This window comes from Rhizobium changzhiense (assembly GCF_013087625.1).
GTDB classification, from domain to species: domain Bacteria; phylum Pseudomonadota; class Alphaproteobacteria; order Rhizobiales; family Rhizobiaceae; genus Rhizobium; species Rhizobium sophorae.
Genome location: NZ_JABFCQ010000001.1, coordinates 837707 through 953049 on the forward strand (window position 1 = coordinate 837707; position 115343 = coordinate 953049).

The following is a 115343-nucleotide window of genomic DNA, read 5'->3' on the forward strand; positions in this document are numbered from 1 at the left end:
AGCAGGCACGGGGCCTGCCTTAGATTGCTGACAAAGCCGGCCAACTCCTCTTTCGTCATGCTCGGACTTGTCCCGGGCATCTGCGACCGGTTGATATGTAGCAGATCCTCGGCACAAGGCCGAGGATGACGCCGAGTAAAGACGAGATTTGCCAACAAAAAAGGCGGGCACGAGGCCCGCCTTTTGCTTGACTATGGTTCCGATCAACCAGCTACCGGTGCGCCCCAGCCGCCCCAGACGTAGATGCAGAAGAACAGGAACAGCCAAACGACGTCGACGAAATGCCAGTACCAGGCCGCTGCCTCGAAGCCGAAATGCTGTTTCGGGGTGAAGTCGCCGCGCAGCGCACGGATCAGGCAGACGCCCAAGAAGATCGTGCCGACGAGGACGTGGAAACCGTGGAAGCCGGTCGCCATGAAGAAGGTCGCGCCGTAGATCGAGCTCTTGAAGGCGAACGGGGCGTGAGCATATTCGTAGGCCTGAACGGCAGAAAAGAACATGCCAAGCAGCACCGTCAGCGTCAGGCCCTGAATCAGGCCCTTGCGGTCGTTGTGCAGCAGCGCATGGTGCGCCCAGGTGACCGTGGTGCCCGAGAGCAGCAGGATGACGGTGTTGTAGATCGGCAGGTGCCAAGGGTCGAGAACCTCGATACCCTTCGGCGGCCAGGTGCCGCCGGTATAGAGGAGGCGCGAGGCCTGGATCGCTTCGTTCGGATAGAGGCTGGCGTCGAAATAGGCCCAGAACCAGGCAACGAAGAACATCACTTCCGAAGCGATGAACATGATCATGCCGTAGCGCAGGTGCAGCGAGACGACGCGGGTGTGGGCGCCCTCATGGGCTTCCTTCACCGTATCGGCCCACCAGCCGTACATGACGTAGAGCACCAGCGCGAAGCCGATGTAGAAAACCCAGGGATTGGCAAGCTCGAAGCCGGCGAGCTTGAACGAACCGCCGTTCAGGTAGCGCATGTAGGAGACCCCGCCGAGCGCCATGATGAAGGCGCCGAGCGAGGCTAGAATCGGCCATGGGCTCGGATCGATGATGTGATAGTCGTGATTCTTCTGATGAGCATCGGCCATGTCGCTATCCCCGGATGTCTTCCTTCACTCCGCTCCCGGCATAGCCGGAAACGAGCCTTGATCAAAGTTTCTTTTCAATCTTCTCCGCTCCACCCTCATTCGAAGCCACCGGCTTCGGACCCTCTTTCGGGTAGAACGTATATGACAGCGTAACCGTATGGATGTTCTTCGATTCCACCGCCTTGACGATTTCAGGATCGATGTAGAACACCACCGGCATGTCGAGCTTCTCGCCCGGCTTCAGGTCCGTTTCCGTAAAGCAGAAACATTGCACCTTGTTGAAATAGACGCCGGCTTCGCCTGGCGTGACGTTGAAAACCGCCTGGCCGCGCTGGGTCTCGTTAGAACGATTCTCGGCGGTGAAATTGACCTGGATGGTCTCGCCGATCTTCGGATTGACCTCGCGCTCGACCGGCTTGAAGTCCCATTGCAGGCCGGGGGCGACATTGGCGTCGAAGGTGACGCGCATCGTGCGGTCGAGCACGACGCTCGACACCTGGTCGACGCGCTGCGTCGTGCCGTTATAGCCGGTCACCTGGCAGAAGATGCGGTAGAGCGGCACGGCGGCATAGCTCATCGCGCCCATGCCGAAGACGAAGCTCAGGCACATCATGACGACGGCGCCGTTGTTGCGGACCTGCTTCTTCGGTGCGGCGGGGTTATCGCTCATCCGGCCGTTCCCCCGCCGATCTTCACGATTGCCATCACGTAGAAGAGAACGACGAGGCCGGCAAGCACCAGCCCCAGCGCGATGTTGCGGTTGCGGCGCGACTTGAGCTGCTTTTCCGTGAGCTTTACCAATTCCATCAGAACCAACCTCCCGCATGCGAGACCAGCACCGACGCCAGCCGGTCGATCATCAAGGCGGAGAACACGGCGAAGAGATAAAAGATCGAGAAGCCGAAAAGCTTCTTCGCCGGGATCATCTTCAAATCGCCGTCGGGCATGCGCCAGACGGCGATGGAACAGTATAGGAATATCGCGCCGAGGGCGGCGGCGACAAAGCCATAACCGAGGCTTGCGAAACCGAGGAAGGACGGCAAGACCGCGCAGACGGCGGTCAGCACCGCATAGGCGACGATCTGATGCTTGGTCACCCGTTCGCCGGCAACGTTCGGCAGCATCGGCACGCCGACGGCCTCGTAGTCGCGCATCTTGAAGAGGGCAAGCGCCCAGAAATGCGCCGGCGTCCACAGGAAGATGATCATGAAGAGAACGGTGCTCTCGATCGTCACGCTGTTGGTCACGCAGGCCCAGCCGATCATCGGCGGAAAGGCGCCGGCAGCACCGCCGATGACGATATTCTGCGGCGTCGAGCGCTTCAGCCACATGGTGTAGACGACGGCGTAGAAGAAGATGGTGAAGGCGAGGATGCCGGCCGAGAGCCAGTTGACGGCGAGACCAAGAATCACGACCGAGAAGCCGGACAGCACCAGGCCGAAGGCGAGCGCCTCGGAGGGCGCGATGCGGCCGGCCGGGATCGGACGGTTGGCGGTGCGGCTCATGATGGCGTCGATATCGGCGTCATACCACATGTTCAGCGCGCCGGAGGCGCCGGCGCCCACGGCGATGCAGAGGATGGCGATCAGGCCGAGGACGGGATGGATGTGGCCCGGCGCCAGCACGAGACCGGCAAAGGCAGTGAAGACCACGAGCGACATGACCCGTGGCTTCAACAATTCGAAATAATCGCGCGCACTCGCTTCCGACAATTCGCCGTCCTTTGCAAGCGCCCCGTGATTGTCGATAACCGTCATCATTCCGTCCTGAATGTCTTACGATCAGGACGCCGTATCGAATGCGGCGTCCCGATGTCCGCGCAATTTACTTGATGCGCGGAAGCTGTTCCCACTGGTGATAGGGCGGCGGCGAAGGCAGCTGCCATTCGAGCGTCGTTGCGCCCTCACCCCACGGATTGTCGCCGGCGACACGCTTCCTGGCAAAGGCTTCGAAGACGCCGTAGAGGAAGATCAGCACACCGAAGGCCGAGATGTAAGAGCCGATCGAGGAAACATAGTTCCAGCCGGCAAAGGCATCCGGATAATCGATGTAGCGGCGCGGCATGCCGGCGAGACCGAGGAAGTGCTGCGGGAAGAACACCAGGTTGACGCCGATGAACATGATCCAGAAATGCAGCTTGCCGACCAGCTCATTGTACATGTAGCCGGTCATCTTCGGGAACCAGTAGTACCAGCCGGCGAAGATCGCGAATACGGCGCCGAGCGACAGAACGTAGTGGAAGTGAGCCACGACGTAATAGGTGTCATGCAACGAGCGGTCGAGACCGGCATTGGCGAGCTGGACGCCGGTGACGCCGCCGACCGTGAACAGGAAGATGAAGCCGATCGCCCAGAGCATCGGCGTGCGGAACGAGATCGAGCCGCCCCACATCGTCGCGATCCAGGAGAAGATCTTCACGCCCGTCGGAACGGCGATGACCATCGTCGCGAAGACGAAGTAGCGCTGCGCGTCGAGCGACAGGCCGACCGTGTACATGTGGTGGGCCCAGACGACGAAACCGACGGCGCCGATCGCAACCATGGCGTAAGCCATGCCGAGATAGCCGAAGATCGGCTTCTTCGAGAAGGTCGAGATGATGTGGCTGACCATGCCGAAGCCCGGCAGGATGAGGATGTAAACCTCGGGGTGACCGAAGAACCAGAACAGGTGCTGGTAGAGGATCGGGTCGCCGCCGCCTTCCGGAGAGAAGAAAGCAGTGCCGAAATTGCGGTCGGTGAGCAGCATGGTGATGCCGCCTGCCAGAACCGGCAGCGACAGCAGCAGCAGGAAGGCGGTGATCAGCACGGACCAGGCAAACAGCGGCATCTTGTGCAGCGTCATGCCGGGGGCGCGCATGTTGAGGATCGTGGTGATGAAGTTGATCGCACCGAGGATCGAAGAGGCGCCGGCAATGTGGAGCGCGAAGATCGCAAGATCCACCGCCGGTCCGGGCGTGCCGCTCGTCGCAAGCGGCGGATACATCGTCCAGCCGCCGCCGGTGCCGTAAGCGCCTGCCGGACCCTCGACGAACATCGACAACAGCAGGAGAATGAAGGCGGGAACGATCAGCCAGAAGGAAATGTTGTTCAGACGCGGGAAGGCCATATCAGGCGCGCCGATCATGATCGGCACCATCCAGTTGGCAAAACCGCCGATCATCGCCGGCATGACCATGAAGAAGATCATGATCAGCGCGTGCGCCGTCGTGAACATGTTGAACATCTGCTTGGCGCCGTCGATCGCGGCATCGCCCTCATAGCCGTAGACCATCGAGGCCAGGCCGTGGAAGATCTGGATGCCCGGATCCTGCAGTTCCATGCGCATGGCAACCGACAGCGCGCCGCCGATGATGCCGGCAATGATCGCGAAGATCAGGTAGAGCGTGCCGATGTCCTTGTGGTTGGTCGAGAACAGCCAACGATTGGCAAAGCTCGGCTTGTGCCCGTGATCGTGATCGTCATGCGCGTGGTCATGGTGGGCGGTGTGATCGCCATGCGTGCGATCGTGATCATGAGAATGATCGTCTTGAGCGGAAGGTCCAGCCATTGTCCCGATCCCCTTAATTACTGTGCTTCGGCGACGTCGACGGTCTTTGCGGGACCATCGGTTGCGGCCATGAGTGTCTTGTAGGCGCCGGGCAGGTCACTGGCGGCCGTGGTCAGCCACTGCTTGTACTTGTCCTCGGAGACGACGCGGATGGCGATCGGCATGAACGCATGGTCCTTGCCGCAGAGCTCGGAACACTGGCCGTAGAACAGGCCTTCGCGCTCGGCCTTGAACCAGGTCTCGTTCAGGCGGCCCGGCACGGCATCGATCTTGACGCCGAAGGACGGCATGGCGAAAGCGTGGATGACGTCGGTGGGCGCTGCAGTCACGAGAACGCGCACCGTCTTGTTGACCGGCAGGACCAGTTCGTTATCGACGGCGAGAAGCCGCGGATAGATCGACTTGTCTTCCTTGCCGGCGGCCGCGCGATCCTGATCCTTCAAGATAAAGGAATCGAAAGCCAGCGGGCTTTCGCCCGAACCTTCATATTCGTAGTTCCACTGCCACTGGGTGGCGGTCGCCTTGATCGTCACGTCGGGGTTTTCGGGCAGCGTCAGCTGCGCCGTCAGCAGGTTGAACGAGGGAATGGCAAGAAAAAGCAGCACCAGGACCGGCCCGAGGGTCCAGGCAATCTCGATCAGCGTATTGTGGCTCGTCTTCGAGGGAACTGGGTTCGCGCTGGCGCGGAACCTGAAACAGACGACGATCAGCAGGACCAGCACGAAGAGCGTGATCGGAACAATAAATATCAGCGTATATTGTTCGAACCAGTGGATTTCCCGCATGATCGGCGTTGCCGCCGGCTGCAGCGTCGCCTGCCACGGCGTCGGCTGGTCGGCATATGTGCCGGAAGCAAAAAGCAGACAGACCAGCGTGGTCAGGGCTGCATAAGCCTTCTTCATCACCTTATTATCTCCCTCGAGCGCTTGACCTGCAAAATAGAACGCAGAATCCTTGCCATCTTCAGCGCTTCAAACCACAGTTTGGCATTCGCCGCAACAGGTCAGAGCAATTGTCTATGCGGCATTTTTGCTCAAAGCATAGGCAGGCTGGAACGGCAAAACATCCCAAGTTTTTCATCAGCATATGAAAAATCGGCTTTGCGGCCAATCCGCGCGCGAAACATTATTTCGCAAAGGTCCAATTTCCGCCGCAGTCCCCCGGTTTTCACGGGGTGGGGCTTTTCATTTTTGGTGGGCAGCTTCAACAATAGCCGCAATGATTCGATATCCAGAGGTTTCCATGGGCTTCCGTTCCCTCGCGCAGTCGCTTCTCCTGACTGCCAGCATCGCGGCCGCAGTGACGACGCCCGTTTTCGCACAGCAGCAACCCGCCCCCTCGCAGGCCAAGCCTCCGGCTGCCGCACCGGCACCTGCTCCCGCCCCGGCGCCGCAACAGCCGAGTGCAGCCAAACCGAATGTCGAACCGGTGACACCTGGCCAGACGCAGCCGCCGGCACCGGGCACGGTGAAATCCAATCATGGCGCATGGTCCGTCGTCTGCGACAAGCCGGCCGGTGCTTCGACCGAACAATGCGCGCTGATGCAAAATGTCATCGCCGAGGATCGGCCGGAAGTCGGGCTTTCCGTCGTCGTGCTGAAGACGGCCGACCGCAAGTCGAAGATCCTGCGCGTGCTGGCACCACTCGGCGTGCTGCTGCCGAACGGCCTCGGGCTCAATGTCGACGGCAAGGATATCGGCCGCGCCTATTTCGTCCGCTGCTTTGCCGACGGCTGCTACGCCGAAGTCGTGCTCGAGGACGAACTGCTGAAGACCTTCCGCAGCGGCGCCCAGGCAACCTTCATCGTCTTCCAGACCCCGGAAGAAGGCATCGGCATCCCCGTCGATCTCAAGGGCTTCGCCGAAGGTTTCGACGCTCTGCCGTGAGGCGGGGGCTGCGACGTCTCGATTCCCTCTTCTCCCCAGCGGGGAGAAGGTGCCCGTAGGGCGGATGAGGGGGCCGGCGAAGCCGGTCTTTTCAACAACGCCCATACGGGCTTCGACAGCGCTGGCGTCATCTCGACCATGCTCAGGGTCTTGTGGGCGCGGTGTTATCGTTAGCGAACCGGGAATAGGGTTTACGTGAAGGATGTGCCGTGTGGCCCCCTCATCCGCCTGCCGGCACCTTCTCCCCGAGGGGAGAAGAGATTGCGCCGCGCCCTCTCCGTTCCCCGCCAACTCATCACATGGTACGTTCCATCTCGCCACATCATCCTTGCCCAACAAAGAATAATTCGACGGCGGGGCTTCACTCCTTATTATGTGGAGCCCTATCTAGGGTGTAAGCGCATTCCTGAACGCATGCCCATTGGAGCCATATCATGACCACCGATCTCCTGACGCTTTTCGATGCCGATGAAGCGACGATGCGCAAGCACGTGGCCGAGGCGCTGTCCGGGGCCGATGACGGCGAACTGTTCATCGAGCATGCGCAGGCAGAAGCGCTGACCTTCGACAATGGCCGGCTCAAAGGCGGCAGCTTCAACACTGAACAGGGTTTCGGCCTGCGCGCCGTTGCCGGCGAAGCGGTCGGTTATGCCCATGCCGGCGATCTCTCGGTGTCGGCGTTGAAGCGGGCGGCCGATGCCGTCGGCGCAGTGACACGCGGCTATTCCGGCTCCTATGCGGCAGCACCCCAGGGCACCAACAAGAAATTCTACAGCGACGAGAACCCGATCGGCCAGCCGAGCTTCGAGGAGAAGGTCAAGGTCCTGCAGGACATCGACGCCTATCTCAGGGGCAAGGATGACAAGGTTCGGCAGGTGACGGCCTCGGTCGCCGCAAGCTGGCAGGTCGTCGATATCCTGCGCGCCGACGGACATCGTGTGCGCGACATCAGGCCGATGACGCGCATCAACATTTCGGTGATGGTCGGCGAAGGCGAGCGGCAGGAGAGCGGCTCCTACGGCAGCGGCGGGCGCATCGGCTTCGGCGACTTCATCGCCGAGGGCAGCTGGCAATACGGCGCCGACGAGGCGCTGCGCCAGGCGCTCGTCAACCTCGAGGCAATCGATGCGCCGGCAGGCACGATGGATGTCGTGCTCGGCTCCGGCTGGCCGGGCGTGATGCTTCACGAGGCTGTCGGTCACGGGCTGGAAGGCGATTTCAACCGCAAGAAGACCTCGGCCTTTGCCGGCCTTCTCGGCCAGATGGTCGCCGCTCCCGGCGTCACCGTCGTCGATGACGGCACGATCGACAGTCGCCGCGGCTCGATCACCATCGACGACGAGGGCACGCCGTCCGCCTACAACGTGCTGATCGAGAACGGCAAGCTCGTCGGCTATATGCAGGATCGGCAGAATGCCCGGCTGATGGGCATGGCACCCACCGGCAACGGCCGCCGCCAGGGCTATTCCCATGTGCCGATGCCGCGCATGACCAACACCTATATGCTCGGCGGCGACAAGACGCCTGAGGAAATCATCGCCTCGGTGAAGAAGGGCATCTATGCCGTCTCCTTCGGCGGCGGCCAGGTGGACATCACCTCCGGCAAGTTCGTCTTCGGCTGCACCGAGGCCTATCTGATTGAGAACGGCAAGGTCGGCGCGCCGATCAAGGGCGCGATGCTGATCGGCAATGGCCCGGATGCGATGAAGCGGGTGTCGATGATCGGTAACGACATGAAGCTCGATACAGGCATCGGCAATTGCGGCAAGGCCGGCCAATGGGTTCCCGTCGGCGTCGGCCAACCGCATCTGCGCATGGATCAGGTGACGGTCGGCGGCACGCAGACCTGAGGCAGGAGGGATCGGCTGATGACGGACATCGAAATCAGAACCTTCACAGCCGATGACGCCGATGCCGTGCTTTCGGTGATCCTGCCGATCCAGCGCGAGGAATTCGGTATCGACATCACCGCCGATGAGCAGCCGGATCTCAGGGTCATCCCGGATTTCTATCAGTCCGGCAAGGGGCAGTTCTGGGTCGCCGTCAAAGACGGCGCCATCGTCGGCACGGTCGGGCTGAAGGATATCGGCAACAACCAGGCGGCGCTACGCAAGATGTTCGTCTCAGCCGCGGTTCGCGGCCGCGAACATGGTGTGGCGGCCCTGCTCCTCGATCGGCTGCTTGCCCATGCCAGGGATGCCGGCCTCACCGATATCTTCCTCGGCACGACGGACAAGTTCGTCGCCGCGCATCGCTTCTACGAGAAGAACGGCTTTAGCGAGATCGCCAAAAGCGCCCTGCCCCGCTCCTTCCCGCTGATGGCGGTGGACAGCAAATTCTACCGTTATAAGGTCGGCTGACTTCACTTCGGAAAGATCATGATGCGGCTGATTTCGCGATGGCAGAATTCGGCGGGGGAACGGGTGCGGATCGCCCTCAATCTCAAGGGCATTGCCTACCGCTATGTGCCTGTGAGCTCGCTGGAGCCCGGCGAGTATCGCCGGCTCAATCCGCAGGGGCTGCTGCCAGCGCTCGATATCGGCGGCGGCCATGTCGTGCCGCAGTCGTCAGCGATCCTCTCCTATATCGAGGAGACCTATCCCGATCCGAGCCTCCTGCCCGAGGATCCCGCACTGCGCGCCGAAGCGAGAGGTTTTGCCGCCCATATCGCTTCGGAAATGCACGCTCTGACAGTTCAGCGCGTCCGGCATTTCCAGCGCGATGACCTCGGCGCTGGTGAAGCGGAAGTGAAACGCTGGCTAGCGCACTGGCTGAGCCTTGGCTTTACCGCGCTCGAAGAGACGCTCGCGCGGCGTCAGAGCCCGTCACCCTTCTGTTTCGGCGATCGTCCGAGCTGGGCCGACCTGCACCTCATTCCGCAGATGAGCAGTGCCCGCCGTCTCGGCCACGATCTGACGCCCTACCCTCTGCTGCTTGCGGTCGAGCAGCGGTGTGTGACGCTCGAAGCCTTCCGGGCGGCAAGGCCGGAGGCGCAGCCGGATTTTCCGAAGACGGACGGCCAAGCCGAAACTGCGTCATATTGAATATGCCATTGCCGAAAACCGCCCGCACTTTCGCACGACATGCATCAGCTCTTCGGCACCTCCACCGGTCGAAACAGCCACTTCCGTTCGATCGCGGCGGCAAGATCGAGATCGTTGTGGCGGGCAAACAGCAGAAGATGGCCGAGAACGTCGGCTGTCTCGTCGGCGAGGTCGCGCTGCATGTCTTCAAGCGAGCGGCCCTTCGCACGGCCGCGGCCGGTCAGCCGGTTCCATGCCTGGGTCAGTTCACCCATTTCCTCCTGCAGCTTCAGCAGGAACCAGTCGGCATCACGCTCGATGTTGTTGGCAGCGACGTGAACAGAGGATGAGATTTCGAACTGGTCGGCAAGACGACGCAACATGGGCGTTCTCCTTTTGTTTATGGAGGAGACGCTGATTCCCGATGCTTGTCCAGAGTGAATTGCCGCAGTGCCGGGGCGGCGATCAGCTGTGGTCCGGCAGCAGCATGCAGTCATAGGAGCGCTGCTTCAGCGCATCGCAGGCCGAGACGGCGGCATCCTTGCTGGCGAAACCGATGAAGCGGGCGCGATAGATCTTGTTGGCCCCCTGCCCAACCGCTTCGGTATAGGGCGAAGCGGAGACGAGCGGCGCGCCGCCTTCAGACTGGGCCTGGGCAAGAAGCGCACGCGCCGCATCGGCGCTGGGAGCGGCCGAGATCTGGATCTGCCAGTCGCCATCGGCCTTTTTCGCCGCGGTTTTCGATGTCTTGCCGGCGTTGAGGATCTCGTCCATCGCGACGGGGCGCTCCAGCGGCACGACGGCGTCATCGGCATAGGCAAGGCTCTTTGCTGCGAGATCGTCGACTTGCCGCGGTGCGTTGAACGGCACCGGGACATCGGAAGCCTCGGCGGCGGACGCGACTTCGACGGGCTCCTTGGCGCCGACACTCGCCACCAGCTTTGCGCCGCCGGAAGACGAGGCGCGGCCGAGATAACGGTCGAGCAAACCAGCCATCTTGGCGTCGCGGCTGCGGGCGGTGCGGCCGCCGAGCACGACGCCGACCACGCGGCGGTTGCCGTCTCTGACGGCGCTGACGAGATTGAAGCCGGAAGCGTTGGTATAACCGGTCTTGATGCCGTCCATGCCCTGGTAGCGATACATGAGATTGTTGTGGCCGCGCACGGTGCGGCCGCGGAAATTGAAACTGGCCGCCGAAAACAGCCGGTATTCGTTCGGATAATTCTTCATCAGCGCAATGGCGAGCGTCGACATGTCACGCGCCGTCGTGACCTGACGGCCGTCCGGCAGGCCGGAGGCGTTGATGAAGACGGTACGGCTCATGCCGAGCTGGCGGGCTTTGGCGGTCATCACCCGGGCAAAGCCGCTTTCCGAGCCGGCGAGCTTCTCGCCCATGGCGGCAGCGGCATCATTGGCGGATTTGATGATCATGCCATAGACCGCCTCGCGCACGGTGATTGTGCCGCCCGCCTTGACGCCAAGCTTGGTCGGCGGGCGTGCAGCGGCGTATTTCGACATCTTGATCGGCGTATCCCAGGTGATCTTGCCGCGCTTCAGCGCCTCGAAGGTGAGATAGAGCGTCATCATCTTCGTCAGCGACGCCGGATGGTTCAGCGTATCGGCGTTTTCGGAGGCGAGAACCTTACCGGTCCGGGCATCGAGGATCAGCGAAGCGCTGCCGGCAAGGGCCGCAAGCGGCGCCGAAACGGCAAGCGTTACGGTCAAAACAGCCGCCAAAAGCTTTCTCATGCACTTTCCCCTCATACCCTGGCCCCTCATACGCTGGTCCCTGATGCGCAGCCCTTGATGCGGGCTCTCGGTCAGACCGGCATTTGTGCCGTAATGTGACAGAAGCCGCAAGTTTGGCGCGACTTTGAGGCAACGCCTATCATTTTTCTAGTCTTTTCATCGCCTTGGTAAACAGGAAATGAAAGACCCGTGCCGGATCGGGATTCAGCAACGCTTAAGTCGCACTTGCTAGTTTCCGGAAAAGGCAAGGGACGGGCGCCGCATGACGGGACAATTCAAGCGATTGGGCAAGCGATTGGCGATCGGCGCCGGGCTCGAGTTTTCCTGGCTGCTCGCGTCAGTCGGGCTGATGCGGCAAGCACGCGGGCGCGGCGTCGTCTTCACGCTGCATCATGTTCGCCCGCACCTGCCCCAGGCCTTCGAGCCGAATGCGCATCTCGAAATCACCCCACGCTTTCTCGACGCAGCGCTGCGGCGGCTGCGGCGAGAGGGCTACCGCTTCGTGTCGCTCGATCAGGTGCCGGCGCTGCTGGCCGATCCGCAAGGCGCAAAACCCTTCGCGGCCTTCACGCTCGACGACGGGTACAGCAACAATCTGGAACATGCGCTGCCGGTGTTCGAGCGGCATCAGGCGCCGTTCACGGTGTTCGTCGCCAAGGGTTTTGCCGAAGGCTCTCACAGCATCTGGTGGGAGACGCTCGCCGTCCTCCTGCGCCAGGTGGCCGAAATCCGCTTCGATTTCGGCCGCGGCAGAGAGCGCCTGGCGCTCGACAGCCCGCAGCAGCAATGGCAGGCCTTCGACCGCTTTGCCGCCTACATCCACGGCTCCGACGAGGCGCGCGCCGTTGCCGCCATCGATCTGCTGGCACGCGAAAACGGCATCGAGCCGACGAATATCGTCCGCGAACTGGTGATGGGGCCTGGCGAATTGCAGTGGCTGGCGGCACATCCGCTCGCAACGCTCGGCGCCCATACGATCAGCCATCGGGCGCTCGCCCGGCTGCCGGAAGCCGAAGCGCAAATCGAAATGCAGGTTTCGGCGGATTACGTCGAAGCAGTGACCGGTATCCGTCCCGAGACGATCGCCTATCCCTATGGCACGCCGCAGGCTGCGACCGCCCGCGAGGCGCGTATTGCGCGCAATCTCGGCTTTACCCTCGCGGTCACCACCCAGCCCGGGCAGCCGTCAGCGCAATTGACCGGCTATCTCCCACGCATTTCGCTCAACGGCTTCTATCAGAAGCGACGCTACGTCTCGGCGCTCGCCTCCGGCATACCGCTGAAGCTGATGGGCAGGTAAGCCCGTTACGGATACATCCGCACCTTGTCCCATACGCCTTCCGGTGACGGGCGGCGGAATTCGACCCGGTCATGCAGGCGGAATTTCTGGTCCTTCCAGAACTCGATCGAGGTCGGCCGGATACGGAAGCCCGACCAATGGGCCGGGCGCGGAATCTCGCCGAGGGCATAGCGCGCGGTATATTCGGCCACGGCCTTTTCCAGCGCGAAACGGCTTTCGAGCGGACGGGATTGCCTGGAGGCCCAGGCGCCGATGCGGCTGCCGCGCGCCCGCGTCTTGAAATAGGCGTCCGCTTCGGCATCGGTGACGATCTCGACGGGGCCGCGCAATCTCACCTGACGACGCAGGCTTTTCCAGTGAAAGCACATGGCCGCCTTTTTCTGGCCCAAAATTTCGCGGCCTTTCTGGCTCTCGAAATTGGTGTAAAAGACGAAACCGTCATCGTCGAATCCCTTCAGGAGAACCATGCGGACATTGGGAAGACCATCCTCATCGACCGTTGCCAGCGCCACTGCATTGGGGTCATTGGGTTCGGAAGCCTCGGCTTCTTTCAGCCATTCGGCAAAGAGCTTGAAGGGCTCGCCACTTTCGGTAAAGTCACCGCTTGTTAACTCGTTTGCCGACATATTGGTTCAAATGCCCCGGATTATTCAAAACTCGCCCAGCTTTTGATAACTGGACAGGATGCAGGGTGGAAGTCATAGCAAAGTCATCTCGCCATACAAAGGGCCTGCGGCGACGCAGCCGCGCGTTCTTCCTCATCGGCGTCGCGATGTTGTCGCTGTCCGGCTGCGTCGGCGGCGGCATGGATTTCCTCAGTGAAGCCAAGGTCGACCGTTCGGTGGCCACCGGCACAGTGCCGCAGACGCCGCCGAGCACCGACACGCTTTCCGACGAAATGACCGTGCGCAACGCCGTGACCTCGGCCGATGTGCAAAGGCTCGAGGGGCAGCCGCTTCCCTGGGCGAACGCATCGACCGGCAGTGCCGGCGTCATCGATACGATCGTCGAGAATAACGAGTCCGGCCAGGTCTGCCGCCAGTTCCGCACGACCCGGCATTCCTATGTCGGCATCGCCAAATTCTACGGCAAGACCTGCCTCGTCGGCGGCGGCAACTGGCAGCTCTTAAGCTTCCAGCCGGAAAGCTGATCCGGCGGGAAAGCTGATCCGGCTCCTGCACAACTCTTTAAAATGCTGCAGCGTCACCTTCGCGTCCGAAAAGACGCGCAGCGCTGTCGCCAACAGGTTAACGCGCGACCGCTTTCTGCCGAATGCTTAGCAAAGAGCTAACCATTTACCGCGAAACACGCCACATCTCTGCACAGAAATAACAGGTGATTAGCAACTCCGTCGCAGGATCGGCGTTGAGAGTGGCTTTTCCTGCCTTTGCGGCGGGTGACGCCACACAGGTTTTATTGGACGGGGATGCCGGGCAAGGACGAGGCTTGCCGCATCGCAACACCGGCGGTTTTGACATGCGCGATCCTTACAAAATTCTGGGCGTCAAGCGCGACGCGGCAGCAGACGAGATCAAGGCGGCTTGGCGCAACATGGCCAAGGCTGCCCATCCCGACCACAATCAGGACGACCCGACGGCGACGGCCCGGTTCGCCGAGATCGGCCGCGCCTATGAAACCCTGAAGGACCCGCGCAAACGCAGCCTGTTCGATAATGCCGTGCGGATGGCCGAAGCCAAGAAGCACGAACAGACGATCATGCAGCAGCGCCAGGCCGCCCGCGAGGCGGCCGTGCGCGCCAAGGCGGCGCAGGCCAATGCCGAGCGCGTGATGGAAGAGCTGGCGCGCGCCGCCCAGAAGGCTGCCGCCGACGGTTCCAGGCAACAAGCAGGCGCTACCGAGGGCGCCGACGAGATGGTGGATCGCATTTTCGGCGCCCAGGCGCGCGCGGCCGGCGGCGGGCAGGCGCAGGGTCGCGCCCAACAGGCGCAATATCAGCAGGCACAAAACGCCCAGGGCGATGCCGGCAGGCGCATGGATGGCGATGCCGCCGAGGCCGACAACAAGGGCGACGAGGAAACGAGCGAAGCTGGGGCAAATGCCGCCGCCAACCTGTCGCTGCCGCTCAGCATCCTGACAAACCTGGTGCGCCGTTTCACCGGCGCCAAGGATACCGGCCTCGAAAAAGCACCGGATGAGGTGACGACGGCGACGGTCACGATCGACGACGTGTTGAAGAGCGGCTGGATCACAGCGTCGCTGCCGGAGGGCCGCGAAATCGGCTTCGCCTTGCCGGCAGGCACGACCGATGGTCACGAGATCAGGCTCAAGGGACAGGGCTTCAAGCTGCCTGGCATGCAGCGCGGCGACGCCGTCATCAATATTCGCATCGCACCCGATCCGCGCTTTACGGTCGACGGTTTCGATCTGCACGCCGTGCTGCCGCTCAGCATCGAAAATGCCGTGCTCGGCACCGAGGCGCGTATCGAGGGACCGAGCGGGCCGCTGAACGTGACGATCCCCGCATGGTCCGGCTCGGACAAGACGATTAGAATTCCCGGCCAGGGATTGCCCCGCGAAGAGGGCGGCAGAGGCGATCTGGTCGTCGAATTGCGCATTATCCTGTGGGAAAAACCCGACGATAAAATCACCGATCTCATGCGGAGCATGCGCGAAGGCCTGTTCCTATGAAATTTTTATGACATTCGCACCCTTTATTACGATGCCTAACAGTTGATGATCCCGGCCAAGCTTGAACCGATTAACGGCCTATGCCATAGGCAGGATCGATCAGAATCCTAGGGAGCGAAATATGGCTCAAGCATCCGGCCTCATGGCAGGCAAACGCGGCGTCATCATGGGTGTCGCCAACAATCGTTCGATTGCGTGGGGTATTGCCAAGGCCATTCATGCGCAGGGTGGAGAAGTCGCGTTCACCTATCAGGGCGATGCGCTGAAGAAGCGGGTCGAGCCGCTCGCCGCCGAAATCGGCGCGACGCTCGTCGGCCACTGTGACGTCGCCGACGAAGCCACCATCGACGAGGTTTTCGAAAACGTCGAAAAGCTCTGGGGCAAGATCGATTTCCTCGTGCATGCGATCGGCTTTTCCGACAAGGACGAGCTGACCGGCCGCTACGTCGATACCTCGGCCGACAATTTCACCAAGACGATGCAGATCTCCGTCTATTCCTTCACCTCGGTCGCACGCCGCGCCGAGAAGCTGATGACGGATGGCGGCGCCATGCTGACGCTGACCTATTACGGCGCCGAAAAGGTGATGCCGAACTATAACGTCATGGGTGTCGCCAAGGCCGCGCTCGAAGCGAGCGTCAAGTACCTCGCCGTCGACCTTGGACCGCAGAACATCCGCGTCAACGCCATCTCGGCCGGACCGATCAAGACGCTTGCCGCCTCCGGCATCGGCGATTTCCGCTATATTCTGAAGTGGAACGAATATAACGCGCCACTGCGCCGCACCGTCACCATCGAGGAAGTCGGCGATGTCGGCCTCTACCTCCTGTCGGACCTGTCGCGCTCCGTCACCGGCGAAGTGCACCATGCCGACAGCGGTTATCATGTCATCGGCATGAAGGCGGTCGACGCGCCCGACATTTCGGTCGTCAAGGACTGATTTCTCCATAGGGATGCGAGACCGTGCTTATCTACGTGATCAGACACGGCCAGACCGACTGGAATGCGGAGCGCCGTCTGCAGGGTCAGAAGGATATTCCGATGAATGCCACGGGCCTGGAACAGGCCCGGCAGAACGGCATCGCGCTGGCGGAGATTCTCGGCGATAGAACCGACGAATTCGATTTCGTCGCAAGCCCGCTCGGGCGCACGCGCGCGACGATGGAAATCATGCGCGCTGCCATGGGCCTGCCGCCGCTTGCCTATCGCACCGATCCGAGATTGGTGGAAATTTCCTTCGGCGACTGGGAAGGCTCGACGATCAAGGAGCTGAAGGCGACGCAGCGCGAGCGGGTGGCGGAACGCAACGCCTCGAAATGGGATTTCATCCCGCCCGGCGATGACGCGGAAAGCTACGAAATCCTCTCCTGGCGCACCGGCTCATGGCTGAACTCTGTCGATCGTCCGACGGTCTGCGTGACCCATGGCGGCGTCATCCGCACGCTTTTCCAGACGATTGCCGACCTGCCGAAGAGCAGTGCCGCCGAAGGCGCGATCCCGCAGGACCGAATAGCCAGGATCGATACCGCAGAGCGGACGATTGCCTGGCTGTAGGCATTGCCAAGCCCGCCCCTTCTCCGCTGCCTATTTAACGATATCGAGATCGTTGATGACACGCTTGCCGTCGACCTCGGTATAGAAGACGATCACCTTCACGCCGGCTTCGAGGCCGTCGAAATTGAATTCCTCGGGCGCCTGATAGGTTTTGCCGTCATCGAGCGTCAGCACGAGATTGGCCGTGTCGACCTTCTTGATCGTCGCCTCGACATCGGCACTCTCGGCAAAACCGCTCATCGGGGACAGGAAGCTGGCTGTTGCCAAAAGCGTGGCGACGACGAAACGCATGGCGACAATCCTTCTAAGACGCTGCACGAGAACATGACTGGCCACAGATAAGCTCCTGAATATGGCGAAAATTGCCCGTAAGAATGGCTTTTCCCGCCCAATTGATGAATAGGATTTTAAATATAATCAAGATGGTGCGTTAGCCCGCGGTTTTTCCCTTCCCACAATCTTTCGGCATCGCCGGCGGGCAATCGTAAATTAACCCGCGCGCCCTACAGTTGCTCGTCAACATGGGGGTTCATTTTGTTATCCAGGCTCAGCGACAGCAAGCAGTTGCGGCGCGTGTTGAAGAATAGCCGCGTCTCGTTTCTGGTTTCGTCGCTTGTCGCCCTCGTCGTCATCATGGTCGGCTTCGGGCTCGACCAGGCCAATACTGCGTCTTATGTACGCGAACTTCATATCCGCACCGAAAACGAGACGAACCTGATCCGCGCCCGCGTCATGGCCGAGATCAATATGGACCTCAGCGTCGTGCGCGACCTCACGAACCTGATCTCCGTCAGCGCGGCAAATGAAGAGGAGATGGAGCGCCAGATCAACTGGCTGCTGATCCAGAACCCGTCTTTCATTCATATCGCCGTCGCGCCTGATTTCATCATCCGCGACATCCACCCACCGCAATCCGGCAATGAGCGGATCGGCCGCGACGTGCGCGAGGCTCTCTTCTTTCGCCAGGCGATAAACGGCGCGGCCGGCGTCCAGTCGGCTCGCTTCTACGGCCCGATCAGCATCGACGGCCGGGATGCCTTTGCCATCTTCTTCCCGGTTTACGTCAAGGAGAATGGCCAACGGCGGATCTGGGGGGCGGTCGAAGTCGCCATCGACCAGACGATGTTCTACCAGGCGACCGGGCTGATGCCGGCACGCGACCGCGAAAACCAGGAGCGCTATCCGCATCTCGGCCATCTTTCGATCGCCATCCGCGATATCGGCTCGCCGACCGTCGCCAAAGCTCCTCCCCCGGCGCCGTTCTTCGGGTCGTCGGATATCGACGGCAAGGATCCGATGCGCCAGAAGATCGGTTTTGCCGGCGGCAAGTGGGAGCTTGCCGCTGTCCCGAACAGCGGCTGGAACGCGATACCCGAAAACCGCACCGAGCTGCGCCTGATCATCGTTGCCGCCGGCTTCATCATCATCGTGCCGATCTTCTTCGCTACCCTTCTGCTCGGCGAGCGCAATCGCAACATCACCGCGCTGGAGACGCGCGAGGCGAAACTGCTGGAATTGTCGCAGCGGCTCAATCTGGCGCTGGAATCCTCGAATATCGGCATCTGGGAGCTGCAGGATGATTCGAGCAGCCTGCTCTGGGACGCACGCGCCGCGGCCCTGCACGGCAAGCCGGCGCAGGAAGGCAGCCGGGCGCTCGACGAATGGCTGGCGGCGGTCCTGCCTGAGGATCGTGAAACCGCCGAAGGGCATTTCTTCAGCTGCAGCATCGCCGGCGCCGCCTGCACGGCGCAGTACCGCATCCTGCTTGGCGACGGCGGCATCCGGCACCTGCGCTCGGTCGGCGCCTTCTATACGGATGCCGGCGGCGTCGGCAAGACGATCGGCATCGTCTGGGACGTGACCGCCGATGCGGTGACCACCGACACGCTACGCAAGGCCAAGGATATGAGCGAGGTCAAGAATGCCGAGCTGGAGCTGGCGCTTGAAGAGCTGTCGAGCCGCGAGGGGCAGCTCGCCGAGCTTTCCAGCCGGCTCGACCTGGCGCTCGATTCCTATCAGTGCGGGATATGGGAAGCGCGGCCCGGCCGAGGCGGCTCGATCTGGAACGAGCGGATGCACGAACTCTATGGCCTTGCGCCGCGCAACGGCTTCATGACCGAGGAGATCTGGCTTGGCTGCATCCACCCCGAGGATCGGGCCCTGGCACTCGAAAGCGCCCGCTACTTCAGGCGGAACGGCGATACGCACACCCTCGTCTGCCGGGTGATCGTCGACGACGGCTCGGTACGTTATGTCCGCTCGGTCGGAAAGGTCCACCAGACGGGGACCGGCGAGATGAAGATCATGGGCATCGCCTTCGATGCCACCGAAGACGTGCTGATGACGATCCGGCTGAAGGCGGCCAAGGACGAGGCGGTCGCCAAGAATATCGAGCTCGAACTTGCCAAGAACAGGATCGAGCACAATTCGCTGCACGACCCGCTGACCGCACTCGCCAACCGCCGCAAGCTCGATATCGCACTGGAAAGTCTGACCCATGACGGCCGTCAGCAACGGCAGAAATTCTCGATCCTGCACATCGATCTCGACCGCTTCAAGGACATCAACGACACGCTCGGCCATGCCGCTGGCGATGCGATGCTGGTGCATGCCTCGAAGGTGCTGGCCAAGAATGTCCGCGGCAGCGATATCGTCGCGCGCATTGGCGGCGACGAATTCGTCATCCTCGCTCTCGACGTCGGCGACAAGGAGATGGCGCAGCTTTCGACGCGGATCATCGAGGAGATGCGCCAGCCGATCGATTTCCAGGGCTTCTCCTGCCGCTGCGGCGTATCGATCGGTATCGCGCTCGCCAACGGCATCCATGTCGATGCGCGCAAGGTGCTGATCAATGCCGATATCGCGCTCTATCGCGCCAAAAGCATGGGCCGCAATCGCTTCGAATTCTTCAATCACAATTTCCAGGCCGATATCATCAACACCAAGCGCACCGCCGACGAGATCCTCGCCGGCATCGACAATGGCGAATTCACCGCCTGGTATCAGCCGCAATTCTGCGCCCGGACGATGGAGCTGACCGGTGTCGAGGCGCTGGTGCGCTGGAAACATCCGTCCAAGGGATTGCTCACCCCCGACAAGTTCCTGCGCATCGCCGACGAGATCAATGTCGTGCAGATGCTCGACCGGATCGTCCTGGAAACGGCGCTGCATGACAAGATGCGCTGGACGGCGCGCGGCATTGCCGTGCCCAAGGTCTCGGTCAATGTTTCGGCGCGGCGGCTGCATGACGGCAGCCTGCTGGAATCGCTCGCCGACCTGCATATCCGTCCCGGCGAGATCTCCTTCGAACTGGTGGAGTCGATCTTCCTCGACGAGAGCGAGGACGTCGTCTCGCAGAATCTCGAGCGCATCAAGGCGCTCGGCATCGATATCGAGATCGACGATTTCGGCACCGGCCATACCTCCATCGTCAGCCTGTTGAAGCTGAAGCCGAAGCGGCTGAAGATCGATCGCCAGCTGGTGCAGCCGATCGTCAACGCCTCGCAGGAGCGGGCGCTGGTCAGCTCGATCATCGAGATCGCCCGCTCGCTCGGCGTCGAGACGGTGGCCGAAGGGGTGGAGACGGCAGCGCATGCCGCACTGCTGCGCGATCTCGGCTGCGACATCCTGCAGGGTTATGCCTTCTCGCGGCCGCTTTCCTTCGACGATTTCACCGCGGAAGCGACCGGAACGGGGTGGCGGCTGGCGTCCTGATCGCTGCCTGCCGATTGCCCTCCCCTGAGCTGTGGCCTGTCCGTGCAGAGAGGATAGCGCCAAGATGCGCCGTCCATCCTCCGGGAAAGACAGAAACAGCATTTCCGCCGCTGCCGGTTTGACGCAAAGAAAGGCTTTTGCCTCGGCGGTTTTTTGGCCTATGAGTGTCGCGCCTTTTCAAGCAATGGCGCGGCCGGCGGCGACCGGCCCTGGCGCGCCGCCGTGGGAACATATGTCGCACAATACATTCGGTCACCTTTTCCGCGTAACCACCTGGGGCGAAAGCCATGGGCCGGCGCTCGGCTGCGTCGTCGACGGCTGCCCTCCGGGGCTCAGCTTCAAGCTCGAGGACCTGCAGGTCTGGCTCGACAAGCGCAAACCCGGGCAATCCCGCTTCGTGACGCAGCGGCGCGAGGACGATCTGGTGAAGGTACTGTCCGGCGTCATGCTCGACGCCGACGGCGAGACGATGACGACCACCGGCACGCCGATCTCCATGCTGATCGAAAACACCGACCAGCGCTCCAAGGATTACGGCGAGATCGCCAAGCAATACCGCCCCGGCCATGCCGATTACACCTATGACCTCAAATACGGCATTCGCGACTATCGCGGCGGCGGCCGCTCTTCGGCGCGCGAGACTGCCGCCCGCGTTGCCGCCGGCGGCATCGCCCGCCTTGTCGTGCCAGGCGTCACCGTCCGCGGCGCGCTGGTGCAGATCGGCAAGCACAAGATCGACCGCCGCAATTGGGACTGGGGCCAGGTCGGACAGAACCCGTTCTTCTCGCCCGATGCCGCGATCGTCCCGGTCTGGGAGGAATATCTCGACGGCATCCGCAAGAACGGCTCCTCGATCGGCGCGGTCATCGAAGTGATCGCCGAAGGTGTGCCGGCCGGCCTCGGTGCGCCGATCTATGCCAAGCTCGACCAGGAGATCGCCTCACTGCTGATGTCGATCAATGCGGTCAAGGGCGTCGAGATCGGCAATGGTTTTGCCGCCGCCGAAACCTCAGGCGAAGACAATGCCGACGAGATGCGCATGGGCAATGACGGCACGCCGATCTTCCTTTCCAACAATGCCGGCGGTATTCTCGGCGGCATCTCCACCGGGCAGCCGGTGGTGGCGCGTTTCGCCGTCAAGCCGACCTCGTCGATCCTGACCGAACGCCAGTCGATCGATGCGGAGGGCAAAAATGTCGATATCCGCACCAAGGGCCGGCACGACCCCTGCGTCGGCATCCGCGCCGTGCCGATCGGCGAGGCGATGGTCGCCTGCGCCATCGCCGACCATTATCTTCGCGACCGCGGCCAGACCGGCCGTCTGAAATAGGAGCGCTCGCCCATGTCTTATGACCAGAAGCGCGTCGTCGACGCCATCCGGGCCTTCGAGGCCGGCGAGATCGTCGTCGTCATGGACGACAATGACCGCGAGAACGAAGGCGACCTGATCGTCGCCGCCGTGCATTGCACGCCGGAGAAGATGGCCTTCATCGTGCGCCACACCTCCGGCATCGTTTGCGCGCCGATGCCGAAGGAAGAGGCCAAGCGCCTCAACCTCAACGCCATGGTGGCGGAAAACGATTCGGCCCATACGACGGCCTTCACCGTCTCGGTCGATTTCAAACACGGCACGACAACCGGCATCTCGGCCGACGACCGGACGCTGACGGTGCGCAACCTCGCCAATCCGAATGTCGGCGCTTCCGATTTCGTCCGTCCCGGCCACATCTTCCCGCTGGTATCCCGCGAAGGCGGGGTGCTGATGCGCTCCGGCCATACGGAAGCGGCCGTCGACCTCTGCAAGCTCGCCGGCCTGCCGCCGATCGGCGTCATCTCCGAGCTCGTCAACGACGACGGCACGGTGACGCGCGGGCCGCAGGTGGTCGACTTTGCCGGACAGCACGGGCTGAAGCTTGTCTCCGTCGCCGACCTCATCGCCTATCGCCAGCGCAAGGAGACGCTGATCGAACTCGGCACCAGCTTCGACATCGAGACACCGTTCGGCAAGGCCAAGGCCCATACCTATTCCCTGCCCTGGGACCCGATGCAGCATCTCGCCGTCGTCTTCGGCGACATCCGCGACGGCGTCGACATCCCGGTGCGCCTGCATCCGGAGAATGTCGCCGAGGATCTCTTCGGCAAGAACAGCCCGGTCGATTTCTACATGCAGAAGATTGCCGAGCAGGGCCGCGGCGTCATTGTCTATCTGCGCGAGGGCTCGGTCGGCGTTGGCCATACCGACAATGGCCGCAAGGCCCGCAACCAGGGCCGCGAGGCCCACGCCGAAGCTCAGACGCGCGACAGCGAATGGCTGGAAATCGGCCTCGGTGCGCAGATCCTCAAGGATCTCGGCGTCAGCTCCATCAAGCTGCTCACCAGCCGCGAGCGGCACTATGTCGGCCTGGAAGGTTTCGGCATCAAGATCAGCACGACGGAGATCTGCTAGCTCCCTCTTCTCCCCAGCGGGGAGAAGGTGGCCCGAAGGGTCGGATGAGGGGGCCGCACGGCACACCATTCATTGCCCTTCACTCGCGCTCAGCGCATTCGCGGCTGTGCCGCTCACCCCCTCATCTGCCTGCCGGCATCTTCTCCCCACTGGGGAGAAGCGGAGTCGTGGCAACTTCTCGGTCCCTTTCTTCTCGGTAGGAGAAAGACATATCGGCCGAAGTTCGGCTACCCTCTCCACCCCTCCAGAAACACGACGTTCTCCACACCCGCAAACCGCGCAACCCGCTCCAACTCCGCTTCCAACCTTTCCAGTCGCCCGACCGACGGCTTGACGCCCGGTTCCAGCCAGAGCCGTTTGACGTCGAGCGTCGACTTCTTCCGATCCGCCTTCATGTCGATGCGGCCGATCAGCCGGTCGCCTTCGAGGAGCGGGAAGACGTAATAGCCGTATTCGCGCTTCGGCTCGGGCACGAAGACTTCGATGCGGTAGAAGAAGCCGAACAAGCGTTCGGTGCGGTTGCGGTCGCGAATCATCGGGTCGAAAGGGCTGAGCACGCGGATGCGGGGCGGCGCGCCGGGGTAAGTGTCGAGGGTCGAGAGGAAATCGGCAAAAGCCCAGGATGGGCGCGCCTTGCCGCCGAGCGCCGGTTCGATCAGCACTTCGGTCAGCTCGTCGCGATGGGCAGCCACCCAGGCCTTGGCCTCATCGGGCGAGACCAGGTTCCAGAAGGCCGATATCTCACCATGGGTGGCGAAGCCGAGGCGGGCAAGCGCGCTGCGGCAGGCCCAGTCGACGAATTCCTCGCGGCTCACCTCCGGCTCGCGGAATTCGGCCGGGATGACCCGTTCCGCCAGATCATAGATCTTCTGGAAGTTCGAGCGGCCGGCGATGGCGAACTTGCCGGTGTGCCAGAAATATTCGAGCGCCGTCTTGTTCGGATGCCAGTTCCACCAACCGCCGGAAACGTGGCCGTCGGCCTTGATGTCGCGCGCCAGGATCGCGCCGTCGCGCTCAACGCGTTCATAGGTCTCTGCGAACGCCGCCTCGAAGCCCTCGCCGCGCCATTTGCGCCAGCGCTCGACGATCACCTTCTCCTGATGGCGGAACTTGTGCTTCCAATAGACGAAAAAGGCGCTCGGCAGGATCGAGGCGTCATGTGTCCAGTGCTCGAACAGGGCGCCATCCTTTTCGAGCAGCGCGGTCAGATGCTCGCGTCGATAGGTCTGGTTGCGGGAAAACAGGATCTGATGATGCGCCCGCTCCACCGTCTGGATGCTGTCCACCTGGACGAAACCCAGTTCATGGATGAGCTGCAGCAGGCCGGCCTTGGTCAAGGCGCGGTTCGGCGGAGCGCTGAGGCCCTGTTTGGCAAGAAAGACACGGCGGGCGTCGGAATTGGAAAGCAGATTCGTCATGGCCACATCATAATCCGGAAAATCTTCCTAGCCACCCGATATCGACAAGGAGATTTGCTCTTTCATCAGCCCGATGTCCCCGTATAGAAGCATTGCTATCCGGTTGGCGCCAATAGCTGCGGCTGCCCCTCACCCTAACCCTCTCCCCGCCTGCGGGGAGAGGGGACGTCGCAAACGCAGCGTCGAGGTTGAGAGAGACGGTGCGGCATATCCCTTCTCCCCGCGAGCGGGGAGAAGGTGCCGGCAGGCGGATGAGGGGCCGGCATCGGCAATCTCCTCCGATGAAAAATGCGAGGGATTGGTTTGGATATTCGTTTCGAAGGCGCCGGGGTCAGTTTCGGGGCACGGGTGGCGCTGCAGCCGCTGACGCTTGGCATCAGTGGAAAACGTATCGGCGTCATCGGGCTGAACGGCTCGGGCAAGACGACTTTCGCGCGGCTGATCAACGGGTTGACCAAACCGTCGGTCGGGCGCGTCACCGTCAACGGCCGCGACACGAGCTATGAGAAGACTGCGGTGGCCGATGTCGGCTTCATCTTCCAGTCGCCGCAGAACCAGATCATCCTGCCGATCGTCAAAGACGACATCGCCTTCGGGCTGAAGCGGCGCGGCTTCAGCAAGGCGGAGATCGAGGCGAAGGTCGAGGGCGTGCTGGCCCGCTTCGGCGCTGAGGCGCTGGCCGATCGGCGCGCGCACGAGCTTTCCGGCGGCGAGCTGCAGGTGGCCGCCCTCTGCTCGGTGCTGGCAACGGGGCCAGGTATTCTGATCCTCGACGAGCCGACCAATCAGCTCGACCTCAAGAACAGGGCGCTGGTCGAAGGGATTATCGCCGGGCTGCCGGAAAGCGCCATCATCATCACGCATGATCTGGAACTGATCGCCGATTTCGAGCGGGTACTGCTGTTTCATGAAGGGCGGCTTGCCGCCGACGCGCCGGCTGCCGAAGCGATCGCCCGTTACAAGGAGATCGCCGCCTGATGCAGTCGCTCTATGTCGAAGGCAACAGCGTGATGCACCGGCTCTCGCCGCGGCTAAAACTGTTGTCGCTGACGGCCTTCGGCATCCTCCTGTTCATCAGCGATAACCTGGTGCTGCTGTCGAGCGCCGTGCTGCTGACGGCGGTTCTCTATCGCCTGGTCGGCCTGCCGCTTGCCGATGCGCTCAGGCGGTTGCGGCCGATCTTCCTGACGATTGCGGTCGTCGCGCTCTTCAACCTGATCTTCAATCCCTGGCAGGAGGCGCTGGTACCGCTGCTGCGGCTGACGGCGCTGATGCTGCTCGCCGCCACCGTGACGGCGACGACCTCGATCACCGAGTTCATCGACGAGGTAACGTCGCTTGCCCGCCCGCTCGAACGCATAGGCTGGGTGCAGGCCGACGATATCGGCCTGGCGCTTGGGCTGGTGCTGCGTTTCGTACCTGAGATCGTCGGCCGTTATCAGGCGATTCGCGAGGCGCACAGGGCGCGCGGGCTGAAGGTCCGGCCGATAACGCTGCTTGCGCCGCTGATCATCCTGACCCTTAAGGATGCGGATAATATCGCCGCGGCGATTGACGCGCGCGGCATTCGGCGGCATGTGAGTTAACGTTCTATAAACACGGAATTCATGATGAGCACTCGCGACCTCGTTCTTACCGCCCTCTTTGCCGCGATCATCGTGGCGCTCGGCCTGCTGCCGCCGATCTCGCTCGGCTTCATCCCGGTGCCGATCACCGCCCAATCCCTCGGCGTCATGATGGCCGGCGTCGTGCTCGGCGCCCGGCGCGGCGCGATTGCCGTGCTGATCGTGCTGGTGCTGGTGGCGATCGGCCTGCCGGTGCTTTCCGGCGGCCGCGGTGGGCTTGCGATCTTCGCGTCGCCAACGGCCGGCTTCCTGATCGGCTGGATCTTTGCCGCCTTCGTCACCGGCTACCTCAGCGAACGCCTGGTCAACCATCAGCAATCCGCGCTGGTGCAGACGGTGAGCTTCTTCCTCGCCGCCATGGCCGGCGGCATCGTCGTGCTCTACGCCTTCGGCATCGCCTATCTCGCCACCGTCGCCGGCCTCGGCTTCACAAAAGCCTTTGTCGGCTCTATGGCCTTCATTCCCGGCGATGTGATCAAGGCTTTCGTCGCAGCCCTGCTCGGCCGCGCCGTCATGGTCGGCTATCCCCTGCTGCCGGCGCGCGCCTGACGCAGAGGTCGATCTTGTCCGGCGAATACCCCAACGGCCCCGTCGAGGGCCGTTGGGCTTAAAGACATAGAGTCCTTCACCAGGCGTCGCTTCCGGTCGACATGAATGCGGGAACTTCCAAAGCTTCTTTTCATTTGTCGCAACGAACATCCGTGAAGGAGAAACCATGCCAGGCGACCGGCAGGAGGAGATGGCCGCCTGGTTCCGGTCGCTGGAGCCCGTCCAGCCAAAGGACATGGTCGGCCTTTGGAGCGGCGTCGGCATTCCGTCGGGTCATCCACTGGACGGCGTGCTCGAGAATCTCAACTGGTTTGGCAAGCGCTTCCATTCCGACATGCGGGCGGACGCCCTGCTCTTCAACTGGAGACCGGGTCGGCTCGTGGCGCTCGAGCCAAGTTTCTTACCCATTGGGCTGGCGATCAAGATAGCGCCCTTTGGCCGGACGTTCGTCGCCCGCGGTTGGTTCTCATACCTGCAGAAGGTGCTTCGCGCGAGAGGCACGACAGCTTCGTTGCGGCTTCAGGCTCTCGACGGCGTCGAAACGGCGGCGATGGTTTACGACAAACAGCCGATTGTCGACTACTTCCGGAGGATTGACGATGACGGGATTGCCGGGATGATGTGCGTGCACGACGACCCCCGGCGATTCTTCTTCCAACTCCGGAAAGTGATGGATTGAGGCATGTCGCAATCGGCCGGGCGGCCGCCTTCTGGAATACCGTGTCACCCGACCATCAAACCCTTTGCCTCCCCGATCTTTCCTCAATCCAAGACAGGCGGAACATGCTATGAAAGCGGGGAAGAGGACGAGATGACCGTCATCGATCGAAATCATGTTCAAGTCCGGGGCGACGGCCAGCGTGCGATGATCTTTTCGCATGGATTCGGGTGCGACCAGAATATGTGGCGCTTCGTGGCGCCGGCTTTTGAAGACGACTTCAAAACGGTGCTGTTCGATCATGTCGGCGCCGGACGATCCGATCTCGCGGCTTATGATGCCCAGAAGTATTCGTCATTGGCAGGTTATGCCGATGACCTCGTGGAAATCTGCCGCGCGCTCGGCCTGACGCAAACGGTCTTCGTCGGGCACTCCGTCAGCGCAATGATCGGCGTTGTCGCATCGCTGAAGACGCCGGAGCTGTTTGAAAGCCTGATCCTTGTCGGGCCGTCGCCGCGCTATATCAACGACGGTGACTATGTCGGTGGGTTCAGCGGGGCTGACATAGACGAACTGCTGACGTCGTTGGACGACAACCATATGGGGTGGTCTGCCGCCATGGCGCCCGTCATCATGGGCAATCCCGATCGACCGGAACTCAGCGAAGAGCTGACAAATAGTTTCTGCCGCACCGATCCGGAGATCGCCAAGGCGTTCGCACGGGTGACATTCACGTCGGACAATCGCAGCGACCTTCCGCGCGTCACCGCCAGAACGCTGATCCTTCAATGCCGCGATGATATCATCGCCTCCGAAGAGGTCGGCGAGTTCGTCCATCAGCAGGTCCCAAACAGTCAATTGGTGGTGCTGAACGCGAGTGGCCACTGCCCTAACCTCAGCGCTCCCGACGAGGTCATATCTGCAATCCGGCGGTTCGTCCGATGACCGGTGCCGATACGCAAATCTCCACGCCGGCTGAGGACCTCGAGGACCTATACGAAAACGCGCCATGCGGCTATCTTTCGCTGCAGCCGGACGGGCGCATCGTCAAGGTCAACAGAACGCTGTCGACCTGGATCGGCATCCCTGCCGATCAGCTCCTCGGCAAACGCCTTCACGACCTGCTCAACACGTCGGGCCGTATATTCTACGAGACCCATTTTGCGCCTTTGCTGCGCATGCAAGGGTTTTTCAACGAGGTTGCCCTCGATCTTGTCGCAGTGGACGGCAGAAAGCTGCCTGTGCTCGCCAATGCCATGGAAAGACGGGCCGAAGACGGCGCCCTGCTTTTCACCCGCGTGACGATGTTCCAGGCTGCCGAGCGTCGCCGCTATGAACGGGAGCTGGTCGACGCGCGCGCCGCCGCCGATGCTGCCGGCGCCATCGTCAAATCCCAGCTCGAGCTCGAACAGGAAACCGCCGAGCTGCGGGAACAGTTCATTGCCGTCCTCGGCCACGACCTGCGCAACCCGCTTGCCTCGATTGCAGCCGCGGCGCGCATGCTGCGAAAAGAGAAGCAGACCGATCGCGCGATTAAAGTTCTCGACCTGATGCAGGGCAGCGTCGTTCGCATGTCCGCCCTGATTGACAACGTCCTCGACTTCGCGCGCGGACGATTGGGCGGCGGCATCACGCTCGAGAGGCGGGCGGAGCATCTCGAGCCGCTCTTGCGGCAGGTCATCGAAGAACTCCGCTTCAGTCATCTCGACCGCGCAATTGAGGTGACGATCGAATTCGACGGGCCGATAAACTGCGACAGCGGCCGGATCGGCCAACTGGTGTCCAATCTTCTGGGAAATGCCCTGACCCATGGGACGCCGGACGAACCGGTGCGGCTATCGGCGGCAACTGTCGACGGAAAACTGGAGCTTTGGATCGCCAACGGCGGCGCTCCGATTTCCAGCGACGCGATGACACGGCTTTTTCAGCCTTTCTTCAGAGGCGAAGCCGGCACAGGTCAAAGAGGATTGGGGCTGGGTCTGCACATTGCTTCGGAAATCGCCCGCGCCCATGGTGGGACGATCATGGCCAGTTCCGATGACAAGGAGACGCGCTTCACCTTTGTGATGCCTTTGGATTGAACCGGACCGCTCAGTTGCACCGGTATGGGCGACTATCGGGTGGATTGCCGTCACGGCACAGCCAGGAATCCGAGCAACAAAAAACCGCCTTGAGGCGGTCGGGCATTCTATCGATTTCAGTTTGATTTAGTCTCCTCCTCCACCATCTCCGCCACCGCCGTCACAGTCGCCTGAAGCGTCGAACCAGCCTCCACCTCCATCGCCGGAGCTTCCTGAACTGCCCGACCTGCGCTTGGTGTTTGCGGTGGTCCGGGCGGTCCCGGTGATCAGGGCAAACAGGCCAAAGCCTGCGATGAGCATGGTAGTCATAAGAAATATACTCAATCAGTCTCCTTCGTTTGTTTCAGGAAATCTTGTTTCCTGATTAAAATAGTAGATTATTTTCCCACTCCCGAAAATAGCCTGAATATGAAACTTTCATGACATTCTGAATCACGTCAAAACTCTGCGCTGCCTAGGTTGCAGCGCAGAGAATTTCGGGCTGCCTTCTTCAAGCCGCCGCTCGATGCGGAAAGAGGACGGCTTGCGGAGCGGCTTTGACTCCAGCCACGATCAAGGGGTCCCGATAGAGGCGAGGAGACGCTATTCCAAGCCTCGAATGCAGCTTTGCGGCCGCGCTCGGCAGGAACGGCAGGAGGCAGCGGGCAATGATCGCAAGGCCATAGGCCTGCTCGGCCAGGCAAGCGCCGAGACGCGCGGCGGTCGCCCTCCGATCTTCGGGCGTGAGATCGGCAAGCAGGGCTTTTGCATCCGCCCACGGCGCGCGTTGTGTAAACCGCCTGTTCGCCTCGCCGATAAACGCAAAAATATCAGCGAGGCCGACATGGAGCTCGTAGGCATCGAAGGCTTCAGCCACCTTCCCCGGAAGGCGGGCAGCCTCGTCTACGAACGCGCTGTCCGGCACGGGCGGGACGATGCCGTCGAATGACGTGGAGAGAAGCGCAAGCACCCGGTTGGCGAGATTTCCGAGCTGCCCCGCGAGCTCGCCCGACCACGCGGCGTCGAGACGTTCGGCGGAGAAGTCGCCATCATCTCCCGAGCGTATATGCCGGAGCAGGTAATATCGCAGCGCATCGGGCGTTTCATAGGATTGGATGATGCGTTCCGGATCGATGCCGTTGCCGGCCGACTTGCCGATCTTCCGGCCGTCCACCGTGACGTAGCCGTGCACCAGGATCGAGGATGGCGGCGGCGGGCCTGCGGATAACAGGATGGCCGGCCAGTAGACGGCGTGGAACTTGGAGATGCCCTTGCCGACGACGTGGATGCGTTGGCCGCCGTTCCAATAGCGCTGCAAGAGGGTTTCATCGGAGCCGTGGCCGAGACCTGTGAGATAGTTCGCCAAGGCATCGAACCAGACGTAGACGACCTCATCCCCATCGGGGACGGGAACACCCCAGCCTCGCGCCCGTTCCGAACTGCGCGACACGCTGATGTCGGTCAGGCCACGCCGCAGCAGGGCAAGGACCTCGTTGCGCCGATGAGCCGGGACGATCCGAAGCTCGCCCGTCTCGACGAGCTCGAGGAGCCGGTCGCCGTAACGGGAGAGTCGGAAGAACCAGTTCTCTTCACGGATGGTCTCAAGGGCAAGCCCATGTTCCGGGCAGCGCCCATCATCGAGTTCTGACGGCTCGTAGAATAGCTCGCAGCCGACGCAATAGAGACCCTCATATGCCTTACGATAGAGGTCGCCATTTTCAGCGCAGGCCCTCCACAAGGCGTGGACGCAGGCGATATGTCTTGGATCGCGGGACGTGCGGACGAATTCCTCGTTGGAGATATCGAGCAGCCCGCCAAGGCGCTCGAACCTGTCGGCGTTGGCATTGACGAAATCCTTGACCGGCACCCCCGCGGCTTCCGCCGAACGGACATTCTTCAGGCTGTTGTCGTCGGTTCCGCACTGGAACCTGACGTCGTGGCCGAGGAGCCGGAAATGGCGGGCATAAGCGTCGGCCTGGACGAGTTCGAGGGCGAAGCCCACATGCGGCGCGGCGTTCACATAGGGGATCGAGGTGGTGATGTAGATCTTGTTCATCGGTGTTTCCTTTCGAAGGCTGTTGTTGCCCGCGAGACGGATCGACCCATGAAAAGACCGCCTCGAGGGCGGTCTCTGGTGCATTATGGACGCACGAAACCCGCCACGCTATGAGCGCGGCATCATCATCACGACAGTGCTGATCACGGTGTTGTCCATGCAAGTTTCCTAGCATCAAGAGCCGTTTCGAACAAGCGCGCTCGTTGCCAGCCCGTCACACCAGCCCGGGCACGACGAACACCAACCAGGCGACGATCGGGCCAATGATCGCGATCAGGGCGCTGTAGATCAGCAACTGTCGCAGCACCTGCTCACGGCTGTCATCCGGTGCATTGGCGACGACGAGCGCGCCATTGGTGGAGAATGGGCTGGTATCGACGATCGTCGTCGAGATCGCGATCGCCGCGACCACACCGATGGCGCTGACGTGTCCCTGCAGGAGGAACGGAACGGCGAGCGGGATGATCGCGCCGAGCAGCGCGGTCGAGGAGGCAAAGGCCGAGACAATGGCGCCGGTAAAGCAAAGCAGGAGTGCTACCAACAGCGGCATGCCGAGACTGGATATGCCGTTCGCCACGTAGTCGACAGTCCCGGCCTTCTCCATGACGCCGACATAGGTGATGATGCCGGCAATCAGCAGCACGGTCGACCAGCTGACCTTGTCGATTGCCGCCTTCTGGGTCTTCGGTGACAGCAGCGCCAGCGCGACCGCCACGGTCATGGCGACGAGGCCGACATTGAACTTGAAAACCAGGGCGCCGATGCCGAGCGCCGTCAGGCCGATCAAGGTGGTAATTCTCTCATTGTTCAGGCGCAATGTCGTCGCGGTATCGGCCGCCGTGCCATAGGCATGCTCCCTGATCGGTTTTGCCGGCGTGCCGCCGTGACCTCTGATCGACTCCGATACGCCCTCGGGATGGATTTCGGGCAAGGGGCCAATCGATGCGGCGTCCTGCTTCATCACTTTTGCGCCGCCGAAAATGAAGAAGACCAGCACCGCAATCGCCAGGTTGAAAAAGAAACTGGAGAGAAACAGCGAGGTCGGAGCGAAAGGCAGGCCGGCCTTCTCAACGATCTGGTTGGTGATTCCGCCATAGATGCTGATCGGCGAAAATCCGCCCGCCTGCGCGCCGTGGATCACCATCAGACCCATCATCACCGGGTGAATGCGGTATTGCACGGCAAAGCTCAACGCCACGGGTGCGAGAATGGCGACCGCGGCAGGCCCAAGGGCACCGAAACCGGTAATGATGGCGGCGACCAGGAACATCACCCAGGGAATCAAGCCGATCCGACCGCGCACCAGGCGGACGGCACATTCAACGAGCCAGTCGATCGTGCCGTTGATCTGCGCTATGGCGAAGAGGTAGGTGACGGCGACGAGCGTCAGGAATAGATCACTCGGAAAGCCGGCGAAAATGTCGCTGGTTTTCATCCCGATGATCATCGAGCCGAGTACGAAGGCACCGGCAAACGCCAGCGCACCCATGTTGATTGGCTGGATCGTCGCAATGATGAACATGGCGACCAGCAGGCCTATGGCCAGTAATTCAATACCCATGATTCCCCTCCCTCCGACGCCTCCAGCGCCGTAGTTGTTGTGTTCAAGATCGATGCGGGATGTCGACGCACCCTCCTCCCAGAGGGCGCAGCCGCCTTACCTCCTGGTATAAAGATCGGCGTATTGCTGCCGCAGGATGTTTTTCTGAACCTTGCCCATCGTGTTGCGCGGCAGATCCTCGGCGAAGATGATGCGCTTGGGTTGTTTGTAGCGGGCGAGACGTTGCTGGAGGGCGCTGACGATGGTCTTTTCATCGAGGACGGCGCCGGGCTTGCACACGACGACGGCCGTTACGCCTTCTCCGAAATCGGGATGCGGCACGCCGATGACAGCGCTTTCGACCACACCCTCGATCTGGTCGATCTCGCCTTCGACCTCTTTCGGATAGATGTTGTATCCGCCCGAAATCACCAGGTCCTTGCCGCGGCCGACGATGTGGACATAGCCGTCCCGGTCGATCTTGCCGAGATCGCCGCTGATGAAGAATCCATCTGCCGTGAACTCCGCCGCCGTCTTTTCCGGCATGCGCCAATAGCCCTTGAAGACGTTCGGCCCTTTGATCTCGATCATGCCCGTTTCTTCAGGCGGCAGCTCGAGCCCGGTGGCGGGATCGGTGACGCGCACCGTGACACCCGGCAGCGGGAAGCCGACCGTTCCGGCAATCCGTTTGCCGTCATAGGGGTTGGACGTATTCATATTGGTTTCCGTCATGCCGTAGCGCTCAAGAATGGCGTGACCGGTACGAGCGTGGAACTCGGTATGGGTTTCGGCAAGCAGGGGAGCCGAACCGGAAATGAACAGGCGGATGTTGGCGACCGCTTGCTTGTCGAGGCGCGGGCTTTGCAGCAGGCGCACATAGAAGGTCGGCACGCCCATCAGCATCGTTGCCTCAGGCATCAGCGAAACGACCTCGTCAGCGTCGAATTTCGACAGCAGAAACATCGAGGCGCCGGCGAGCAGCGTGACATTCGTGGCGACGAACAGCCCATGGGTGTGGAAGATCGGCAGGGCGTGGATCAGCCGATCACCTGATGTGACGCGCCAATAATCCCGCAAGGTCAGGGCGTTCGAGAGCAGGTTCCCATGGGTGAGCATCGCCCCCTTGGAGCGTCCCGTCGTTCCCGAGGTGTAGAGGATCGCAGCCAGATCATCGGCGGAACGTGAGGCATCGACAAAGTCGGCCGGCTCATCGCGGGCGAGATCCAGCAACGAGCCGCTACCGTCGGCATCGAGCGTTTCGACGATCGCACCGTGGGGCTTGGCGATCGTCTCAACGCCTTCCCGGGCGGCCGGCGCAACAATCACCAAACGCGGCTCCGCATCGCCGATAAAGTAATCGAGCTCGGCCAGCGTATAGGCGGTGTTGAGCGGCAGGTAGACGGCGCCGGTTCGAAGGCAGGCGAGATAGAGGATCAATGCCTCGGCGCTTTTCTCGACTTGCACCGCCACCCGGTCGCCGGGGCGAATGCCGAGCGCGTCCATCGCGCTGGCAATGCGGCCGGAAAGAGCGAAAGCGTCGTCATAGGTCCATATGCGGGTGTCATCGATCCGGATGAACGGTGCGTCACCGGGCGCAGCCGCCCGCATGGCGTCGAAAAGATGGTTGCTCACTTTCGCCCTCCTCCAAGCGTTGAGTTCACTATTTGTTGGAATGGCCGGGAGCCTTGCTGGCCATTGCCGCCGCGGCGGCTTTCGTCGTTCTGGCCGAGCAGGTTTTTGACGGCAGGCGAGGCAATTACTTCGCCGCGCTGCGCTAAGGCCTCGTGGTTGGCCACGATATCGTCGAGCTTGTAGAGGTAGTTGACCATCAGGCCGTGGGCCTGCTGCATCGCCTTGGCCGAGCGGTCGCCGAGAAAATTCAGTCTTTCCAGTCGAGCGCCGTTGCCGAGATGGAAGCGGGCGACAGGATCGACCGGGCGGCCCTCCGGTGTCCGTTCGGTCAGGAAATAGCGCGCCGCAAGAGGCAGCAATACGCGCTCCACTTCCGTCGCCGTCTTCTCGTCGTCGGGCCAGTTCGGATCGTCCAGCGCCATCAGTGTTTCGCGGGCCGCTTCCGGCAGCAACCGATCGGCGGTCGAGGCACGCGCCTTGGCAAGCCAACGGGTAAAGCCCGGCACGGGCGACAGCGTGACGAAATTCCTCAGGCCAGGCAGGTCTCTGCGCAGGTCTTCCACGACCTGCTTGATCAGGAAGTTGCCGAACGAGATGCCGCGCAGGCCATCCTGACAGTTGGAGATCGAATAGAAGACGGCCGTCGTCGCCTCGTCGGCGTTGATCTGCTCCCTGCCCTCGACCAGCACATCGCCGATCGCGCTGGGCACGGATCGTGTCAGCGCCACCTCGACGAACACCAGCGGCTCGTCAACCAGCCGGGGGTGGAAGAAGGCAAAGCATCGGCGGTCGGCCGGCGCCAAACGACGGCGCAACTCCTCCCAGCCGGCGATCTCGTGCACGGCTTCGTATTTGATGATCTTTTCAAGGATGTAAGCCGGCGTCGTCCAGTCGATGGGGCGCAGCGTCAGAAAGCCGCGATTGAACCAGGAGCCGAACAGATGGGTGAAGTCGGCGTCGAGCGCGTGATAACCTTCGGATTGGTCTTTGGAAGCAAGCAGCTGCTCACGCATCCGGACAAGCTTGGCGGTGCCGTTCGGCGCGTGATTCAATCGGCGCAGAAGCTCCTGTCGCCGCGGCTCGGCTGCCTGGTGGAGCGCGATGACCGCGGCAGAGCTTTTATCGGTGCGGTAGATTTCGATCGCCTGGTCGAGCTTGGTCGTGTCAGGCCCGAACTTTTCATGCAGCATAAGGAGGAATGCCTGCGCGCCCTCGCTGTCGAGCGCCCCCCATCGATCGAGGATCTCGGCCGCAAGCGCCATGCCCGAGGCTTCGCCCCGGCTCGACAGCAGCATTTCACAGAGTGTCTGGAGATCGGCCTTGGCTGCGACCTGCGTGGCGCGCGAGCCGGAAAACAGAAGCTGGCGTCCGCGATCCGTGATGCTCTGCAGCATGTCGGTGAAGAAGGAAGCCTCAGACATGCCATCTCTCCTTTCTTCTGCCGGCCCGCTTGGGGGCGGCCCGTTTTTGACGGCTGCTTCCCATCGTCGGGTTTCACCGGTAGTATGTAGAATGCCACTCTTCGTACACGAGGTCAACAATCGTGTATACAAGAATTATGTTTATGTATGATGGAAGTGAGACGGATGTCCGAGAATGTCGGCCGATGGCTTCGGGATGAGATTGAAAATTCAATTCTTTCCAACGAGTTCTCCCCCGGTGAGCGGCTCGACGAAATGGTGCTTGCGACGCGTTTCGGGGTCTCCCGCACGCCGGTGCGCGAGGCGCTGATGCAGCTCGATGCGATCGGCCTCATCGAAATTCGACCGCGCAGAGGCGCCATCGTCATCGATCCGGGGCCGCACCGCGTCTATGAAATGTTCGAGGTGATGGCCGAGCTGGAGGGCCTGGCCGGGTCGCTCGCCGCACGACGGCTGGACAAGACCTCCCGGGAAGCGATCACCGCCACCCACGGCCGCTGCGAGCAATCGGCCGCCGCCGGTGACAGCGATGCCTATTATTACGACAATGAGGAATTCCATAAGGCCATCTACGCAGCCGGCCGCAGCGAATTCCTCGAGGAGCAATGCCTGCAATTGCACCGCCGCCTCAGACCCTATCGCCGCCTCCAGCTGCGTGTGCGCAACCGCCTGTCGACCTCCTTCTCGGAACATTGCGCCATCGTCGACGCAATCTTTGCCGGAGACGGCGACGAAGCCCGCCGCCTGCTGAGGACACATGTCGGCATTCAGGGTGAGAGGTTCAGCGATCTGGTCGCCAGCATGGCGGCGAGATGATTGGACTGCAGCAGGAAAACGAAAGCGCATCCCGCCGTCCGCACAACACCCTAATCCAAAAACCGATAAAGCCAGTCGCGCGTCTCCTCCGGGAGCGAGGCCGGCGACTGGTCCTCGCGGGTGCGGGCCTGCCAGATGATCTCGACCTCGGCGGCGCGCTCCTCCCCGGTGTCGATCGAAATGAGGAAGCCGATGGAATGCATGCCGATCTTGTCGATGGTGGCGGTGAAGGTTGCCGGCTCGTCATAGTGCAGCGGACGGTGAAGCATGCAAGAAACCTTGCTGGGGCTATAGACGGGTTCGTCATCGACATCGGGCCGTGACGACCAGAAGCCTGCCAGGACGGATTCGGCATAGGAAATATAGGAGGCCAGAAACATCTGGCCCTTCATATCGACATCGCGAAACGGCACGCGTATTTCCGCCACATCCGGGCGTTTCGACTGACTCATCAACAGATCTGCCCCACTCAGTTCCCCATGGTAACACTACTGCATAATTGCTTATACCGGAACTGGCTTAAGGATAGAATTACGCAATAGTTCAAAGTGTTACAGTGTCCTCCACGCGCCTGAAAGGATGCGGCGCAGTAGCCACGGACCTGATTGACGGAAACGGCGCGAACGAGACAGTTGTGATAGGCGAAGGGTCGGACCGCGCGGCAAGAGCGCTTGTTGAAATCGTCAGGCGATGCCCCATCTGCTGTGGCACATGACATAAGCGACCGATAGAGTGTCTTCATGAGCACCCGTCTTTATGAACACCCGATCTTCCTGGAACATGTCACGCCCGCCGGCCATCCGGAGCGATCGGACAGGATCCGCGCCATCAACGTCGCGCTGGAACATCCGAATTTCGAGCGGCTGGAGCGCCGGCAGGCGCCGCAGGCGAACGAAGATGCGGTGCTGCTTGCCCATCCCGAAGAACATCTCATCGCCGTCATGCGGGAGATCCCCGAGGAAGAGGGTGAGATCAACCAGATCGAAGCCGATACCTATGCCAGCAGCAAAAGCCTGCAGGCGGCGCTGACCGGCATCGGCGGGGCGATGGTGGCGGTCGACGACGTCTTTACCGGCCGGGCCGACAATGTCTTCGTCGCTGCCCGCCCGCCGGGGCACCATGCCGAGAAGATGACGGCGATGGGCTTCTGCTTCTTCAACAATGCGGCGATCGCCGCTCGCCATGCCCAGAAGATCCATGGCGCCGAGCGCGTCGCCATCGTCGACTGGGACGTGCACCACGGCAACGGCACGCAGGATATCTTCTGGGACGATCCTTCGGTGCTGTTCTGCTCGACCCATCAGATGCCGCTCTACCCCGGCACCGGCGCCAAGGACGAGAAGGGCAAGCACAATACCATCGTCAATGCGCCGCTATCGCCGAATGTCGGCAGCGATCATTTCCGCGAGGCGTTCAAATCGCGCGTGCTGCCCGCGCTTGACGATTTCCGGCCGGATCTCATCATCATCTCCGCCGGCTTCGACGCGCATCACCGCGATCCCTTGGCGCAGATCAATCTGACCGGCGAGGATTTCGACTGGGCGACCGGGCGCGTGCTGGAACTCGGGGACCGGCACGCGAAGAACCGGGTCGTCAGCCTGCTCGAAGGCGGTTATGATCTCGAGGGACTCGCCGAATCGGCGGGCATGCATATTCTGAGAATGATGAAGGGTTGAGAATGACTGACAGCGCCAAGCCGGAGGTGTCCGGCCTTTCCTTCGAAAAGGCGGTTGCCGAACTCGAAAGCATCGTCGCCCGTCTGGAACGCGGCGATGTGGCGCTGGATGAATCGATCGAGATCTATGAGCGCGGCGAAGCGCTGAAGAAACATTGCGAGACCCTGCTTTCGGCCGCCGAAAACCGCATCGAGAAGATCCGGCTCGACCGCGCCGGCAAGCCGCAGGGCGTCGAGCCGCTGGACGGCGCCTGAGGCGGCAAACTCCCTTTCGAAGACGCTTGGCTATCTGCTTCCGGCCGATCTATGATCCCCTTGCAAAACGATGAGGGGACGTAAAAATGACGGACAGGTTGAAGGGTAAGGTCGCCATTATCTCGGGCGGCGCGACCGGCATGGGCGGTGCCGCCTCGAAGCTTTTTGCAGCGGAAGGCGCGCGTGTTGCGATCATCGACCGCAATGGCCAGGCGGCGGCCGAGACCGTCCAAGCGATCCGTGACGCCGGCGGCGAGGCCGATTGCTGGACGGCCGATGTCTCGGACGAATCCGCCGTCAATGCCGCCGTCGCGGGCGTCGAAGAACGCTACGGCGCAGTCACCGTGCTCTTCAATCATGCCGGCACGATCGTCATCAAACCTTTCCTGGAAACGACCGTCGAGGAATGGGACTGGCTGCATGCCGTCAATGTACGCTCGATGTTTCTGATGACCAAGGCGGTGCTGCCGAAGATGATTGCGAGCGGCGGCGGGTCGATCGTCTGCACCTCGTCGATCTCGGCAGTCGCCGCCACACCGATGGAAGTGCTTTACGACACGACCAAGGGTGCCGTGCATATGTTTGCCCGCGCCATCGCAGTGGAATTCCGCGATCGCAATATCCGCTGCAACGCCGTCTGCCCCGGCTTCATCCGCACGCCGCACGGCCTGCGCGAGGTGGCCGACCTGCAGGCGCTCGGCGTCGATGTTTCGGATGCCGCCATTGCCGCCCAGCAGGGGCGGATCGGCGAACCCGAAGACGTGGCGCGGGCCGCGCTTTATCTCGCCAGCGACGAATCGAGCTTCGTCAATGGCGCCCATCTCTTCGTCGACAACGGTTTTACCGCGATCTGAGCCCCGACGCGCTTTCATGTGTTGGAGCGTCCATGGCGCGTCCGATTGGACGCGCGGCGCTCCAGGCGCTATCTGTGGGCGATGACGCTCGGCACTGTAGCGATCGGAGATCCCAATGTCCTTCTTTCCCGGTAAAGATCCCCTGCCCGGCGATGCCTTCGCCTGCGACGCGATCGAGAACCTGATCATCCCGCGCACCAGCGATATCGGCGGTTTCCAGGTGCGCCGCGCGCTGCCCAGCCGGCAGCGGCGGTTGGTCGGGCCGTTCATCTTCTTCGACCGCATGGGACCGGCGATCCTGAAGCCGGACGAGGCGCTCGACGTCAAGCCGCATCCGCATATCGGACTGTCAACGGTCACCTATCTGTTCGACGGCGAGATCCGCCATCGCGACAGCCTCGGCACCGAAAAGGTCATCCGTCCCGGCGATATCAACCTGATGACGGCCGGCCGCGGCATCGTCCATTCCGAACGCACGCCCGACAATCTGCGCGGTCATCCGCTGCTAATGTCGGGGCTGCAGACCTGGCTGGCGCTGCCCGATGACGAGGAGGAGATCGATCCCGCCTTCGCCCATACGGAAAAATCCGCCATGCCGCTGATCGAGACGGCAGGCGTGCGTGGGCGCGTGGTCATCGGCTCGTTCGAAGGCATGACATCGCCGGTCGGCGTTTTCTCCGACACGCTCTATGTCGATCTCGACCTGCAGCCGGGCGCCAAATTTCCCTTCGGCGCGGCGCATGAAGAGCGCGCCGTCTATGTGCTCTCGGGCGAGGTCGTCATATCAGGCGACCGTTTTGCCGCCGACCAGCTGCTGGTCTTCCGGCCAGGCGATGCGATCACGCTGGAAGCCGGCCGCGATGGCTGCCACCTGATGCTCTTCGGGGGTGCGGCGCTCAATTCGAAACGTTATATCTGGTGGAATTTCGTCTCTTCCTCGAAGGAGCGGATCGAACAGGCCAAGGAGGAATGGCGCACCGGCCGCTTCGATATCGTGCCCGGAGATGAAGAGGAATTCGTGCCTTTGCCGGAAGGCTGAATGACACGAGATGGGAGAAATAGACCAGGATATCCGCCGAATACCGCTCACACTTTTCGGCATCATGCTCTAAGGTGAAAAGCTTCGGTTCCTGAAATGCACTTGTTTTGCCGCAATCTAATCGAATAAAAGCGGAGCAAGGAAAAGCAAGAAAGAGCGCCCGCCCGTGACACAACTGCCGAAGACCCCCCTGCTCGACCAGGTCATCTACCCCGCCGACCTGCGCAAGCTCGAGGATCGCGACCTGCCGCAGCTTGCCCGTGAGGTCCGGGACGAAATGATCGACGCGGTGTCGCGCACCGGCGGCCATCTCGGCGCCGGTCTCGGCGTCGTCGAATTGACGATCGCCATCCACAGCGTCTTCGACACGCCGAGCGACCGGCTGATCTTCGATGTCGGCCATCAATGTTATCCGCACAAAATCCTCACCGGCCGGCGTGACCGCATCCGGACGCTGCGCCAGGAAGACGGGCTGTCCGGCTTCACCCGCCGGGCCGAAAGCGAATATGATCCCTTCGGCGCGGCGCATTCCTCGACTTCGATCTCGGCCGGCCTCGGTATGGCGATTGCCGCCGACCTCGACAAATCAGACCGCCGCGTCATCGCCGTCATCGGCGACGGGGCGATGTCGGCCGGCATGGCCTATGAGGCGTTGAACAATGCGGGTGCCCTCGATGCGCGGCTCATCGTCATCCTCAACGACAACGATATGTCGATCGCGCCACCGACGGGCGCCATGAGCGCCTATCTTGCGCGCCTTGCCTCCGGTCGCACCTATATGGGCTTCCGTGACTTCGGCAAGAAGCTGACGGCCTATCTCGGCAAGAACATCGACCGGGCGATCACCCGCGCCGTCGAGCATGCGCGCGGTTATGTCACCGGCGGCACGATGTTCGAAGAGATGGGCTTCTATCATATCGGACCGATCGACGGGCATTCCTTCGACCACCTGCTGCCTGTGTTGCGCAACGTGCGCGACAATGGGCGCGGGCCGGTGCTGATCCATGTCGTCACCCAGAAGGGCAAGGGCTATCCGCCGGCGGAAGCTGCGGCCGACAAATATCACGGCGTCAACAAGTTCGACGTCATCACCGGCGCTCAGGCAAGAGTCAAACCGAATGCGCCGAGCTATACCAGCGTCTTTGCCGAAGCGCTCGTGCAGGAAGCCGCCCTCGACGACAAGATCGTCGGCATCACCGCCGCTATGCCCAACGGTACCGGCCTCGACAAGCTCGCCGAGGCCTTTCCGTCACGCTGTTTCGACGTCGGCATTGCCGAACAGCATGCCGTGACATTCGCCGCCGGCCTGGCAGCGGAAGGCTACAAGCCCTTCGCCGCCCTCTATTCAACCTTCCTGCAGCGCGCCTACGACCAGGTCGTGCATGACGTGGCGATCCAGGGATTGCCGGTGCGTTTTCCGATCGATCGCGCCGGCTTCGTCGGCGCCGACGGGCCGACCCATGCCGGTTCCTTCGACACCGCCTTCCTCACCACCCTGCCCGGCTTCGTGGTGATGGCGGCGGCCGACGAGGCCGAACTCAAGCATATGGTGCGCACGGCTGTCGCCTATGATGGCGGACCGATCTCCTTCCGCTATCCGCGCGGCGAAGGTGTCGGCGTCGACATGCCGGCGCGCGGCGAAATCCTGCAGATCGGCAAGGGCCGCATCGTCAAGGAAGGCACCAAGGTGGCGCTGCTCTCCTTCGGCACAAGGCTTGCCGATTGTCTGCTGGCCGCTGAGGATCTCGACGCCGCGGGGCTTTCGACGACGGTCGCCGATGCGCGCTTCGCCAAGCCGCTCGACCATGATCTGATCCGCCAGCTTGCTCGCCACCACGAGATTGTCATCACCGTCGAGGAAGGCTCGATCGGCGGCTTCGGCAGCCATGTGATGCATTTCCTCGCCAGCGAAGGCCTGCTCGACAACGGCCTGAAGCTGCGCTCGCTGGTGATGCCCGACATCTGGATGGAGCAGGCCAAGCCCGAAGCCATGAACGCCCATGCGGGGCTCGACCGCGCCGGAATCGTCTCGACGGTGTTCAGGGCGCTGGGGCGCGGTGTTGCGGTTGGGGTTGCTGGGTAGATGATTGACGTGAGGGTGTGCCGTGTAGCCCCCTCATCCGCCTGCCGGCACCTTCTCCCCGAGGGGAGAAGAGATTCGCGGCGACGTCACGATTCCCCCTTCTCCCCTCGGGGAGAAGGTGCCCGTAGGGCGGATGAGGGGGCTGCCCGGCACGTCCTCTCAACAAAAAAGGGCGGCGCATTACTGCACCGCCCTCTTCATTTGACGTCCCTGTGAAGGGCGTTCTCAGAATTCCGTCCAGTCTTCCTTCACGGCCGCAGCGGCTGCCTGTCTTCCACCGAAGGCCTTGGCGACGGTGCTGGTCAGGGCGTGGGCCGGAGAGGCGACCGGGCGGGAGCTCGTGCCGGCGACGGCAGCGCGCGGCGTCGGGGCCACCTGGCCGAGCTTGAACTGGTGCAGCAGTTCTTCGAGGGCGTTTGCCTCCTGGGCGAGCGCATGGCTGGCCGCGGTCTGCTCCTCGACCATGGCAGCGTTCTGCTGCGTGCCCTGGTCCATATTGTTGACGGCTGTGTTGATCTCCTGCAGGCCGATCGACTGTTCGCGCGTGGCGGTGACGATGGCGCTGACGTGGTGGTTGATCTCCTGCACTTCGGAGACGATGACCTCCAGCGCCTTGCCGGTCTCGCCGACGAGGCCGACGCCGGCAACGACCTGTTCGCCCGAGGTGGTGATCAGCGCCTTGATCTCCTTGGCGGCCTTGGCCGAGCGTTGGGCAAGCTCGCGCACTTCCTGGGCGACGACGGCAAAGCCCTTGCCGGCATCGCCGGCGCGGGCGGCTTCGACGCCGGCGTTCAGAGCCAAAAGGTTGGTCTGGAAGGCGATGTCGTCGATGACGCCGATGATGTTGGAGATTTCGCCCGAGGACTTCTCGATCTGCTGCATGGCAGAGACGGCCTTGCGGACGACTTCGCCTGATTTCTCGGCGCCGAGGCGGGCGCGCTCGACGAGATTGCCGACATCCTCAGCGCGCTTGGCGCTGTCGCGGACGGTCGTCGTCACTTCCTCAAGCGCAGCTGCGGTCTGTTCGACGGCGGCAGCCTGCTGCTCGGTGCGGTGGGCCAGATCGTCGGCGGCGGAGCGGATCTCGCCGGCGCCGGCATTGATCGCCGAAGCGTTGCGGCCGACCGATTGCAGCGCCGCCTGCAGCTTTTCGACGGCATGGTTGAAGTCATTGCGCAGGCTGTCATATTGCGAGGCGAACGGCGTCTGGATACGACCGGCCATATCGCCATTGGCAAGCTCGGCAAGGCCGCCCGCCAGAGCGTCGATGGCATGGCGGAGCTCGCCTTCCTCGCGCGCCTTCTGCTCGTCGCCTGCCCGGCGCTGGCGCTCGGCATCGTCGCGCATGCGGTCGGTCTCGCCGGCAAGACGCAGCTTCTCGATTGCCGCCTGCTTGAAGACCAGGACGGATTGAGCCATGCGGCCGATTTCGTCGCCGCGCTCGACAGCCGGAACCTCGATGTCGTTCTGACCGCCGGCGAGGCGGTCCATCGCGCTCGTCATGCCGACGACCGGGCGGACGATGATGCGCGACATCAGCCAGGCAAGCATGGCGGCAGCAAGCGAGGCGACGATGCCGCCGGCAAGCAGCGTCATCTTCAGATCGCTGTTGGCATCGGCGCGGATTGCGGCCAACGCGTTGGACTTTTCACGCGCGGTGGCCTTGATCTTGGCCGAGGCCTGGCGGAAACCGTCGAGCTGGCCCTTAGTGGCGTTGACGCCGATCTTGACGACCTCTTCGATCGGCATGTCGGTTTCCTTGCGTGCCTTGGTCTGCGGCTCGGCAAGCTCATGGAAATAGAGATCGGCGGCCTTCTGCATGCCGTCGATCATCTCGATCAGCTGCGGCTCGCCGGCCGCCGTCTGCTTCGCAGCGGCAATCGCTTTCAGCATGCGCTCGCGGTTGGCGAAGACATCGCCATAGGTGCTGTCGCTGCGGAAGAGGATGAAGCCGCGCAGGTTGACGGCCTGCTCGAGCATCGCCTGCAGCGCATCGTCGATCTGGTTAACGAGCAGCTCGGATTTTTCCTGCTCGGCAGACGCGGCAGCGGACGCCGTCGCCTTGGAATAAACGAAAGCGGAAACGGCGATGAAAATGAGAATGAGGGCTGCGAACGTGGCCGCAAGCTTACCGTTCAAGGATATGTTTTTGGCGGACATCGGTGATTTCTCCTGACGACAGTCGACGCGGCGAGAGGCAGGTCGCGCGAGACGCAACCGCCGGGATGTTTGAAGCTGAGAACATGATCGACGTGCAAACACTTGCGCCGTCATGGCGCCGAGCGGCTTGGATGAACCGCTACAATCACGCCGAACCTATCCGGGCAGGCTTTAAATTTGTTTAAATTTGTGCAGCGCAGCAGCAGCCGAACCTGAGGATTATTGTGCAGCTTCCGGAGGATTGAGGATGAGGATGTCGAAATCCTTTGTGGGATCGAAATCCTCAGCCGTCATCCGGAAGGTCGTCGGGCCGATCTTTTGAACATTGCTGCCGCAGAAGCTGATGAGGCTGCCGGGCTTGCCCTTGTCGATCGTCAGCTGGAAGCGCTTGATCGGCCCCGCCCAGTTGGCGCCGGTCGACAGCACATAGGAGATCCAGCTTTCGGTATAGTTGGCGCCGCCGGCCTCGGCTTCCCGCGCGCGCTGCTGGGCAACCCTGACGAAATCTCCGTCGAGGCAGTATTTGCGGGAATATTCCTCGAAGCGCTCACCCTTCGGCTCGCCACCTTCGAGAAAGCTGATGGCGACGGTGCCGCCGACGGCCGGCTTGTAACGGTGCGCTACGCTGACCTTCTTCTTCGCCGGAAAGGTGGTGCGCCACCAATAGGTCGAGCGCAGCGTCCAGAGCGGTACGAGATCGACCTTGGCATCGCCGGCGCCCATGGGATAAACGAGGCCGCGGGCGATCCAGTCCTTGCGGACGGTTTCGGGAAGCTTGGCGAGCGCCTCGGTCGTCTTCTGGCTGTAGGGCAAGACGGGGATGCCCTGCTTGGCAAACTCGTCGGTCACGTCGATGCCGAGCGAGACGACGCGCTGCTGCAGCTTGGCGGTGATCGGACTGCCATCCTGCACAGTCGAGAAATGCAGGAAATTATCGTTGTCATAATCGGAGATGGCGGAATTGTTGTCGACCTGACCTGATAAGTCAGGCATCGGAAAGGCGACCAGGCTTTCGACATCCTTGTCGGAGCTGTTCTCGAAGACGTAGTCGACACGCACTTCCGAAGCGGAGATGAAGAGATCCTCTTCCGCCATGCTGACATCGTCGGATTGGGCAAAGATCAGCCCGCCGGTCTTGATCTCTGCCAGAGTATCGTTCGCGAGCGCGGACGATACGATCCCCGCCGCGACAAGCCCCACCGAGACAGGTAGAGTGAAGAGCTTCAGCATGGAACACCCCCGTGTCTGCGGCACGCCCCGCGATCGCCGCGGTGGGATTATCGCCGAAAGCTTTTGAGGGTCAATGACGGTCTTGGGAACAAAATGCTTGCAACCGGCGGCTTTGCCGGTCATGCACAGCCGATGTCAGATCAAAACACCCAACGTCTCGACCAGCTTCTCGTCTCCCTCGGCCTCTTTGCCAGCCGCTCGCGCGCCCGCGACGCCGTGCAGCGCGGCACTGTCAGGATCGGCGGCCAGGTGGTCACGAAGGCTGGCGCTCTGTTTGGCGCAGACGCCGCAATCGAGATCGACGATCCGGCGCAGGACTATGTCTCGCGCGCCGCGCTGAAGCTTGCCGCGGCCCTCGACCATTTCCGGCTCGATCCTGCCGGCCATCACTGTCTCGATGTCGGTGCCTCCACCGGCGGCTTCACCGAGGTGCTGCTGCAGCGCGGTGCCGCGCATGTCACCGCGATCGATGTCGGCCACGGGCAGATGCACCCGCGCATATCAGGCGATCCTCGGGTGACGAACAGGGAGGGCCTCAACGCCCGTAACCTGACGGCAGACGATATCGACCATCCCGCCACCTTCATCGTTTCCGACGTCTCCTTCATCACGCTGAAGCTGGCGCTCGCGCCGGCCCTTGAGATCGCCGAACCGGGCGCTGTCGCCGTGCTGCTGGTCAAGCCGCAGTTCGAGGCCGGGCGCGAGGCGATCGGCAAGGGCGGGATGCTGAAGGACCCCTCGTCCGCTCCCGCCGTCGCTGCAGAATTGGAGCGCTGGTTCACCGAGGATATGGGCTGGAAAAGCCTTGGCCTCATCCCCTCCCCGATTTCCGGCGGCGACGGCAATCAGGAATTCCTTCTGGCAGGATTGAAACCGTGAGCACCGAAACCGTCACGATCGAGAAGCTCGGCGCCCAGGGCGACGGCATCGCCAGCAGCGCCGGCGGGCCTGTCTATGTGCCCTTTTCCCTGCCCGGCGAAACCGTAGCGATCGCCCGCGTCAAGAGCCAGGGCACGATCATGTCGATCACGACGTCCTCGCCCGACCGGCAGGAGCCGCCCTGCCGGCATTTCGGCCCGGATGGCGTCAACGGCACCTGCGGCGGCTGCACGCTGCAGCATATGGCAGATGCGTCCTACCGCGCCTTCAAGCGCCAGCTGGTCATCGACGCGCTGAAATCCAAGGGGCTGACGCCGGAGGTCGGCGAGATCGTTCCGGCCCGGCCGGGCGAACGGCGGCGCGTGGTGTTTGCGGCGCGCAAGACCGAGAAGGACATGCTTGTTGGATTCAATCAGGCCGAAAGCCACCATATCGTCGCGATGGAGGAATGTCCGATCTCGTCGGCAGGGATCATCGCCCGGCTGCCGGCGATCAGGGCGATTGCTGCATCGCTGGCGACCAGTGCCGAACCCTTCCGCGTCGCCGTGCTCGAAACGCTTTCCGGCCTCGATATCTCCGTCGATGAAGTGAAGAAACTCTCCGACCCGCAGCGGCGCAAGGCGATCGAGACGGCGCTCAGCCTGCGCGGCATCGCCCGTGTTTCGCTGAACGGCGAAATCCTCGTCGAGCCGTCGAAGCCGATGGTCGAATTCGGCGGCGTCCAGGTTTCACCGCCGCCGGGCAGTTTCACCCAGGCGACCAAGCCGGCGGAAGAGGCGATGGCGGAGCTGGTCATTGCCCATGCCGGCAAGGCGAAGCGGATCGCCGATCTCTTTGCCGGCTCCGGCACGTTTTCACTGCGGCTGGCGCGGATCGGCCGCGTGCACGCCGTCGAAGCCGAAGCTAAGGCGCTCGCAGCACTCGACCATGCGGCCCGCAACACGCAAGGGCTGAAACCGGTCAGCGTCGAAAAGCGCGATCTCTTCCGCCGTCCTTTGATGACGCAGGAATTCAAACCCTATGATGCCGTCGTCTTCGACCCGCCGCGCGCTGGTGCCGAGTTCCAGTGCCAGGAGCTTGCCCGCTCAGGCGTGAAGAGGATCGTCGCCGTCAGCTGCAATCCGCTGACGCTGGCGCGGGATCTCGCGATCCTCGTCGAGGGAGGCTACCGGATCACGCAAGTGACGCCGATCGACCAGTTCCTCTGGACCTCGCATGTCGAGGTGGTGGCGACGCTGGAGAAATAGGCGTGGCTGTCGGAAAGACCAAAAGACGCAACCCATACTATAGCGGCCCCGTCTCCGATCACTTCGACGGCACGCATTTCTTCAATCCCGAAGGTATTGAGCCCCTTGGTTTCCGCGATCTGCTGCGGTGGCAATTCGGCGGTGGCCGTGAGCGTTGGCCGCGGTCGGTCCCAAGTCCGTACGCGGCGGCCAAGCCGGATCCACGCGTAGACGGCGAGGATCTAAGGGTGACCATGGTTGGCCATGCAACAATGCTCGTGCAGGTCGCTGGGCTCAATATCCTCACCGACCCGGTATGGTCGGAGCGCGCGAGTCCCTTCGCTTTTGCCGGACCCAAGCGCGTCGTCCAACCGGGCATCGCGTTCGATGATTTGCCGCCGATTGATCTCGTGCTGGTATCGCACAATCATTATGATCATCTCGATATCGCAACGCTCAGGCGGTTGGGTGCGAAGCATCGGCCGCGTGTCGTGACGCCACTCGGCAATGACACGATCATTCGCCGTGCCGTGCCCGATATGCAGACGACATCGATGGACTGGGGCGAGCGCATTTCGCACGCCGGAATAAGCATTGATGCGGAGCCTGCGCACCATTGGTCCGCTCGCGGAACCGCCGATCGCCGGATGGCACTCTGGGCGTCGTTCGTTTTGTCGACGCCAGCCGGAAAAATTTATCACGTCGGAGATACGGGCTTTCACAACGGCATCAATTACAAAGCGGCACAGCAGAAGCATGGCGGCTTTCGCTTGGCCATTTTACCCTTCGGCGCCTATGAGCCGCGCTGGTTCATGAAAGGGCAGCACCAGAATCCGCAGGAGGCGGTGATCGGGATGAAACTGTCAAATGCGGCCTATGTGGCCGGGCATCACTTCGCCACGTTCCAACTGACAAATGAAGCGGTCGACGCGCCGGCAAAAGCGTTGCAAGACGCCATGAGCGAGCATGATATTCCCCCCGAACGGTTCCGGCCGCTCAGGGCCGGCGAGGTATTCAACGTGCCGGCGGTCTAAGAAGCGATGTCAGGCGATGCTCAGCGACGCATGAAGGCTTCGAAGGCCGCCCGGGCCTCAGCGCTTTTCAGCCGCGCGGAGAAATAGCGGGCTTCCTCGTCGATGCGGGCGATGATCTCGCCGCGGTCGCCACGAATGAGATCGCGGGCGATGCGCAGCGCCTCCGGCGGCTTTGAAGCGAGCTTTGCTGCCGTGGCCAAAGTCAGAGAATCGACCTCGCCTGACTCAACGACCTTCCAGACGAGGCCGGCTTCCTTCGCTTCCTCTGCCGAGAATGCTTCGCCGGCGGCCAGCAGGGCGAAGGCGCTCTGATGGCCCATCAGCCGCGGCGCGACGAGGCTGGAACCGGCCTCCGGCACCAGCGCCAGATCGACGAAGGGTGTACGAAACTGGCTGCGGCTGGAGGCGATGGTCAGGTCGCAATGGAGATGGATCGTCGTGCCCATGCCGATCGCAAGGCCGTCGACGCCCGAGACGACGGGTTTTTCGGCGTTCACCAGCGCATAGAGGAAATCGAGGATTTCCTGCTCCAGGCCGCGGCCACCCATTGCGGCAGCCAGAAAATCGTTCATGTCGTTGCCGGCCGAGAAGCAGCCCTCGGTACCGAGGAAGGCGGTAGCGCGGATGCCGGGATTTGTGTTGGCGGCATTCAGCGCATCGGCCATGGTGCGGTACATGGCGCGGGTGATGGCGTTCTTCTTTTCCGGCCGATTGAAGCGGATAGACTGGACGCCGGGATGGGGGGTAGGCTGCTCGACGATGATGTGATCGGTCATAAGGTCTCCTCAGGCAAGCAGGATGCGGGCGGCGGCAAGGCTTGCTGCGCCACTGACGACGCGGTCGCGAAGGGCTGCGGTCTCGGCAAGCAGGTTTTCGGCGGCGAAGCGGCAGAGCGCGACGCGGTTTTCGGCCGCACCATCGCTGCTCTCGGCGAGACCGCCCTTGGCGAGATAACAGCCGGTGAGCACGAGGCCGAACAGGCGCTGATAGGGGGTGGCACCCGAGAGCGCCTCGGCGGTGCTGTTCTCGGCAAGCGTCTTTATCAGCCAGGCGGTCGCCTGCTCGAGATCGGCGATGGCCGCGTCGAGCCTGACAGCGGTCTCGCCGAAACCATCGAGATTGGAGCCGCGGACATTGTTGGCGATCTGCTTAAGCTCGGCGATAAAACCCATCACCTGGTCGCCGCCGGAGAGCGGCAGCTTGCGAGTGACAAGGTCGATCGCCTGGATGCCGTTGGTGCCCTCGTAGATCGGCGCGATGCGGGCATCGCGGAGATAACGCGCCGCACCCGTCTCCTCGATGAAGCCCATGCCGCCATGCACCTGGATGCCGAGCGAGGCGACGTCGACGCCGGCATCGGTCGAAAAGGATTTGGCGATCGGCGTCAAAAGGGCGGCGCGCTCTTGCCAGTGACGGCTGGTATCGCTTGCCCGGTGGGACATGTCGATCGCATGGGCGCAGGCATAGGAGATCGCGCGCGCCCCTTGCGTCAGCGCCTTCATGGTCAGCAGCATGCGGGCGACATCGGGATGTTCGACGATCGGGCTCATGCCGGCACTGCCTGAGCCCGGCGCCCTGCCCTGAGTGCGTTCCCTGGCATAGGCGAGCGCCTTCTGTGTGGCGGCCTCGGCGATCGCCACGCCCTGCATGCCGACCGCAAGGCGGGCATTGTTCATCATCGTGAACATGCAGGCGAGCCCCTTGTTCTCCTCGCCGACCAGCCATCCCACAGCGCCCTTTTCACCGCCGAATTTTCCGTCGCCGTAGATCATCGTGCAGGTCGGCGAACCATGGATGCCGAGCTTGTGCTCCAGCGAATGGCAGAACAAATCATTGCGGGGCCCAAGCGAGCCGTCGTCGTTCACCAGGAATTTCGGCACCAGAAACAGCGAAATGCCGCGTGTGCCGGCCGGCGCATCCGGTAGCCGGGCCAGCACGAGATGGATGATGTTGTCGGCCGCGTCATGTTCGCCCCAGGTGATGAAGATCTTCTGGCCGAAGAGGCGGTAGCTGCCGTCGTCGCTGCGCTCGGCGCGGGCTTTCAGCACGCCGAGATCGGAGCCGGCATGCGGCTCCGTCAGGTTCATGGTGCCGGTCCATTCGCCGGAGACCATCTTCTCCAGATATTTGTCTTTCAGCGCAGCACTGCCATGGGCACTGACCGCCTCGATGGCGCCCATCGTCAGCGTCGGAGCGAGCGCAAAGGCCATGGAACCGGAATTCCACATTTCGAGGGCCGCGACATTCAGCATATGCGGCAAGGCCTGGCCGCCGAAAGCTTCAGGCGCCGTCAGGCCGTTCCAGCCGCCGGCAATCCAATGGCGATAGAGATCGCGCCAGCCATCCGGCAGCCTGACCTCGCCATCGATCAGGCGGGCGCCTTGGCGGTCGCCGATGTCGGCGAGCGGCGCCACTTCCTCTGTGGCAAAACGTCCCGCTTCGGCCAGGATCGCATCGACGAGATCCTCGCCGAGATCGCCGAGCAGCCCCTTTGAAATCGCCTCGTCCATACCCGCTACATGCTTCAACGTGAACGCGATTTCCTCGACGGGCGCCTTATACATGGTTTTTCCTCCGCAGACCGGCCTCGCGCGGCAAAGCCCCTCCGAGGCAAGGGCTAATTGATTTTTACGTAAACGTCAATTTCGATTTCTTCAGTGGTCATGCGATAGTTTGGCTGAGATGACGCTTTGCTGTTGCACCGTTGCATAAATAGCCGTCATGGAGACACTACAGCGCCGCGCGTCTTTTCAGACGCGCAAAGGACGCTGTATCACTTTGAATGCTGCATAATTTTATCCGTAAATCGATTCCGATTTAAGGAATTATGCAGTAGGGAATGACATCGCCTTCGCAAAGGACCGGCGACCAATGGATACATTGCCCGTCAACATACCCGGTTTCGTCTGGGCCTATCGCTTCTCGCCGGGTGAAAAGACCGCGGTGCGGCTGAACAACAGTGCGACGGTGGCGGAACTGACCGCGGAAAACTGTTTCTACTGGCTGCACCTCAACCTTGTCGACGCCCGCGTGCCGGCCTTGCTCGATACGCTGGAGGGGCTGACGGAGGACGCGAAATCGGCGCTGACGACGCGGGATACGCATGCGGCCATCACCGTGGACGAGCAGATGCTCTATGGCACGCTCGTCGACTGTCAGCGCGATTTCGCCCAGGACACCAACAATCTCGGTTGGCTGCATTTCGCCATGTCCGACCGCTTTCTCATCACCACAAGGCTGCAGCCGCTGCGCAGCGTCGAACGGGCGCGGGCGCTGATCGAGAAGAACCCGGGCAAATTTTCCCGGCCGGTCGATCTCTTCGAACTGCTGGTGATCGAATTCCAGCGCACGCTGATCGCAATCGTCATCGAACTCACCGAAGAACTGAACCAGATCGAGGATATCGTCTACGACAGCGCGCAGCGCGATGAACGCCGGCGCCTGGCGCCGGTCAGGCGCACCGTGGTCAGGCTGCATCGGCATCTGCGCACCGTGCTGGCGCTGATGCGCCGGGCGGCGGCGGCCGACGACGACGAGATGCCCTTCGGCTTCGACGATGTGGCGCGGCGGCTGACCAGCCGGCTGGAAACGGTCGACCACGATATTTATGCGCTGCAGGACCGGGCGCGCCTGCTGCACGAAGAAATCGATTCGAAACAATCCTCCGAAACCAACCGTCACCTCTATTTGCTATCGATTATGACGGCCTTCCTGCTGCCGCCGACCCTGGTGACCGGCTTCTTCGGCATGAACACCGCAAACCTGCCCTTCGCCGTCGGCGACTACGGCACGGAATACGCCGTCGTCCTCATGGTCGCCTCCATCGCCTTAGCCTGGTGGCTGCTGCGGCGGGTGGATATTCTTTGAGCGGGAAAAGCTTGGCGTGACCGGGGGCGCGCGGGTCCGCTCCTAATCCATCAAACGTCGTGGTATTTGCCACAAAGCTCACCCCACTCTCCGCCATCCTCGGGCCTGACCCGAGGATCCACGCAGGCCTCCTCCATCAGCAGCGGGCATGGATCCTCGGCTCAAGGCCGAGGATGACGGAGGGTGGGATAACGTTCCTGCCAAACTCGCCGCCGATGCAGCGGCGTTGCGGCTATCGCATCACGTCACATCGCATTGACACAGACCAATCGGAAGCGCGGCGCGCTTCCAGCCTCAATACGGCGAATAGCACTGCTGGCGCGGGCCGTTATAGGGCTGGAACGTGTTGTCGTAGGCGCGATAGGACCGGTAGCGGTTTGCGCACCAGGCGACGTGGCTCGAACCCATGCGGGGCGCAGGCGCGACGTAACGCGGCTGCGCGACGATTGCGCCACCGATGACCGCGCCGGCGCCGAAGGCGGCGAGCGGATACCAGTAGCCGTTATAACGGCGGTATCCCGGGCGGTAATAGGAATATCCGCGATAGCCGCCGTAATAGCCGGGCCGGTAGTAGGCGCCGGGACGATAGCCGGGCCGGTAACCGGGGCGATAGTAGCGGCGATACTGGACGTTCTCGACGGCGGAGGATTTTTCCACCTGCGGGGCGGTGGGCATCTGGATTGCCTGCGACGGCGCAAAGCCCGTCAGCACCACGGCGGCAGCCAGAACTGCGGTCGCAATCTTGTTTCTCAGCCCGATCATTGCTTCAACTCCCATTCAACAGCGATCACCGCCTGCCCAGCAACGCTTCCGCGCCCGAATGGTTCCAGAAGCAGCCGGGGCCGGCTGCTTTCCCTTTTAGAGAGTCTGAACTGAACCGGAGATTAACCGGCGCCGGCGATGCGATCAGGCAACGGCGGAGATTTTCGCCTGGTCGCCCTGCAGGCGGTTCACCATGAAGTTCGAATACCATTCGAGGAACTGCATGACGCCGCCTTCATGCAGGGAAGAATAGGGGCCTGGCTCATAGGCGGGCGAGTGGATGCCGAAGGCGTTTTCCTCGACGATGCGGCGATCCTGATCGTTGGTCTCGGTCCAGACGTGGGTCAGTTCCTCGAGATTGTAATCCACGCCTTCGACGGCGTCCTTGTGGACGAGCCACTTGGTCGTCACCGCCGTCTCATTGGCGCTGAGCGGCAGAACCCGGAAGGAGATGGCGTGGTCGCCGAGCAGGTGGTTCCACGTCGTCGGGTAATGGAAGAGCAGCATGGTGCCGATATGACCGATCGAGATATCGTCGGAGAGCGGGCGCTTGACGGCGCGCTTGCCCGACATGGTGTAGCTCTCGGCATCCTCGATCAGCGGCATGCGGGCGGTGCGGAACTGACCGTCCGGCGAAATCTGGAACTTGCTCGGCAGGCCGGCCGCCTCGCAGCGCGCCCAATGGCCGGCGATCTCGGGATCGTCGGCGCCGCCATCCGTGCCGGTGACGCTCGGGGCTTCGGGATAGGTGCGGCAGAGTTCGGGGTGATTGGCGGCGCAGTGATAGCACTCGCGGTTGTTTTCCCAGACGAGCTTCCAGTTGCCCTTCTCGATGATCGTGCTCTGGAAGGCGACCTTGCTCTCACTGATCCGGTGCGGCGCGACATAGGGTTCGATCTTGTCGCGCACCGGCTGGAAATCCGGGGCGGTGTTGGCAAGGCAGATGAAGACATAGCCAGCGACGATTTCGCAATGGACGGGCTTCAGGTTGAAGCCTGATTTGTCGAAGTCATCACCCATGTGGCGGGCGAAGGCGAGCTTGCCGTCGAGATCATAGGTCCACTGATGATAGGGACAGACGAGGCGCACGGAGGAGCCGTGCTCCTTGGTGCAGACGCGCGAACCGCGATGGCGGCAGCTGTTATGGAAGGCACGGATGACATTGTCGCGGCCGCGGACGATGACGACAGGATAGCTGCCGATCTGAACGGTGAAATAGGCGCCCGGCTTCGGCAACTCGCAATCATGGCCGATGAACAGCCAGTCGCGATAATAGATCATCTCCATGTCGAGCTGGAAATAATCCTCATCGATGTAGAACGGCTGTTCGAGGCTGAAGCCCTCACGGCGGCTCTTGAGCTGACGCAAAACGTTGCTGCGAATATCCATCTTCATGTCCTCGTGCACCCGGCTGCCGGCTGCCGGCAAGAAGGCCGGCGGAAGCGCGCCCGCTTCCTTCTCCTTGGGGAGAAGTGTTCATGGCGTCATTTAATCACCGAGCCTGCCTGCCGCTTGGTTGTAATGCGACATCGGCTTCGAAATTGACGACAGGATACGGCAAGCCGCAAGCCGCCGATCCCGGTCGATGACATTGCCCGACTCTCCGGGCAATTATCCTCAATTGCGACATGGCGTAAAGACCCGCTCCGCAAAGAGGCCGGCTGCCTGATATCGATCGCCGTCGCATTTGCGACATCTGCCGGCATTTGCCTCCCAGCCGGCCGGCCGCGGGGCCATTTTTTAACATCGCCTTAAGCATACGGTCCTATCCTCCTGATGATCACCGACCGACCGAAGAACGCGAACCATGGCCAGACTCCGTTATTTCGACGCGAAAGATGCGAGCAGATCGCAAGAACCGCAGCTGATTGCCGCCCATTCCGAATTCTTGCGAACCGGTCGCATCCCCCGCGAGCGGCGGCATTGGCTGGCCGAGGAAAAGCGGTATTTCACCCATGACGAGGTCGCAGCGAAGACCGGACGAAAGCTGCAGGTGGCCGGCGAGAAGACACATCAGCACATCAACGGCTTTCACCACTCGATCCAGTTTCCGAAGATGATCTTCCACCGGACGCTGGAGGATAGCCCGCATCTCGGCTATTGCCACGTCACCGCCGCGCGGACGAAATTCGCCCATTACGAAGAGGTAAGCTGGGCCTTCTACATCTCCAATTTCTATTCCGAGATCGGCGAGAACGACAATTTCTTCGAGCGCATCGATGTCGGTTATTCCCGCATGTATTTCGCCGTCGCGATCAAACCCGGCGAGAACTCCGCGGAAAAGATGACTATCGACCGGTCGGTGCGCGGCAACGGCCTGCTCTTCCGCACGCATGATCCGCAGGCGGCGATTCGCAACATCCTGCTGCTCGGCGCCCGCAACGAACAGCTGCGCGAAATCATCCGGCAGCTCTAAAGCGATTGATCGTGGGCGGCGGAAAGCCTAATGACTGCCGGGACGAACACAGGCAGGATATGGCACGCACGATCAACATAGAGGCAGACAGGCAGGCAGCGCTCGAGGCGGCCTCAGCCGCTCTTGCCGGCGGCTTTGCCATCGCCATCCCGACGGAGACCGTCTACGGCCTTGCCGCCGACGCCACCAATCCTTTAGCCATCGCCCGCATCTACGAGACAAAGGGACGACCGCGCTTCAACCCGCTGATCTGCCATATGGCCGACCTCGCGATGGCGGAAGAACATGCCGAATTCGACCCGGTCTCGCGGGCGCTCGCTGCAGCCTTCTGGCCCGGTCCGCTGACCCTCGTGCTGCCGCTGAAGCGGGAAAGCCCGATCCATTCGCTGGCGACCGCCGGACTCGACAGCGTCGGCATCCGCGTGCCGAAGGGGTTTGCAGGCGCTTTGATCGGCGCCTTCGGACGGCCGCTCGCAGCCCCCAGCGCCAATACCTCAGGCGGGGTCAGCGCCACGAGTGCCGCCCATGTCGACGCCGATCTCGGGGCGAAAATCCCGCTGATCCTCGATGCAGGCCCAAGTGCGGTCGGCGTCGAATCGACGATCGTCAAGGCAGAGGGCGGCCAACTCAGGCTGCTTCGGCCGGGTGGACTGGCGGCGCGCGAGATCGAACGCATTGCAGGCCAACCGCTGCTGCGGGCGAAGGCGGCATCGGCGGCCATCGAGGCGCCGGGCATGCTCGCCTCGCATTACGCGCCGGGTGCTTCCGTGCGCCTCAATGCAACGGCAGTCGAACCCGGCGAAGCGCTGATCGCCTTCGGCAGCGCCGCGGTCTCCGGCGCGGACAGTGCGCGGGTCGTCCTCGATCTCAGCCCGCGCGGCGACCTTGCAGAGGCGGCGGCCAATCTTTTCGACTATATGAAGCGAGCCGATGCCAGCGGCGCTCGGAGCATCGCCTTTTCGCCGATTCCCGAGGAGGGGCTGGGCGAGGCGATCAACGACCGCCTGCAGCGGGCAGCCGCGCCCCGCGACTGAAGGACCAGGAACAGGATGGAGAATCGAGCCCGATGAGCAGCATTTCCAGCGAGGATCTCGACCGCTTCGTGGCGATCGTCGGCGAAAAATACGCGCTTCGCAGCGAGGCCGACCTTGCGCCGCATCTGATCGAAAACCGCGGGCTCTATCACGGCTCCTCCCCTCTCCTCTTGAAACCCGGTTCGGTCGAAGAAGTCTCGGCGATCATGAAGCTTGCGACGGAGACCGGAACGGCGATCGTGCCGCAGACCGGCAATACCGGCCTCGTCGGCGGCCAGACACCGCGTCAGGGCAGGTCCGATATCATCCTGTCGCTCGAACGCATGAACAGGATCCGCGATGTCGATCCGGTGGCGAACGTGCTGGTGGCCGATGGCGGCGCCATCCTTGCCGAGGTGCAAAAGGCGGCCGAGGCGCATGGGCGGCTGTTTCCGCTGTCGCTCGGCTCGGAGGGCTCCTGCCGCATCGGCGGCAATCTTTCCACCAATGCCGGCGGCACGGCCGTGCTTGCCTATGGCAATATACGTCAGCTCTGCCTCGGTCTCGAAGTGGTGCTGCCGACCGGCGAGATCTGGGACGGCTTACGCCGCCTGAAGAAAGACAATACCGGCTACGACCTGCGCGATCTCTTCATCGGCGCCGAGGGCACGCTCGGCATCATCACCGGCGCGGTCCTGAAGCTCTTTCCCCAGCCGCTCGGCCATCAGGTGGCCTTCGCCGGCCTGAATTCGGTGACGGACGCGCTTGGCCTCTTCAATCTCGCCTCCAGCCTCTGCGGCGCCTCGCTCACCGGTTTCGAGCTGATGCCGCGTTTCGGTGTCGAGATCACCACACGCCATATCGACGGCGTGCGCGATCCGCTGGAAACGGCCTATCCCTGGTACGTGCTGATCGATATTTCGACGTCGGATTCGGCCGAGACGGCGCAGCGGATGATGAATGGCGTGCTCGAACAGGGTTTTGAGGCCGGGCTGGTGCTGGATGCCGCAATCGCCTCATCCGTGGCGCAGCAGAAGGCGCTCTGGCACATGCGCGAGAGCATGTCGGATGCGCAGAAGCCGGAAGGCGGGTCGATCAAGCACGATGTTTCCGTACCCGTGTCGAAGATCCCGCATTTCATGGCCGAGGCTGAAGAAGCGGTGATGGCGGCCATGCCTGGCGCCCGCATCTGCGCCTTCGGCCATATGGGCGACGGCAATATCCATTACAATATTTCCCAGCCGGTCGGTGCAGACAAGGACGCCTTCATTGCCCGCTGGCATGAGATGAACCATATCGTGCATGGGCTGGTGCTTGACCATGGCGGCTCGATCTCGGCCGAGCACGGCATCGGCCAGCTGAAGCGCGACGAACTGGCGGCGATCCGCCCGGCAATCGAAATCGAGCTGATGCGCCGCATCAAGCGCGCCTTCGACCCTGCCGATATCATGAATCCGGGAAAAGTGGTCAGCCTCGAGGTGTGAGGTCGACGAGACCGGCCCCTCATCCGGCTGCCGCCACCTTCTCCCCGTAAACGGGGCGAAGGGAGATGTCGCGACCTCCCCATTCCCCACCAACCTCTCGTAGGGCACGTCCCTCGCCCCGTTTTTACGGGGAGAGGGTTAGGGTGGGGGCAGCCATTGACGCGAAGCGGACTGCTGTAGCTCAAGCACTGAACATGTCTGAACCCACCGCCCGCTTTCCTGAAATTACCTCAGCTTTACTGCGTACCGCCGCCGGTCAGGAGCATCAGCGCCGGCGACTGCTGGGTGGCGTTCTGGACGTCGTACATCGCGGTGAACCGGCGCAGCAGCTTGTCGACCTTCTTCGGATCCTGGAGATCCTCGAGCTTGACGAAGCGGTTGATGAGATCGGCCTGCTTGGCGACATCCATGCCGGAGATCTGCGACGGCAGGCTGTAGGCTGTGGTGATGACCTGATAAAGCGCCCTGTCGCCGAGGATTCCATAGATCGAGGTAATGCTCGAGGCCTTGCGGCTGAAATAGAGCGCCAGACGGACGCCGTCGTTGCTTTCGCCCTCCTGGGCTTCCATCGTCTGCTGAACATAGAGCTCTTGCGTATGCTCCTCGGCCGCCTTGTTCTGGATGGTGCCGATCTTGGCGCGGGTCAGGTTGCCATCCTTATCGAAATTGAAGGCGGCGACGATATCCTTGAATCGCGCATCGGCGGTGGCGTTGAGATAGCTCTTCTTGTCGTCGGGATCGGATGTGAAGATCTTCTTTAGCGTCGCCTTGTCGTAATCCTTGGGGTCAAGGTTGTTCGCCTTCAGCACCAGGTCGGTCAGCCGGCTGTCGTCCAGGAAGTCGTCGAGCGACTTTACCTTGGCCATGCCCTTGGCGAAATAATCGACTTCGGCCGTCGCATCCTTCGCTGCCTTGTCCTTTACCGGACCGTCCTTCATCAGCATGGTCATATGCGATCTATAGTCGGTGGCGTATTTGGCCATTGTCGCGTCGGGCAGCGCCTGGAAGGGTGATGCCGCCTTGCCGTCGGGGCCGAAGTTGAAGGCGCGGGCAAGGTTGGTGATGCGTTCATCCTTGAGCGAAGCGACATAGCCGTTCGGATCATAGGCATCGCTGGCCAGGATCTTGCGCATCATCGAACGCGATACGTCCTGGTCGGTCAGGCCGAAAGCCTGCAGCGCCACATGGAAGAGATCCGGTAAATTGTCGTTGCTCTTGGTGAAATCCGCTGACGAGTTGCTGCGCAGGAAGTCATTGACGCTGTCGACGTCGGAGAAATTCAGCAGGCTGCTGCTGTCGGCCATGAGCTTCTGGTAGTTGGATGCGACCTCGTCGATCGCCTCGTCGCGCTCGTCGTCATAACGCGCCGCGTAATTGTCGTTGGTGGTCTGCGCCTGGTCGGCCGTCTGGACCGAGCTGACGACAGGAAGCGATCCATCGGCGGCGAAGTTGAAGTCGGCATTGAGATCGGCGTGACCGGCTGCTGCAGCCGCCGTCGCATCGGTCAGGATGCTCTTCAGATCGGCGTCCGAGATATCGAACGGCAGATTGTAAGTGCTCTTCAGGAAATTGGTGATGCCGTCATCGGCAATAAGATCATCGACATTGGCGATCGCCCCCATCCGCGCGGAATAGTCGTTGGTCCGCGCTGTGGCACTAATTTTCGTATTGCTGATCTGGGCGGCCGTCTGCGCCTGCATACCATCTTCAAGCGTGCCGTCCGCCTTGAAGTTGAAGGCAGCAGCAACGTCGGCATAAGTGCCGGTGCCGCTCTGGTCGGTCAGGATATTCCTGAGATCGAGATCGCTGACCGTCGACGGGATGCCGAAGGCGTTGCGGACGAAATTGTTCAGTTTCTGGTCCGCCAGCAACTGATCGACGTCCGAGATGCCGGCGATGGTCGCCTGATAGTAGACGGCCGCCTCATTGGCCTTGCTGGTGGTGGTCGCGCTCTGCGAGGCACTTTGCGAGGCGTAAAGGGTGGCGACAGAACCGTCCGTCTTGAAATTGAAAAGTTCGTGGACGTCGCTATAGCCCTGAGCGCTGGCAGCCGCGGGATCGACCAGGAACGTCCTCAGCGTCGCATCAGAGACGCTGTCGGCGATCTGCATGCTGTTTCTGATGTAGCTGACGGCAGCGGCATCCGACATGATGTCATCGACATTGGTGACATTGCCGATCATGCCTTTGAAATGCGCGGCGTTCGCCGCCGACTTGTCGGTGGTCGACTTGCGCTGCGCTTCCGTCTGAATCACCGAACCGTTGATCGAACCGTCCGCCTGGAAATTGAAGTCGGCATTGATGCCTGCATGGCCCTGAGCCGCGGCATAGGCCGAATCCGTCAGGATGTTCTTCAGCTCGGCATTGCTGAAATTCGTGCCGAGACCATAGGCATCCTTGATGTAGCGCGCTAGCACACTATCGGCGAGCAGGTCGTCGACATTGGTGATGCTGCTCGATTGCGAGGTCAAGGTATAATAATTGCCGGTGTTCGACGCAGCCGACTGCAGATTGTTCGCCTGGGCGATAGACTGGGCGCGCGCCGTGTTCGACGTCGAACCGTCCGCCTTGAAATTGAAAGCATTGTAGACATTGGTGAAGCCCATCAGCTGGGCATAGCCGGGGTCGGTCAACACCGTGCGCAGCGCTGCCGCGGTAAAGTCGGCGCCCATGCTGTAGGCTGTCTTGATATAGGAGGTTAGCCGGTTGTCGGCGATCAGGTCATCGACATTGGTGATCGTGCCGATCTTGGCGGTGTAATAGGCCTTGTTGTATTCGGCCGCCGTCTTACCGACGTAATAGACGTCGGAGCCAACCGAATTGTCGATGATGACCGATTGGGAATTCAGCGTGTAGGACTCGATGACCGAAGCCTTCTGCGCGGCGGTCTGGGCCGTGCCGGTGACGGTACCATCGGCGTTGAAGCTGAACTGGGCGGCAAGCGCCTTATACTTGTCGCCGCCCTGCGTATTGACGAAGCTCGTGGGGTCGCTGAGATCGCTGGTCAGCACCTGCCGCAGAAAGTCCTTCGACGCATAGGTGGGATCGATCTTGAAGGTCTTCAGCACATAGGTGCGCAACCGGGTGTTGTTGACCAGGTCGTCGACGCTCTGCACGCTGTCGATATTGTTGCTGTAATAAGTGCTCTCGGCGCTCGCGGCCTTTTCGGCATCGGCGAATGATTGTTTGTAAAGGCCGATGAGCTCGTCCTCCTGCGCATCCGTCTGCACGTCCTTTTCCGGCGCATTGAAATTGAAGGCGGCGGCGAATTCGCGGTAGCGCGTATCGGAGAGCTTGTTGGCGTAGCTGTCGGGATCGGTGAGATCGCTTTCCAGCACCTTCTTCATGAAGGCCTTGGCGTAGGTCATGTCCTCGAGGCCATAGGCCTTCATCGCATAGCTGTAGAGCTTGTAGTCGCCGAGGAAGTCGTCGACGTTGGTGACCTTGTTGATATGGTCGGCGTAGTATTGGGCATCCTTCTTGACCGTCGTCTGCGACGCGACCTTGTTGAGGCTCGACGTCATGTCCCGCGACAGGATCGTGTAAGCGAGGGAAGCCGTGATCATGGAAAGCGCCCTTTTCGGCAAAATCTCTAAAAGAACGACGAAATGCTGGTGAGCATATTTTGCCATGTAAAGCTTACCTGAGACTTACCTGCGGATGCATCATTCCAGGACACCACATCGTTCACCTTCCGGAAACCCTGCCGGATTCGGTTTTGATAACCATCAGAGGAGGCAAAGTTTTCTTAACCGCAATTTTTAAGCTGTACGGAACGGCGGCTGCCTATTGTCGGCCATAGAGGACGAAAAGTCCCAAGGAGAAGACCGAAAATCGGCTCTCAGGTAAGACAAGGGTAGAATGAAATGAACAATCCCGTTATGAAGCCCGCCTGGGCTGGCACGACGTTACGCCTCGATCCGTCCCGCTTCCCCCAGCAGGTCAGCTACGCCATCCATGATTGTTCGGATGACGTCAATATCACCATAGACGAACGTGGCGCGGTCCTGCGCAAGGTCCTCCCCTCCAGCGGCCTGCCGCTCTCGATTGCGCTGCCGAAGCGCGTCTTCAAAGGTGTCGCCGCCCGCGCCATCGACCACGGCGACGGCGAAGTCACCGTTACGCTCGAGCTTCACCACACCGATCCGGAGCTCTGCATTCCGCTGCTCGTCGCCCATGATCTCAGCGACATTGCCGCCGACTGGCGCAGTTGGTCGGAAGCCTTCCGCATTCCGATGCTGATGGTCGAGGCCGACGGCGTCGCCCGGCCGCTCGAAGACCACATCGGCGCCTTGCGCACCAGCGACCTCAAGCCGCGCCGCCGCCATTCCTACTTCGCCAATCGCCGCCCGCGCTTCCTCGTGCGCCGCACCACCGGCCGGCTGGGCGTCGCCATGAAGATCGAGGGTAAGGAAATCATCGCCCGGACTTAAGCGAAACCGCGAAAGTCCCAATGTGGCAATGCCATTTTGAAACCCGGCGCACGCGCCGGGTTTATCGTTCCATTCATCGTTCCAATCAGGGAATGGCAAACAGCAGCGAGACGAAGAGGCCGAAGAAGATGATCAGGCCGACGCGGTTGTTTGACTTGAAGAGCGCCAGGCACTGGTCGGCATCGTTGATATCGAGCCGGACGATCTGCCAGGCGAACATGCCGGCCGCACCGAGCAAGGCCAGGAAAGCGATGAGATTGGCGCCGGCGAGAGCGAAAGCGATAAACATCAGCAGCAGCGTCAGCCCGTAAAGGCCGATCAGCCATTGCCGTGTCCTGTCGCCGAACAGGCGCGCGGTTGAGCGGACGCCGATCAGCTCGTCATCCTCCTTGTCCTGATGCGCATAGATCGTGTCATAACCGATCGTCCAGGCGACGGAGGCGGCGTAGAGCAGGATGGCAGCAAAGGAGAGGCCACCCAAAATCCCGGCCCAGCCCATCAGCGCGCCCCAGGAAAAGGCAAGTCCGAGGTAGAATTGCGGCCAGTCGGTGAAACGTTTGGCAAAGGGATAAAACGCCACGATCCCGAGCGAGAGCACGCCGAGGAAGACGTTGAGCCAGTTGAACTGCAGCAGCACGATGAGGCCAACCAGCGCCTGCAAGCCGATGAAGATCTTCGCGTGGGCGCGCGTGACGCGGCCGGAGGGCAGCGGACGCGACCGCGTGCGCGCCACTTCCATGTCGATCTCGTGGTCGACGAGATCATTATAGGTGCAACCGGCGCCGCGCATGGCGACCGCGCCGATGAAATAAAGGAACAGGTGCGACACCAGCAGGCTGCCGGAATAGAGCCCCTCGCCGATCGCCGCATTGGCGGCAAGTGTCGCCGACCAGAAGCACGGCCACATCAAGAGCTGCCAGCCGATCGGGCGATCCCAGCGTGCGAGCTGCGCATAAGGCCAAAGCCATGGCGGCAGGATCCGGTAGACCCAGTTATCGGAAGGTGCGTCGGAGACGCGATCGTTGAAGTCGCCGGTATCGTGCATGCCGCTCATCTAGCGGCGGGCCGTCGATGCGGTCAAGAAGCGATCATTGCGCTGCCATTTGTATCATCCTTGGATCGGAATCGATCCAAGGACGAAATTACAGGGCAATTCAAAGTGTTACAGCGCTGCCCATCTGAGAGAGATGCGCAGCCGCATCAGTCACTGCAGTGAGAAATTGAACTTGTAAGTCGCCGAGACGCCGATCAGGACCTGGTTCTTCGAGCCGCGGTCACGCACGAGGCTGCTGTCGGCGGCAGGGCCTGCCAGCCGCTTATATTCGAGGAAGGAACTTGCCGAGAGGTTTTCCGTCGCCTTCCAGGTGAGCGCCGCGCCTGCGCCATAGGATTGGATGCCAGACGAAGGTTTATAGGGATCAAGGCCGCTTGCCGCCGCCTGCTTGGCGTTGACGCCGTAATAGGCGTCGTAATAGCCGCTGGTGGCGAAGGTCGCGCGCGGGCCGCCTGATAGCTGCAGGTCGGGGGCGATATCGGTAAAGGCATCGACCGCGAGATCGGCGACGATGCCGTCATGCGAGCGGATGCCCTGGCGGACTTCAGCGCGGGCACGAAGGAAATCTGTCGGGTAGACCTCGACGAAACCACCGGCTTCCGCCCCCCATTTGACCTTCTTCAAGCCCTTCAGCTCGCTGCCGTCGCCGTCATCGCGCGACGGCACGAACCTGCCGACGATACCGGCGCGCAACGCGCCCTTGTCGATGAGGGCGAAAGAGGGATTGTCGTTGCGCGAGGAAAAACGCGCCCCGGCGCCCTGGCGGCCAACGGAGATCAGCGGGCTGAACTTGAATTCATTGTGCGACGAGCCCTCGAATTTCGGGGCGGAGAAGCCAGCGACGCCGACGCTCAGATACCAGTCGCCGGACCAGAAGTGCTGGCCGCCTTCCTGGGCGGCCACCGAACCAGCGGATAAAAGGGCAATAGCCAAAGAGATCGATACGACTGATCGATGAGACACGTCCACACTCCAGAAAACGCAAAAACAAAGCCGCGGAGGGCGGCGCTCGCTACATCTATCCCGATGTCGTTACCTCAATGTTAACCACGGCTGCGAGATTGAGCGGGCAGTGGACTGCGTCTGATTTTTATCTCTGGTTCCAGCGGCGGATGACCGGCTCGGTCAGATCGTGCTCGTAGCCGAGCACGCTGATGCTCGCCGTATCGAGCACGAAACGGGAGCCGTCTTCCGGCGGCAGGCCGAGCCAGCGGGCGGCGAGGACGCGCAGGAAATGCGAGCTCGAAAAGACCAGGATGGTGCCGGCCGTTTGACGAAGTCCGCCAATCACGGCGTCAGCGCGATCGCCGACATCGGCGGCGAATTCGCCCTTCGGGCAACCGTCGCGAAAGAGCTGCCAGCCGGGGCGGCCCGCCAGGATTTCCTTGGTGGTGATGCCTTCATAGGCGCCGTAGTCCCATTCGGCGAGATCGTCCTTGATCACCGCGCCCGGTCCGAACCCGGCGAGCGCGCAGGTCTTACGGGCCCGCTCGGACGGGCTCGACCAGACGGCGGAGAAGCTAAGGCCCGCCAGCCGGTCGGCGAGTTTGCGGGCAGCGGCCTCACCGTTCGCCGTCAAGGGAATATCGCTGCGTCCGGTATGGCGCCCGGACAGGCTCCATTCGGTTTCACCGTGGCGGACCAGGTAGATCTCGGGAAACGCACTGCTCATCGGCACAACCTTTCATGAGGACCGGTTCCTCGGCAAAATCGCAGCGGAAGCGGCATTTCCGGGGGATCAGAATGTCACCTTTTCGAGCGGAGCGCGCCTCGCCTCGAATTCCTTCAGCTTCGCTTCGTTGCGCGCGATGTAATTGCGATTGTCCGGAACGGCGAACTGGTTCTTGGCGATCTGGATCTGCAGGATGAAGAGCTCGTCCCAGCGGAAGCCCATTTCGGAACCCGCCAGATAGAATTCCCACATGCGGAAGAACTGCTCGTCGTAAAGTGCCACCGCTTCGGCCTTGCGCGCCACGAAACGCTCGCGCCAATGACGCAGCGTATAGGCATAATGCAGCGGCAGGATTTCGATATCCTTGACCAGCAGCCCGGCCTTTTCAAGCGGCGGCACCACCTCGCCGACGGAGGGGATGTAGCCGCCCGGGAAAATGTATTTCTCGATGAAGGCATTGGTGCCGAAGCTCGGCTTCGGGCGGCCGATCGAATGCAGCACCATGACGCCGTTGTCGTCGAGGAGATCCCATACCTTACGAAAGAAATTGCCGTAATGGCCGATGCCGACATGTTCGAACATGCCGACCGAAACGATGCGGTCGAACTTCCTGCCCGTCATGGTGCGGTAGTCCTGCAGTTCGAAACGCACACGGTCGGCAAGGCCGCGCTTTTCGGCGCGCGTACGCGAGACCTTGAGCTGTTCCTCGCTCAGCGTGATGCCGGTGAACTCGGCACCTTCCGTCGCCTCCGTCAGGTACATGCCCATGCCGCCCCAACCGGAGCCGATCTCCAGGATGCGCTGGTTCGGCTCGAGCAGAAGCTTGGCAGCGATATGGCGCTTCTTGGCGAGCTGCGCCTCGTCGAGACCAATGCCCGGCGGCTCGAAATAGGCGCAGGAATATTGCCAGTCCTCGTCGAGGAAGAGATCGAAGAGCTTGGCCGACAGGTCGTAATGATGGGCGACATTGTGCTTGTTGCGATTGACCGGCACGCGGCTCTTCAGCTGCTGCCAGGCAATGCGGCCGAGGAGCAGTGCCGCCATCTTGAAATCGAAGATCTCGTTGGTGGTGTTCTGTTTCACCAGCGACAGGAAATCATAGATGTTGCCCTGTTCGAGAATGAACCGGCCTTGCATGTACATTTCGCCGAGCTTCATGGTCGGGTCGCGCCGGATGGCGTCCTCGGCCTCCTGATCGGCAAGGCGGGCGACAACGGGTTCACCGGTGCCGTCGCCGATAGTGTGGGTTTCGCCATTGGCAAGGGTAAGTTTTAGTGAACCCTTGCGGACGATTTGCTGGACGATCGATAAGAATGCCGACGCCATGGACGCCTCGCAAATGTGACAGGATAGTCACATCAACTTAATAGCTCTCTTTCGCCTTACAAGCGCCGGATTTAGCACTCCGCTCAGAACGCTGCCAAACTGTTGCATTTTTGCCGAAATGGCGGTTAAACCCTTATTTTCGCTTCATGGCTTCGGCAAATGCTGCACCGAATGCACCCTGGCTTTCGGCTTTCTGCGCCGCCGGCCGGCGTTCGCTCTGCGGCCGGGAACCCTGACTTCCGCGAGAATCACCACGCGGCGGAGGGGCTGAAGAGCCGTCATCACGTTTCATCGAGAGAGCGATGCGCTTGCGCTTGGCGTCGACTTCGACAACCCGCACCTTGACGACATCGCCGGCCTTCACGACTTCGTGGGGATCCTTGACGAAGCGATCGGCAAGCTGGGACACATGCACCAGACCATCCTGGTGCACGCCGATATCGACGAAGGCGCCGAAGGCGGCGACATTGGTCACCGTGCCTTCCAGCATCATGCCGGGCTTGAGGTCGGAAATTTCGTTGACGCCCTCGGCAAAGGTCGCGGTCTTGAAGCTTGGACGCGGGTCGCGGCCGGGCTTTTCCAGCTCCGCGATGATGTCTTTGACCGTCGGCAGACCGAATTTCTCATCGATGAACTGGCGTGGATCAACCGATTTCAACACCGCGCTGTCGCCCATCAGCGCGCGCAGATCGCGGCCGCAGGCGGCGACGATCTTCTTGGCGACGCCGTAAGCCTCCGGATGCACCGAGGAGGCATCGAGCGGCTCCTTGCCGTTGGGAATGCGCAGGAAGCCGGCGCATTGCTCGAAGGTGCGGCCGCCGAGGCGGGCGACCTTCAGGAGATCCTTTCGCGTCTCGAAACGGCCTTCGCTGTCGCGGTGGCGGACGATGGCGTCGGCGATCGACGGGCCGAGGCCGGAGACGCGCGACAGCAGCGGCGCAGACGCGGTGTTGAGATCGACACCGACGGCATTCACCGCGTCTTCGACGACGGCATCGAGCGAACGCGACAGCTTCTGCTGGTCGACGTCGTGCTGATACTGGCCGACGCCGATCGATTTCGGCTCGATCTTGACGAGTTCGGCCAGCGGGTCCTGCAGGCGCCGCGCGATGGAGACGGCGCCGCGCAGCGACACGTCGAGATCGGGGAATTCCGCCGCCGCAGTCGCCGAGGCGGAATAGACCGAGGCGCCGGCTTCCGACACGATGACCTTGGTCGGCTTCGGCGCCGGCAGCTCGGCCAGCATGTCGGCCACCAGCTTTTCGGTTTCACGGCTGCCGGTGCCGTTGCCGATCGAGATCAGCTCGACATTATGCTTGCGGATCAGCGATGCGAGCTCGACCTGGGCGCCGCGCACGTCGTTCCGCGGCTGGAAGGGATAGACAGTTGATGTCGCCACCACTTTGCCGGTGCCGTCGACGACGGCGACCTTGACGCCGGTGCGGATGCCGGGATCGAGACCCATCGTCGCGCGCGAGCCGGCGGGCGCCGCCAGCAGCAGGTCCTTGAGATTGCGGGCGAAGACGTGGATCGCCTCTTCTTCGGCCCTTTCGCGCAGTTCCCGCATCAGGTCGAGCGAGAGCGACATGGAAAGCTTGACGCGCCAGGTCCAGCTTGCGACCTCCATCAGCCAGCGGTCGCCGGGACGGCTCGTACCGATCTCGTAAGCAGCCACGATCATGCGTTCGACCGGCTTGTTCGGAGAGATCGTCTCGGCGTCGGCCTCGATCGTCAGCGTCAACACCTCCTCGTTCCAGCCGCGCAGCATGGCGAGCGCGCGGTGGCCCGGCGCAGTCGCCCAGCGTTCGGAATGGTCGAAATAATCGGAAAACTTCTCGCCCGTCGCCTGCTTGCCGTCGACGACTTTTGCCTTCAGCAGTGCGGCCTGGCGCATATGGGCGCGCAACTTGCCGAGCAGGTCGGCATTTTCGGCAATGCCTTCGGCGATGATGTCGCGCGCGCCTTCGAGCGCCGTCTTCACATCGGGTACGTCAGCTGTGACGAAGCCTTCGGCCAATACCGCCGGTTCCCTGGCTCGGTCGGCAAGGATCGTCTCGGCGAGCGGGCCGAGGCCGCGTTCGCGGGCGATTTCCGCCCGTGTGCGGCGCTTCGGCTTGTAGGGCAGATAGAGATCTTCGAGCTCGGCCTTCGTTTCGGCGCCAGCGACCTTGGTCATCAGCTCGTCGGTCATCTTGCCCTGGCCGGTGATCGATTCGACGATCGCGTCGCGCCGGGCTTCGAGTTCGCGCAGATAGACCAGCCGCTCGGCGAGATTGCGCAGCTGCGTATCATCCAGCCCACCCGTCACTTCCTTGCGGTAGCGGGCGATGAAGGGCACGGTTGCGCCCTCGTCGAGCAGCTCGATGGCGGCTTTGGCCTGTTCGGGCCGGGCGTTGATTTCGGCGGAGATGCGGGCTGCGAGAAAACGAAGGTCTGCGGCCATGGGATTTCCTGTTTCGTCAGAGGTGGCGGGACCATAGCGGCGAAAAGCGGCAAGGCAATGCCCGACTGTGGTTTCCACAGCGGAAGTTGTGGTTGGGCGATCGTCGGCGTGTCGCCCCACCCCATCGCTCTCGTCCGTTTTTGCGGTTGTGCAGATGCGGCATTCTTTGATAGCAGAAGCAACGTTTTTGGATCGCCCTGCCCGCGGGCGCAAGGAAAAGATTGACATGCCAAACCTTCTTCTCGAACTCCGCTCCGAAGAGATTCCGGCCCGCATGCAGCGCAAGGCTGCCGGCGACCTGAAGAAGCTCGTCACCGATGCGCTTGTCGAAGCGGGTCTGTCCTACGAGGGCGCACGCGAATACTGGACGCCGCGGCGGCTTGCGCTCGACATCCATGGCCTGACGGCCCGTTCCGCCGATGTGCGCGAGGAACGCAAGGGACCGCGAACCGACGCCAACGAGAAGGCGATCGAAGGCTTTTTGCGCGGCGCTGGCCTGTCCTCCGCCTCCGAGGCGCAAGTGGTGAGCGATCCGAAGAAGGGCGATTTCTACGTCGCAGTCATCTCCAAGCCCGGCCGTGCGACAGAAGAGATCGTCAGCGATGTCATGCCCGGCATCATCCGTGATTTTCCCTGGCCGAAATCGATGCGCTGGGGCAAGGCCTCGTCGAAGCCCGGTGCGCTGCGCTGGGTGCGGCCGCTGCAGTCTATCGTCTGTACCTTCGGCCCGGAGCATGAAGAGACCACCGTCATTCCCTTCGAGATCGACGGCATCACCGCTTCCAACATCACCTATGGCCACCGTTTCCACGCGCCCGAGGCGATCACGGTGCGGCGCTTCGACGATTATGCGGCGAACCTGGAAAAGGCGAAGGTCATCCTCGACGCCGAGCGGCGCAAGGACATCATCCTGCACGACGCCCGCGACATCGCCTTTGCCAACGGGCTGGAGCTAGTGGAAGACGAAGGCCTGCTGGAGGAAGTCTCCGGCCTCGTCGAATGGCCGCAGGTGCTGATGGGCAGTTTCGAAGAGGATTATCTCTCGATCCCCTCAGAAATCATCCGGCTGACGATCAAGACCAACCAGAAGTGTTTCGTGACGCGGCCGCAGGGAGGCGAGACGCTGTCGAACAAGTTCATCCTGGTCTCCAACATCCAGGCGAGCGACGGCGGCAAGGAAATCGTCCACGGCAATGGCAAGGTGGTGCGGGCCCGGCTTTCGGATGCGCTGCATTTCTGGAAACGCGACCAGGGCAATCTGCCGGATCTCGAGACGCTCACGGCTTCGGCGGTAAAGTTCGGCCTTGACATCAACAAGCCGCTCGACCAGCGCATGGCCAAGCTCGATGCGCTTGACGTGACGTTCCATGCCAAGCTCGGCACACAGGGTGCGCGCGTCGCCCGCATCCGCACGCTGGCCAAGAAATTGGCTGATATCACCGGCGCCGACGCGGCTCTCATCGATCGCGCCGCTGTGCTCGCCAAGGCCGATCTGCGCACCGAAGCCGTCGGCGAATTCCCGGAACTGCAGGGCTTGATGGGTCGCAAATATGCTGTGCTGCAGGGCGAGAATGCTTCCGTTGCCGCGGCGATCGAGGACCACTACAAGCCCCAGGGCCCATCGGACCGCGTGCCTGAGGACAGAGTGGCGATCACGATCGCCCTTGCCGACAAGCTCGATACGCTGATCGGCTTCTGGGCGATCGATGAAAAGCCGACCGGGTCGAAGGACCCGTTCGCCCTGCGGCGGGCCGCCCTCGGTGTCGTCAGGATCCTCTTGGAGCGAAGGATCCGCCTGCCGCTGCTGGCGACGACCAAGGATATCGATCTCCTCTCCTTCTTCCACGACCGTCTCAAGGTCTATCTGCGCGATCAGGGCGCCCGCCACGATCTGATCGACGCCGTGCTGACGCCCGAGGCCGACGACCTGTTGATGGTGGCGCGCCGCGTCGAAGCGCTGACGGCCTTCATCACCTCGGAGGACGGCAAGAACCTGCTTTCCGGCACCAAGCGGGCAACGCAACTGCTCGCCGCCGAGGAAAAGAAGGGCACGGTGATCGCTGATGCCGTCTCGGAAGCGCTTCTGAAGCTCGATGCCGAGAAGGAGCTGTTCGCCGCGATCTCCAGCGCCTCGAAGGATGCGGCAAGCGCCGTGGCCGCAGAAGATTTCCGCTCGGCAATGGAAGCGCTCTCCAAGCTGCGCGGCCCGGTCGACCGTTTCTTCGAAGAGGTACTCGTCAACGACGAGGACGCCGCCATCCGCGCCAACCGTCTCGCCCTGCTGCGGCTGATCCGCGAGGCGACGGGAACGGTTGCGGATTTCTCGAAGATTTCGGGGTGATATTGCTGGCACGAACGGGGCGTTTGCCACGTGCGAGGCCGGTGAGAACGGAGAGGTTGCGGCATATCCTCTTCTCCCCTCGGGGAGAAGGTGCCGGCAGGCGGATGAGGGGGCCACACGGCATATCCTTCGCGTAAGACCTATTTCCGACACGCCGACGACAACACCGTGCCTCTTCGCCCTTAGCACGGTCGAGACGACGTCAGCGCGGTCGCCGGAAAGACCGGCTTCGCCGGCCCCCTCATCCGCCCTACGGGCACCTTCTCCCCGCTGGGGAGAAGAGGGAGTCGAGAGGTCACGGCAATCAAATGAGCGGCAAATGCGGTTCGCTACCATTGAACAACCCGCCCACCCGAACACTGGCATTACCGCCGCCATGGCGCTATTCAAGCAGACATGCAAAGCAAAATTCTTGTCAGCGCCTGTCTCATGGGCCACGCCGTCCGCTATGACGGGCGGGCGAAGCCGTTGCTTCATCCGGCAATCGAGACATGGCGGGCCGAGGGTCGGTTGGTGATGATCTGTCCGGAGATGTCGGCGGGCATGACGGTGCCGCGGCCGCCGGCGGAGATCGCAGAGGCGGCAACCGGCGAAGAGGTGCTGGCCGGCAAGGCGCGGGTTGTCGAATTGACGGGGGCCGATGTGACGGAAGAGTTCCTCCTGGCGGCGGAAAATGCCGTGGCGCTCGCAAGGCAGGCAGGCTGCCGTTATGCGCTGCTCATCGACGGCAGCCCGTCCTGCGGATCCGGTTTCATCTATGATGGCACGTTTTCCGGCGGCAAGCAGGCCGGCAACGGCGTGACGGCGGCGGCGCTGAAAGCTGATGGCGTCGAGGTGTTTTCCGATCGGGAGATCGAACGGCTGATCGAGCGTATCGCGCAATGAGCTTCAAATGGCACGGCCGCCGGAGAACCGACGGCCGCTAAGAATTTGGTGATAAAATTTCTTATTGTCCCCGCGCCGTTTAAGCGGCACGGCGACCCTGACGCATGGCCGGGGCAGCGCTTTCGCCACTGACGCGGAAGCCGCGGATGAGGTCGATCAGCTCGTCGGTATCGCTGGCCAGCGTCTCGGCCGATGCCGTGGTCTCTTCGGCCATGGCGGCATTCTGCTGGGTGGCGGCGTCGAGCTGGTTCATCGACGAGGAGATCGAGCGCAGCGTCGTATCCTGTTCGGAAGCGCTGTGGGCGATCTTGGCGACGATCTCGTTGGCGGCCTTGATCTGGTCGGAGATCCGCTTCAGCGCCTCGCCGGCCTCGCCGACCAGACGGACGCCGTGATCCACCTGGCTGGAGGAGCGGGCGATCTGATCCTTGATCTCCTTGGCGGCAGCGGCCGAGCGCTGGGCGAGTTCGCGGACTTCCTGGGCGACGACCGCAAAACCCTTGCCGGATTCGCCGGCACGGGCCGCCTCGACGCCGGCATTCAGCGCCAAGAGGTTGGTCTGGAAGGCGATCTCGTCGATGACACCGATGATCTTGGTGATTTCCGAGGACGACTTCTCGATGCCGCTCATCGCCTCGATCGCCTGGGTGACGATCGCGTCGCTGTGGGTGGCTTCGGTGCTGACCGAATGGACGCGCTTGCTCGCCTCATGGGCGCCATCGGCCGTGTGGCGGACGGCGACGGTGAGTTCGTCGAGGGCGGCCGAGGTTTCTTCCAGGCTTGCGGCCTGGCGCTCGGTGCGCTGCGACAATTCGTTCGAAGCGCGGCGGATCTCTTCCTTGCTGGTGCCGATATCGGTGCCTTTGGCGCTGACCTTGGCCATGGCGGCTTCGAGATGCGACAGCGCATCGTTGAAGTTGTCGCGAAGGGCGGCGTATTTCTGGCCGAGATCGGCGCAGCGAACGGTGAGATCGCCGCGGGCAATCAGCTCCAGCGCCTGGCCGATCGTCGTTACGACGCGGGTCTGGAGTGCCGCCTCGTCCTGCTGCTGGCGCAAGTTGTTTTCGCGCTCGTTTTCCAGCGCCAACTGCTGGGCCGTCTCGCGATCGGACATCTGATGGCGCTCCCTGATCTTTTCCTGCAGCGAGAGAGTCGCTTTGGCCATCATGCCGACTTCGTTATTCATGCCGGTGTGCGGAATGGCGATCGAAACATCCTCTTCGGCGACAGCCTTCAGAGCGGCATGGACGTTGTTGAGAGGTCCCGATATGCCGCGGATGACGAAGTAGGCCGCGGCCATGGCAAGGAAGAACAGGACGATGCTGCCGGAGAGCGCGGTCAGGATTGTGCTGTTTATCTGAGCATCGAGATCGTCCATATAGACGCCGGTGACGACGACGACCTTCCAGGGATCGAAGGCCTGTCCATAGGCCGTCTTGCGGTAATCGCCGACCGGCTGGCCCGGCTTGCTGGTGGAATGAAATTCGACGAGACCGCCGCCCTGCTGCCCGAGCTTGACCAGCTCTTCGCGATAGAGCTTGCCCTTGCTGTCCGGCTGGGCCTTCAGGTTCTGCCCGACTTTCGCGGCATCGTAGTGGAACATCATCTGGACGTCGTAACTATAGCCGAAGAAATAGCCGTCGGGATCGTATTTCATCCCGTTGACGGTGGTATAGGCCTGCTTCTGGGCATCCTCCAGCGTCATTTCGCCCGCGGTGACCTTGGCCTGGTAAAGCTTGAGAACGGAGACCGCCGACTGAACCTCGGCGCGCAGCATGTCATAGCGCTCCTTGTAGATCGCATCGACCGAGGAGCGGATCTGCAGGGAGGTGGCGATCGCAAAGGCGATCATCAGGCCAACGACCAGCAATATGAGCTGCTTCGATATCTTCAAATTTTTCATGACGCCTCGCAACGGGAATGGATGGCTGCATTCCGGTGCGGTTTTCTACCGCCTGTGCGAGCGCGCCAAACAAGACGGCACGTCTACCGCTGCTAAAACAAACATGCTGCGACCGGGTAAGTAACAGTTAAAGCTTACCCTATAAAAAAGCTTTAATTTTATTGAACGCGATTTGGTCTTCCCTCAAAATCGGGGGGGCGAGTTACGAGGCACACCGCCGGATTTTCATCCGCCGGCCTAGCATCATTTCTTTTTCGAGTTCTCAGCTTGCCCGGCCCATCAAAACATGAATGCACCCCCGCTGCTCATCGAGGGTGCATTCGGCCCACCTGCGGTGGACCCCCAAACGATCGAAACCTTGATCAGGCGGGGGCAGGGAACTTTTGCTTTACGCAATTCCCGGCAAAACCGCTTCGCGCTTTGCCTGGAAGTTGCTTTAAAAACGCAGCTTGAAATCGGAAACGTTAAGCGCTACCGGCTGTTCCGCCATACCGGCTGCAACGGGCCTGGCGTCGCCGCCGATGACGGCCGCGGTCGTCGCACTCATGTCGATGCCGTCGGCAGGCGGGGCTGGAGGCGCCGCGGCAAGCATCGCTTCCGGGGTCGCCTTGCTGACGAAGACGACGGGGGAGCCGCCCATCCAGCCTTCGGTGCGATAGATCTTCCTTTCGCCGCCGACATCGCGGATTTCACTCGCCTGGAGGACGCCGGCCTTCAGCTCCGGCACCGTATAGTCCCTCTTGGTCAGTTCGGCCTGGAGCGGCGGGCAATGGGCGCAGGTTTCGGTGACGATGCTGCCTTCAGCGGACGGCGCAGTCTTGCCGACCACCTCGATCGAGGACGCCATCGCAGAACCTGCCATCAGCAAGATTGCCGCACCGAGGAAAATCTGACGCATCAAAGTTACTCCGTCTCATCTTCGGAGCAAATTAGCGCGGCTTTGTTTCCATCCCGTCAGGGGAAAGGGTAAAAATTTAAACAACGGGCCGGTTTATACTCATTCCGAGCCGGTTTCGCGCTCGATCGCGCGCCAGCCGATGTCGCGCCGGCAGAAGCCGTTTTCCCATTTCACCCTGTCAAGCAGCGCGTAGGCGCGGTCCTTGGCCTCGGCGACCGTGCGGTCTGACGCGGTAACATTCAGCACACGGCCGCCGGTCGCAACCAATGCGCCGTCCTTCAGACCCGTGCCGGCATGAAACACCTTCTCGCCCTCGCCTGCATCCGGCAGGGAGAGAATCGGCGTGTTCTTCTCGTAGGCGCCGGGATAACCCTTGGAAGCCATGACCACCGTCAGTGCCGGATCGTCGCTCCATTCGGCGCTGACCTGATCGAGCGTGCCGTTGGCGGTGGCGAGCAGCAGCGGCAGGAGATCGCTCTTCAACCGCATCATCAGCACCTGGCATTCGGGGTCGCCGAAGCGGACATTGTATTCGATCAGCTCCGGCCCCTTCCTGGTGATCATCAGCCCGGCGAAAAAGACGCCGGAGAAAGGATGACCGCTCTCGGCCATGCCGCGCATCGTCGGCTCGATGATCTCCTTCATCGTCCGCTCGACCATCTCGTCGGTCATCACCGGCGCCGGCGAATAGGCGCCCATGCCGCCGGTGTTGACGCCGGTATCGCCCTCGCCGACCCGCTTGTGATCCTGGGCGGTTGCGAGCGGCAGCGCGTGTTTTCCGTCGCAGAGGCAGAAGAAGCTCGCCTCCTCGCCGTCGAGATAGGCTTCGACGACGACTTCGGCGCCGGCTGCGCCAAAGGCGCCCTCGAAACAATCGTCGACGGCATCAAGCGCCTGGTCGAGCGTCATCGCCACGGTCACGCCCTTGCCGGCGGCCAGGCCGTCGGCCTTGACGACGATCGGCGCACCCTGCGCGCGGATATAGGCCTTGGCCTTCGGCGCATTGTTGAAGCGCTGATAGGCGCCTGTGGGAATGCCGTAGCGGGCGCAGATATCCTTGGTGAAGCCCTTGGAGCCTTCGAGCTGGGCGGCGGCAGCGGACGGGCCGAAGACCGCCAGGCCGTCGGCGCGCAACCGGTCGGCGAGGCCGGCGACGAGTGGCGCTTCGGGACCGACGACGACGAAGTCGATCGCCTTGTCCCGGCAGAAGGCGGATACCGCTTCATGATCCTCGATATTGACCGGCACGAGGACGGCGTGTTCGCCAATGCCGGGATTGCCGGGCGCAGCGTAGAATTCGCTCATCAACGGCGATTGCGCCAGCTTCCAGGCGAGCGCATGCTCGCGTCCGCCCGATCCGATCAACAGAACCTTCATGCGCCACCCCTTTCCTGTTCCGTCAGGCGGTTAAGGGCCACAGACTGAAAGGTCAAGCGAGAAAGCTTACCAGCCCCCGCCACCCCCGCCTCCGCCACCGCCGCCGGAGAAGCCGCCGCCGGAGGAACCGCCACTGGAGAAACCGGAGGATGAACTCGACGGCGGCGAGGGTATCGTCGAAGCAATGGTCGAGGCCATCGACGAGGAGAACCCGCCGACGTGGTCGGAGAAGCTGCCGCTGTCGAAATCGCCGGAGTACCAGGAGGGATCATAGGCCGCAGCCGCGCCGGCGGCAGCGGCCGCAAGCCAGGTCTCGAAGGTGCGTGACCAAGGTTTTTCGACGCCCAAAGCCACGGCGTAGGGGAGCAGCGTCTCGAAATGCTGCGGCGACATTTCAGGCGCGCCCGCCATGTTCATGCGGTCCTTCTCGGCAAGCGTCAAATATTGCCGCAGGCCGTCAATGCCGTCCATCATTTTGGCGCCGAGCGGAGTCGGCGCGCCCATAATGAAGAAATAGAGGACGTTGAGCAGCACGATGCCGCCGATAGCAAAGAGCAACGGCGTCTCGTGCAGTTCCACGAGCGAAGAGGCAAAGGAGAGAACGCTGAGCAGAAGGATGCTCACCCCGACGAAAACAATGATGGCGGTGACCACGAGTGCGACGATCCTGCCGAACAGCGACCTGCTGCGATAAAGCGGCCGGGCGAACGTGGCGACGAAGACGGCAATGAAGGCCGAGATGGCGAGCGGAATCAGCATCAGCACGACCGTATCGGGCTCCAGCGACCCGACAATGAACGGCGCCGCCAGGAAGACGGCACTGAGCGCGAGGCCGCCGATGGTGTAGCCGATGTTGGAATTGTAATATTTGCCGCGGTGTTCCTTCTCGATTGCCGAGCGGAAGGCCTGACCCACCGATCTCACATGCTTGCCATTGGCTTTGTCAATCGTCAGCGTCCTGCCTGCTGCCCCGGCGGCTTTCAGGAGTTCGCTCTCGCCGGCCTGCAATTTTTGTCTGCCGAGCGGCCTGCCGGTGCCGCTTATGATGATCGAATTCTTGAGGTCTTCGAGCTTGACATACCCGCGGACGGCCAGATCGAGGGCGGTCGCGGCGAGCGCCGTCCAGCCGCCGCCGAAGAAGCCCTTATTGTCGATATAGTTGACCAGGGCCGGCGAGATGCCCTCTGGTGCATCCCAGCGCGGCACGACGACACCGCGGGCGGGATCGCGGCCGACCTTCAGCCAAGATCTCGCATAATAGGCGAAAACCAGGATCAGGCCGCCGAAGCCGATGAAATAATCGCGGTTATCCTTCAGCCACCATGTGCTTTCCATATCCTGGCTCGGCGGATCGATCGACCCTTTCGGCATGCGGATCGCGAAGGTCAGGCCATCATTGGGATTGAGCGGCGCGGTGGTGGAAAAGACGAGGCCGGCTGCGGTTTGGCTGACGCGGGCATTCTTTTCCGTCGCGCCCTTCGGGCCGGTGAAAAAGGTCGTCTCCGTGGCAGCGACACCGGACGGCAGCTTCACCGTCGCGGTGGCCGAGAGGATCGGGAAGATCCAGCCATTGCCGGTGACATTCCAGTAGAGTTCGTCATGATCGTCGAAATAGCGGATCTGGCGATTGGTCCTGTAGGTAAAGACGTAGCGGTGGCGGCCCGGCGTCACTGTCAACTCGGCCAATCCCGTATAGATGCGGATGCCGCCTGATATCTGTTCCGTGTGCCAGGGCTCGTCCTCACCATCGCGCTGGACCGAGACCATATCGAAATCGACGCTGCGACGACGGCCAGCGGCATCGGTGAAATAGAGCGGGAAATCCCGGAAGATGCCGTGATTGATCCGGTCGCCCTCGGCATTGACGGTGATCGTCTCCGTCACCGTCATCGCGCCGCTCTTGTCGAGCGCGATGTCCGAGGCGAAACTGTCGATTACCTCAGCGGCAAAGGCTGCCGGGGCGGCGAGCATCAAGAGCAGTGCAAAGCAAAATCCGAAAAACCGACGCCCCATCCCAGTCTCCCCGCCGGCAGCCTCGGCTGCGCGTTTCGTCAATCTTTGTCCTGATAGGTCACGCCGAGGGCCGCCAGCGTCCGCCAGTAGGCGGGGAAGGTCTTGCCGACGCAATCGGGATCGAGAATGGTGATGCCGTCGATCTTCAGTCCGGCCAGCGCAAAACTCATGGCGATGCGGTGATCGGCGAAGCTGTCGATCTCAGCCGGCAGATGCTGGCCCGCAAGTGCGGGATCCGACTGCACGATCAGATCGTCACCCTCCTCGCGGGCAAGGCCTGAAACTATGCGGTTGAGGCCGGTCGAGAGCGCCCGGATGCGGTCGCATTCCTTGACCCGCAGGTTGGCGATGCCGACGAAGCGAACCGGCGTCTCGTTGAAGGCGGCAAGCACGGCAAGGGTCGGAACGGCATCCTGCATCTGCGAGCCGTCGATCTCTGCCGGCAGATGCGGGAATTTGGCGATGATGTCATAGGCGCGCGCATCCGGCTGCGAGAAGGTATCGGAGGGAACACCGAGATCGATCGCGCCGCCGGTCAGCACTTCGGCGGCCCAAAGATAGGTCGCAGCCGAAGCATCCGGCTCGACGATGAAGTCGGCAGCGCGGTAGCCGGTCGGCTCGACGCGCCAGGTGACCGGGCTGGTCTTCTCGACCTTGGCGCCGAAAGCCTTCATCGCCGCGGTGGTCAGATCGATATAGCCGAGCGCGCCGATATCCTCGCCGATGAGTTCGATGTCGACCGGCCGGTCGCCGCCGGCCGCCATCATCAGCAGCGCCGAAACATACTGGCTGGACAGGCCGCCATCGATGCGGATGCGGTCGGCCTGGAAGCGGCCAGTGCCCTTGACGGTGACCGGCGGGCAGCCGGTCTCGGCGGTGACGTCGATGCCGAGCGTGCGCATCGCCTCGACCAGCGGGCCGATCGGACGCTTGCGCATATGCTCGTCGCCATCGACGATGACGGTGCCGTCGACCAAAGCCGCAGCCGCCGTCAGGAAGCGGGTCGCCGTGCCAGCATTGCCAAGGAAGAGTGGCGCTTTCGGCGGCTTGAGCCTGCCGCTGCCGGTGACGACGAAGGTGGTGTCATCGGGTTCGTCGATCGCAACACCCATGGCACGCAACGCTTCGGCCATATACCGCGTATCGTCGCTCTTCAGCGCCCCGGTCAGCCGGCTGGTGCCCTTGGCAAGGCCCGCGAGCAGCAGGGCGCGATTGGTGATCGACTTGGAGCCCGGCGGCATGGCGCGGCCCGAAAGCGGCCTGCCCGGCGGGATGATCGTGAGTTTGGCTGTGCGTGTCATGCTGTTCTTCCGTCGATAGGGCGACTCTAAAGCGCGTGCCGCGCTTTAGGTATTTGGTTTTGCGCATGTCGTCATCGCAAAACCGCTGCACACTTTTGCGCGACATGCTATAGCCGGCCGCGATCTGCCCCTGCTCTTAATCGCTTTCTCGCAAAGGCAAAATGCCGGATCGTCAGAATTTCACGGTGGGGACGGCGCGGTCGGCTTCGTTGGTGATTTCGAAATATTCGCGCTTGGCAAAACCGAACTGACCGGCGACGAGATTGGAGGGGAAGCTTTCGACCTTGACGTTCAGGTCGCGGGCGGCACCATTGTAATAGCGCCGGGCCATCTGCAGCTCGCCTTCCATGGTTTCCAGCGAGGCCTGGAGCTCGGCAAAGTTCTGGTTGGCCTTGAGATCGGGATAGGCCTCGGCAAGCGCGATGACCCGGCCGAGCGCCTGGCCAAGCAGGCCTTCCGCCTGCGCCCTGCCGGCGACATCGCCTGATGGCACGGCCTGCGCCTTGTTGCGGAGCTCAACCACCTCTTCAAGCGTCGACTTTTCATGGGCGGCATAACCCTTGACCGTCTCGATCAGGTTCGGGATCAGGTCGGCGCGGCGCTTGAGCTGGACGTCGATGCCCGACCAGGCCTCTTCCGCCATCTGCCGCGCGCGAACCAGGCCGTTGTAGATGAAGACGATGTAAAGCGCGATCACAAGGACAATAGCGAGTATGACATACATGCAGATGAGCTCCCCGATTCGATGACCGCACGTTAGTGATTCGGCCGTAGAAAGTCATCTTGGCGAAACAATTCTCCAGCCGGTTTCGACTAGACTTTGATGGATACTCTGCTGACTAAGAGGTTATCAGCCAATCCGGAGCATAGGCATTCATCTTCTGGCTCTCTCGCCAGAGATTGAAGCGCTCGGTCCAGCGCTGCTCGACGTGGAGCGCGACTGCGAACGGCAGATAGTGCTCGTAGCATTCGACCGACATTGCCGGGCCGTTTATCTCGCCGCTGATATAACGACTCAAATCGAGCATGTTATTACGGACCTGCCGCTGCTTCGGCGTTGGCATGCGCAGCATCGCTAAAACCGCGATAATGCCGGCGATGTGCAGCAAGATCGCCATCAGGTATGGCCGCTGTTCGCTGATCACCTCGGTCGTGCCGATATAGGAAAGTGCAGCAATCACAATCGCCGGAAGCCCCACAAACAAACCAGCCGCCTGTTTGAACTGCTCGGAGGTGCCGGTGGCCACGGGAAACCGCTCCGGATGGCGAAACATTGTTACAACGGTCAAAAGAACCATCAATATCCCGCAGATGGCCGCGGAAAAGATCAAAAGGCCCGAAAAATAGGCGACGGCAATGCCGAGAGCCAAAATCGATGCTGCAGCCGCCAAGCTCCAGCGATCTTTGCCTCTGATCTTCTGATATTCCTCGGTGACTGTTCTGTGCAATTCATCTCTCACATCAGGCCGGGCATTTTTAACTCTGCGCCGATCGCCGGCAGACGGCTCCTTTGCAATGCCGTTGAATACTAAGCGCGTCGCAGCCGGAAGATCATACCATTTGGCGCGACCCGCCTTGCTCCTCCTTCGGTCTTGCTTTGCCAATAAGTCCGAGGCCTCGGCATCGTCACCCAGGCTGGAAATGCGAAGCGTTCGCTTGACCGCGAGCTGGCAGACAGACGCCATGAAAGCCGCTTTTGCCGCATCTGCCCTCCAATTCCGGAACAGATAGGCTGCTAGAGCGGGGGATATGCTTTGCGTTATTTTGGTATCGACAGTTATCAATGGTGCAGGCACAAGCCAGTACGGTCGAAATTTGAGGATAGCGACCAGACCGACGATCAACGGCCCTAAAATGCTTATGAAGGGGAGAAAGTGGTCGGAAAGCCACCACTGCACCCGCTTGCCGCTCGTGACCGTCACAAAGGTGCCTGCGGGATATTCGATCTCAATGTCCGGCAGCTCTCGATCCGCTTTACCTACTGGAATAGATACCAAGATCTCATTCGGTGCGCTCCGCGTAATGTCATAGGCCGCCGCCCGATCCTGTTGCGAGGGGCGTACCGTTCCGCCGGGCGGCAGTTTTAGAGTAAGCGTTTTTTTCGCTCCCTGGCCGTGCACGCGGCCCATATAGGCCGGCAGGAAGAGAACCTCGCGATCGCCTTCCTGACGAACCAGGCGTCCGAGCCAGTAAGCGATCTGGATCTTTGTGACACCGGTGAGCAGATCTGCAGAACAGCTTTTGCAGTGCTCCGTTCCTATGTAAACCGAATAGCCCGGCACATTGTTTTCTTTGAAATAATATTCGTCGATTCCGTCACGCCGGGCTGCGGCCAGTTCGAAATCTCGCCAGTGAACACCACCTGACGCATCCGTGAAACGTTGAGGGATATCAACGTAGACGCCGCCGTAATTTTCCGCCTTTTTGACCAAAATGTCGAAGTGTTCCGACACAAACGCACTGCCGTCGGTATAGACTTCGATCGTAGTGTTTGCCGAAGAGACGGTGAATTCTTTGTCGAAATTGCTGCACGAAGTCAGGACGAACAGCATGGCGCATAAGATGGGCCATGCTAAAAGGCGCAACATCCTGGGGGCGGAATTTTCATACAAAAGTTTAAAGTAAAGAATACCGCTCTTCAAAAGAGATACCGAACGTGATCGCAACACTCACAAGACAATGTGGGGGCGGTTTGCGCAATACAAAAGAAGCGTAGCGCCGAAAGCGACGGAAAATTTTCGAGACGGCTTTTACGCCGCCTCGCTCGTCAGGTTGACGCCGCCGGCGTCGGTCAGCAGGAAGGCTTCGCCACAGGCCTTGGCAAGCGTGCGCACGCGCAGGATATAGCTCTGGCGCTCGGTGACCGAGATGACGCCGCGGGCATCGAGCAGGTTGAAGACATGGCTTGCCTTGATGCACTGGTCATAGGCCGGGAAGACGCATTTGTGCAGGCGCTGGTTGGCGTTGTCGCCGGGGGCGCCGGCATCGAGCAGCGCCCGGCATTCCTTCTCGGCATCGACGAAGTGGCGATGCAGCATCTCGGTGTTGGCGAATTCGAAATTGTGGCGGGAATATTCCTGCTCGGCCTGTAGGAAGACGTCGCCATAGCTGATCTTTTCGTCGCCGTCGCGGCCGTTGAAGTTCAGATCATAGACATTGTCGACGCCCTGGACATACATGGCGAGGCGTTCGAGACCATAGGTCAGTTCGCCGGCGACCGGCGAGCATTCGATGCCGCAGACCTGCTGGAAATAGGTGAACTGCGAGACTTCCATGCCGTCGCACCAGCATTCCCAGCCGAGGCCCCAGGCGCCAAGCGTCGGGCTTTCCCAGTCGTCTTCGACGAAACGAATGTCGTGCAGCAGCGGATCGAGGCCGATCGCCGCCAGCGAACCGAGATAAAGCTCCTGCAGGTTGGGTGGGTTTGGCTTCAGGATGACCTGGTATTGGTAATAATGCTGCAGGCGGTTCGGGTTCTCGCCGTAGCGGCCGTCGGAGGGACGCCGCGACGGCTGGACATAGGCCGCCTTCCACGGCTTTGGGCCGAGGGCGCGCAGCGTGGTGGCAGGGTGGAAGGTGCCGGCGCCGACTTCCATGTCATAGGGCTGCAGCACCGCGCAACCCTTGTCCGCCCAGTAGTTATGCAGGGTCAGGATCAGCGCCTGGAAGGAGCGCTTCGGGTTCATATGGTCTGGGATAGCTGACATCGAACGGCACCGATTGCTTGGGATTTATCGGCGCGACAGGTGCCATGGAGGGCGGCGGGGGTCAAGACATTTGCGGCGGACAGCCGGCGATGGCCGATATGGAAGAGGACTTCGCCGCCTCTCACCCTAACCCTTGTGGCAGCGGGGAATACCCCCTCTGCCCTGCCGGGCATCTCCCCCACAGGTGGGGAGATCGACCAGTGGCTAGGGTTTCCCCAAACAACGAAAGCGCCTGCGCGAAGCAGTCAGGAAAGCCGAGACATTTCCCCTTGCCAATCTCCCCCCTTGTGGGGGAGATGTCCGGCAGGACAGAGGGGGGTTCCAAGCCCGCCCTACGCTGCGCACTGCTAAGCGACTGCCGGATGAGAGGCAGATGAGTGGCGACGCCTTTTATTCTCCCTCGCGCTTCAGCCGGTATTCTCCCGTCGCCGGATCCTTGATCAGCGTGCCGATTGCGCCCGTCTGGCGCTCCTTTTCAGCACGGCGCGACTTTTCGGCGAGCTTGCGGGCATCGGAGACGAAGCGGCGGTAGAGCCACCAGGCTGAGAAAACCAGGACCAGGATCGTAATAAGCTGTGCCATGCCCCTCTCTTGCTCCCTTCAAAGTCCGAAACGGCTCCACAATGCTCTCTCTTCCGCCGCTTCGACAAGCCCCGTAGCGAGACCGGATGCAGCACCTTCGAGCGAGACTGGCGATACACCGGGAATCCGGCGGCCGAACAGGCCGCGACCGGCGGTGACAAGCTCCAGCTTGGTCTTCTGGCCGTAACGCCTCTTCAGTTCCTGGCGCATGTCGCCGAGGCCATCGATGAGGCCGAGTTCGAGGCCGCGTGTGCCGCTCCAGAACAGGCCGGAAAACACCGTCGCATCGTCCGTCAGCTTGCCGGCACGGCGCTCGCGCACCATGGAGATGAAGACCTGGTGAATTTCGAGCTGCAGGCTCTTCAGATACTCGATGTCCTTTTCCTTTTCCGGCTGGAAAGGATCGAGGATCACCTTGTTTTCGCCCGCCGTATAGACGCGGCGTTCGACGCCAATCTTCTTCAGCAGTTCGGGAAAGCCGAAACCGCCGGAGACGACGCCGATCGAGCCGACGATGGAGGTGGCGTCGGCGATGATCTCATCGCCGGCCAGCGCGATCATGTAACCGCCCGAGGCGGCGACATCCTCGACGAAGACCAGAACCTTCTTCTGCTTTTCGCGGGCGAGCTCGCGAATGCGGGTGAAGATCAGGCGCGACTGGACGGGCGAGCCGCCCGGCGAATTGATGGAGATGGCCACCGCCGGTGCGTCCTTCATGGCGAAAGCCTTTTCCAGAACCGGAGAGACATTGGCGAGGTTGAGGGTCGGCCGGAACTGGCCGCCGCCGCTGATGATCGCCCCCTGCAGGCGGACGACCGGAATGGTGATGCCGTCCTTGCGGAACCGTTTCGGCAGCAGCTTTCTCAAGAATCCGGCCATTTCCCTTCCTTTGCTTCGGGTCGCACGATCGTCACCCATGTATGCGCTGGAACGACAAACGCAATGGCTGCGTTCCTGAAAACATTGGGTTTGACTTTGTTGTTGCGAATGACTTGCATTATCATTCTAACTCGTCATAGTGCACGCACAATAAAACAGGTGGAAATCGCATGGACGTGCTCAATCCGAATACAAAGAGCGGCTGGCGCCACGAACGCGGAGAAGCGTCGCTGTCGGATGTCTACCGCACCGTCGGAACCGGGCGTCACAGCTCGATGTGGCGAAGGGCGGCAGCCTTCGCCGGGCCGGGCTACATGGTCGCCGTCGGTTACATGGACCCCGGCAACTGGGCGACCTCGCTCGCCGGCGGCTCGAAATTCGGCTATGCGCTGCTCACCGTCGCGCTGCTTTCCAACCTGATGGCGATCGTGCTGCAATCGCTCTGCGCGCGCCTGGCGATCGCCTCCGGCCGCGATCTCGCGCAGGCCTGCCGCGACGCCTTTCCGAAATATGTCTCGCTGCCGCTCTGGGCCTTTGCGGAAATCGCCATCATCGCCACCGATATCGCCGAGGTGATCGGCACGGCGATCGGCCTCAATCTGCTGATGGGCATCCCGCTTGAACTCGGCGTGCTGATCACCGCGCTCGACGTCTTCGTGATCCTCTTCCTGCAGAAGCTCGGTTTCCGCTGGGTGGAAGCCTTCATCATCGCGCTGCTCGGCGTCATCGCGGTCTGCTTCGGCGTGCAGATCCTGCTGGCCGACCCGCAATGGGGCGCTGTTCTCACCGGCTTCTTCCCGACGACCGAGATCGTCACGAATCCCGAGATGCTCTACCTGGCGCTCGGCATTCTCGGCGCGACCGTCATGCCGCACAATCTCTATCTCCACTCCGGCATCGTGCAGACGCGGGCCTATGGCCATACGGTTCCCGAAAAGAGGGAGGCGCTGACCTTTGCGACGATCGACTCGACGGTCGCACTCTGTTTCGCGCTGCTGATCAACGCCTCGATCCTGATCCTGGCGGCCGCCGCCTTCAATGCGCAAGGCAAGACCGACGTCGTCGAACTCGGCGATGCCTATTCGCTGCTGTCGCCGCTGCTCGGCCTCGCCATCGCGCCGACGCTGTTCGGCATCGCGCTTCTCTGCTGCGGCCTCAACTCGACTGTGACGGCGACGCTTGCCGGCCAGATCGTCATGGAAGGCTTCCTGAAGATCCGGCTGAAGCCGTGGGTGCGCCGCCTGATTACCCGCGCCATCGCCATCGTGCCGGCGGCGATCGTCACCATCTGGTATGGCGACCAGGGCACGGCGGAGCTTTTGATCCTCACCCAGGTGGTGCTCAGCCTGCAGCTTTCCTTCGCCGTCTTCCCGCTGGTGATGTTTACCGCCAACAAGGCCAAGATGGGAGAACTGGTGGCGCCGCGCTGGCTGAGCGGCATTGCCTATCTGATCGCGATCGTGATCGCCGGGCTGAACGTCAAGCTGCTCTTCGACTTCGTCACCGGCTGAAGCATTTTCAGGAAAAGTGTGAAGCCAGTCTAAAACCTGGCATAGGCCGCCCGACCATTGTTGAAATCATCGACGAGAGGGGAGAACTTATGGCTCCCCTCTTCGTGCATGATGAGGGCCGCCCGCAGCGACAGCCGCGCCCGCGATCCCTTGATCGCCGTCACCAGTATCCGCACGGCGTTTTCACCCGGACGCGGATGGATGGCGGTGATTTCGATGCCGCCGAAGCGCCGGCCGCAGGCAGTGACGATCTCGGCGATCGACTGAGGCCTGGCGATCAGCGACAATTGCCCGCCGGGGATCATGATGGCGCCGGCCGTGCGGATCCAGCTTTCGAACAGGCCGTCGGTCATCGCATGGGCTTCGGCCTTCAGCGCATCCGGCGTGCGCCGGTCGCCGGCGTCGTTGAAGGGCGGGTTCATGATGACGTGGTGGAAGCTCTCATCGGTGAGCCCGGCAACGTTGCGCGCCTTGGCGGTCAGCGTCACATCGGCCTCGACGACGCTGACGCGGCCGGCGATGTGGGCATTGTCGGGCAGCAAGATGCTGCGGCGGGCATAATCGGCCATCTCGGCCGAGCGTTCGAAAAGCACCACTTCCGCATCGGCAAGGCGCGAGGCGACGGCAAGGCCGGCAGCACCGGCGCCGGCACCGAGATCGGCGACCCTGACCTTTCGATCGTCGGCGACCAGAGCCGCAAGCAGCATCGCATCCATCCCGGAGCGATGGCCCCTGCCCTTCGGTTGCACCACATGGAAGCCGCCGCGATGAAAGGCATCGACAGTCTCAGTGGCGGTCATCGGAACTCACTTCCGCTCACGCAGCTCGCCGCCGAGACCGGCATCGGTAAGGATGCGGCGCGCCTGATCGGCCATCTCCTCATCCACCAGCAGGCGGCGCGACAGCATGTCGAGCGAGCCTTCCAGCACGCTCATGCCCTGATCGGCGATGAAGCAGTGAATTCCGGCATCCTTCATCAAACTCTCAGCATAGGAGAGAAGCACGGGGTCGTTGGCGCGGATAAGCTCATGCATTGCCGTCGTTTTCCTTCCAATTTCGCCCAGCGCGACAATTCACCCCTTGCCGCGTCCATCGCCCCTTTCTATTGTCAGGTGCAATGAATGAATAGGAGTCCGGGTCGTTGGGCGTGGTCATACCGCTTGAAGAAAGCAAAAACAAACTGGCATCCATAAAGCCGTTGGTCGATCTCACCAGGGCGGATATGGAGCGAGTAAACCAGCTCATTCTGTCTAAGGCCGGCTCCGATGTGCAGATGATCCCCGAAGTGGCGAACCATCTGATCTCGTCCGGTGGCAAGCGGCTGCGGCCGATGCTGACACTGGCCGCCGCATCGCTGTTCGACTACAGGGGCGAAAACCACGTCAAACTCGCCACGTCGGTCGAGTTCATGCATACGGCAACGCTGCTCCATGACGACGTCGTAGACGAAAGCGATCTGCGCCGCGGCAAATCGACGGCGCGGATGATCTGGGGCAACCAGGCAAGCGTGCTGGTCGGCGACTTCCTGCTCGGCCAGGCCTTCCGGATGATGGTCGATGTCGGCTCGCTCGATGCGCTCGACGTCTTGTCTTCCGCCGCCTGCGTGATCGCCGAAGGCGAGGTGTTGCAGCTTTCCGTCGCCAAGAACATGGAGACGACGGAGGACGATTATCTCTCCGTCATCCGCGCCAAGACGGCGGCTCTCTTTGCCGCCGCCGCCGAAGTCGGGCCGATCGTCGCCGAGGCCGGCCGGTCCGGCCGCAATGCGCTGAAATCCTACGGTATGAATCTCGGGCTCGCCTTCCAGCTGGTCGACGACGCGCTCGACTACGGCGGCAAGGCCGCCGATCTCGGCAAGAATGTCGGCGACGATTTCCGCGAGGGCAAGATCACCCTGCCGGTCATTCTCGCCTATCGCCGCGGCACCGCGGATGAGCGCGCCTTCTGGCGCGATGCGATCGAGGCCGGCAACAGCACCGACGCCAACCTCGAAAAAGCGCTGGGACTGATCACCAAATACGGTACGCTCAGCGACACGATCGGCCGCGCGATCCATTACGGCACGATCGCGCGCGATGCGCTTGCGCCCCTTCCCGATACGGTCTGGAAATCCGCCCTGATGGAAGTGATCGACTTCTGCATCGAGCGGGTCAATTGATCAAACGTCCTTGATCGCCGGCTGATTTTCTTGCAGCGCCGCTTCAAAAAAGCCATCCTGTTATGAATCAGTGATCGCAACTGATTTTGCGACCGGCACCATTTGTCGGGACGCTGTCGAAGAAAGGTTTCCTAATGCGGCAGAGAATCGCCATCCGTCTTCTTACGAGCGCAGCGCTAGCCGCTGTCCTTTCGCTCAGCGGTGTCGGCGGCGCGAACGCCGAGGATGCGGCCAAGACAGACGATGCCGGCACTGCCGTTCACTTCGATGCGGACAGCGTCACCACTTTCTCCGGCGCCTTTCTCGCCGCACGCACCGCCGATGTCGATCATGACTACGAAACGGCGATCGAACTCTACAAGAAGGCGCTGCAGATCGAGCCCGGCAATCCCGAGATTCGCCAGCGTTTGATGATCTCGCTGCTGCTCAATGGCGATATCAAGGACGGCGTCAAATATGCCAATGACCTGAAGGGCGATCCTTCCGTCGAGCGCATCACCACGATCGTGCGCGGCATGGATGCCGTGCGCCGCGGCGACTACAAGTCCGCCGAGGCCATTCTGAAATATAAGGGGCCAAACGATCTCGACCGGATGATGAACGACCTGCTGCTTGCCTGGGCCCGCGTCGGTGCCGGCCGCGGCAAGGAAGCGCTGACGATGGTCGAGAAGATGAAGGGGCCGGACTGGTTTCGCATCTTCCAGAATTACAATGCCGGCGCCATCGCCATCACCACCGGCGACGTGAAATCCGCCCGAAAGCATCTGAACGATGCCGTGCTCGACAAGGAGGGCGGAGCGACCGCGCCCGACACCTTCATGCGCGCCGTGATGGCGCTTGCCCGCCTCGAAGCAACACAAGGCAATAAGCAGAAGGCGCTCGACGCCGTTTCCGTCGGCGACAACCTGCTGCCGAACTATGCGCCGCTGAACGCGCTGCGCGACAGTATCGAAAAGAACGAGAAGCAGGAACAGCAGGTCAAGACGGCCGAAGAAGGTGCCGCCGGCGTGCTCTTCTCGGTTGGCGGCGCGCTGAACCGCGACGGCGCCGAGGATATCGTCTCGCTTTACCTGCAGACGGCCAATGCGCTCGATCCGAACAGCGCCGATACGCTGGTGCTGCTCGGCGGTATCGCCGAGAAGCAGAACCAGATGGACCGCGCTATCGCGCTCTACAAGAAAGTGCCCGAGAATTCGCCGATGCGGCGCATCTCCGAACTGCAGCTCGGCCTTGCCCTTGCCCAGGGCGGCAAGGTGGATGAGGCGCGCAAGCACCTGCAGGCGCTGATCGCCTCCGACCCGAAGGACATCCGCAGTTACCTCGCCTATGGCAGCGTGCTCTCCGACGCCAAGGACTACCAGGCGATGGCCACGAATTACGACAAGGCCGTCGATGTGATCGGCCCCATTCCCGGCCGCGCCAACTGGAGCGTCTTCTTCCAGCGCGGCATCGCCTATGAGCGGCTGAAAAAGTGGGACCAGGCGGAACCGAACTTCCGCAAGGCCTTAGAGCTCAATCCCGACCAGCCGCAGGTGCTGAACTATCTCGGTTATTCCTGGATCGACATGAACCGGAACCTCGACGAAGGTCTCGGCATGATCAAGAAGGCCGTCGAGCTTCGCCCTGACGACGGATACATCATCGATTCGCTCGGCTGGGCCTATTTCCGCCTCAACCGCTTCGACGATGCCGTCGACGAGCTGGAGCGGGCCGCCCAGATCAAGGCCGGCGACGCGACGATCAACGACCATCTCGGCGATGCCTACTGGCGCGTCGGGCGCAAGCTCGAGGCCGTCTATCAGTGGAACCGGGCGCTCGCCTCCGAGCCCGAAGCTGCCGAGATCCCGAAGATCAAGGACAAGGTCGCCAACGGCCTGCCTCCCGTCAGCGACGATGCCAAGGCGGCCGACAAGAAGCAGCCGGACCCGGCACCGGTCACCCCGCCGCCGGTCGACAAGAAATCCTGACGGGCTGATAATATGCCTGAAGAGGGCCTGGCCGAGGCTTTCGGCGTCACCGAAGAGGCGCGCGCGAAGATCAACCTCGCCCTGCATGTGACGGGCCAGCGGGCAGATGGCTATCATCTGCTCGACATGCTGGTGACCTTCGCCGATTGCGGCGACCGGCTGGGCTTCCTGCCTTCGCAGGCCGACACGTTCACCCTGTCTGGCCGCTTCGGCGAAACGCTTGCCGACGATGGCGGCACCAACCTAGTGCTGCGGGCGCGCGATCTGCTGCGCGAAGCGGTCGGCGCCCTCGCCTTCCCTGTCCATATCCACCTGCAAAAGAACCTGCCGATCGCCTCCGGCATCGGCGGCGGCTCGGCCGATGCAGCGGCGACCCTGCGCGGCCTGATGCGGCTCTGGGGCATGAGCCTGCCGGTGGAAGCGCTTGCTACGCTCTCGCTGAAGCTCGGCGCCGATGTGCCGATGTGCCTGGAGAGCCGGCCGCTGATTGCCCGCGGCATCGGCGAACAAATCGAAGCTGTGCCGGAACTGCCGGCCTTTGCCATTGTGCTCGCCAATCCGCTGAAAGGCGTCTCGACGCCGGAAGTTTTCCGGCGGCTGCCCGCGAAGAACAATCCGCCTCTGAACCTGGCTTCAAATCTCGCTGGGACTGCCGACTGGCTCGCGGCGATCGGCATCGCCCGCAACGACCTGGAGCCGCCGGCGCGCGAACTCGTGCCCGAGATTTCGGCGATCTCGGCAATGCTGCAGGCCCGCGGCGCCCTGCTCACCCGCATGTCCGGCTCCGGCGCCACCTGTTTTGGCATCTTTACTACTATGGCCGCTGCGCAAGAGGCGGTGACAACTCTTCACGGCGAGCGGCCGGACTGGTATTTCCAGGCGACGGAAACGGTTTCGGGAGGCGCATGATGGCAGGTCTGGACGAAAAGCGGCCCTTCATCGCGGTCGGCATTGCGGTTCTCACGATCTCGGATACACGCACGCCGGAAACGGACAAGTCAGGCGACACGCTGGCGGCGCGGATCACGGAGGCGGGGCACAGGCTGGTCGACCGGGGGATCGTGCCCGATGATCGCGAAAAGATCGCCGCGCGGGTGAAGGCCTGGACTGAGAACCAAGACATAGACGTCGTCATCACCACAGGCGGCACCGGCTTTACCGGCCGCGATGTGACGCCAGAGGCGCTGGAGCCTTTGTTCGAAAAGCGGATGGACGGCTTTTCCGCCATCTTCCACCGCATCTCCTACGAGAAGATCGGCACGGCGACGATCCAATCGCGCGCCACGGCAGGTGTTGCCAACGCCACGTTCATCTTCGTGCTGCCGGGTTCGCCCGGCGCCTGCCGGGATGCCTGGGACGGCATTCTGAAAGGACAGCTCGACTATCGCAGCGCGCCGTGCAATTTCGTCGAGATCATGCCGCGTCTGGACGAGCACCTGAAACGCGGCGCGACAAAATAGACTGCCTGCAACAGCGGCATTCTTATGTCGCAAGGCCCGGCAGGACGGGCATCGTGTCCCAGCTGTCACCCGACAGCAGGACGCAGCTTATGCCGTGAACATCCGTGACGATGAGGGTCCAGGTGCCGCTTTCGGCGGCATAGACCTCGAGAATGGCGTTCTGGTTGATCAGTCCGACTGCCGTGAGCTTTTCGGCGAAGTTCTTGTCCAGGAAATTGACGATTTCGGGTCGGCCTGCGCAACTGCGCATCATCTGCGATGCTGCCGAATGCGGATGCGCGATCACCAATGTCGGCAATATGACGGCCATGAGGCCGTAGATCATACTGCGTACGCCGTAGATCCTACCGCGTGTCATGACGCACCTCCTTTCGCCGGGTACCCGGCAGAAGAGGAGATTTTTCGCTGACCTGTTCTGCCGTTCACCGGCATTTCATGGCCATTCCGTTGCGAAGCGCGGCGCTTCGACGGCGCCATGCACTAATTATAGCGCGAAATCCTATTGGGCGCCATCTTTTGCGCGATGACGGGAGGAGCATGATACTCCTCCGAGGTTCGGCGACCCGCCCCTCATCCGGCTGCCGCCACCTTCTCCCCGTAAACGGGGCGAAGGGACATGCCGCGCCGCCTTCCTCAACCTCAACCTCGACGCTGCGTTTGGCACGTCCCCTCTCCCCGTTTTTTACGGGGAGAGGGTTAGGGTGAGGGGCTGCCATTGGCGCGAAGGCAGGATGACGAAGAGCGGAATTGCTTAGCGTGCGGCGCGGGCGACCCAGGACGGAATGAGTTCGCTCGCGAGCTTGCGCGGCTTCTGGCCTTTGACGAATTCCGTAAGAGCCATCCCGCTTTTGGCGGTGGCGAGCGCCAGCTTCTTCGGCATCAGCAAACCAAGCTCCAGCGGCGGCACGGCCCGGCCGACACGCTGGAAGAACGGGCGCCGATAGCCGCGCGAAGCGGTGAAGCGCGCCGGCAGTTTGTTCAGTGCGACGTATTCGGCGATTTCATCGATCCAGCCGGCCTGGGGTCTGGCGCCCGGCTCGACGAAGAGCAGCCATTCACCGCGGGCGGAGCGGACGATGTCCTTGATATCCCATTGCGAATGGAAGCGGCAGCCCGCGGCGTCGGCGACCCGCGAGGTGCCGTCGCGCGAGCCGTGATCGAGTACGACCACGTCGCTCACCAGCCCCTCCACCGCGCCTGCCACCAATACCGATAATGTCTGTGCCAGCTCAGATTCCTGATCCTGACATTCGAGAACAACCGTCAACATTGACCATTTATAATGCGCCGCACAAATTTTTGCCAGCGCCGTTTTCCTCATTTTGTTCTTGCATTGTTCTCGTTTTGCGGATAGGAATTTAATCAGCAAAACGGGCGGAGGCGATGGCTTTCCGCCGCGGGAGAATCCGATGAGAGAGCAGTCCCTGGCAGGGCAGGCCGCATTCGCGCCTGCCAATACGGCAGATATTGCCGATGCGATGATCGTGTCCTCCGGTCTGAGAGTCGAGGTCGACCGGCGGCGTGGACGTGGGGCGGGACTGAACCCGACAGGTCGGTTCGAAGCACAGCAGCGCGAGACCGTCGACGATGGCTGGCAGACGTGGGAAGAGCTGCCGCCCTTCAAGACCGAAGTACAGGTCGAGAAGCCGCGCACGGCCATCACCCGCAACGAATCGCCGGACCTTTCCTTCGACCGCTCGATCAATCCCTATCGCGGCTGCGAGCATGGCTGCATCTATTGTTTCGCCCGGCCGACACACGCCTATATGGGCCTTTCTGCAGGGCTCGATTTCGAGACGAAGCTCTTTGCCAAGCCCGATGCGGCAAAACTGCTGGAGCGGGAACTCGCCAAGCCCGGCTACAAGGTGCGGGTGATCGCGATCGGCACCAATACCGATCCCTATCAGCCGATCGAGAAGGAATGGCGCATCATGCGCGGCATTCTCGAGGTGTTGAACAAGGCGAACCATCCGGTATCGATCGTCACCAAGTCGGCGATGATCCTGCGTGATCTCGACATTTTGCAGGAGATGGCAGCTAAGAACCTGGTGCGCGTCGGCATCTCGGTGACCACGCTGGATCGCAAGCTTGCCCGGACGATGGAGCCGCGTGCCGCCACACCGCCGCGGCGGCTGGAGACGATCCACACCCTTGCCGAAGCAGGCATCCAGACGGCTGTCATGGCCGCACCGCTCATCCCGGCGCTGAACGACCACGAGCTGGAGCGCATCCTCGAATCGGCCAAGGCTGCCGGCGCCGCCGAGGCGAGCTATGTCATCCTCAGGCTGCCGCTCGAGGTCAGCCCGCTGTTTCGCGACTGGCTGCTGCAGCATTATCCCGATCGTTACCGGCACGTGATGTCGCTGGTGCGCTCGATGCGCGGCGGCAAGGATTATGATGCCGAATTCGGCAAGCGCATGAAGGGCGCCGGTCCCTATGCCTGGCAGATCGCAAGGCGCTTTGAGATGGCCGCCCGACGTTTCGGCCTGACGCGCCGCAGCGTGCCGTTGCGCGACGACCTGTTCGTGCCGCCGGACGGCAGCGGCGTGCAGCTGTCGCTGCTCTAGCCTTTTGTTTTTTACGCAATTCCGAACGGAAAACCGCGCCGCACTTTTCCTGGAATTGCTTCAAGCTTGCGCATCGGCTTCTCGATAAAACCGCCCTGTTTTCGAGCTCCGAGCGCAATTCCCGCGGATGGCCCTGACCGCCACCATCCGCCGGACCGGTCCCCGGCCGCCGCCCTGATCCGGGGACTTGCGGGAAATCGGGTTGGCGTGCGAGGTTCAGCCGCATGAAACCTCGCACGCCACCCGATTCTCCCCTGCTTTTCGACACGGCACCGCTCGTGCCGGATTTCAAACTCGAGCTCAAAGCCCGCAAGGCCGGCCATTGGCCGGTCGCCGGCGCCGATGAGGCTGGCCGTGGGCCGCTGGCGGGACCGGTCGTCGCTGCCGCCGTCATCCTCGATCCAAAGCGCATCCCCGAGGGTCTGAACGATTCCAAGCAGCTTTCGGCGCAACGGCGCGAGGAACTGTTCGTGCAGATTCTGGCGACTGCGACCGTTTCCATCGCCTCCTCGAGCTCGACGCGCATCGACGAGACGGATATCCGCAAGGCAAGCCTCGACGCCATGCGCCGCGCCATCTGCAGCCTCGCCATTCCGGCCAGCTACGTACTGACCGACGGGCTCGACGTGCCGCCCGGCCTCGATTGCCCCGGACAGGCCGTGGTCAAGGGTGATGCCCGCTCGGTCTCCATCGCCGCCGCATCGATCGTCGCCAAGGTGACACGCGACCGGATGATGGCGCGGGCGCATAGAGTGTTTCCGGATTACGGCTTTGCGGCGCATGTGGGCTACGGCACGGCGCAGCATCGCGCCGGCATCGAGCGGCACGGCCCCTGTTCTCTGCACCGGATGAGCTTCAGGCCGTTGCGCAAGACCGAGGATGGTCCCGAGACGGACGAGCTGCTTTCCGAGTAGTGCGCTTTCCAGGAGAAGCCGGGCATGCCAAACGCAACGGCCGGGTTAGGAAGTCGGCGCGTCTTGCTCCCTCTTCTCCCCAGCGGGGAGTAGGTGGCCCGAAGAGTCGGATGAGGGGGCCTCACGGCAGAACATTTGTTGTTGTGCTGAGCGAAAGCGAAGGGAATGAATGCTGTACCCGTTGGCCCCCTCATCCGCCTGCCGGCACCTTCTCCCCGCTGGGGAGAAGAGACAAGTGGCGGCGTCACGCCTCGTTCTCAGCCGTTCCGGCGTTTGAGGTAGAGGCTGCGAAAAAAGAGCTTTGCCAAAAACCAAAGGCCGGGACATGCCCGGCCTTCGCTCTCAATCTTTTCGAAATTGCTCAGTTCAGCCGTGTCTTGACCTGGCCGACGGCAGTGCCGAAGAGCTCGGACTGGACCTTGGCGTCGGCCCGCTTGGCAAGCACGGTTTCGGCGGCCGCGATTGCGAGATCGACGGCGGCGGAACGTACCGCCTTCATCGCCTCGACCTCGGCCTGCTTGATCTTCTGCTCGGACAGCGCCGTGCGGTTGGCGACGAATTCTTCCGTCTTCTTCTTCGCCTCAGTGGTCAGCATTTCGGCTTCGCGCTCGGCGGCGGCAACGATGTGGGCCGCTTCGGCTTCCGCTTCCTTGCGCTTGCGCTGGTATTCGGCGAGCAGGTGCTGGGCCTCCTCACGCAGGCGCTTGGCTTCGGCCAATTCGTTGCGGATCTGGTCGGCGCGATCGTCGAGCGACCGTGCCAACATGCCCGGAACCTTCAGGTAAACGACCAGCGCCAGGAAGAGGACGAGGCCGACAAAGGCGAAGAAAGTCGCGTCAAAGGCAAATTCCATCGATCAAGCCTCCTTCTTGGCAGCCGCGACGGCGGCGGCGACATCGGCCTTGGCAACGGTGCCGCCGATCAGCTGATCGACCACCGCAGCCGCCGTTTCCTCGGCAATGGTGCCGACGTCGGCGAAGGCCTTGGCCTTGATCTCGCCGATACGCAGCTCGGCAGCCTTGATCTTTTCCGAAAGGCTCGCCTCAACAGCGCGACGTTCCTCTTCGGCCTTGGCCTTGGCGGCGTCGCGTGCGGCAGAGCCGATCGCGTTGGATTTGGCGCGGGCAGCGGCCAGTTCACCTTCATAGGTCTGGACGGCGGCGTCGGCTTCGCCCTTCAGGCGGCCTGCTTCTTCCAGATCCTGGGAGATGCGCGTGTGACGCTGATCGAGGATGGCCCCGATGCGCGGCGCGATGACCTTTTGCATGAGCAAATAGAAGACGCCGAACGTGATCACCAGCCAGAGCAGCTGGGACGCGAAGGTCGTCGAATCGAAAGGCGGGAAAGGGCCGCGGGCGTGTTCGCCTTCGGCAACACCAGTCTCGGTATGGACCTCGCCTGCGGCCGGAGCGGCGTGCGCATCCGTACCCGTCGCTGCCGCCGGTGCTTCCTCAGCGTAAGCCGGGGTCACAAAAAACATGCTCACCTCCAGGTGGACTGCAAATGCAAAGGATCACGGCTTGCGGTCGCAGGCCGTGATCCATCTATTCGCCGATATCAGACGGCGAAGAGGAGGAGGAGAGCGACGAGCAGCGAGAAGATGCCCAGAGCTTCCGTAACGGCGAAGCCGAATACCAGACGGCCGAACTGGCTGTCAGCGGCAGACGGATTGCGCAGTGCGCCGGAGAGGTAGCTGCCGAAAATATTGCCGAGGCCGAGAGCCGTACCGGCCATACCAAAGCAAGCCAGGCCTGCACCGATGTACTTTGCTGCTTCCGCTTCCATGTTGAACTCCTTTGAAATGGTTGTTGCGGCGAATGACTGACGCCCTTTGACGTCGATGTCGTTATCCTTAGTGCCCGCCCGGATGGATAGCATCGTTGAGGTACATGCAAGTCAGCACCGCAAAGACGTAAGCCTGAAGGAAGGCGACGAGGAACTCGAGACCGGTCAGGGCGACGGTCATGATGAGGGGAAGAACGGCGCCGCCGATACCGAGAGCACCCATGGTTCCGAGCGAGGCGACGAAGCCTGCGAACACTTTGAGCGTGATGTGGCCGGCGAGCATGTTGGCGAAGAGACGAACCGAGAGTGAAATCGGACGCGACAGGAAGGAGATGATTTCGATCGCGATGACCAGCGGCAGCAGAAGGCCCGGCACGCCCGAAGGCACGAAGACATTCAGGAAGTGGAAGCCGTGCTTATAGAAACCGTAGACGAGAACCGTGCCAATGACGAGCAGGGCAAGGGCGAAGGTGACGATGATCTGGCTCGTCACCGTGAAGAAATACGGGAACATGCCGAGCAGGTTCGCCGTCAGGACGAACATGAAGAGCGAAAAGACCAGCGGGAAGAACTTCATTCCCTGCTTGCCCGCGCCTTCCTTCAGCATGTTGGCGATGAATTCATAGGACATTTCCGCAACCGACTGCGAACGGCCCGGCACGATGGCGCGGTTCGAGGTCGCGAAATAGAGGAAGCCTGCAGCAGCGGCAGCCGAAACGGCCATGAAGAGCGATGCATTGGTGAACGAAAAATCAATTCCGCCGATTTCGATCGGCACAATCTTCTGGATCAGGAACTGATGAGTCGGATCGTTAGACACCGCTTGTTCTCTCTCTTTGGCCCGCAGGACGCGGGGTCATTGCACTGGACCGGGACCGGTCCTTATTTCTTGTCGTCCTTGTCGTCCAGGGGATGGGCCACCACCCCCGCAGAACGCAGCACGTTCAGAACGCCGGCACAAAATCCAAGAAGCAGAAGAACAATCAAACCCCAAGGCGCCGTGCCAACAAAACGGTCGAGGAGATAGCCAAGGAGAGCACCGACGACGATTGCGGAAATGAACTCGCTGGAAAGCTTCATCGCCTGGGCATAACCTTTGCGGCTTACCTCGGCGCGGGCTTCCCTAGCCTCGTCTTCTCCCGTCTCGACGCCCTTGGTCGCGAGTTTCGCTCCCAATTGCGCACGGCGCTTTTCTAGACTTTCCTCGCGGTCGTCCGCCATGGATCTCTCCTCGCCTGCCCGTCGCCCGCACTCCCGCTACCCCGGTCATTCGGACCCCGGACGCGAAGGTTGAGACCCTTCCGGCCCGTTCTGAAGTCGCGCGCAACATAGTTTTAGGGATTAGCATAGTCAAGGCGTAGACAGCATCTGTCCAGCGAGAAAATAATTCCATCAAATCAAAGAGATAAATCGACTCTGGATCGATCGCGCAAATTCGACGGAAAGAATCCGCTTTTCCGGGCCGGAAATCGGCTTGCCCCGGCGATTTATCTCAGCTCCAGCCGCCGCCATAGGTGCGATAGAAGACGTGAAGACCGATGCGGCCGACCTTTTCCATGGTCTTTGCCCATTTCGGGCGAACATAAACGGCATGGTAATGCGTCGCCGAACCCACCTGTGGCAGCCAGATCTTGCCTGATGTCACCGCCATCGCCACGTCGCGGGCGACTCTCCAGTGATATTCCGAATTCACCCTGTCCTTGATGCTGTCGCAGGCGAAGGAAAACTGGCAGCGGTTGCGCCAATCCTCGTTCTGATAGACGACGCCGCAGATGGTCTTCGGATAGGAAGGGTTGCGGACGCGGTTGAGGATGACCTGGGCGACGGCCGCCTGACCCTTCACCGATTCTCCGCGCGCCTCGAAATAGATGCCGGAGGCAAGGCACTGCTGTTCGCGGGCTGAAAAGACGCTCGGCGCCAATATGCTTGCCGCCCAAGCATGGTCGCGCGGACCGATCTCCGGAACGAAGCGGCCGCTGTCCTGCTCGGTTAGGATCGAATCGAACGGCGATTGGCGGGCATAGTCGGGTGCTGCCGGCCCATAGGCGGTGGCCAGCACATCGGCCTTGCTGCTGGTGACGAGGCTTGCGAGCATCGCCGGCACGCCATTATCGGTCACCACCGGTTGCGTCTTATAGAAAGATGTGGCGATCTCGATTTCCTTGCCCTGGATCTTCGGTTTGACGAAGGCCGACCTGTCCTTGAGATCAAAGCTCGGGGTGAAGAGCATCTTGGTGCGCTCGAGGATCGAGCCGGCGGAAAAATCCTTCGGCGGCTGCATCTTCTCGACGGCGACGACGCGGCCTTTCTTGCTGCCGCGGTTGACGCGATCCTCGTCCGGCGTGTCCTCGTGGCCCCTATCCTTGGCAGTGCCTTTGTCTTTAGCGGTAAAAGCGACCTTGCGGCCATCGGGCAGCACCATGCCGGCGCTGGCGGAGATCGAACCTGTCACCATCGGCTCGGAGAAGGCGAGTTCGGCCTGGTGGATAGAGCCGGCCGGCGAATTGGTCAGCACCATGCGCCAGTTCTCCCCCTCATGATCGAGGCCGGCAAGCATAGCGGCGAGATCGGCATGGGATGCGACGCTCGGGAAGATCAGCCAGCCGGCGAGACCGAAGATTGCGGGCGACACCCAATTCTCGGGAATAAGACGCAGCTTGCTACGGGAAGGGCTCTTTCGACGCAACACGGACTCCGGGCATGGAACGCGGGAACATTCCATTGAAAATCCCGCATTAACCTTGATGTCCGGTTAACAGCTGTGCCGAAATGTGCCCATGAGAACTTTTGGATGTTCTAATGTGGGGGATAATTTCGTCCAGCTAGGGCGGATGCGCTCCTCCTGGCCCTATACCTGTTGGCCTGGCTCCCTAGGGCGAGTTCGAGGGGAACGATTCCCCGATCTCCGTCGTCCTCGGCCTTGAGCCGAGGACCCATGCCACAGCTGCTGGTGGGTGCCGTGTGGATGCTCGGCTCAAGGCCGAGCATGACGGAGGACGAGGCGGCGGAAGGGGGGCCATTCAAAGCACCCGCATCAGCAATTTCGCCCCACCCATCAAATAATAACGTGCGAGCCGAGCTCCACCACGCGGTTGGCCGGCAGGCGGAAGTAATCCGAGGGGTTGGCGGCGGCGTTGGCAAGCGCAATGTAGAGCCTGTCCTGCCAGTAGGGCATGCCCGACTTGGCGTCCGGCACCAGCTTGCGGCGGCCGAGATAGAAGGAGGTCGACATGATGTCGAACTTCAGTCCTGTCTTGCGCAATGTCGCCAAGGCCTGCGAGACGTTCTGCGATTCCATGAAGCCGAAGAGCAGTTCGACGCGGGAGAAACGCTCGGAAATCTGCTCGACCCTGTAGCGGTCGTGGCTTGGCACGCGCGGTTTGTTGACCGTGCGGATCGTCAGGATGACGTTGCGGTCATGAAGTACATGATTGTGCTTGAGATTGTGCAGAAGCGCGGCGGGAGCGGACTCCGGATCGCTGGTCAGGAAGATCGCGGTGCCCGGAACCTGGGCCGGCGAATGTTCGCTCTTGCGCTCGATCGAGCTGACGAAGGAGGCGAGCGGAATATCGGTGTGGCGGGTCTTTTCCATCAGGATCGCGGTGCCGCGACGCCAGGTCCACATGACGACGGTAAAGGCGGTGGCGATCAGAATCGGGATATAGCCGCCGTCGTGGATCTTCAAAAGGTTGGCGCCGAGGAAGATCAATTCGAGCACGACCAACGGCGCGAGCGCGATCACAGCAACGGGAAGCGACCAGTTCCAGCGGGCGCGGACGAATTCGAAGGCCATGATCGAGGTGACGACCATGGCGCCGGTGACGGAGATGCCATAGGCGGTCGCCAGCGCGTCCGAAGTCTTGAAACTCAAGACTAGGAAGATGACGCCGATGAACAGCACGGCGTTGACCGAAGGTACGAAGATCTGCCCGGTATTGGTTTCCGAGGTGAAGAGGATTTCCATGCGCGGCAGGAAGCCGAGGTTGATGCCTTGGCGCACCATCGAGAAAGCGCCGGTGATGACCGCCTGGCTGGCGATGATCGTTGCGGCGGTCGCCAGTATGACGACGGGCAGCAGAGCCCATTTCGGATACATCAGATAGAAGGGATCGGACATCGTCATCGGATTGCCGAGAACAAGCGCCCCCTGCCCGAGATAGTTCAGCGTCAGCGCCGGGAAAACCAGCAGGAACCAGGCCCACTGGATCGGGCGGCGGCCGAAATGGCCGAGATCGGCATAGAGCGCCTCGGCGCCCGTCACCGTCAGGAAGACGGCGCCGAGCACGACGACGCCGTAGAAGCCCTCATGCAGCAGGAAGGCGACGGCATAATAGGGATTGAAGGCGGCAAGGATGCCGTAATCGTCCGAGATATGGGAAATGCCGGCGGCGGCCATGACGAGGAACCAGACGGCGGTGATCGGGCCGAAGAACTTCGCGACGGCGCCGGTGCCCCGCGATTGCACGACGAAGAGCAGCGCCAGGATCACCACCGAGATCGGCACGATATATTCCGCGAAGCTGGGTGTGACAAGCTTCAGACCCTCGACGGCCGACAGCACGGATAGAGCCGGCGTGATCATCGCATCGCCGAGAAAGAGGGCAGCACCCATCAGGCCGAGCAGCATCAGAATGGCCGTGTGGCCGTTGGCGGTCTTCATCAGCAGGGCGAGCAGCGACAGCGTGCCACCCTCGCCGTCATTGTCGGCGCGCAGCAGGAAGAGCACATATTTGATCGTAACGATGATCGTCAGCGCCCAGATCATCAGCGAGATCAGGCTGATGACTTCGAAACGGGTGACGCCGTCATGGGCCACCGGCTTCAGCGCTTCGCGAAAGGCATAGAGCGGGCTGGTGCCGATATCGCCGTAGACGACGCCGACGGAACCTAGCCCGAGATAGAACAGCTTTTTCGGCGTCATATGGCGTTCGTTCGGATGGCTATCTTCGGACATGAAGTTTCAACAGGCTCCTCAGAGCCAGCCTTTCCAGCGGAAAAAGAAAAAAGGAATGACGGCGGATAACACCATCAGGGCCAGCGAATAGGGATAACCCGCGGCCCAGGTGAGTTCCGGCATGACCTGAAAGTTCATACCATAGACGGAGGCGACCAATGTCGGCGGCAAGAATACCACTGAGGCAATCGAGAAAATCTTGATGATCGAGTTCTGCTCGATGTTGATCAGCCCGAGCGAAGCATCGAGCAGGAAGGTGATGTTGGCGGCGACGAAGGAAGCATGCTCCGACAGCGACTGAATATCGCGGGAAACAGTGCGGCAGAGCTCCTTCGCCTCACGGTCTTGCTGGATCGCCGGGATCGTGTGAAAGAACGTCAGTAGGCGGGCAAGCGAACCGAGACTGTCACGCACCTTGCTGATCATCCGGTGATGGCCGGCAATATCGCGCAACTTCTCCTCGAGGTAGTTCGAGGGCTTGCGCACTTTCCTTGCCCGGTCGCCGAAGACATGCATCGACAAGATGTCGATGCGCGAGACGGAGATCTCGAGGATCTCGGCGGTGCGGTCAACGATCGTCTCCAAGAGCTTGGCGAGAAGGGCAGCGCCGCTGCGCCAGTTTTCCGGCAGCCGGTGGAGAGCGGCGATGAACAGTGCAAAGGATTTGGGATGGGCGTAGCGAATGGTGACCAGGCGATTTCCAGCCAGGATGAAAGCGACATCTGTCAGCGTCGGCACGTCGGTGTCAGCCTTCCAGAGCAGCGAGGCGGTCATGAAGACGGCGTCGTTTTCGACATAGAGACGGGCGGAGGGCTCGATATCCTTGAGGTCGTCGCGAGTCGGGACCTCGATGCCGAGAACCTTCTCGACATAGAGTTCCTCATCGCGGGTCGGCTCGATCATGTCGATCCAGACGACATCCTCGGGAAAGGACGCGGCATGCGACAGATCGCGAATCTCGACCGACCTGCAATTGGAACAGTAAGCGGTAATCACCGGTCGTCTCTCCGCCCGCATCCAACCCTAAAGGCCGGCATGCGCGTTGTGCTCAACCGCATCGCAGTTCCCAACCCTTCGATCGACAAGACAACTCCGAACTTGCAGGCGGGCCGGCTTCTTCGAAACGAAGACAGCCGTCACTGAGCAACTGCAGCAAAACGCCATCATGGCGCCGCGGCATATGAAGCAAAGCCGTGAAATAATCAAGACATCTTCCGTGAAACGCGGCTTTTCACCACGTTTCCCCCACAATTTGGGGTATCCGCCGCGGCGATTCGGCGCCCTCTAAAGGGCCGCGCATCGCAGGTGATCCATGCGATGCTTCAGCTTTTGTTTATGCATGCCGTTATCCCGGAACCGCTTCACACTTCCGGGCGACATGCATTTGTTTATGCATGCCGTTATCCCGGAACCGTTGCACACTTCCGGGCGGCATGCATTATTCGAAGACGATTATCGGCGCCGGACGCTGGGACTGGCCGGCGATCTGTTCCCAGACCTTGGCGGCGATGCCGCGATAGATGCCGGCGACGACGCCGTTCGGCTCGGAGGCGACGAGCGGCGTGCCGGCGTCGGAGGTTTCGCGAATATTCATCGTCAGCGGCACTTCGCCGAGGAAGGGCACGCCGATGCGCTCTGCCTCCTTGCGGGCGCCGCCATGGCCGAAGATGTCGTAGCGGGTGCCGGTATCCGGGGCGATGAAATAGCTCATATTCTCGACGATGCCGAGCACTGGCACCTCGACCTTACGAAACATGTTGAGACCCTTGCGGGCATCGATCAGCGCGAGATCCTGTGGCGTCGAGACGATGACGGCGCCGGCAAGCGGCACCTGCTGGGCCATGGTCAATTGGGCGTCGCCGGTGCCGGGCGGCATGTCGACGACGAGAACGTCGAGCTCGCCCCAGGCGACTTCGCGCAGCATCTGCAGCAGCGCCGACTGGACCATCGGCCCGCGCCAGATCATTGCCGTCTCCTCGTCGACAAGGAAGCCCATCGACATGACCTTGAGGCCATAATTCTCCATCGGATTGATGATGCGGCCGTCGATCTGCGTCGGGCGGCCGGATATCTTTAAGAGCCGCGGCATCGAGGGGCCATAGATGTCGGCATCGAGAATGCCGACACGAAGACCGTTGGCGAGCAGGCCGAGTGCGAGATTGACGGCGGTGGTCGATTTGCCGACCCCACCCTTGCCCGAGGCGACGGCGATGATGGCGCCGATGCCGGGCACGCCGATCTTGCCGGCGCGCTGCGGCTGTTGAGGAGCGTGGGCGTGGCCCGCATGATCATGTTGGTGATCGTGGCCGGCATGGCCGTGAGGCGGGTTCGGCCGGGCCGCCGGAGCGGCCGCCGCCGCCTTCTTGTCGGCAGTCAGCGTGACGAGGGCGCCCTTGACGCCCGGCATTTCCTTGATGACCCGCTCGGCGGCGAGCCGCATCGGCTCCAGCTCCTTGGCGCGATCGGCCGGGACGGTGATGGAGAAATAAACCTTGCCGTCGGAGATGAAGACATCGGAGACCATGCCGAGCTCGACGATATCGTGCTCGAGATCGGGTCCCCGCACGGTCTTCAGCGTTTCGAGAACCTGTTCCTTGGTGACGTCGGCCATTCCACCCTCACTGCTTCTTGCAGATCACAAATAGTGGAGACGGAAGCCTTCGCCAAACAAAATCATCGGGAGGAAAATCCGGCCCGCCAAAAGAGCGCCGGGGAGACTTGGCAATCCGTTGCGGCCATCAAGTCCGCCGGGCTTTCGCCCTGATGGCCGCAACGGTCCCCGAGAACCGGCGCAATCCGGGGCGAACTAGAGCAAGCCGAAAAAAAGACCAGCGAAAAGTGAACGAGGAAGACGAAATCGCAGACAGCCGGGAAAGAAGCGGTGCCAAAACGCAACAACCGCCGCCGACACCGAAGAGCCGGGAGAGAAGCGGCATCGGCGTCGGGCAGCGGTGTGTCGGCCGCGCCATTTCCTGGCGCTGGCCTCAAAGTCCCCTCTGGACCTCTCGCACAAGAGATGCAGAAAGCGTGCCAGATGGAAAATTAGTAAAAACAGCGCAAAAGCGTTTGCGACAGCAAAGATATGCCTACGCGCTGGGCGACTTCGAAAGCCGTCGGTTGTTTTTTGCAACTTATTTGATCAGGCCGATGCGCAACGCCTTGGCGACCGCCTGAGTCCGGTTGACCGTGTCGAGCTTCTTGGTGGCGCGGTTGAGGTAGTGATTGACCGTATGCTCGGACAGCGTCAGGATTTCGGCGATTTCGGCGCTGGTCTTGCCGGCCGCCGTCCAGTTGAGGCAATCGATCTCGCGGTCGGTCAGCGTGTCCGTCATGCGCGTATCGAGGTTGCGGATCTCGGCAAGCCTGTCGAAGACATGGATGGCGATGTAGCAGAGCTCGCGCATTTCCGCCGGGCTGAAGGGCTCGCGGTCGCCGGCGAAAGAGACGGCGCCGCGCAGGCCGGAGGGCTCATGCGTCGGGAAATAGGCGCAGCGCATCATCTTGAAACGCTCGAACAAGGAGGCGACGAGAATGGACTTGCCGTCGTCCCGCGACCAGTTTTGCCGCGACATGTCGTAGAAGAAGGGCCGCGCGGATGTTCTGAGCCGCCTGAGGACCGGGCTGTTCACCAACAAGCCTTCCTGGTCGTAGAGCGCCAGAAGCTCGGCCGGCCAGCTGGTGATGACAGTGCTGCCCTGAAGATCGAAGGAGGTGACCGGCGGCAGGTTGAGAACCATGAAGGCACGGCTGCGATAGGCTTCCGTCACGCGTTTCATGAAACGGAAAATATCGAACTGGGTCTTCAGGCCCGCTATTTCCTGAACATAGTCGTCTTCTTCCGTGGATGTTTGCGACAAGGGTGCCATCACATTTCTTCATCTTCGGCACAGCGGCCGGCAAACCATTCGCGAAACCTGCCCACCATGGGGGTTTCGATTGCATCGGAGAACGACGATCGCTGGTTGAAATCGGCTTGAGCGTTGAGCGTTCGGCCGGCTGGTTGTAGATTTCGCGGACCGTTCTAGTTGTGGTGATTCGCCGAAAAATCTCAATATCGCGCTTATCATAAGTATGCTCTGCGACTACGTCCAGCAGTAGCCGATGGCGATTTTTCCGTCAGCGGCGCGGACCGAGACGGACGCGCATGCCTTCCATGATCCTGACAGCCGCCAGTTGAACCGGAACGACCCATTGGTGCAGAAGTTCCATCGACAAGCGATAGGCCGGGCCGGTAATCGAAATGCCCCCCATGAAGGTCCGATCCTCCGACCAGACGGGCGCGGCAACGCAGCGAATGCCGGCCTCATGTTCTTCGCGGTCGAAGGCATAGCCCTGATGGGCAATCTCGCGGATTTCGGCAAGCAGCGTTTCGGCAGAGACATGGGTCGAGGCGGTAAAGCTGGTGAAGCTCAGGCCGGCAAGCAGATCGACGAGGCTTTCGGCCGGCAGCAGCGAAAGGGCGGCCTTGCCGACGCCGGTGCAATAACAGGGCGAGGCATTGCCGATCTGCGAATACATGCGCACCGGCTGACGGCCTTCGACCTTGTCGAGATAGATGATCGACTGCCCCCTGAGGACGCCGAGATGCACCGTTTCGCCGGTCGCCTGCTGCAGATCTCTGAGGTGCGGTTCTGCAATCAGGCGAAATTCGTTGCGCGCCCAGCTGCGCGCGGCGAATTCGAGCAGGCGCAGGCCGGGCGCATAACGGCCGTCGCTATCGAGCTCGAGCAGCCCCTCCTCCACCAGGTGGGTGAGCTGGCGATGCAGCGTGCCGCGCGGCTGACCGGCAAGGGCTAGGATATCAGTGAAACGCAACGGCGAATCGGCATGGGTGACGAGATCGAGCAGAACCATCAGTTTGCCAAGCGTGCCGGTCTCGCGTGCCTGTGCCGTGCTTTCGCCGTTTGAATTCATCGCCTCGTCCGCCCTTGACAGAAAGGGCAGTGTAATTCGATAATTCCATATAGTCAAATTAAGTTCCAAATAATGGAACAATCAAGTCGGGAGGCGACGGTCCATGATGGCAGCACAATTTCCCGAGTTCAAAGACCGAGCCGTGCTGGTGACCGGCGGCGGATCGGGGATAGGTGCTGCGATCGTCGAAGGTTTCGCGCGCCAAGGCGCCAAGGTCTCGTTCATCGATATCGCCGAGGCGGCCAGCCGCGAACTTGCCGAAAGGCTGTCGCGGGAGACGGCGCATCCGGTCTCCTTTTACCATGCCGACCTGCGCGACATCGCCGCGATCCGGCACACGGTCGATACCGTCATTGCCAGCTCGGGGCCGATCCGGGTGCTGGTCAACAATGCCGCCTGGGACGACCGCCACGAATTCGACGCGGTGACCGAGGCCTATTGGGACAACAATCAGGCGGTCAACCTCAAGCATGTGTTCTTCACCTCGCAGGCAGTCGTGCCGTCGATGCGGACGGCCGGCGGCGGGGCGATCATCAATATGTCGTCGATCGCCTTCAAGCTGAACATGGGCGGCTTTCCCGCCTATGCGGCAGCCAAGGCTGCGGTCGTCGGACTGACGAAGAGCCTGGCGGGCAGGCTCGGGCCGGAGAACATCCGGGTCAACTGCATCCTGCCCGGCATGGTGGTCACCGAGCGGCAGATGCAGCACTGGCTCACGGAGGAGAGTATTGCGCGCTCGGTCGAGGACCAGTGCCTGAAGGTCGCGCTCAAACCCGATGCGATCGTCGGTCCCTGCCTGTTTCTTGCATCCGACTGTGCGGCGGCGATGACCGCCCAGTCCCTGATTGTCGATGGAGGCGTTCTGTAATGACAAATCCCGCTTATGTCGCGGTGGACTGGGGCACCAGCAGTTTCCGGCTCTGGCTGATCGGCAGGGACGGCACCGTCCTTGCCGAACGCCGCAGCGGCGAAGGCATGACGAGCGCGGCAAAGACCGGCTTTTCCGCTGTGCTTGCTGGTCATCTCGCCGCCATCGAAGCGCCAGAAAACCTGCCGGTGATCGTCTGCGGCATGGCCGGCGCCAGGCAGGGCTGGGTCGAGGCCGGCTATATCGATGTGCCGGCGCCGCTCGCCTCGATCCTGACAGGGGCGGTCTCCGTGCCCGGGGAAAGCCGCGACATTCGTATCCTGCCGGGCCTTGCGCAGCGGGACGCGGCGCGGCCCGACGTCATGCGCGGCGAGGAGACCCAGCTTCTCGGCGCGCTCGGCCCCGCAAGCTCAGGCGCGCAGGCGGTCTGCATGCCCGGCACGCATTCGAAATGGGTGCATGTGACCGACGGCAAGGTGACCGGCTTTTCGACCTTCATGACCGGCGAACTTTTCGACGTCATCAGCAAACACACGATCCTTTCGCATGCCGTTGCCGGCGCGGAAGAGCAGCCGGCGGATGCGGCAGCCTTCGAGGCGGCGGTCTCGGCCGCTTTCGCACGCCCCGCCCTTGCCTCCAACCTGCTCTTTGCCGCCCGTTCCGGCCAGCTCCTGCACGGGATATCCGCCGCTGCCGCGCAAGCCCGGCTTTCCGGCACGCTGATCGGCCTCGAAATCGCCGGGGCGCTGCAGGATGCGGCCACCGGCACCGACATCACCCTCGTCGCCTCCGGGCGCCTGCAGGCGCTCTACGAACAGGCCTTCAAAACCCTCTCCCTTGCCTTCACCGCCATCGACGCCGACGCCGCCGTGCGCCGCGGGCTTTCGGCCGCCGCCGAAGCCATCTGGCCGAATTGAGAAAGCTGACACGATGAACCGTATCCCCTTCCCCGACATGAAGCGCCCGCTGATCGCCATCCTTCGCGGTATTAGGCCTGAGGAGACCGAAAGCGTCGTCGGTGCCTTGATCGACAATGGCCTGACAGCGATCGAGATCCCGCTCAATTCGCCGGAGCCGTTCAAATCCATCGAGATCGCCGCGAAGATGGCGCCGGCAGACGTGCTGATCGGCGCCGGCACGGTGCTGAGCGTCGAGGCGGTTGACAGCCTGCATGCGGCCGGCGGCACACTGCTGGTCACGCCGAATGTCGAGCCCGAGGTGATCATCCGGGCGCGCGAATACGGCATGGTGACGATGCCGGGCGTCTTCACGCCGACCGAGGCGCTGGCCGCGGCACGCGCCGGCGCCACCGGTCTCAAATTCTTTCCGGCCAGCGTGCTCGGCCCTTCCGGCATCACCGCGATCCGGGCCATCCTGCCGCCGGAATTGACGATTGCCGCGGTCGGCGGTGTCTCGGACAAGAATTTCGGCGATTATACCAAGGCCGGCATCTTCGCCTTCGGCCTCGGCACCAGCATCTACAAGCCAGGAATGACTGCGTCAGAGGTTGCCGAGCGCGCCAAGGCGACCATTTACGCCTATGATGCAGCCATTGGGAGCGTGAACGTATGACCGATATTTATGAGTTCGAGGGCAAAACACTTTGCAATACCAATTCCGTTCTCGGTGAAGGCCCGACCTATGATCCGGACAGCAACACCGTCTGGTGGTTCAACATCCTTGGCAAGGAACTGCACGAGCTCAATCTTTCGACGGGCGAGAAAAAGGTGCATCCGCTGCCTGTGATGGCGAGCGTGCTTGCCCGCATCGACGCCGGGCGGCAGCTGATCGCGACAGAAGAAGGGCTTTTCGTGCGCGACGTGGCGAGCGGCAACCTCACCTTCTACGCCGCGCTCGAAAACGACAGGCCGGAAAACCGTTCGAACGACGGCCGCACGCATCCTTCCGGCGCGCTCTGGATCGGCACGATGAGCAAGCGGGCGGAAAACCAGGCTGGCGCCATCTATCATGTCGCCAGCGGCAAGGTGACGAAGATCTTCAACGGCATCAGCATCCCGAATTCGATCTGCTTCTCGCCGGACGGCACCATCGGCTATTATACGGATTCCCGCATCAACCGGCTGATGCGCGTCATGGTCGATCCGCAGACCGGCCTGCCCTCGGGCGAACCGATCGTGCTCGTCGACAGCATGGACGACCCCGGCGACATCGACGGCTCGGTGGTCGATGCCGACGGCTATCTGTGGAATGCGCGCTGGGGCGCCGGCGTCGTCGACCGCTACAGTCCGGACGGCCTGCGCATCTCGCGCTACAAGGTTCCCGCCGTCCAGCCCTCCTGCCCAGCCTTCATCGGCGTCAATGCCGAGCGCCTGGCGGTGACGACCGCCTGGGAAGGGCTCGACGAGGATGCCCGTTCGGCCCAGCCGAGCGCCGGCGCGCTGCTGGAACTCGGCATCGACGTCAAAGGCGTGTTCGATCCCGTCTATGTGATCTGATTTTTGCTTGCCAAAGGCGATCAGAGGCGCTCCCCCATCGGGGCGCCTCTGATCGCCTTTGGCGGCAGCCCCTTGATAAATGTTCCGTGAGAACCGAGAAATTTTCCGTGTTTTCAACCGGAACCAATCGCGCCACCAGCCATTCTCCTTTCGAACCGACGCGGCAACGTGACCTGAGAAACAGGTGTTGCCGGGTCAGCGATCACTCTAGGGAAAAACGAAGGTAGGTTCGAAATGACACGCAAACTCCTGACGACCGTTGCCGCTGGCGCACTGTTTGCCACGGCTTTCGCACCGGCGGCATTCTCGCAGACGGCGCCGCAGCCTGCGGACCCCGCCGCCCCGACCCAGGCGGCTCCCGCCGATCCGGCAGCCCCGAAGCCGCCGATTACCCCTGACGTCACCAAGCCTGCAGGCGATGCCGCACAGGCGCCCGCCCCGGCCCCGACGGCAGACACGGCTCAGGCCGGCTATCTGACGGAACAGTCTCCGGATCAGGTCAGCGCCAATACCTATATCGGCCAGTCGGTCTATAACGGCAACAATGAAAGCATCGGCAGCGTCAACGACCTGATCCTCAAGAAGGACGGCGGCATGGTTGCCGCAATCGTTGGCGTCGGCGGCTTCCTCGGCATCGGTGAAAAGAACGTCGCCGTGCCGATGGAAAAGATCACCGTCGCCCAGAACACGCAGGACGGCAGCGTCAAGCTGACGACCAGTGAAACGGCTGAATCGCTGAAGGCCGCACCTGAGTTCAAGACGCTGGCAATGCAGTCGGCCGAAAAGGCTCCGGCTGCCACCGGTACCGATACCACTGCGACCGGCTCGACCACGCCCAAGTAATCCGTGCGCGGTAGTATAGCGTAGGCGATGGCGCTCCTAGGGGCGCCATTGCTTTATGAGGCGCCATCGCCTTATGCGCTGGCCCGCTCCGCCATGGTCGGGTCGTAATAGTTTTCGTGCAGGAAGCGCAGCGTGGCGATACCGTCGGCCGGACGGCCGAAGTGATAGCCTTGGCCCATGCCGCAGCCGAGCGTGCGTAATTTCACCGCCTCGGCATAATCCTCGATGCCTTCCGCCACGACTTCCAGCTCCAGGCCCTCGCACATGGTCAGGATCGCCTTGATGATGTGTTCGGAGGCGCGATCGGAATTGATGCGCGAGACGAAGGCGCGGTCGATCTTGATCTTGTCGAAGATGAAGTCGCGCAGCCGCCCGAGGCTCGACTGGCCGGTGCCGAAATCGTCGAGCGAGATGCGCACACCGGCGGCGCGCAGATCGGCGATGATGCGGTGAGCGGTATCGGCCGAACTCATCACCGCGGTCTCGGTGATCTCCAGCTCCAGGCGATGCGGATCGAAGCCGACGCGGCCGAGGATCGACAGGACGCTGCTGCTCGTGCCCGGATCCATCAGCTGGGCCGAGGAGAGATTGAACGATAGGAAGAGTTCGCGCGGCCAGGAAAGTGCGGCTTCCGCGGCTTTGCGCAGCAACGCCTCCGACAGTGCATCGATGAAGCCGCGCTCCTCGGCGAGCGGCACGAAGACGCCGGGCGATACAAAGCCGAGATCGGGATCGTTCCAGCGGGCGAGCGCCTCGAAGCCGACGACCTGGTTGTTGGACAGCGAGACGATCGGCTGGAAATGCACGTCGATCGCGTCGGAGATGATGGCGTTTCTGAGCGCCTGCTCCAGCTGCGTTGCGCGCTTCATTTCCTGGGCGATCTCGCGCGAATAGACGGTGATTTGGCCGCGGCCGCGGCGCTTGGAGCGATAGAGGGCGGTTTCGGCGCTCTTCAGCAGTTCCTCGCAATCCTCTCCGGCAAAGGGATAGATGGAAAAGCCGAGGGAAGCGGAGAGACGGACGTTGCGGTCACCGAGGTCATAAGGCGCCGACAGCACCTCGCGGATCATCTGGCCGAATTTCTCGGCACTCGCCCGCTCGAAGATCAACGGCAATACGAAGGCGAATTCGTCGCCATCGTGGCGGGTGACCAGCGCGCCGTCAGGAATGCAGGCCCTGAGACGATGGGCGACCTGGCAGAGGATTTCATCGCCGGCTGTCGAGCCGAACAGATCGTTGATCGGCTTGAAACTATCCAGGTTGACGATGCCGATGGTGAAGGGGGCCGGATCGCTGGCGCGCTCAGCGGAGATCTGCAAGACCTTGTCCCGCATGCGATTGCGGTTGCCCAATCCGGTCAGCGGATCGGTATAGGCCATCGCCTGAAGCTCATTCTGACCGACGGTCAAGAAAGCTATATCCGCCGATTTCATCATCCAAACCCGAGCTTTCCTCCGGAGCCATGCAGAAGAATGACCGGCAGGTCTTAACAATTCGATAGTAAATCAGCGGCATAACCGCTTGAACCTCCCTAAAATCTAGGGAGTTGACGGGTATTTTGGCACCTGCACACGTTTGCGCGACATGCTTCAGTTTCGGGCCGCCCGCATGCCCTCATTCATTAGATATTTCTGAAATATAGTCTCGAGCATGTCAGGGCTGACGGGTTTCATGATGACGTCGTCCATGCCCGATTTGACGCATTCGGCGCGGTCACGCTCGAAGGCCTGGGTGAGCACGCCGATGATCGGGGTGCGGATGCCGCCGCCGGTTTCCTCCATCTGCCGGATGAGGCGCGCGGCCTCGAAGCCGTTGAAGCCCGGCAGGGAAATATCCATCAGCACGATCTGCGGCCGGTGCTCGGCCCAGACGCGCACGGCCTCGTCGCCGGTCGCTGCAAGCATGTGGCGATAGCCGAGACCTTCGAGGATCTGCGAAAAGACGATCTGGTTGATATCATTGTCTTCGGCGACGAGAACCTGCAGGCCGACCGGATCGTCGGAAATACTAATTTCCCAATCCGCATCCGAACCGGCGGCGCTGCGGCTGTTGCGATTGAAATGGCGGGCGATCTGGAAGGTGAGCTCGTTGGCGATCTGGAAACCGTCCATGACGAGCGCCGGGATGCCGTATTGCTCGGCAAGCTCGAGGCAGCGCATGCCCATCTGGTTGTCGATGATCAGAAGATCGAGCGAGATGCCGGAGGAGGTGGCGATTTCCAGGAACCGCTCCTCTTCATCCTCGCCGCGGACCGAGCAGGATTCGAAGCCGTATTTCGTCAGCGTCCGCAGCGCGGCGGTCTCGGCGGCGAGGTCGGCCGTGACGACGAGGACCTTGCGGCCGGAGAAATTCTCCGGAACGATCGCTTCCATCGCCGCCGGTTCGCGCCGTGCGATGCCGGTTGGTACCGGCACATAGGCGCGGCGATAGCTTTGATTGCTGGAGGCGGTGATGGCGGACGCTTGGCCGAACTCGTCGAGATCGGCGCCGTCACGCGGCAGGTCCTGCATGGTCGACACCAGGAAATAGCGGCCAGGCTTGCCGATGCGGTGCTTGCGGCTGACGATATCGCGCTCGATGCCGTCGCGGGAGATCTGCCGCTGGCGGGAGACGGACATCTCGCCGGTCTCCAGCACATGGCGGTCGCTTTCTTCGAAGCGCTTTGCGATCTCTTCTGAAAAAAGATCGCCGCTCTTGCGCCCGAGCACTTCGTCGGCGCTCGTCTGATATTTCTCGCAGAAGGCAAGGTTCACCGCGACATAGGTGAGGTTGCGATCCTTGACGAAGAGCGGGAACGGCAGATTGTCGAGAATATCCTCGGTGAGCTGCACCCGCTCCAGATCGGAGCGCCATTGCTCTTCGCGCTTCTTGTTCTCGGAAATATCGGAGATGATGGTGACGCCGTAACCGCCCGGCAGCCTGCGCTTGACGAAGCGGACCCAGCTATCGGCACCGTGGCGCTCGATGGCGTCGAAGCGCTCGCGCCAATGCGAGGCGATTTTCTGCGACAGCCAGTCTTCACGGCTCAGCGAGCCACCCTGCCTGACATCATACTGCTGGCGAATGCCGGTGTCATACATCGCGCCGAGGAAATCGCGAAGCCGCGTGCCCGGCTTCAGCATCTCGGCGGGCAGCGGAAAGAAATCGAGAGTCTGGCGGCTGGCGAAGATCAGATGATCGTTCTTGTCATAGATGATGAAAGCTGCCGAAAGGCTGTCGCACACCACATCGAAAAGCGCCGTCTGCAGATCGGCCTCGGCGGGAGACCCATCGATTTCTGATGATGTGTCCGCCTTTTCGAAGCCGGCACTCATGCTATTGCGTCCCACATCTGTTCGATTTCGAAAGCTTCCGGAGGTATGTGATTAGAAATGCCATTTTTATGTTAAAACCGGCTTAACATTACCTATTCCCAAATTTGGGGGAGGACCGG

101 protein-coding genes are annotated in these 115343 nt (G+C 61.9%); 46 read left to right on the forward strand and 55 right to left on the reverse strand.

Annotated features, from left to right (window positions below):
• Positions 1 to 203 precede the first annotated feature (203 nt).
• The 6 genes from G9X68_RS04295 to coxB all read right to left on the reverse strand — a co-directional run bounded on the left by G9X68_RS04295 (position 204) and on the right by coxB (position 5527).
• Positions 204 to 1079, reverse strand: coding sequence for a cytochrome c oxidase subunit 3 (locus tag G9X68_RS04295; RefSeq protein ID WP_171601403.1), 876 nt, complete (start codon positions 1077 to 1079; stop codon positions 204 to 206).
• A gap of 61 nt (positions 1080 to 1140) precedes the next feature.
• The gene (locus G9X68_RS04300) at positions 1141 to 1749 is read right to left on the reverse strand and encodes a cytochrome c oxidase assembly protein (RefSeq protein WP_171601404.1); all 609 of its coding nucleotides are present in this window, start codon (positions 1747 to 1749) and stop codon (positions 1141 to 1143) included.
• The gene (locus G9X68_RS04305) at positions 1746 to 1886 is read right to left on the reverse strand and encodes a hypothetical protein (protein ID WP_020048779.1); all 141 of its coding nucleotides are present in this window, start codon (positions 1884 to 1886) and stop codon (positions 1746 to 1748) included. Before G9X68_RS04305 ends, G9X68_RS04300 begins: the two co-directional genes overlap by 4 nt.
• Positions 1886 to 2836 carry a heme o synthase gene (locus tag G9X68_RS04310; protein WP_171601405.1) on the reverse strand — a complete coding sequence of 317 codons (951 nt, stop codon included), beginning with the start codon at positions 2834 to 2836 and terminating at the stop codon, positions 1886 to 1888. Before G9X68_RS04310 ends, G9X68_RS04305 begins: the two co-directional genes overlap by 1 nt.
• 67 nt (positions 2837 to 2903) lie before the next feature.
• Positions 2904 to 4625: a cytochrome c oxidase subunit I gene (gene ctaD, locus G9X68_RS04315; RefSeq protein WP_171601406.1), complete on the reverse strand. Its 1722-nt coding sequence runs from the start codon at positions 4623 to 4625 to the stop codon at positions 2904 to 2906.
• Between the two features lie 17 nt (positions 4626 to 4642).
• On the reverse strand, positions 4643 to 5527 hold the full coding sequence (coxB, locus tag G9X68_RS04320; protein ID WP_171601407.1) for a cytochrome c oxidase subunit II: 885 nt from the start codon (positions 5525 to 5527) through the stop codon (positions 4643 to 4645).
• A gap of 316 nt (positions 5528 to 5843) precedes the next feature.
• Between coxB and G9X68_RS04325 the strand changes: the two genes are divergently transcribed.
• From G9X68_RS04325 to maiA, 4 genes are all read left to right on the forward strand, one after another.
• Positions 5844 to 6512, forward strand: coding sequence for an invasion associated locus B family protein (locus tag G9X68_RS04325; RefSeq protein WP_171601408.1), 669 nt, complete (start codon positions 5844 to 5846; stop codon positions 6510 to 6512).
• Positions 6513 to 6946: 434 nt separating this feature from the next.
• On the forward strand, positions 6947 to 8362 hold the full coding sequence (gene tldD, locus G9X68_RS04330; RefSeq protein WP_171601409.1) for a metalloprotease TldD: 1416 nt from the start codon (positions 6947 to 6949) through the stop codon (positions 8360 to 8362).
• A gap of 18 nt (positions 8363 to 8380) precedes the next feature.
• Positions 8381 to 8872, forward strand: a complete 492-nt coding sequence (locus G9X68_RS04335) for a GNAT family N-acetyltransferase (RefSeq protein ID WP_171601410.1) — start codon at positions 8381 to 8383, stop codon at positions 8870 to 8872.
• An 18-nt stretch (positions 8873 to 8890) separates the two neighbouring features.
• Complete coding sequence (gene maiA, locus G9X68_RS04340) at positions 8891 to 9556, forward strand: maleylacetoacetate isomerase (protein WP_244956109.1); 666 nt, start codon at positions 8891 to 8893, stop codon at positions 9554 to 9556.
• Positions 9557 to 9600: 44 nt separating this feature from the next.
• Here the strand turns inward: maiA and G9X68_RS04345 are convergent, their stop codons facing one another.
• Both G9X68_RS04345 and G9X68_RS04350 read right to left on the reverse strand, forming a co-directional pair.
• Positions 9601 to 9918, reverse strand: coding sequence for a nucleoside triphosphate pyrophosphohydrolase family protein (locus G9X68_RS04345; protein WP_171601411.1), 318 nt, complete (start codon positions 9916 to 9918; stop codon positions 9601 to 9603).
• A gap of 82 nt (positions 9919 to 10000) precedes the next feature.
• Positions 10001 to 11284, reverse strand: coding sequence for a D-alanyl-D-alanine carboxypeptidase family protein (locus tag G9X68_RS04350; protein ID WP_171601412.1), 1284 nt, complete (start codon positions 11282 to 11284; stop codon positions 10001 to 10003).
• 262 nt (positions 11285 to 11546) lie between these two features.
• On the opposite strand from G9X68_RS04350, the gene G9X68_RS04355 reads away from it, so the two are divergent.
• Positions 11547 to 12584, forward strand: a complete 1038-nt coding sequence (locus tag G9X68_RS04355) for a polysaccharide deacetylase family protein (protein ID WP_171601413.1) — start codon at positions 11547 to 11549, stop codon at positions 12582 to 12584.
• 5 nt (positions 12585 to 12589) lie between these two features.
• On the opposite strand, the gene pdxH is transcribed toward G9X68_RS04355, so the two are convergent.
• A complete protein-coding gene (pdxH, locus tag G9X68_RS04360) occupies positions 12590 to 13210 on the reverse strand; it encodes a pyridoxamine 5'-phosphate oxidase (protein ID WP_171601414.1) in 621 nt (206 codons plus the stop codon).
• Positions 13211 to 13275: 65 nt separating this feature from the next.
• On the opposite strand from pdxH, the gene G9X68_RS04365 reads away from it, so the two are divergent.
• The 4 genes from G9X68_RS04365 (at position 13276) to G9X68_RS04380 (ending at position 16787) form a co-directional block, all read left to right on the forward strand.
• Positions 13276 to 13734, forward strand: a complete 459-nt coding sequence (locus G9X68_RS04365) for an RT0821/Lpp0805 family surface protein (protein WP_171601415.1) — start codon at positions 13276 to 13278, stop codon at positions 13732 to 13734.
• A gap of 296 nt (positions 13735 to 14030) precedes the next feature.
• A complete protein-coding gene (locus tag G9X68_RS04370) occupies positions 14031 to 15233 on the forward strand; it encodes a J domain-containing protein (RefSeq protein WP_171601416.1) in 1203 nt (400 codons plus the stop codon).
• A gap of 121 nt (positions 15234 to 15354) precedes the next feature.
• Positions 15355 to 16173, forward strand: a complete 819-nt coding sequence (gene fabI, locus G9X68_RS04375; RefSeq protein WP_168310995.1) for an enoyl-ACP reductase FabI — start codon at positions 15355 to 15357, stop codon at positions 16171 to 16173.
• Positions 16174 to 16196: 23 nt separating this feature from the next.
• Entirely contained in the window at positions 16197 to 16787 is a 591-nt protein-coding gene (locus G9X68_RS04380; RefSeq protein ID WP_168310996.1) for a histidine phosphatase family protein, read from the forward strand.
• Between the two features lie 30 nt (positions 16788 to 16817).
• Here G9X68_RS04380 and G9X68_RS04385 read toward each other — a convergent pair whose 3' ends face one another.
• Positions 16818 to 17078 carry a DUF1344 domain-containing protein gene (locus tag G9X68_RS04385; RefSeq protein ID WP_003569889.1) on the reverse strand — a complete coding sequence of 87 codons (261 nt, stop codon included), beginning with the start codon at positions 17076 to 17078 and terminating at the stop codon, positions 16818 to 16820.
• 243 nt (positions 17079 to 17321) lie between these two features.
• On the opposite strand from G9X68_RS04385, the gene G9X68_RS04390 reads away from it, so the two are divergent.
• The 3 genes from G9X68_RS04390 to ribB all read left to right on the forward strand — a co-directional run bounded on the left by G9X68_RS04390 (position 17322) and on the right by ribB (position 22947).
• A complete protein-coding gene (locus tag G9X68_RS04390) occupies positions 17322 to 20501 on the forward strand; it encodes a bifunctional diguanylate cyclase/phosphodiesterase (RefSeq protein ID WP_171601417.1) in 3180 nt (1059 codons plus the stop codon).
• A gap of 232 nt (positions 20502 to 20733) precedes the next feature.
• Complete coding sequence (aroC, locus tag G9X68_RS04395; protein WP_171601418.1) at positions 20734 to 21831, forward strand: chorismate synthase; 1098 nt, start codon at positions 20734 to 20736, stop codon at positions 21829 to 21831.
• Between the two features lie 12 nt (positions 21832 to 21843).
• The gene (gene ribB / locus G9X68_RS04400; RefSeq protein WP_171601419.1) at positions 21844 to 22947 is read left to right on the forward strand and encodes a 3,4-dihydroxy-2-butanone-4-phosphate synthase; all 1104 of its coding nucleotides are present in this window, start codon (positions 21844 to 21846) and stop codon (positions 22945 to 22947) included.
• Positions 22948 to 23174: 227 nt separating this feature from the next.
• On the opposite strand, the gene G9X68_RS04405 is transcribed toward ribB, so the two are convergent.
• On the reverse strand, positions 23175 to 24365 hold the full coding sequence (locus G9X68_RS04405; protein ID WP_171601420.1) for a winged helix-turn-helix domain-containing protein: 1191 nt from the start codon (positions 24363 to 24365) through the stop codon (positions 23175 to 23177).
• Between the two features lie 303 nt (positions 24366 to 24668).
• On the opposite strand from G9X68_RS04405, the gene G9X68_RS04410 reads away from it, so the two are divergent.
• From G9X68_RS04410 to G9X68_RS04435, 6 genes are all read left to right on the forward strand, one after another.
• A complete protein-coding gene (locus G9X68_RS04410; RefSeq protein WP_171601421.1) occupies positions 24669 to 25343 on the forward strand; it encodes an energy-coupling factor ABC transporter ATP-binding protein in 675 nt (224 codons plus the stop codon).
• Entirely contained in the window at positions 25343 to 25951 is a 609-nt protein-coding gene (locus tag G9X68_RS04415) for an energy-coupling factor transporter transmembrane component T family protein (RefSeq protein ID WP_168315525.1), read from the forward strand. Before G9X68_RS04410 ends, G9X68_RS04415 begins: the two co-directional genes overlap by 1 nt.
• Positions 25952 to 25975: 24 nt before the next feature.
• Positions 25976 to 26539, forward strand: a complete 564-nt coding sequence (locus tag G9X68_RS04420) for a biotin transporter BioY (protein WP_168311058.1) — start codon at positions 25976 to 25978, stop codon at positions 26537 to 26539.
• A gap of 166 nt (positions 26540 to 26705) precedes the next feature.
• The gene (locus G9X68_RS04425; RefSeq protein WP_171601422.1) at positions 26706 to 27218 is read left to right on the forward strand and encodes a GXWXG domain-containing protein; all 513 of its coding nucleotides are present in this window, start codon (positions 26706 to 26708) and stop codon (positions 27216 to 27218) included.
• 132 nt (positions 27219 to 27350) lie between these two features.
• Complete coding sequence (locus G9X68_RS04430; RefSeq protein ID WP_171601423.1) at positions 27351 to 28142, forward strand: alpha/beta fold hydrolase; 792 nt, start codon at positions 27351 to 27353, stop codon at positions 28140 to 28142.
• Positions 28139 to 29278 (forward strand): PAS domain-containing sensor histidine kinase, encoded by a 1140-nt coding sequence (locus G9X68_RS04435; RefSeq protein WP_171601424.1) that lies wholly within the window; start codon positions 28139 to 28141, stop codon positions 29276 to 29278. Before G9X68_RS04430 ends, G9X68_RS04435 begins: the two co-directional genes overlap by 4 nt.
• Before the next feature lie 490 nt (positions 29279 to 29768).
• Here G9X68_RS04435 and G9X68_RS04440 read toward each other — a convergent pair whose 3' ends face one another.
• The 4 genes from G9X68_RS04440 to G9X68_RS04455 all read right to left on the reverse strand — a co-directional run bounded on the left by G9X68_RS04440 (position 29769) and on the right by G9X68_RS04455 (position 35906).
• Positions 29769 to 31313: a methionine--tRNA ligase gene (locus G9X68_RS04440; RefSeq protein WP_171601425.1), complete on the reverse strand. Its 1545-nt coding sequence runs from the start codon at positions 31311 to 31313 to the stop codon at positions 29769 to 29771.
• 214 nt (positions 31314 to 31527) lie between these two features.
• Entirely contained in the window at positions 31528 to 32874 is a 1347-nt protein-coding gene (locus G9X68_RS04445; RefSeq protein ID WP_171601426.1) for an SLC13 family permease, read from the reverse strand.
• 96 nt (positions 32875 to 32970) lie between these two features.
• Positions 32971 to 34485, reverse strand: coding sequence for an AMP-binding protein (locus G9X68_RS04450; protein ID WP_171601427.1), 1515 nt, complete (start codon positions 34483 to 34485; stop codon positions 32971 to 32973).
• Positions 34482 to 35906: a malonyl-CoA decarboxylase gene (locus G9X68_RS04455; RefSeq protein WP_171601428.1), complete on the reverse strand. Its 1425-nt coding sequence runs from the start codon at positions 35904 to 35906 to the stop codon at positions 34482 to 34484. Before G9X68_RS04455 ends, G9X68_RS04450 begins: the two co-directional genes overlap by 4 nt.
• A 165-nt stretch (positions 35907 to 36071) precedes the next feature.
• On the opposite strand from G9X68_RS04455, the gene G9X68_RS04460 reads away from it, so the two are divergent.
• Entirely contained in the window at positions 36072 to 36722 is a 651-nt protein-coding gene (locus G9X68_RS04460) for a GntR family transcriptional regulator (RefSeq protein ID WP_171601429.1), read from the forward strand.
• A 50-nt stretch (positions 36723 to 36772) separates the two neighbouring features.
• Here the strand turns inward: G9X68_RS04460 and G9X68_RS04465 are convergent, their stop codons facing one another.
• Positions 36773 to 37174 carry an acyl-CoA thioesterase gene (locus G9X68_RS04465; protein ID WP_171601430.1) on the reverse strand — a complete coding sequence of 134 codons (402 nt, stop codon included), beginning with the start codon at positions 37172 to 37174 and terminating at the stop codon, positions 36773 to 36775.
• A 288-nt stretch (positions 37175 to 37462) separates the two neighbouring features.
• Between G9X68_RS04465 and G9X68_RS04470 the strand changes: the two genes are divergently transcribed.
• The 5 genes from G9X68_RS04470 (at position 37463) to dxs (ending at position 42628) form a co-directional block, all read left to right on the forward strand.
• Positions 37463 to 38398 (forward strand): histone deacetylase family protein, encoded by a 936-nt coding sequence (locus tag G9X68_RS04470; protein ID WP_171601431.1) that lies wholly within the window; start codon positions 37463 to 37465, stop codon positions 38396 to 38398.
• 2 nt (positions 38399 to 38400) lie between these two features.
• Positions 38401 to 38652 carry an exodeoxyribonuclease VII small subunit gene (locus G9X68_RS04475; RefSeq protein WP_003545921.1) on the forward strand — a complete coding sequence of 84 codons (252 nt, stop codon included), beginning with the start codon at positions 38401 to 38403 and terminating at the stop codon, positions 38650 to 38652.
• An 86-nt stretch (positions 38653 to 38738) separates the two neighbouring features.
• A complete protein-coding gene (locus tag G9X68_RS04480) occupies positions 38739 to 39506 on the forward strand; it encodes an SDR family NAD(P)-dependent oxidoreductase (RefSeq protein ID WP_138328842.1) in 768 nt (255 codons plus the stop codon).
• Between the two features lie 115 nt (positions 39507 to 39621).
• The gene (locus G9X68_RS04485) at positions 39622 to 40545 is read left to right on the forward strand and encodes a pirin family protein (protein WP_171601432.1); all 924 of its coding nucleotides are present in this window, start codon (positions 39622 to 39624) and stop codon (positions 40543 to 40545) included.
• 166 nt (positions 40546 to 40711) lie between these two features.
• Positions 40712 to 42628: a 1-deoxy-D-xylulose-5-phosphate synthase gene (dxs, locus tag G9X68_RS04490; protein ID WP_171601433.1), complete on the forward strand. Its 1917-nt coding sequence runs from the start codon at positions 40712 to 40714 to the stop codon at positions 42626 to 42628.
• A 225-nt stretch (positions 42629 to 42853) separates the two neighbouring features.
• Here dxs and G9X68_RS04495 read toward each other — a convergent pair whose 3' ends face one another.
• Both G9X68_RS04495 and G9X68_RS04500 read right to left on the reverse strand, forming a co-directional pair.
• The gene (locus tag G9X68_RS04495; RefSeq protein WP_171601434.1) at positions 42854 to 44788 is read right to left on the reverse strand and encodes a methyl-accepting chemotaxis protein; all 1935 of its coding nucleotides are present in this window, start codon (positions 44786 to 44788) and stop codon (positions 42854 to 42856) included.
• A gap of 219 nt (positions 44789 to 45007) precedes the next feature.
• Complete coding sequence (locus G9X68_RS04500; RefSeq protein ID WP_171601435.1) at positions 45008 to 46018, reverse strand: DUF4424 domain-containing protein; 1011 nt, start codon at positions 46016 to 46018, stop codon at positions 45008 to 45010.
• 93 nt (positions 46019 to 46111) lie between these two features.
• Here G9X68_RS04500 and G9X68_RS04505 point away from each other — a divergent pair, with 93 nt between their 5' ends.
• From G9X68_RS04505 to G9X68_RS04515, 3 genes are read left to right on the forward strand one after another with little or no spacing between them, the layout of a single operon-like run.
• Positions 46112 to 46897 (forward strand): TlyA family RNA methyltransferase, encoded by a 786-nt coding sequence (locus G9X68_RS04505; protein WP_240602083.1) that lies wholly within the window; start codon positions 46112 to 46114, stop codon positions 46895 to 46897.
• Positions 46894 to 48144: an RsmD family RNA methyltransferase gene (locus G9X68_RS04510; RefSeq protein WP_171601436.1), complete on the forward strand. Its 1251-nt coding sequence runs from the start codon at positions 46894 to 46896 to the stop codon at positions 48142 to 48144. Before G9X68_RS04505 ends, G9X68_RS04510 begins: the two co-directional genes overlap by 4 nt.
• A gap of 2 nt (positions 48145 to 48146) precedes the next feature.
• Positions 48147 to 49157 carry an MBL fold metallo-hydrolase gene (locus G9X68_RS04515; protein ID WP_171601437.1) on the forward strand — a complete coding sequence of 337 codons (1011 nt, stop codon included), beginning with the start codon at positions 48147 to 48149 and terminating at the stop codon, positions 49155 to 49157.
• A 20-nt stretch (positions 49158 to 49177) separates the two neighbouring features.
• On the opposite strand, the gene G9X68_RS04520 is transcribed toward G9X68_RS04515, so the two are convergent.
• Positions 49178 to 49933, reverse strand: coding sequence for a crotonase/enoyl-CoA hydratase family protein (locus G9X68_RS04520; protein WP_171601438.1), 756 nt, complete (start codon positions 49931 to 49933; stop codon positions 49178 to 49180).
• A gap of 9 nt (positions 49934 to 49942) precedes the next feature.
• On the reverse strand, positions 49943 to 51721 hold the full coding sequence (locus G9X68_RS04525) for an acyl-CoA dehydrogenase family protein (protein WP_171601439.1): 1779 nt from the start codon (positions 51719 to 51721) through the stop codon (positions 49943 to 49945).
• Between the two features lie 307 nt (positions 51722 to 52028).
• Between G9X68_RS04525 and G9X68_RS04530 the strand changes: the two genes are divergently transcribed.
• Positions 52029 to 53024 (forward strand): transporter, encoded by a 996-nt coding sequence (locus G9X68_RS04530; protein WP_171601440.1) that lies wholly within the window; start codon positions 52029 to 52031, stop codon positions 53022 to 53024.
• Between the two features lie 294 nt (positions 53025 to 53318).
• Here the strand turns inward: G9X68_RS04530 and G9X68_RS04535 are convergent, their stop codons facing one another.
• Both G9X68_RS04535 and G9X68_RS04540 read right to left on the reverse strand, forming a co-directional pair.
• A complete protein-coding gene (locus G9X68_RS04535; RefSeq protein WP_171601441.1) occupies positions 53319 to 53786 on the reverse strand; it encodes a BA14K family protein in 468 nt (155 codons plus the stop codon).
• Positions 53787 to 53930: 144 nt separating this feature from the next.
• Complete coding sequence (locus G9X68_RS04540; protein ID WP_171601442.1) at positions 53931 to 55175, reverse strand: aromatic ring-hydroxylating oxygenase subunit alpha; 1245 nt, start codon at positions 55173 to 55175, stop codon at positions 53931 to 53933.
• Between the two features lie 418 nt (positions 55176 to 55593).
• Here G9X68_RS04540 and G9X68_RS04545 point away from each other — a divergent pair, with 418 nt between their 5' ends.
• The 3 genes from G9X68_RS04545 to G9X68_RS04555 are packed head-to-tail and all read left to right on the forward strand — an operon-like array spanning position 55594 to position 58699.
• The gene (locus G9X68_RS04545; protein ID WP_168311038.1) at positions 55594 to 56202 is read left to right on the forward strand and encodes a DUF6656 family protein; all 609 of its coding nucleotides are present in this window, start codon (positions 55594 to 55596) and stop codon (positions 56200 to 56202) included.
• Positions 56203 to 56261: 59 nt separating this feature from the next.
• Positions 56262 to 57236 carry an L-threonylcarbamoyladenylate synthase gene (locus G9X68_RS04550; protein WP_171601443.1) on the forward strand — a complete coding sequence of 325 codons (975 nt, stop codon included), beginning with the start codon at positions 56262 to 56264 and terminating at the stop codon, positions 57234 to 57236.
• 32 nt (positions 57237 to 57268) lie between these two features.
• A complete protein-coding gene (locus tag G9X68_RS04555) occupies positions 57269 to 58699 on the forward strand; it encodes an FAD-binding oxidoreductase (protein ID WP_171601444.1) in 1431 nt (476 codons plus the stop codon).
• 236 nt (positions 58700 to 58935) lie between these two features.
• Here G9X68_RS04555 and G9X68_RS04560 read toward each other — a convergent pair whose 3' ends face one another.
• A complete protein-coding gene (locus tag G9X68_RS04560; protein ID WP_171601445.1) occupies positions 58936 to 62265 on the reverse strand; it encodes a DUF1217 domain-containing protein in 3330 nt (1109 codons plus the stop codon).
• A 300-nt stretch (positions 62266 to 62565) separates the two neighbouring features.
• Here G9X68_RS04560 and G9X68_RS04565 point away from each other — a divergent pair, with 300 nt between their 5' ends.
• Positions 62566 to 63132 carry a DUF6101 family protein gene (locus G9X68_RS04565; RefSeq protein WP_168315487.1) on the forward strand — a complete coding sequence of 189 codons (567 nt, stop codon included), beginning with the start codon at positions 62566 to 62568 and terminating at the stop codon, positions 63130 to 63132.
• 85 nt (positions 63133 to 63217) lie between these two features.
• Here G9X68_RS04565 and ubiA read toward each other — a convergent pair whose 3' ends face one another.
• The 5 genes from ubiA to G9X68_RS04590 all read right to left on the reverse strand — a co-directional run bounded on the left by ubiA (position 63218) and on the right by G9X68_RS04590 (position 69627).
• Positions 63218 to 64177 (reverse strand): 4-hydroxybenzoate octaprenyltransferase, encoded by a 960-nt coding sequence (ubiA, locus tag G9X68_RS04570; protein WP_168311043.1) that lies wholly within the window; start codon positions 64175 to 64177, stop codon positions 63218 to 63220.
• Between the two features lie 159 nt (positions 64178 to 64336).
• The gene (locus G9X68_RS04575; protein WP_171601446.1) at positions 64337 to 65149 is read right to left on the reverse strand and encodes a MipA/OmpV family protein; all 813 of its coding nucleotides are present in this window, start codon (positions 65147 to 65149) and stop codon (positions 64337 to 64339) included.
• Between the two features lie 127 nt (positions 65150 to 65276).
• Entirely contained in the window at positions 65277 to 65858 is a 582-nt protein-coding gene (locus tag G9X68_RS04580; RefSeq protein ID WP_168311045.1) for a histidine phosphatase family protein, read from the reverse strand.
• A gap of 66 nt (positions 65859 to 65924) precedes the next feature.
• Positions 65925 to 67184 (reverse strand): cyclopropane fatty acid synthase, encoded by a 1260-nt coding sequence (locus tag G9X68_RS04585; protein ID WP_171601447.1) that lies wholly within the window; start codon positions 67182 to 67184, stop codon positions 65925 to 65927.
• Between the two features lie 133 nt (positions 67185 to 67317).
• The gene (locus tag G9X68_RS04590; protein WP_171601448.1) at positions 67318 to 69627 is read right to left on the reverse strand and encodes a Tex family protein; all 2310 of its coding nucleotides are present in this window, start codon (positions 69625 to 69627) and stop codon (positions 67318 to 67320) included.
• 226 nt (positions 69628 to 69853) lie between these two features.
• On the opposite strand from G9X68_RS04590, the gene glyS reads away from it, so the two are divergent.
• Positions 69854 to 71968 carry a glycine--tRNA ligase subunit beta gene (gene glyS, locus G9X68_RS04595; protein WP_171601449.1) on the forward strand — a complete coding sequence of 705 codons (2115 nt, stop codon included), beginning with the start codon at positions 69854 to 69856 and terminating at the stop codon, positions 71966 to 71968.
• A gap of 396 nt (positions 71969 to 72364) precedes the next feature.
• Positions 72365 to 72853: a 2-thiouracil desulfurase family protein gene (locus G9X68_RS04600; protein ID WP_171601450.1), complete on the forward strand. Its 489-nt coding sequence runs from the start codon at positions 72365 to 72367 to the stop codon at positions 72851 to 72853.
• Between the two features lie 79 nt (positions 72854 to 72932).
• On the opposite strand, the gene G9X68_RS04605 is transcribed toward G9X68_RS04600, so the two are convergent.
• The 10 genes from G9X68_RS04605 to G9X68_RS04650 all read right to left on the reverse strand — a co-directional run bounded on the left by G9X68_RS04605 (position 72933) and on the right by G9X68_RS04650 (position 85513).
• The gene (locus tag G9X68_RS04605; protein ID WP_171601451.1) at positions 72933 to 74756 is read right to left on the reverse strand and encodes a methyl-accepting chemotaxis protein; all 1824 of its coding nucleotides are present in this window, start codon (positions 74754 to 74756) and stop codon (positions 72933 to 72935) included.
• Between the two features lie 436 nt (positions 74757 to 75192).
• Positions 75193 to 75654 (reverse strand): plant virulence effector HPE1-like domain-containing protein, encoded by a 462-nt coding sequence (locus G9X68_RS04610; protein WP_171601452.1) that lies wholly within the window; start codon positions 75652 to 75654, stop codon positions 75193 to 75195.
• Between the two features lie 99 nt (positions 75655 to 75753).
• A complete protein-coding gene (purD, locus tag G9X68_RS04615) occupies positions 75754 to 77031 on the reverse strand; it encodes a phosphoribosylamine--glycine ligase (protein WP_171601453.1) in 1278 nt (425 codons plus the stop codon).
• Between the two features lie 66 nt (positions 77032 to 77097).
• Positions 77098 to 79044: a DUF2207 domain-containing protein gene (locus tag G9X68_RS04620; protein WP_171602154.1), complete on the reverse strand. Its 1947-nt coding sequence runs from the start codon at positions 79042 to 79044 to the stop codon at positions 77098 to 77100.
• 38 nt (positions 79045 to 79082) lie between these two features.
• A complete protein-coding gene (locus tag G9X68_RS04625; protein ID WP_171601454.1) occupies positions 79083 to 80345 on the reverse strand; it encodes a 3-phosphoshikimate 1-carboxyvinyltransferase in 1263 nt (420 codons plus the stop codon).
• Between the two features lie 172 nt (positions 80346 to 80517).
• The gene (locus G9X68_RS04630) at positions 80518 to 81069 is read right to left on the reverse strand and encodes a LemA family protein (protein ID WP_171601455.1); all 552 of its coding nucleotides are present in this window, start codon (positions 81067 to 81069) and stop codon (positions 80518 to 80520) included.
• A gap of 115 nt (positions 81070 to 81184) precedes the next feature.
• Positions 81185 to 82933, reverse strand: a complete 1749-nt coding sequence (locus G9X68_RS04635; RefSeq protein ID WP_171602155.1) for a DUF2207 family protein — start codon at positions 82931 to 82933, stop codon at positions 81185 to 81187.
• A gap of 162 nt (positions 82934 to 83095) precedes the next feature.
• Positions 83096 to 84052 (reverse strand): glycine--tRNA ligase subunit alpha, encoded by a 957-nt coding sequence (locus tag G9X68_RS04640; protein WP_171601456.1) that lies wholly within the window; start codon positions 84050 to 84052, stop codon positions 83096 to 83098.
• Between the two features lie 390 nt (positions 84053 to 84442).
• On the reverse strand, positions 84443 to 84634 hold the full coding sequence (locus G9X68_RS04645; protein ID WP_168311394.1) for a hypothetical protein: 192 nt from the start codon (positions 84632 to 84634) through the stop codon (positions 84443 to 84445).
• Positions 84635 to 84652: 18 nt separating this feature from the next.
• Positions 84653 to 85513, reverse strand: coding sequence for a S49 family peptidase (locus G9X68_RS04650; protein WP_171601457.1), 861 nt, complete (start codon positions 85511 to 85513; stop codon positions 84653 to 84655).
• A 170-nt stretch (positions 85514 to 85683) separates the two neighbouring features.
• On the opposite strand from G9X68_RS04650, the gene G9X68_RS04655 reads away from it, so the two are divergent.
• On the forward strand, positions 85684 to 87024 hold the full coding sequence (locus G9X68_RS04655; RefSeq protein ID WP_171601458.1) for an Nramp family divalent metal transporter: 1341 nt from the start codon (positions 85684 to 85686) through the stop codon (positions 87022 to 87024).
• 29 nt (positions 87025 to 87053) lie between these two features.
• Here G9X68_RS04655 and G9X68_RS04660 read toward each other — a convergent pair whose 3' ends face one another.
• Positions 87054 to 87824 (reverse strand): tRNA1(Val) (adenine(37)-N6)-methyltransferase, encoded by a 771-nt coding sequence (locus G9X68_RS04660; protein ID WP_171601459.1) that lies wholly within the window; start codon positions 87822 to 87824, stop codon positions 87054 to 87056.
• Between the two features lie 6 nt (positions 87825 to 87830).
• Entirely contained in the window at positions 87831 to 88058 is a 228-nt protein-coding gene (locus tag G9X68_RS04665; RefSeq protein WP_129418109.1) for a putative signal transducing protein, read from the reverse strand.
• A gap of 107 nt (positions 88059 to 88165) precedes the next feature.
• Here G9X68_RS04665 and G9X68_RS04670 point away from each other — a divergent pair, with 107 nt between their 5' ends.
• The 4 genes from G9X68_RS04670 (at position 88166) to moaB (ending at position 92609) form a co-directional block, all read left to right on the forward strand.
• Positions 88166 to 89182, forward strand: coding sequence for a polyprenyl synthetase family protein (locus G9X68_RS04670; RefSeq protein ID WP_171601460.1), 1017 nt, complete (start codon positions 88166 to 88168; stop codon positions 89180 to 89182).
• Between the two features lie 134 nt (positions 89183 to 89316).
• A complete protein-coding gene (locus G9X68_RS04675) occupies positions 89317 to 91149 on the forward strand; it encodes a tetratricopeptide repeat protein (RefSeq protein WP_171601461.1) in 1833 nt (610 codons plus the stop codon).
• Positions 91150 to 91161: 12 nt separating this feature from the next.
• Positions 91162 to 92058, forward strand: coding sequence for a 4-(cytidine 5'-diphospho)-2-C-methyl-D-erythritol kinase (locus G9X68_RS04680; RefSeq protein WP_171601462.1), 897 nt, complete (start codon positions 91162 to 91164; stop codon positions 92056 to 92058).
• Positions 92058 to 92609, forward strand: coding sequence for a molybdenum cofactor biosynthesis protein B (gene moaB / locus G9X68_RS04685; protein ID WP_020048682.1), 552 nt, complete (start codon positions 92058 to 92060; stop codon positions 92607 to 92609). Before G9X68_RS04680 ends, moaB begins: the two co-directional genes overlap by 1 nt.
• Before the next feature lie 22 nt (positions 92610 to 92631).
• On the opposite strand, the gene G9X68_RS04690 is transcribed toward moaB, so the two are convergent.
• Positions 92632 to 92967 (reverse strand): hypothetical protein, encoded by a 336-nt coding sequence (locus G9X68_RS04690; protein ID WP_171601463.1) that lies wholly within the window; start codon positions 92965 to 92967, stop codon positions 92632 to 92634.
• A gap of 393 nt (positions 92968 to 93360) precedes the next feature.
• Positions 93361 to 93879, reverse strand: a complete 519-nt coding sequence (locus G9X68_RS04695) for a glycosyltransferase family 2 protein (RefSeq protein WP_171602156.1) — start codon at positions 93877 to 93879, stop codon at positions 93361 to 93363.
• 139 nt (positions 93880 to 94018) lie between these two features.
• Here G9X68_RS04695 and G9X68_RS04700 point away from each other — a divergent pair, with 139 nt between their 5' ends.
• Entirely contained in the window at positions 94019 to 95176 is a 1158-nt protein-coding gene (locus G9X68_RS04700) for a PA0069 family radical SAM protein (RefSeq protein WP_168311403.1), read from the forward strand.
• A 224-nt stretch (positions 95177 to 95400) separates the two neighbouring features.
• A complete protein-coding gene (locus G9X68_RS04705; protein WP_168311404.1) occupies positions 95401 to 96090 on the forward strand; it encodes a ribonuclease HII in 690 nt (229 codons plus the stop codon).
• Between the two features lie 361 nt (positions 96091 to 96451).
• Here G9X68_RS04705 and G9X68_RS04710 read toward each other — a convergent pair whose 3' ends face one another.
• From G9X68_RS04710 to G9X68_RS04760, 11 genes are all read right to left on the reverse strand, one after another.
• Positions 96452 to 96943 carry a F0F1 ATP synthase subunit B gene (locus G9X68_RS04710; protein WP_171601464.1) on the reverse strand — a complete coding sequence of 164 codons (492 nt, stop codon included), beginning with the start codon at positions 96941 to 96943 and terminating at the stop codon, positions 96452 to 96454.
• A 3-nt stretch (positions 96944 to 96946) separates the two neighbouring features.
• Complete coding sequence (locus tag G9X68_RS04715) at positions 96947 to 97570, reverse strand: F0F1 ATP synthase subunit B (RefSeq protein WP_065282341.1); 624 nt, start codon at positions 97568 to 97570, stop codon at positions 96947 to 96949.
• Positions 97571 to 97647: 77 nt separating this feature from the next.
• Positions 97648 to 97875, reverse strand: a complete 228-nt coding sequence (locus G9X68_RS04720) for a F0F1 ATP synthase subunit C (protein ID WP_003545854.1) — start codon at positions 97873 to 97875, stop codon at positions 97648 to 97650.
• A gap of 67 nt (positions 97876 to 97942) precedes the next feature.
• Positions 97943 to 98695 (reverse strand): F0F1 ATP synthase subunit A, encoded by a 753-nt coding sequence (locus G9X68_RS04725; protein WP_064651444.1) that lies wholly within the window; start codon positions 98693 to 98695, stop codon positions 97943 to 97945.
• Between the two features lie 62 nt (positions 98696 to 98757).
• Positions 98758 to 99096, reverse strand: coding sequence for an AtpZ/AtpI family protein (locus tag G9X68_RS04730; RefSeq protein ID WP_012756239.1), 339 nt, complete (start codon positions 99094 to 99096; stop codon positions 98758 to 98760).
• A 271-nt stretch (positions 99097 to 99367) separates the two neighbouring features.
• Complete coding sequence (locus tag G9X68_RS04735; protein WP_171601465.1) at positions 99368 to 100597, reverse strand: cell wall hydrolase; 1230 nt, start codon at positions 100595 to 100597, stop codon at positions 99368 to 99370.
• 333 nt (positions 100598 to 100930) lie between these two features.
• Positions 100931 to 102829 (reverse strand): potassium transporter Kup, encoded by a 1899-nt coding sequence (locus G9X68_RS04740; RefSeq protein WP_171601466.1) that lies wholly within the window; start codon positions 102827 to 102829, stop codon positions 100931 to 100933.
• A gap of 18 nt (positions 102830 to 102847) precedes the next feature.
• Complete coding sequence (locus G9X68_RS04745; RefSeq protein ID WP_319004728.1) at positions 102848 to 103825, reverse strand: magnesium transporter CorA family protein; 978 nt, start codon at positions 103823 to 103825, stop codon at positions 102848 to 102850.
• A gap of 442 nt (positions 103826 to 104267) precedes the next feature.
• Positions 104268 to 105440: an Mrp/NBP35 family ATP-binding protein gene (locus G9X68_RS04750; protein WP_171601468.1), complete on the reverse strand. Its 1173-nt coding sequence runs from the start codon at positions 105438 to 105440 to the stop codon at positions 104268 to 104270.
• Positions 105441 to 105960: 520 nt separating this feature from the next.
• Complete coding sequence (locus tag G9X68_RS04755) at positions 105961 to 106695, reverse strand: LuxR family transcriptional regulator (RefSeq protein WP_171601469.1); 735 nt, start codon at positions 106693 to 106695, stop codon at positions 105961 to 105963.
• 250 nt (positions 106696 to 106945) lie between these two features.
• Positions 106946 to 107743, reverse strand: coding sequence for an IclR family transcriptional regulator (locus tag G9X68_RS04760; protein ID WP_171601470.1), 798 nt, complete (start codon positions 107741 to 107743; stop codon positions 106946 to 106948).
• A 103-nt stretch (positions 107744 to 107846) separates the two neighbouring features.
• On the opposite strand from G9X68_RS04760, the gene G9X68_RS04765 reads away from it, so the two are divergent.
• From G9X68_RS04765 to G9X68_RS04785, 5 genes are all read left to right on the forward strand, one after another.
• Complete coding sequence (locus G9X68_RS04765) at positions 107847 to 108611, forward strand: SDR family NAD(P)-dependent oxidoreductase (RefSeq protein WP_425328635.1); 765 nt, start codon at positions 107847 to 107849, stop codon at positions 108609 to 108611.
• Positions 108611 to 109528, forward strand: a complete 918-nt coding sequence (locus G9X68_RS04770; RefSeq protein ID WP_171601471.1) for a 2-dehydro-3-deoxygalactonokinase — start codon at positions 108611 to 108613, stop codon at positions 109526 to 109528. Before G9X68_RS04765 ends, G9X68_RS04770 begins: the two co-directional genes overlap by 1 nt.
• Before the next feature lie 13 nt (positions 109529 to 109541).
• The gene (locus tag G9X68_RS04775; RefSeq protein WP_171601472.1) at positions 109542 to 110183 is read left to right on the forward strand and encodes a 2-dehydro-3-deoxy-6-phosphogalactonate aldolase; all 642 of its coding nucleotides are present in this window, start codon (positions 109542 to 109544) and stop codon (positions 110181 to 110183) included.
• Positions 110180 to 111067: an SMP-30/gluconolactonase/LRE family protein gene (locus tag G9X68_RS04780; RefSeq protein ID WP_171601473.1), complete on the forward strand. Its 888-nt coding sequence runs from the start codon at positions 110180 to 110182 to the stop codon at positions 111065 to 111067. Before G9X68_RS04775 ends, G9X68_RS04780 begins: the two co-directional genes overlap by 4 nt.
• Positions 111068 to 111301: 234 nt before the next feature.
• The gene (locus tag G9X68_RS04785; RefSeq protein ID WP_171601474.1) at positions 111302 to 111910 is read left to right on the forward strand and encodes a PRC-barrel domain-containing protein; all 609 of its coding nucleotides are present in this window, start codon (positions 111302 to 111304) and stop codon (positions 111908 to 111910) included.
• A gap of 71 nt (positions 111911 to 111981) precedes the next feature.
• On the opposite strand, the gene G9X68_RS04790 is transcribed toward G9X68_RS04785, so the two are convergent.
• Positions 111982 to 113346: a putative bifunctional diguanylate cyclase/phosphodiesterase gene (locus tag G9X68_RS04790; protein WP_003545835.1), complete on the reverse strand. Its 1365-nt coding sequence runs from the start codon at positions 113344 to 113346 to the stop codon at positions 111982 to 111984.
• A 153-nt stretch (positions 113347 to 113499) separates the two neighbouring features.
• On the reverse strand, positions 113500 to 115224 hold the full coding sequence (locus G9X68_RS04795) for a response regulator (protein WP_171601475.1): 1725 nt from the start codon (positions 115222 to 115224) through the stop codon (positions 113500 to 113502).
• Positions 115225 to 115343 lie beyond the last annotated feature (119 nt).

Excerpts from the sequence above, each read along its gene's own strand:
- G9X68_RS04295 (WP_171601403.1), bottom strand. The coding sequence starts at position 1,079 with ATGGCCGATGCTCATCAGAAGAATCACGACTATCACATCATCGATCCG.
- G9X68_RS04300 (WP_171601404.1), bottom strand. The coding sequence starts at position 1,749 with ATGAGCGATAACCCCGCCGCACCGAAGAAGCAGGTCCGCAACAACGGC.
- G9X68_RS04305 (WP_020048779.1), bottom strand. The coding sequence starts at position 1,886 with ATGGAATTGGTAAAGCTCACGGAAAAGCAGCTCAAGTCGCGCCGCAAC.
- G9X68_RS04310 (WP_171601405.1), bottom strand. The coding sequence starts at position 2,836 with ATGACGGTTATCGACAATCACGGGGCGCTTGCAAAGGACGGCGAATTG.
- ctaD (WP_171601406.1), bottom strand. The coding sequence starts at position 4,625 with ATGGCTGGACCTTCCGCTCAAGACGATCATTCTCATGATCACGATCGC.
- coxB (WP_171601407.1), bottom strand. The coding sequence starts at position 5,527 with ATGAAGAAGGCTTATGCAGCCCTGACCACGCTGGTCTGTCTGCTTTTT.
- G9X68_RS04325 (WP_171601408.1), top strand. The coding sequence starts at position 5,844 with ATGATTCGATATCCAGAGGTTTCCATGGGCTTCCGTTCCCTCGCGCAG.
- tldD (WP_171601409.1), top strand. The coding sequence starts at position 6,947 with ATGACCACCGATCTCCTGACGCTTTTCGATGCCGATGAAGCGACGATG.
- G9X68_RS04335 (WP_171601410.1), top strand. The coding sequence starts at position 8,381 with ATGACGGACATCGAAATCAGAACCTTCACAGCCGATGACGCCGATGCC.
- maiA (WP_244956109.1), top strand. The coding sequence starts at position 8,891 with ATGATGCGGCTGATTTCGCGATGGCAGAATTCGGCGGGGGAACGGGTG.
- G9X68_RS04345 (WP_171601411.1), bottom strand. The coding sequence starts at position 9,918 with ATGTTGCGTCGTCTTGCCGACCAGTTCGAAATCTCATCCTCTGTTCAC.
- G9X68_RS04350 (WP_171601412.1), bottom strand. The coding sequence starts at position 11,284 with ATGAGAAAGCTTTTGGCGGCTGTTTTGACCGTAACGCTTGCCGTTTCG.
- G9X68_RS04355 (WP_171601413.1), top strand. The coding sequence starts at position 11,547 with ATGACGGGACAATTCAAGCGATTGGGCAAGCGATTGGCGATCGGCGCC.
- pdxH (WP_171601414.1), bottom strand. The coding sequence starts at position 13,210 with ATGTCGGCAAACGAGTTAACAAGCGGTGACTTTACCGAAAGTGGCGAG.
- fabI (WP_168310995.1), top strand. The coding sequence starts at position 15,355 with ATGGCTCAAGCATCCGGCCTCATGGCAGGCAAACGCGGCGTCATCATG.
- G9X68_RS04385 (WP_003569889.1), bottom strand. The coding sequence starts at position 17,078 with ATGCGTTTCGTCGTCGCCACGCTTTTGGCAACAGCCAGCTTCCTGTCC.
- aroC (WP_171601418.1), top strand. The coding sequence starts at position 20,734 with ATGTCGCACAATACATTCGGTCACCTTTTCCGCGTAACCACCTGGGGC.
- ribB (WP_171601419.1), top strand. The coding sequence starts at position 21,844 with ATGTCTTATGACCAGAAGCGCGTCGTCGACGCCATCCGGGCCTTCGAG.
- G9X68_RS04405 (WP_171601420.1), bottom strand. The coding sequence starts at position 24,365 with ATGACGAATCTGCTTTCCAATTCCGACGCCCGCCGTGTCTTTCTTGCC.
- G9X68_RS04415 (WP_168315525.1), top strand. The coding sequence starts at position 25,343 with ATGCAGTCGCTCTATGTCGAAGGCAACAGCGTGATGCACCGGCTCTCG.
- G9X68_RS04420 (WP_168311058.1), top strand. The coding sequence starts at position 25,976 with ATGAGCACTCGCGACCTCGTTCTTACCGCCCTCTTTGCCGCGATCATC.
- G9X68_RS04425 (WP_171601422.1), top strand. The coding sequence starts at position 26,706 with ATGCCAGGCGACCGGCAGGAGGAGATGGCCGCCTGGTTCCGGTCGCTG.
- G9X68_RS04430 (WP_171601423.1), top strand. The coding sequence starts at position 27,351 with ATGACCGTCATCGATCGAAATCATGTTCAAGTCCGGGGCGACGGCCAG.
- G9X68_RS04435 (WP_171601424.1), top strand. The coding sequence starts at position 28,139 with ATGACCGGTGCCGATACGCAAATCTCCACGCCGGCTGAGGACCTCGAG.
- G9X68_RS04440 (WP_171601425.1), bottom strand. The coding sequence starts at position 31,313 with ATGAACAAGATCTACATCACCACCTCGATCCCCTATGTGAACGCCGCG.
- G9X68_RS04445 (WP_171601426.1), bottom strand. The coding sequence starts at position 32,874 with ATGGGTATTGAATTACTGGCCATAGGCCTGCTGGTCGCCATGTTCATC.
- G9X68_RS04455 (WP_171601428.1), bottom strand. The coding sequence starts at position 35,906 with ATGTCTGAGGCTTCCTTCTTCACCGACATGCTGCAGAGCATCACGGAT.
- G9X68_RS04460 (WP_171601429.1), top strand. The coding sequence starts at position 36,072 with ATGTCCGAGAATGTCGGCCGATGGCTTCGGGATGAGATTGAAAATTCA.
- G9X68_RS04465 (WP_171601430.1), bottom strand. The coding sequence starts at position 37,174 with ATGAGTCAGTCGAAACGCCCGGATGTGGCGGAAATACGCGTGCCGTTT.
- G9X68_RS04470 (WP_171601431.1), top strand. The coding sequence starts at position 37,463 with ATGAGCACCCGTCTTTATGAACACCCGATCTTCCTGGAACATGTCACG.
- G9X68_RS04475 (WP_003545921.1), top strand. The coding sequence starts at position 38,401 with ATGACTGACAGCGCCAAGCCGGAGGTGTCCGGCCTTTCCTTCGAAAAG.
- G9X68_RS04480 (WP_138328842.1), top strand. The coding sequence starts at position 38,739 with ATGACGGACAGGTTGAAGGGTAAGGTCGCCATTATCTCGGGCGGCGCG.
- G9X68_RS04485 (WP_171601432.1), top strand. The coding sequence starts at position 39,622 with ATGTCCTTCTTTCCCGGTAAAGATCCCCTGCCCGGCGATGCCTTCGCC.
- G9X68_RS04495 (WP_171601434.1), bottom strand. The coding sequence starts at position 44,788 with ATGTCCGCCAAAAACATATCCTTGAACGGTAAGCTTGCGGCCACGTTC.
- G9X68_RS04500 (WP_171601435.1), bottom strand. The coding sequence starts at position 46,018 with ATGCTGAAGCTCTTCACTCTACCTGTCTCGGTGGGGCTTGTCGCGGCG.
- G9X68_RS04505 (WP_240602083.1), top strand. The coding sequence starts at position 46,112 with ATGCTTGCAACCGGCGGCTTTGCCGGTCATGCACAGCCGATGTCAGAT.
- G9X68_RS04520 (WP_171601438.1), bottom strand. The coding sequence starts at position 49,933 with ATGACCGATCACATCATCGTCGAGCAGCCTACCCCCCATCCCGGCGTC.
- G9X68_RS04525 (WP_171601439.1), bottom strand. The coding sequence starts at position 51,721 with ATGTATAAGGCGCCCGTCGAGGAAATCGCGTTCACGTTGAAGCATGTA.
- G9X68_RS04530 (WP_171601440.1), top strand. The coding sequence starts at position 52,029 with ATGGATACATTGCCCGTCAACATACCCGGTTTCGTCTGGGCCTATCGC.
- G9X68_RS04535 (WP_171601441.1), bottom strand. The coding sequence starts at position 53,786 with ATGATCGGGCTGAGAAACAAGATTGCGACCGCAGTTCTGGCTGCCGCC.
- G9X68_RS04540 (WP_171601442.1), bottom strand. The coding sequence starts at position 55,175 with ATGGATATTCGCAGCAACGTTTTGCGTCAGCTCAAGAGCCGCCGTGAG.
- G9X68_RS04545 (WP_168311038.1), top strand. The coding sequence starts at position 55,594 with ATGGCCAGACTCCGTTATTTCGACGCGAAAGATGCGAGCAGATCGCAA.
- G9X68_RS04550 (WP_171601443.1), top strand. The coding sequence starts at position 56,262 with ATGGCACGCACGATCAACATAGAGGCAGACAGGCAGGCAGCGCTCGAG.
- G9X68_RS04555 (WP_171601444.1), top strand. The coding sequence starts at position 57,269 with ATGAGCAGCATTTCCAGCGAGGATCTCGACCGCTTCGTGGCGATCGTC.
- G9X68_RS04560 (WP_171601445.1), bottom strand. The coding sequence starts at position 62,265 with ATGATCACGGCTTCCCTCGCTTACACGATCCTGTCGCGGGACATGACG.
- G9X68_RS04565 (WP_168315487.1), top strand. The coding sequence starts at position 62,566 with ATGAACAATCCCGTTATGAAGCCCGCCTGGGCTGGCACGACGTTACGC.
- ubiA (WP_168311043.1), bottom strand. The coding sequence starts at position 64,177 with ATGCACGATACCGGCGACTTCAACGATCGCGTCTCCGACGCACCTTCC.
- G9X68_RS04580 (WP_168311045.1), bottom strand. The coding sequence starts at position 65,858 with ATGAGCAGTGCGTTTCCCGAGATCTACCTGGTCCGCCACGGTGAAACC.
- G9X68_RS04585 (WP_171601447.1), bottom strand. The coding sequence starts at position 67,184 with ATGGCGTCGGCATTCTTATCGATCGTCCAGCAAATCGTCCGCAAGGGT.
- G9X68_RS04590 (WP_171601448.1), bottom strand. The coding sequence starts at position 69,627 with ATGGCCGCAGACCTTCGTTTTCTCGCAGCCCGCATCTCCGCCGAAATC.
- glyS (WP_171601449.1), top strand. The coding sequence starts at position 69,854 with ATGCCAAACCTTCTTCTCGAACTCCGCTCCGAAGAGATTCCGGCCCGC.
- G9X68_RS04600 (WP_171601450.1), top strand. The coding sequence starts at position 72,365 with ATGCAAAGCAAAATTCTTGTCAGCGCCTGTCTCATGGGCCACGCCGTC.
- G9X68_RS04605 (WP_171601451.1), bottom strand. The coding sequence starts at position 74,756 with ATGAAAAATTTGAAGATATCGAAGCAGCTCATATTGCTGGTCGTTGGC.
- G9X68_RS04610 (WP_171601452.1), bottom strand. The coding sequence starts at position 75,654 with ATGCGTCAGATTTTCCTCGGTGCGGCAATCTTGCTGATGGCAGGTTCT.
- purD (WP_171601453.1), bottom strand. The coding sequence starts at position 77,031 with ATGAAGGTTCTGTTGATCGGATCGGGCGGACGCGAGCATGCGCTCGCC.
- G9X68_RS04620 (WP_171602154.1), bottom strand. The coding sequence starts at position 79,044 with ATGGGGCGTCGGTTTTTCGGATTTTGCTTTGCACTGCTCTTGATGCTC.
- G9X68_RS04625 (WP_171601454.1), bottom strand. The coding sequence starts at position 80,345 with ATGACACGCACAGCCAAACTCACGATCATCCCGCCGGGCAGGCCGCTT.
- G9X68_RS04630 (WP_171601455.1), bottom strand. The coding sequence starts at position 81,069 with ATGTATGTCATACTCGCTATTGTCCTTGTGATCGCGCTTTACATCGTC.
- G9X68_RS04635 (WP_171602155.1), bottom strand. The coding sequence starts at position 82,933 with ATGTTGCGCCTTTTAGCATGGCCCATCTTATGCGCCATGCTGTTCGTC.
- G9X68_RS04640 (WP_171601456.1), bottom strand. The coding sequence starts at position 84,052 with ATGTCAGCTATCCCAGACCATATGAACCCGAAGCGCTCCTTCCAGGCG.
- G9X68_RS04645 (WP_168311394.1), bottom strand. The coding sequence starts at position 84,634 with ATGGCACAGCTTATTACGATCCTGGTCCTGGTTTTCTCAGCCTGGTGG.
- G9X68_RS04650 (WP_171601457.1), bottom strand. The coding sequence starts at position 85,513 with ATGGCCGGATTCTTGAGAAAGCTGCTGCCGAAACGGTTCCGCAAGGAC.
- G9X68_RS04655 (WP_171601458.1), top strand. The coding sequence starts at position 85,684 with ATGGACGTGCTCAATCCGAATACAAAGAGCGGCTGGCGCCACGAACGC.
- G9X68_RS04660 (WP_171601459.1), bottom strand. The coding sequence starts at position 87,824 with ATGACCGCCACTGAGACTGTCGATGCCTTTCATCGCGGCGGCTTCCAT.
- G9X68_RS04665 (WP_129418109.1), bottom strand. The coding sequence starts at position 88,058 with ATGCATGAGCTTATCCGCGCCAACGACCCCGTGCTTCTCTCCTATGCT.
- G9X68_RS04675 (WP_171601461.1), top strand. The coding sequence starts at position 89,317 with ATGCGGCAGAGAATCGCCATCCGTCTTCTTACGAGCGCAGCGCTAGCC.
- G9X68_RS04680 (WP_171601462.1), top strand. The coding sequence starts at position 91,162 with ATGCCTGAAGAGGGCCTGGCCGAGGCTTTCGGCGTCACCGAAGAGGCG.
- moaB (WP_020048682.1), top strand. The coding sequence starts at position 92,058 with ATGGCAGGTCTGGACGAAAAGCGGCCCTTCATCGCGGTCGGCATTGCG.
- G9X68_RS04690 (WP_171601463.1), bottom strand. The coding sequence starts at position 92,967 with ATGACACGCGGTAGGATCTACGGCGTACGCAGTATGATCTACGGCCTC.
- G9X68_RS04695 (WP_171602156.1), bottom strand. The coding sequence starts at position 93,879 with ATGTTGACGGTTGTTCTCGAATGTCAGGATCAGGAATCTGAGCTGGCA.
- G9X68_RS04700 (WP_168311403.1), top strand. The coding sequence starts at position 94,019 with ATGAGAGAGCAGTCCCTGGCAGGGCAGGCCGCATTCGCGCCTGCCAAT.
- G9X68_RS04705 (WP_168311404.1), top strand. The coding sequence starts at position 95,401 with ATGAAACCTCGCACGCCACCCGATTCTCCCCTGCTTTTCGACACGGCA.
- G9X68_RS04710 (WP_171601464.1), bottom strand. The coding sequence starts at position 96,943 with ATGGAATTTGCCTTTGACGCGACTTTCTTCGCCTTTGTCGGCCTCGTC.
- G9X68_RS04715 (WP_065282341.1), bottom strand. The coding sequence starts at position 97,570 with ATGTTTTTTGTGACCCCGGCTTACGCTGAGGAAGCACCGGCGGCAGCG.
- G9X68_RS04720 (WP_003545854.1), bottom strand. The coding sequence starts at position 97,875 with ATGGAAGCGGAAGCAGCAAAGTACATCGGTGCAGGCCTGGCTTGCTTT.
- G9X68_RS04730 (WP_012756239.1), bottom strand. The coding sequence starts at position 99,096 with ATGGCGGACGACCGCGAGGAAAGTCTAGAAAAGCGCCGTGCGCAATTG.
- G9X68_RS04735 (WP_171601465.1), bottom strand. The coding sequence starts at position 100,597 with ATGGAATGTTCCCGCGTTCCATGCCCGGAGTCCGTGTTGCGTCGAAAG.
- G9X68_RS04740 (WP_171601466.1), bottom strand. The coding sequence starts at position 102,829 with ATGTCCGAAGATAGCCATCCGAACGAACGCCATATGACGCCGAAAAAG.
- G9X68_RS04750 (WP_171601468.1), bottom strand. The coding sequence starts at position 105,440 with ATGGCCGACGTCACCAAGGAACAGGTTCTCGAAACGCTGAAGACCGTG.
- G9X68_RS04755 (WP_171601469.1), bottom strand. The coding sequence starts at position 106,695 with ATGGCACCCTTGTCGCAAACATCCACGGAAGAAGACGACTATGTTCAG.
- G9X68_RS04760 (WP_171601470.1), bottom strand. The coding sequence starts at position 107,743 with ATGAATTCAAACGGCGAAAGCACGGCACAGGCACGCGAGACCGGCACG.
- G9X68_RS04765 (WP_425328635.1), top strand. The coding sequence starts at position 107,847 with ATGATGGCAGCACAATTTCCCGAGTTCAAAGACCGAGCCGTGCTGGTG.
- G9X68_RS04770 (WP_171601471.1), top strand. The coding sequence starts at position 108,611 with ATGACAAATCCCGCTTATGTCGCGGTGGACTGGGGCACCAGCAGTTTC.
- G9X68_RS04775 (WP_171601472.1), top strand. The coding sequence starts at position 109,542 with ATGAACCGTATCCCCTTCCCCGACATGAAGCGCCCGCTGATCGCCATC.
- G9X68_RS04780 (WP_171601473.1), top strand. The coding sequence starts at position 110,180 with ATGACCGATATTTATGAGTTCGAGGGCAAAACACTTTGCAATACCAAT.
- G9X68_RS04785 (WP_171601474.1), top strand. The coding sequence starts at position 111,302 with ATGACACGCAAACTCCTGACGACCGTTGCCGCTGGCGCACTGTTTGCC.
- G9X68_RS04790 (WP_003545835.1), bottom strand. The coding sequence starts at position 113,346 with ATGATGAAATCGGCGGATATAGCTTTCTTGACCGTCGGTCAGAATGAG.
- G9X68_RS04795 (WP_171601475.1), bottom strand. The coding sequence starts at position 115,224 with ATGAGTGCCGGCTTCGAAAAGGCGGACACATCATCAGAAATCGATGGG.